Below are 97,698 nucleotides of genomic sequence, written 5' to 3'. Positions count from 1 at the left end.
CGCTTCCGTGCCTCGGGTAGTAGTTACCGGCCCTGCCAACCCCGTCGGGTAGTACTTGCCCACGCACCAGGGGGGCGCGCGAAGCGACCCGCCGTCCTTGGCGACCTGCCGCGCGGCGAGCGCACCTCCCGAACCCCAACGCTCAGTTCGCGCGACCTGAACGTAGAACTCACACGACCTGAGCGTTGAACTCACCCAACCCTGGCGTTCGACTCGCGGGGGGTGCCCGAATTGCCCTCTAGTCGGATTGTTCAACAATCCTCTACGGTGTGGGGCAGGGCACACCCACACGCCTGCGAGGTGAACGCATGAGCACCACATCGACCACCAGCACCGACGAGGGCCGCTTCGCCTGGTTCCGCACCCTCGGCCGCAACGGCAAGCGCGCCTTCATCGGCGCCTTCGGCGGCTACGGCCTGGACTCCTACGACTTCCAGGTCCTCCCGCTGGGCCTGGTAGCCATCACCGCCTACTTCGGCATCAGCAAGGGCGAAGCGGGCCTGCTCACCACGGTCACCCTGGTCGTCTCGGCGATCGGCGGCGCCGTCGCGGGCATCATGGCCGACCGCATCGGCCGGGTCCGCACGCTGATGATCACCGTCGTCACCTACGCCGTGTTCACCGTCCTGTGCGGGTTCGCCACCAGCTACGAGACGCTGCTGGTCTTCCGGGCACTGCAGGGCCTCGGCTTCGGCGGCGAGTGGGCGGCGGGCGCGATCCTGGTCGCCGAGTACTGCAAGCCGCGCTACCGGGGCCGCACGGTCGCGTTCATCCAGAGCTCGTGGGCGGTGGGCTGGGCGCTGTCGGTGCTGGTCTACACCGCCGTGTTCGAGCTGTTCGACCCGGACGTGGCCTGGCGCGTGCTGTTCTGGACCGGCGCGCTGCCCGCCGTGCTGATCATCTACATCCGCCGCACCGTCCAGGACGCCCCGCAGGTCACCGAGAAGCGGGCGGGCAGCGCGCGCAGGGGCTCGTTCGCGGCGATCTTCAAGGGCGACCTGACCCGCACCACGCTGTTCGCCTCGCTGCTGGCCACCGGTGTGCAGGGCGGCTACTACACGCTGGCCACCTGGCTGCCGACCTACCTCAAGACCGAGCGCGGCCTGACCGTCATCGGCACCGGCGGCTACCTGGCGTTCCTGATCTCCGGCGCGTTCGTCGGCTACGTCACCGGCGGCTACGTCACCGACTGGCTGGGCCGCAAGAAGACCTTCGCGCTGTTCTCCGTGCTCTCCGCCGGGCTGATCCTGCTCTACACCCAGATCCCCTCGGGCGCGAACACCGCCGTGCTGTTCCTGGGCTTCCCGCTGGGGTTCTGCATGTCGGCGATCTTCAGCGGCTTCGGTTCGTTCCTGGCCGAGCTGTACCCGACCGACCTGCGCGGCACCGGGCAGGGCTTCACCTACAACTTCGGCCGCGCGGTGGGCGCGCTGTTCCCCACGCTGGTCGGCTTCATGGCGGAGAGCATGGGCGTGGGCGGCGCGATGGTGTTCGGCGCGGTCGCCTACGGCATCGCCGTGCTGGCGCTGCTGGGCCTGCCCGAGACCCTCGGCCGGGAGCTGGCGTGACCCCGGCGGAGGTCCGCGCGCGGGCCACCGGCCCGACGGCGGGGCTGGCGGAGGGCTACGCGCAGGCCAACCTGATCGCCGTGCCCGCCGACTGGGCCTACGACGTGCTCCTGTTCACCCAGCGCAACCCCCAGCCCTGCCCGGTGCTGGACGTGACCGACGCGGGCAGCCCGCGCACGGTGCTGGCGCCGGGCGCGGACCTGCGCACGGACCTGCCGCGCTACCGCGTGTGGCGCGACGGCGAGCTGGTCGAGGAGCCCACGGACGTCAAGGGGCACTGGCGCGACGACCTGGTGGCGTTCCTCATCGGGTGCAGCTTCACCTTCGAGGCCGGGTTGCGGCGGGCGGGCGTGCCGCTGCGGCACGTCGACCAGGGGCGCAACGTCAGCATGTACGTGACCGACCGGCAGTGCCGCCCGGCCGGGCGGATGCGCGGGCCGGTGGTGGTGTCGATGCGCTGGGTGCCCACCGCGCTGGTGGGGACGGCGCGGGAGGTCACCGCCCGGATGCCCGCCGTGCACGGCGCCCCCGTGCACGTCGGGGACCCGAGCGCGCTGGGCATCGCGGACGTGGGCAGGCCGGACTTCGGCGATCCGGTGACGCCCGAACCCGGTGACGTGCCGGTGTTCTGGGCGTGCGGGGTGACCCCGCAGGCCGCGCTGATGGCGTCCGGACCACCGTTCGCCATCACCCACGCGCCGGGCCACATGTTCGTCACGGACGTGCCCGACTCGGCATACCGGATCTAGTGCCGCGACGGACACCGCGACGGCGGTGGCCGGGTTCGGCTTGGCGCCCGCGCGCCCGCCCCGAATGACCGGGGGTCACGTGCCGTCGCCTGGTCTCACCCATTCCGGGACGCGCCCGTCCCGGTCCAGAACCAGATCCGTTTGTCCGGGCTTTCGGGTGAGAACGGTTTCCTCGATGTGCACGGAGAGGAGGTTGAACGCGCCCGCCACCCGATCGCTGTTCGGCCACAGGGCCGCCGCGTCGCTGTAGAGGAGCGGGAGGTGCTGTTCGAGCGCGCTCTCATCCACGAACAGCCGGACTGGCGGTTCCAATTGGTCATCCCGCCACGCCGTGATGACCAGCACTCCTTCCTCGGAGTGGTAAGCGGCTTGTCCGCCGGCCAGGTTCAGCCGGCGGACAAGCTCTCCGAGCAAGCCCGGTTCCCGCATCAGCACACGCCGGTGGGCAGGGTGCTCGACTTCGGGAACGAGGTGATGATCTTGCCGTCCTGGGAGGCGATGACGTTCTGCGAGCAGTACTTGGCCATCACGTTCCCCTCCGAGTCCGCGATCCAGAACGACCCCTGGTAGAGGAAGGTGTCGTTGGCGGGCCGGTAGTCCACCCGCTGCGGGTAGTCAAGACCGTGCTCCAGCGCGAAGTCGGCCATGTCCCGCCAGTTCCACCCCACCATGAAGGCGATGTTCTCCCAGTCGGTGATGTGCCGGTCCTTGATGTGACGGTAGCCGTATCCGGCGGTGCCGCACAGCAAGTCGGAGATGTGCCAACCAGGCCCCCCGTCGGGGAGACCCGACCCGAGCGCGAACCGCCTGACCAGCTTGGTCTCGGAGTCGGAAACGCCGCACGCGGCCCACACCGCCTCCGCGTGAACGGGCAGTGCCGCGCCGGACGCCGTGTGGATCGTGTAGCCCGCGACCGCGGCGCCCGCTTCCCGCCCTGCCGCGGCCGACGCGACTGACGCGACTGACGCGGAACTCGACGCCGGGACAACGACCCCGATCGTCACGAAGGTCGCGCCGAGCGCGACACCAAGGCGCGTCAAGAATGATCGACAACCCATGATTCCCCCTGTTTCCCCCATTTTGAAGAGGGTTCCGCCACTGTGGCCGCAGCGGGGGGAATCGACCGAGGCGCGACGCGCCAGATGTTCGACGTCGAGCAAACCCGAAAACCGGCACACCCCTGTCACGAACTCGCCGGATACCCCCCAGTACCCCAGAACCCCCGTGCGGACAACCATGCCACGGAGCTTTACGAAAAGAAAGAGCACCCCACCAGTTCACCCGGACGGACGAAACCCCGTTCCTCGTCGGGACCACATCGGAACGGAATTCGCAGTGACGACCGCGCCGGTTGGGATATTTCGTGATAGCTGGAATATTCCGGATGCCAAGAACAATCGCGGGGGAGGTCCCGCTACCCGTCACCAGCGGGCGCGGAAGCGCATGCGCGGTCGCTGCTCAAACCGCCACCGATCGGCTCCGCCGCGACTGCCGAGCACGCCACCCGCGCAGCAGCGGCCATCCCGCGCCGGCGAGCGCCATGAGCGCGAACAGCGCCTCCAGGACACCGCCGAACCTGGTCGCGAGGGTGGTGTCCGACCTCAGCGGCACGCTCTCCACGAGCAGGTCCTCGGTGAACATCCCGGTGGAGCGCACCACGCTGCCGTCGGGCCGCACCACCGCGCTGACGCCGCTGATCGCCGCCACGACCACCGCCCGGCCGTGCTCCACGGCGCGCAGCCTGGCCATGCCCAGCTGCTGGTAGGTCATCTCGCCGGGCCCGTACCAGGCGTTGTTGGTCGGCACCACGAACAGCCGGGCGCCCTCGGCCGCGCTCTCCCGCAGCACCGCGTCGTAGGCCGCCTCGTAGCAGATGCCCACGCCCACGCGGGTGCCCGCGATGTCGAACACGCCCGGCTCGGTCCCCGCGCTCAGGTCGGGCGCCTCGGCGAACGGGGTGACCAGGGTGGCCAGCGAGCGCATCGGGATGTACTCGCCGAACGGCACCAGCTCCTGCTTGGCGTAGCTCGGGCCCGCGCCGGTGCGCGGGTCCCAGGCGATGACCGCGTTCTCCTCCCGCCCGTCCACCCGGCGCAGCGCGCCGATCAGGGTGGGCACGCCCAGCTCCGCGACGGCCCGGTCCAGCACCGGGTCGCGCTCGCCCGCGCCGGTCGCGCTCTCCGGCCACACCACCAGGTCCGGCCGGGGCACCTCGCCGGCGCGGATCCTGGCCGTCAGCTCGGCCGTGGCGCGCAGGTGGTTGCGGCGCAGCGTGTCCCGCTCGTGGAGCAGCCCCAGGCCCACGTCCGGCGCGTTGCCCTGCACCACGGCCACCGTGCGCTCGCCGTGCTGCGCGTCGACGCCGACCAGGGGAGTCACGGCCAGCGCCGCGGCCAGCGGCAGCACCGCCCAGGCCCGCCGCGGGTCGCGGGGCCGGGCCGCCCACGCCGCCACGCCGAAGCCGGTCACCACGACCGCGAACGACACCAGCGGCGCGCCGCCGATCGCCGCGAGCGGCAGGTACGGCCCTTCGACCTGGCCGAACGCCACGCGCCCCCACGGGAAGCCGTTGGCGGGCACCCGGCTGCGCGCGCTCTCCTGGAGCACGAACAGCAGCGCCGCCCACACCGGCGCGGCGGGCAGCCGCGCCACCAGCGGCACGAGGGCGCACGTGGCGGCCGTGAACAGGGCCATCAGCGCGGACAGCCCGAGCCAGGGCGGCAGGCCGAAGTCACGCCCCAGGAAGTCGTTGATCCACAGCAGGTGCGGCAGGAAGAACCCCAGGCCGAACACGAAGCCCAGCAGCGCCGCGCGGCGCACGCGCACGCCGCGCAGGGTGAACCACAGCACGGCGAAGGCGACGATCGCGGTCCACCACAGCGTGCGGGGCGGGAACGCGACGTGCAGCGCCACGCCCGCCAGCGCGGCGGCGGCGTAGCGCGCCAGACCGGGCACGCGCTTGGTCACCGCGTCGATTCCCGCGCTGATCCCCACGTGCACTCCGATCCGGACTTCGGGCCAGTACCGCGCCACCCGGCGCAACCGCAAGTACTACCCGAACACTCGCGGTAGTCACTTGCTCGCGGCAACCGAGGGGGTGTTCGCGGACGTGGCCGGGGAGCGCCGGTCGAGCTTGCGCAACACCAGCAACGCCAGGCCGACCAGGGCGATTCCCGCCGCGTAGCCGAGGACGAGCTGGCCGACCCGGCCCGCGAAGTTGCCCGCCAGCGGCGGGATCAGCACGGCGAAGACCGCCACGAGCGCGGCCAGCCGGGTCCGCGCGCGTCCGGCGGGCAGGCACGCGGCCAGCGGGACCACCGCCCACAGCAGGTACCAGGGCTGCACCACCGGGCCGAGGACGACGAGCAGGCCCAGCACCGCCCCGAGGCAGGTGATCTCGTCGATCCGCCCGCGCAGCTGCCGGTGCAGCAGGACCGCGATGCCGACCGCCGCCAGCGCGGAGCCGATGAGCTTGCCCACGCCGATCATGGTCTGGGTGATGTCCGCGCCGAACAGCGCGCCGATCCCGCCGGTCAGGAAGCCGAACCAGTTCGTGGGCGCCATCCAGCTGTTGACGCTGCCCGGCGTGCCCAGCGCCCGCAGCCAGCCGAACCCGATGCCGGTCAGCAGGGAGACCACGACGGACACCACGGCGAAGGCGAGGACCATGCCGACCCCCGCGAGCAGGAACTGGCCGAGCGAGCCGCCGCGGCGGCGGGCCAGCGCGGTGCCGACCACCGCCAGCGCCACCAGGGCGGGCAGCTTCACCTCGGCCGCGAGGGCGATGAGCACGACGCCGCAGAGCAGGGGCCACCACCGGACCCGCTCCCGCAGCGCCTCCAGCGCGACGGCCGTGCCCACGAGCATCAGGCCCAGCATCAGCGAGTCGTTGTGGGCGCCGCCCACGAGGTGCCACAGGACCAGCGGGTTGAGCGCGCCCAGCCAGAGCGCGGCGCGCCGCGACGCCCCGGCCGCGTCGGCGAGCCTCGGCAGCGCCCACACCAGCAGGACCAGCCCCAGCACCCCGACCAGGCGGTGCAGCAGGACGCCCATCACCGGGTCGCCCGCCGAGACCTGCGTGACCACCCGCTCGACGGCGCTGAACAGCGGGCCGTAGGGCGAGGGCGTGTCGCGCCAGTAGACGCCCACCCGCGCGACGACCTCCGAGGTCGCGCCCAGGGCCTGCGCGGGACCGGTGGTGCTGGGGTCCAGACCGCGCGCGGCGATCTCGCCCTGCGCCAGGTAGCTGAACACGTCGCCGCTGAACAGCGGCGGGGCCAGCAGCAGCGGACCGCACCACAGCGCCAGCGTCCACCGCAGCCGGTTCGCGGTCGGCAGCGGCGCACGGCCCAGCAGCGCCCACGACAGCACCACCAGACCGAGCCCGGCGACCCCGGCGGCCAGCGACGGCGCCACCCGGCCGGGGAAGGCCACGCCTGCCCAGGCGGCCGCGGTGAGCAGCAGCACACCGCCGAACCCGGTCCAGCGGAGCAGGTCGGGCGACGCGGCCGACGGCGTGGGCGAGCGGTCCAGCGTCGAGAGCGACACCTGTCCTCCGGGGAAGTGGTGCGCGGATCGGCCCGCAGGCGGTGCGCACGATGAACTGGTGATCGACATGAGCGCGATCATCATGACTGGTGGGGAGATCACCGCGGATCGCACTGGGGTCGCACGGACCCGTACGACCTCAGGAGGACCCTCCGGCGGTCGGGGCGATCAGCCCAGCCTGCGGCCCAGGTCGTCCATGCCGTTCCAGGCGGCCAGGCAGCCGTAGGCCAGCGCCGCGCCCAGCGGCCAGGCCAGCACGCCCCACCAGGTCTCCAGGTCGGGCGCCTTGGCGATCACGTCGCCCACCGAGGGCGCCGCGCCCAGCGCGTAGCGGCCCGCCGCCGCGCCGATGCCGGTGCGCTGGGCCAGGAAGGCCGCGAGCGCGCCGCCCAGCACCGCCCCCAGCATCACCACCGGCCCGCGCCGCTCGCGCAGCGCCCACACCGCGATCCCGGTCAGCAGCCCGGCGCCGAGCCCGATCAGCACGAACACCATCAGCGCGTCGAGCCGGTGGTAGCTCTCCCCGGTCACCGGGATCAGCGCGCTGTCCTGCTGCACCACCACGTTCTGCGCGGGTGCCAGCCACGCCCACAGCCACCCGGTGGGCAGGCCGAACAGCGCCACCGTCGACAGCACGCCGAACGCGGGCAGCAGGTCCCTCCGCACCACCACGCGCGGCCTGGGCGGGACGTAGTAGTAGGCGAACACCTCGGGAGCCTCCGGGAACGTCCCCGCAGGGGCCGCCTCCACGGGCGGCTGCTGCCCGCCGACCGGTTGTTCCGCCACCCACGACCTCCCCAGCACCACGACGACGCAGGGAGGTTACCGCGCGGAGTGGATCTCCCCGTGGCGGCTGCACGACGCGGTCCATCCGGCGGGGGTGACCTGGACGACCATCCGCCGCGCGCACCGCTGGCAGAAGCGCGGCGGGTCGATCACGCCCAGCCGCCGCGCGCACGCCGCGTGGTCGGCCTCCCCGGTCGGCTTGCCGCAATAACCGCAGTACGTCACAGCGTCTTGCTCAACTCCTTGATCGGCATGGACAGCTCCTGGAGCATGTCCAGGTCCTCCTGCGCGGGGCGGCCCAGGTTGGTCAGGTAGTTGCCGACGATGATCGCGTTGATCCCGCCCAGCATCCCCTGCTTGGCGCCCAGGTCGCCGAAGGTCAGCTCACGACCGCCCGCGAAGCGCAGGATGGTGCGGGGCAGGGCCAGCCGGAACGCCCCGACCGCGCGCAGCGCGTCGGGCCCCTCGACCACCGGGTAGTGCTCGTAGGGCGTGCCGGGGTTGGGGATCAGGAAGTTCAGCGGCACCTCGTCGGGCTCCAGCGCGGCCAGCTGCACGGCGAACTCGGCGCGCTGGGCCAGCGTCTCCCCCATCCCGATGATGCCGCCGCAGCAGACCTCCATGCCCGCCTCGCGCACCATCCGCAGCGTCTCCCAGCGCTCCTCCCAGGAGTGCGTGGTGACCACGTTGGGGAAGTGCGAGCGGGCGGTCTCCAGGTTGTGGTTGTACCGGTGCACGCCCATGGCGACCAGCTCGTCCACCTGCTCCTGGGTCAGCATCCCCAGCGAGCAGGCGATCTGGATGTCGTTGCCGTCCTCGCGGATGGCCTTGATGCCCTCCCGGACCTGGGAGAGCAGCCGCTGGTCGGGGCCGCGCACGGCGGCGACGATGCAGAACTCGGTCGCCCCGGTCTCGGCGGTCTGCCTGGCCGCCTTGACCAGGCCGGGGATGTCCAGCCAGGCCGAGCGGACCGGGGAGGGGAACCGGCCGGACTGGGAGCAGAAGTGGCAGTCCTCGGGGCAGCCGCCGGTCTTGACCGAGACGATGCCCTCGACCTCGACCTCCGGGCCGCACCAGCGCATCCGCACCCGGTGGGCGAGGTCGAGCAGGTCGCCGATGCGCTCGTCGGGCAGCTGGAGGACCCGCAGCACCTGCTCCTCGGACAGCCCGACACCGCGTTCCAGCACCTGCTCCCGCGCGACGCTGAGCACGTCGAGCTGTTCCGGGGCTGTGGTCACTGCTCCTCCTCGGTGTCGGGCTCGGGTTCCGGCTCGGGGCCGGCTCGGGCTCCGGGCCAGTGTGCCCCACTGATCGGCCGCGCGGGCGCGACGTCGGTCACTGGGCGGTCATCCGCCGGGAGGTCACTGGTCGGGCTGGTGGGCGTGCGGCGCCGCGTGCTCCTCGGTGAACCGCTCCGGGTCGAAGGTGCCGCCGAACCACGGCGACAGCGCCGCCGTCGCGACCTCCAGGAACCGCGCGCGGTCCAGCGCCGTGGCCCCTTCGGGCAGCGCGCCCAGCAGCGGCGCGCCCGCGGCCTCGGGCAGGTCCACCAGGTTGCAGCGGGCGGCCAGGTCGGGCTCGGCGGGCCAGCGCCCCACCACGACGCCCACCGACTCCAGCCCGCGGCGCAGCAGCGCCTCGGCGGTCAGCGCGGTGGTGTTGAGCGTGCCCAGCCCCGCCTGGGCGACCACCAGCACCGGGGCGTTGAGCGCCCACGCGGCGTCGGCGATGGTGGAGCCCTCGTCGTCGAAGCGCACCAGCAGCCCGCCCGCGCCCTCGACCAGCACCAGGTCGTGGTCGCGGTGCAGCTCCGCCGCCGCGGCGGCGACCTGCTGGGGGCGCACCGGGGGCTCGCCCGCCCGGCGGGCGGCCGTGGCGGGGGCCAGCGGTTCGCGGTAGCGGCGCAGCTCGCGGGTGGTGACCGGGCCCGCCAGGCGCACCACCTCCGCCAGGTCGCCCGGCTCGTGCGCGGCGACTCCGGTCTGCGCGGGTTTGAGCACGGCGACCCGCTGCCCCCCGGCGGCGGCCACCGCCGCGAGTGCGGCGACCACCGCGGTCTTGCCCACCTCGGTGCCCGTGCCTGTGATCACGAGGACGCTCACGGCCGTTCACCCTACGGCCGCGCGCGGCGCGGTCACAGGTGGAGTTCTAAAGTCACCGTCATGGGTGAGATCGTCCTGTACGGCGCGGACTGGTGCGGGGACTGCCGCCGCGCGAAGGCATGGCTGCGGGAGAACGGGGTGCCGTTCACCGAGGTGGACGTGGAGCACGACGAAGCGGCGCGCGAGCGGGCGGTCGAGATCGCGGGCGGGCGCAAGAACATCCCGGTGGTGGTCCTGCCCGGCGGGCGGGTGCTGGTCGAGCCGACGAACGTCGAGCTGGCCGAGGCCGTGCGGGCGGCGACGGCCTGACGCCGAGGCCGGGTCAGCCCGCCTTCGCCGCCGCGGCCACCGCGGCGGCGATGGCGGCCACCTCCTCGTCGGTGCAGGTGAACGGCGGCATCGTGTAGACCAGGTCCCGGAACGGCCGCAGCCACACGCCGTGCTCGACCGCGGCGGCGGTGGCGGCGGCGATGTCCACCTCGTGGTCCAGCTGCACCACGCCGATCGCGCCGAGCACCCGCACGTCGCCGGGCGCGCCCGCCAGCCCGGCGCGCAGCCCGGCCTCGATCCGCCGCACCGCGCCGCGCCAGTCCGACGACAGCAGCAGCTCGACCGAGGCCAGCGACACCGCGCAGGCCAGCGGGTTGCCCATGAACGTCGGACCGTGCGCCAGCACCGGCACCTCGCCCAGGGAGATCCCGTCGGCCACCCGCGCGGTGCACAGCGCGGCGGCCATCGACAGGTAGCCGCCGGTCAGCGCCTTGCCCACGCACATCACGTCCGGGCTGACGCCCGCGTGGTCGGCGGCGAACAGCTCGCCGGTGCGGCCGAAGCCGGTGGCGATCTCGTCGAAGACCAGCAGCACGTCGTGCGCCAGCGTCAGCTCCCGCAGCACGTGCAGGTAGCGGGGGTCGTGGAAGCGCATCCCGCCCGCGCCCTGCACGACCGGCTCGACGATCACCGCGGCCAGCTCGTCGGCGTGCCGCTCGACGAGCTGGGCCAGCTCCGCGACGTAGGCGGTGTCCAGCTCGGCGGGCGGCGCGGAGGCGAACACCTGCTCGGGCAGCACCCCGCGCCACAGCGCGTGCATCCCGCCCTCGGGGTCGCACACCGACATGGGCTGGAAGGTGTCGCCGTGGTAGCCGCCGCGCCAGGTCAGCAGCCTGCGCTTCTCCGGTCGCCCCTGGGAGCGCCAGTACTGCAGGCACATCTTGACCGCGACCTCGACCGACACCGAGCCCGAGTCGCACAGGAACACGTGCTCCAGCGGGTCCGGGGTGATCTCCACCAGCTTGGCGCACAGCGCGACGGCGGGCTCGTGGGTCAGGCCGCCGAACATCACGTGGCTCATCCGGTCCAACTGGTCGCGCACCGCGGCGTCGAGCACCGGGTGCCGGTAGCCGTGGATGGCCGCCCACCACGAGGACATGCCGTCGATCAGCTCGCGGCCGTCGTCCAGGCGCAGCCGGACACCCGACGCCGAGGTGACCACCAGCGGCGAGCGGGTGCCCGGCATGGGCCCGTACGGGTGCCAGACGTGCGCCCGGTCCAGCTTCAGCAGCTCATCGCGCTCCACGGGGTGCGAGGTTAACCGGCAGCGAGTACAGGCCGCGGATCAGCGTGCCCTCCCGCCACCGCAGCGTGTCCGGGTCGGCCGCGAGGGACAGGTCGAACCGGTCCAGCAGCGAGCCGATGGCGATCTCGCCCTCCATCCTGGCCAGCGGCGCGCCCAGGCAGTAGTGCACGCCGTGGCCGAAGGCCAGGTGCCCGCCCGCGGGCCGGGTGATGTCGAGCTTGTCCGCGTCGGGGAACCGGTTCGGGTCGCGGTTGGCCGAGGACAGCGCCACGAAGACCAGCTCCTCGGCCGGGATCACCGTGCCGCCGAGCTCGACCTCCTCGGCGGTGTAGCGGACGGTCGCCTGGTTGACCGGTCCCTCCAGGCGCAGGAACTCCTCGATCGCGTTGGGCAGCAGCGAGCGGTCCGCGCGCAGCGCCGCCAGCTGGTCGGGGTTGCGCAGCAGGTGGTAGGTGCCGTTGCCGATCAGGTTGACGGTGGTCTCGTGGCCCGCGATCAGCAGCAGGAACGCCATCGCGATCAGCTCGGCGTTGTTGAGCTGGTCGTCCTCGTCGCTGGCGTGCACCAGCGCGGAGAAGATGTCGTCGCCGGGGTGGGCCCGCTTGTGCTCGACCAGCTTGGCCAGGTACTCCGCCATCGCGGCGCCCGCGTCCCTGGTGGCGATCGGGTCGGTGCCGCCGACCAGGGTGTTGGACCACTCGCGGAACTGCTCGCGGTCGTCCATCGAGACGTCGAGCATCTCGCAGATCACCGTGATGGGCAGCGGGAAGGCCAACGCGTCCAGCAGCTCGACCTCGGACTTGCCGTCCATCGCGTCCAGCAGCTCGTCGGTGATCTGCTGCACGCGGGGGCGCAGCTGCTCGACGCGGCGGGCGGTGAAGGCCTTGGTGACCAGCTTGCGCAGCCGGGTGTGGTCCGGCGGGTCCATGTTGAGCATGTGGTGCGCGAGCGTGTCGTTGAACTGCACCCGGTCGGCCGGGTCGCCGACGAAGTGCCGGTCGATCAGCCGCTCGTCGCGGATGTCCTTGCGGAAGCGCGGGTCGGCCAGCGCGATGCGCGCCTCTTCGTAGCGGGTGACCAGCCAGACCTTCAGGCCGCGCTGCAGCACCACCTGGGTGGCGGCGGCCTGCTCGCGCATCAGGGCGTGGATCGAGTGCGGGTCGTCGAAGTAGTCCTGCTCCAGCCGCGGCACCTCGATGGTGGCATCGCCCACCGGAACCCCCTCCTCATGTTGGGTTAACACTGTTTACCCAACGTTCGGTGTCGCTCCGGTGTCCCCGAGTCACCGCAATGTCACCCGATCGGCCTAAGAACTGCCGGAGGTTCACCCGCGCGGGGGGTGCCCGGTCAGCCCAGGCACCCCGGTCCGAGCAGCGCCTTCAGGTCGCCCATCAGCGACGGCGTCGGGCTGACCCGCAGCGCGTCGTCCAGCTTGAGCACCGTGTTGCGGCTGCTGTTGATGATCAGGTTGAGGTGCACCTCGGTGGTGCCGGGGTGCGCGGCCAGCACCTCCTTGAGGGAGGCCACCAGCTTCGGGTCGCAGCGCGAGGCCGCCAGCTTCAGCTTCAGCGCCTGGTTGCCCAGCTCGTTGAGGTCCGGCACCACCAGGTCGTTGGCGATCAGCGAGATCCGGTCGTCCCGCTTGGCCACCCGCGCCTTGACCAGCACGATCGCGTCCTCGGCCACGGACATGCCGTGCACCGCGAAGCTCTTGGGGAAGAACAGCACCTCGATGCCACCGGCCAGGTCCTCCAGCTGCGCCGAGGCCCACGGCTCGCCGTTCTTGTTGACCCGCCTGGTCACCGACGCCAGGATGCCGCCGATGGTGACCTGCTGGCCGTCGGGCACGTCGCCTTCCAGGATGCGCGGGATGGAGGCGTCCGAGTAGGACTCCAGGATGCCCTCCACGCCGTTGAGCGGGTGGCCGGACACGTACAGGCCCAGCATCTCCCGCTCCAGCGTGAGCTGGTGCTTGGACTCCCAGTGCTCGTCGGGGATCTTGACGTCGAATACGCTGGCCCCGTCGTCCCCGCCGCCGTCGCCGAACAGGTCGAACTGCCCGCGCGCCTCCTCCTTCTTGGTCAGCATGATCGCGTCGACCGCCTCGACGTGGACCATGTGCAGACCCTTGCGCGGGTGGCCCAGCGAGTCGAACGCCCCCGCCTTGATCAGCGATTCCACGACCTTCTTGTTGCAGACCGTGGCGTCGACCTTGCGCAGGAAGTCGGAGAAGTCGACGAACTTCCCCTTCTCCTTGCGCGCCTTGATGATCGCGTCGACCACGTTGGCCCCGACGTTGCGGATGGCGCCCAGGCCGAACCGGATGTCGTCGCCGACCGCGACGAACTCGCGCTCGGACTCGTTGACGTCCGGCGGCAGCACGGTGATGCCCATCCGGCGGCACTCGGCGAGGTAGATCGCCGACTTGTCCTTGTTGTCCGAGTTCGTGGTCAGCAGCGCGGCCATGTACTCGGCCGGGTAGTTGGCCTTGAGGTAGGCGGTCCAGTACGCGATCAGGCCGTACGCGGCGGAGTGCGCCTTGTTGAACGCGTAGTCGGCGAACGGGACCAGGATGTCCCACAGGGTCTTGATCGCCTCCGGCGAGTAGCCGTTGGCGAGCATGCCCGCCTCGAAGCCGGTGAACTCCTTGTCCAGGATCTCCTTCTTCTTCTTGCCCATCGCGCGGCGCAGCAGATCCGCCTGGGCCAGCGTGTAACCCGCCACCTTCCGGGCGATGGCCATGACCTGCTCCTGGTACACGATCAGGCCGTAGGTCGTGTCCAGGATCTCCGCCAGGGGCTCTTCCAGCTCCTTGTGGATCGGCGTGATCTCCTGCTGCTTGTTCTTGCGCAGCGCGTAGTTCGTGTGCGAGTTCGCACCCATCGGACCCGGCCGGTACAGCGCGATGACCGCGGAGACGTCCTCGAAGTTGTCCGGGCGCATCAGCCGCAGCAGGTCCCGCAGCGCCCCGCCGTCGAGCTGGAACACACCCAGGGTGTCGCCGCGGCCCAGCAGCTCGTAGGTCTTCTTGTCGTCCAGGCCGACCGCGGTGATGTCGAGCTCGCCCTTGCCGTTGAGCTCGATGTTCTTCAGGGCGTCGTCGATCGTGGTCAGGTTGCTCAGGCCCAGGAAGTCCATCTTCAGCAGGCCGAGCGTCTCGCAGGTCGGGTAGTCGAACTGCGTGATGATCGAGCCGTCCTGCGGGCGCATCCAGACCGGGATGTGGTCCGTCAGCGGCTCCGCGGACATGATCACCGCGCAGGCGTGCACGCCCGCGTTGCGGATCAGGCCCTCCAGGCCGCGGCCGGTGTCGATGATCTCCTTGACCTGCGGGTCGGTCTCGTACAGCGCCCGGACCTCGGCGGCCTCGGCGTACCGCTTGTGCGACGGGTCGAAGATGCCCGACAGCGGGATGTCCTTGCCCATCACCGCGGGCGGCATGGCCTTGGAGATGCGGTCGGCCACCGCGTAGCCGGGCTGGCCGTACAGCACGCGGGCGGAATCCTTGATCGCCGCCTTCGCCTTGATGGTGCCGAAGGTGATCACCTGGGCGACCTTGTCGGCGCCCCACTTCTCGGTGACATAGCGGATCACGTCGCCGCGCCTGCGCTCGTCGAAGTCGATGTCGATGTCGGGCGGGCTGACCCGGTCCGGGTTGAGGAACCGCTCGAAGATCAGACCGTGGGCCAGCGGGTCGAGGTCGGTGATGCCCATGGCGTAGGCGATCAGCGCGCCCGCGGCGGAGCCTCGGCCGGGACCCACCCGGATGCCGTTGGCCTTGGCCCAGCTGATGAAGTCGGCGACCACCAGGAAGTAGGACGGGAAGCCCATCTGCAGGATGACGCCGATCTCGAACTCCACCTGCTGGCGGTGGACCTCGTCCACGCCCTCGGGGAAGCGGCGGCGCATGCCCTCCCAGACCTGCTCGCGGAAGTACTCCGCCTCGGTCATGCCCTCCGGGATCGGGTAGCGCGGCATGAGGTTGTGGAAGGCGAACATCCCTGTGGTGTCCACCTTCTCGGCGACCAGCAGGGTGTTGCGGCAGCCCTGCTGCCAGGCGTCGGAGGAGTCGATGGCGCGCATCTCGTCCGGCGACTTGAGGTAGTAGCCCTGGCCGTCGAACTTGAACCGGCTGGGGTCCTGCAGCGTCTTGCCGGTCTGCACGCACAGCAGCGCGTCGTGCGCGTCCCGGTCCTCGGCGAAGGTGTAGTGCGAGTCGTTGGTCACCACGAACGGGATCTTGAGCTTGTTCGCGATGTCCAGCAGGCCGTCGCGGACCCGGTGCTCGATCTCGATGCCGTGGTCCATCAGCTCGACGAAGAAGTTGTCCGCGCCGTAGATGTCGCGCCACTTGGCGGCGGCCTCCAGCGCCTCCCGGTCGTGGCCCAGGCGCAACCGGGTCTGCACCTCGCCGGAGGGGCACCCGGTGGTCGCCATCAGGCCCGCGGAGTGCTCGGCGATCAGCTCGGCGTCCATCCGCGGCCACTTGCCCAGCTGCCCCTCGGTGGAGGCCCGGCTGGACAGCTTCATCAGGTTGTGCAGGCCCTCGTTGTCCCTGGCCCAGATGGTCTGGTGGGTGTAGGCGCCGCTGGCGGAGACGTCGTCGGACTTCTGGCCGGGGTCGCCCCACAGCACGCGCTTCTTGTTGAAGCGCGAGTCGGGGGCCATGTACGCCTCGATGCCCACCACCGGCTTGATGCCCGCCGCGGTGGCCTGCTTGAAGAAGTCGTAGGCGCCGTACATGTTGCCGTGGTCGGTGATGGCGGCGGCGGGCATCCCCAACCGCTCGCACTCGGCGAACATGTCCTTCAGCTTCGCCGCTCCGTCGAGCATCGAGTACTCGGTGTGCACGTGGAGGTGCACAAACGAGTCGGCCACCCCAAACCCCCTTGTGTACCACGCCGATCACGGATCGCGGCCACGAGCGAACCGCACCCAGCACCCTAGTCCGTCCGGGTCTCCCCCGCCGCAACGCCCCGCGCCTGCAAGTACCACCCGAGCCCGCCCGCGAGGCCGCTCACCACTACCCGCCACGCTCCCGCAGCGCGCCGCGAACGGCCCTGACGAACCCATCGGTGTCGTGCACGACATCCCACCAGGTGAAGCGCAGCAACCTCCACCCCGACTGCAGGAGCCGGTTCTGCCTCTTGCGGTCGTGGAACACCGCGCGGGGCGTGCTGTGCACGGTCTTGCCGTCATACTCGATGCCCAGCCCGAGCTCCGGGTAGGCGGCGTCCAGGCGCGCGACCGGACCCGCGTCGTCGAACACCTCGAACTGCGCCACGGGCAGCGGCACGGACCCGTCCAGCAGCGCCAGCCTGCCCGCCGTCTCCAGAGCGGACTCCGACACGCCGTCCGCCTCAGCGATGCGCAGGCGAATCCGCCCGGTTCCCTCGCCGCCGCGCCGGGCGTCCGCGGCGGCCAGCAGGTCCGCCCTGGTCACCACGCCTCGGCGCAGGCCGTCGTCGATGGCCCAGACCGCGTCGCCCCTGGGCACGGTCCCCACCAGGTCGACCAGCGTCCGCACGGGCGAGGTCAGCGCGACCCCGCCCAGCACCTGGACCTCACCGAGCCCGAGCGGTCGTCCGTGGCACCACAGCTCCTTGCGCCGCACCCGCCGCTGGTCGCGCGGCACCGTGACGTGCTCGGGACCTGCTCCCGAAGGGGTCGGGAGGCCGTGGACGCGAGCCGCGGTCTGGTGGCTGGCCACGGCGTCGGGCACGCCGATGGCCAGCACCGCCGCTCGCGCCAGCGCCAGCGGGCTGATCTCCTGACGCCCGTGGACGTACACGCACCGCTGGACGCGTTTGAGCCTGCCGGTGCGCAATGCCTTCATGATCTGATCGGGGTCGATGCCCTCGCGCAGGGCCCGGTCGCGCAGGACCAAGCCGTCGTGCTCGATGACAGAGGAGATCCAGTCGTCCATGGGCACAAGGCTGCGACTGGTGCCGCGCGGGGGGGGGAAGCGCCGTGCCGCCCGCTGTGGATAACCGGGGGGCCTGTGGATAACTCCGGTAGTAGTGAACGGCCACACCGAAGCGGTCGGGTAGTACTTGCCGACGCGGAGGGTTGGGGTCGTGGCGCGCCGATCTTGGTGGGCGGGTAGCGTTCGAGTCGTGGTCGCGCCCGATCCCGTCGACGCCCGCCTCCTCGCGATGATCGCGGAGATGGGCCGAGCCGCCGTGCACGAGGTGGCGGCGCGGCTGGGCATGGACCCCCGCGAGGCGGCCACCCGCCTGATCACCCTGTCCGGCAGCGGGTTGCCGCTGCTGGTGGGCGTGGAGTGCGACCCCAACGGCATCCGCAAGGCGCTGGCCAACAGCGTGGCGTGGGGCAGCTACACCGGGCCCGCCCAGGGCACGGCCAGCGGCCCCTACCCGCCGCCCGGCTCGGTGCGCGGCACCCCCAGCGGGCCCTACCCGCCCCACCCCGGCCCGCAGGGGCCGCCCAGCCAGCCGTTCCCGGCCCAGCCGCAGTCCGGCCCGGTCCCGGTGCCCGAGCCGATGAGCACGTGGGGACCGCCGCAGTCGGCGGGCTGGGCGCGCGGCGACCAGCAGCCCGCGCCCCGGTCGCGCACCGGCAAGATCGGCAGCACCCTGGAGACCGAGGGCCTGGAGGGCGCCCGGTTCACCATCCAGCTGGTCGAGGTGGTCGACCCGGCGGACTTCCTGTTCACCGCGGCGGGCTACAAGCTGGCCGACGGCGAGCGGGCCGTGGTGGTGCACACCGAGCTGGCCAACATCGGCACCGTGCCGTTCAACGCCCTGCCGGACATGTACCTGGTGCTGATGACCAACACCGGTGAGACGGTCAGCAAGGCCCCGGTGTCGCTGTCCTCCCGGCCGCCGCACAAGATCGGCGTGCAGCCGGGCGAGACGGCGGGCGGGCACACCGTGTACGTGCTGCCGGAGAACGTCACCGTGACCTCGGTCCGGTGGAGCTCCCGGCCGGAGACCGACCTGAACACCCTGGTCTGGACCGTCGACGACTGAGACCGGGGGCGGCCCCGCGCCCGAACGCCCGGTTCGCGGTGTCCGAACGCTCGGTTCGCGGTGCCTGAACGCTCGGTTCGCGGTCAGCCTTCGGCGCGGAGCTGGTCGAGGGCTTGGGCCAGGTCGGCGGGGTACTCGCTGGTGAACTCCACCCACTGCCCGTCGGCCGGGTGGTGGAAGCCCAGCGTGCGGGCGTGCAGCCACTGCCGCGTCACGCCCAGCCGCTTGGCCAGCACCGGGTCGGCGCCGTAGGTCAGGTCGCCCACGCAGGGGTGGCGCAGCGCGGAGAAGTGCACCCGGATCTGGTGCGTGCGCCCGGTCTCCAGGTGCACGTCCAGCAGCGACGCGGCCCGGAACGCCTCGACCACCTCGTAGTGGGTGACGCTGGGCTTGCCGTTGGCCATCACCGCGAACTTGTAGTCGTGCTTGGGGTGGCGGTCGATCGGCGCGTCGATGGTGCCGCGGATCGGGTCCGGGTGGCCCTGCACGAGCGCGTGGTAGAGCTTCTCCACCGTGCGCTCCTTGAAGGCGTGCTTGAGCACCGAGTAGGCGTGCTCGCTCTTGGCCACCACCATCACGCCGGTGGTGCCCACGTCCAGCCGGTGCACCACGCCCTGCCGCTCGGCCGCGCCCGAGGTGGCGATGCGCACGCCCGCGGCGGCCAGCCCGCCGACCACGGTCGGCCCGGTCCACCCCGGACTGGGGTGCACCGCCACGCCCACCGGCTTGTCGACCACGATCACGTCGTCGTCCTCGTAGAGCACCCCCAGGCCCTCCACCGGCACGGCCTGGACGCTCACCGGCCGCTCCGGCTCGGGCAGGGTGATCTCCAGCCACGCGCCCGCGACCAGCCGGTCGGACTTGCCCGCGGGCTGCCCGTCGAGCACCACGTCGCCGGACTCGGTCAGCGCCGCGACCGCGGTCCGCGACAGGCCAAGCAGCTTGGCCAGGCCCGCGTCGACGCGCATCCCGTCCAGCCCGTCGGGCACGGGCAGGGTTCGGTAGCCGCTCATGCCTTCTTCTCCACCCTGGTGCCGTCGTAGTCGCGCTGGAGCAGGGCCATCAGCACGATCACGCCGCCGCCCACGCAGATCGCCGAGTCGGCGAGGTTGAACACCGGGAAGAAACCGCCCCACGGGTCGAGCACGGAGATGAAGTCCACCACGTGGCCGCGCAGCGGGCCGGGCGCGCGGAACACGCGGTCGACCAGGTTGCCCAGCGCCCCGCCGAGCACCAGGCCCAGCCCGATCGCCCAGCCGACCGACCGCAGCTTGCGGGCGATCCACAGGATGAAGCCGACCACGCCGAACGCGATCAGCGCCAGCACGAACGTCCACCCCTCGGCCATGCCGAAGGCCGCGCCGGGGTTGCGGACCAGCGGCAGGTACAGCAGCCCGCCGAACAGCTCGACCGGCTGCCGCCCCTCCAGCTCGGCGACCGCGACCACCTTGGTGGCGATGTCCAGCGCCAGCACCACCGCGGCGAGGACGCCCAGCAGCAGCACCCGCCTGGGTGGCGGGGCGGGGGCTCCCGGAACTGCCTCGGGTTCGGCGTTGGGCTCAGTGCTCACCGGCCCATTGTCCCGCATCGGGTTCGCGCGACCGCACTCAGACCAGGAACGGCGGCAGCGGCCGGGTGTCCTGGGCGGGCTCCCAGCGGCCGTCCCGCTGGGCGTAGTCGACCCGCGGCCCCTCCAGCACCAGCGACCGCAGCGCCGCCACGAGCCGGTCCACGTGCTCCTCGGTGCTGCCCAGCCCCAGCGACGCGCGCAGCGCCCGCTGCCCGGCGGCCAGCCGGTGCACCGCCACGTGCGCGCAGAACGCGCCGTCGCGCACGCCGATGCCGTGCTCGGCGGACAGCGCGGCGGCCAGGTAGCCCGCGTCCTGCCCGCCGACGACGAAGCTGACCACGCCCACCCGGTCGTGCTCGGCCCCGAACAGCGACAGCTCGCGCACGCCGGGCACGGTGGCCAGGCCCGCCCGCAGCCGCGCCAGCAGGCCGCGCTCGTGCGCGCCGGTGCGCTCCCAGTGCCGCCCCAGCACGTCGCAGGCCACGCCGAGGGCGTGCGCGCCGACCACGTTGGGCGAGCCCGCCTCGTGCCGCTCGGGCACCGCCGACCACGCCACGCCCAGCCGGTCGCCGTGGTCGGTGACCAGCGCGGTCGCGCCGCCGCCGACCAGGTACGGCTCGGCGGCCCGCAGCCAGTCCGCGCGACCGACCAGCGCGCCCGCGCCGAAGGGCGCGTACAGCTTGTGGCCGGACAGCACGGCGTAGTCCACGTCCAGCGCCTTGAGGTCGACCGGCCGGTGCGGGGCCAGCTGGGCGGCGTCGAGCACGACGCGCGCCCCGTGCCGCCGGGCCACCGCGGCCAGCTCGGCCACCGGCCACACCTCACCGGTCACGTTGGACGCGCCGGTCACCACGACCAGTCGCGGCCCCTCGGGGCAGGCGCGCAGCGCCCGGTCCAGCTCCAGCACCGCGCCCGCCGCCGAGGAGGGCGTGCGCAGCCGCCGCACGCCTGGTCCGCGCCACGGCAGCAGCGCGGCGTGGTGGTCGGTGTCGAACAGCACCACCGAGGTGCGCCGGGGCAGGGCTCGGGCCAGCAGGTTCAGCGCGTCGGTGGTGTTGCGGGTGAACACCACCGCGTCGCCCGCCCTGGCGCCGAGGAACCGCCGCACCGCGTCGCGGGCCTGCCCGTAGACGCGGGTGCTGACGTGGGAGGCGAACCCGGCACCCCGGTGCACCGAGGCGTACCAGGGCAGCAGCTCGTCCACCGCGTCGCGGACCTGCTCCAGGCAGGGCGCGGACGCGGCGTGGTCGAGGTTGGCGTACTCGACGAACTGCCCGGTGACCAGGGGGACCTTCAGGTCCGCCCCGACCACGCGGGGCAGGGCGGCGACGGGACGGGGAACGGCGACGGTCACGACGAGCCTCCGGCGGCCTCGGGGGCCCCTGCTCGACAGGAGGCCCGCGCTTGCCCGGCGCACCCCGCGCCGGACCAGGTCCTCACCGGGGGCACCCCACCGCGGTAGGAGGGTTGCCGGCCAGCTAGCCCGGGCTTGTCGCTGGCACTCATGACCTCGCCCACGACGTTAGCGGCGGACCCGCCCGCCGTCGAGCCCCGTCCGGATCATGGGATCTCGCGGCCCGTGTCGCCCTTCCAGCGGGCCAGCCTGCCCGCCCGGTCCACCGCCCGGATGCGCTGCTCGACGGCGGTGCGCACGCCTTCGGTGCACACCACCAGCAGCTGGTCGCGCTCCTGCAGCCGGGTGGTCGACTGCGGGGTGAACCCGCCGCCCTCGCGCACCACCAGGCTCACCGAGGCGCCCACCGGCAGCCGCAGCTCCGACAGGTACACGCCGTGCAGCTTGGACCCGCGCTGGATGCGCACCTGGAGCAGCTCGGCGTTGAACTGGTCCAGCGCCGAGGAGTCGAACTGCACCTCGCTGGCCTCCCCCGAGCGCACCAGCCCCAGCCAGCGGGCCAGCCTGGGCAGGGTGGTGCCCTGCACCAGGGTCAGCAGGATGACCAGCACGAACACCGCGTCGACCAGCTGGTCGGCGCCGGGCACCTGCTGGATGAGCGGGATCAGGGCGAACACGATGGGCACCGCGCCGCGCAGCCCGGACCACGACAGGAACACCTGCTCGCGCCACGGCACCCGGAACGGCGTGGCGGCCACCAGCACCGACAGCGGCCGGGCCACCAGCAGCAGCACCGCGCCCGCGACCAGGGCGGGCACCAGCGCGTGCAGCAGCCGTTCCGGCGAGGCGTACAGGCCCAGAAGCACGAACAGGCCGATCTGGGAGACCCAGCCCAACCCCTCGGCGAAGGACAGCGTGTCCGAGCGGTGCGGCAGCCGGGCGTTGCCCAGCACCACCGCCGCGACGTAGACGGCCAGGAAGCCGGAGGCGTGCGCCAGGTCGCCCGCGGTGTAGGCGAGCAGGCACACCGCGACCGTGGCCAGCGGGTACAGGCCGGTGGCGGGCAGCGCCGCGCGCCGCAGGCCCACGGCGCCCAGCAGGCCCAGCGCCACGCCGATCGCCGCGCCCGCGACCAGCTCGTAGACCATCAGCAGCGGCGCGGTCCAGGTGATCGGGTCCGGCGAGGCCAGCAGCACCACGGCGATGTAGACCGGGGCGTCGTTGATGCCCGACTCCAGCTCCAGCGCGCCGATCAGCCGCCTGCCCACGCCGACCGAGCGCAGCACGCTGAACACCGCGGCCGCGTCGGTGGAGGACAGCACCGCGCCCCACAGCAGCGCGGTGCGCCAGTCCAGGCCCAGCAGGTGGTGCAGGGCCACGCCGGTGACCGCGACGCTGACCCCCACCGACACCGTGGACAGCGCGATGCCCAGGCCGAGCGCGGGTCTGACCGCGGCCCACCGGGTGGTCAGGCCGCCCTCGGTGAGGATCAGCACGAGCGCGGCGGTGCCCAGCGAACGGGTCAGGTCGGCGTCCTCGAACTCGATGCCCAGCACCGACTCGCCCAGCAGCACGCCGATGGCGAGGTAGAGCAGCAGCGAGGGCAGCCCGAGCCTGCTCGACACCCGTACCGCGATGGCGGCCACCAGCAACACCGCCGCACCGATGCCGAGGAAACCCGTGACACCACCCACTCGCCCTCCCCGCTGTCGCCCGGTAGTGGGTGCATTCTTCCTTGACGATCTCGAAGTGGACGAATCGGGCACCGACTCAACCGAGCAGCGCCGCGAGCACCTCCGCGCCGTCGTCGGGGGCCGGGTCGATCACCACGACCTTGTCCCGCCCGCGCTCGCCGGAGGCGATGGCCACGTCCTGCCTGCGCACCCCGAACGCCTTGGCCAGCGCCTTGCGCACGGCCTCGTTGGCCTTGCCCTCGACCGCGGGCGCGGCGACCGCGACCACCAGCGCCCCGTCGCCCCACCGGCCGCCGACCGCGTCCCGCCGGGCTCCCGGCTTCACCCGCACCCCGAACCTCAGTCCCGCCACCGCGTCACCGTACGACGGCGGTCCCACGACGCGACTGCACCGATTCCGTGCCGGGCCGAACGGGTGAGCACCCTGGTCCCGGCGGGGCTCTCGGACACACTCTGGAGCCGTTCCGCGCGGGGTCCCGCACGACGCGCGTGGCCGAGGACGTCCACACCGCCCTCCTCCGGGCGCGGGGCGCGCGACGCGGGAGGGAGCACCATGACCGACGAAGTGGGCCCGCGACTGGAGCAGTTGCCCGCCGAGGCGGTCCCGGAGGACCCGCCCGCCCGCGCGCGGCGGCACGCGGCGCTGCTGACCCAGGCCCGCGCGGGCGACCGCGACGCGCTGAACCGGCTGGTCGCGGAGCTGACGCCGCTGGTGTGGCACGTGGCGCGGAGCAACGGGCTGGACCGCACGAGCGCCGAGGACGTGGCGCAGACGGTGTGGCTGCACTTCCTGCGGCACCTGGAGCGGATCGCCGAGCCGCGCGCGCTGGCGGGCTGGCTGATCGTGACCACGCGGCGGGAGGCCCAGCGGACGTGGCGGGACAGCGGCGGGCGGGCCGTGCTGTCCGGGGACACCGCGCAGGACCTCCCCGACGACCGGTGGCTGCCGGAGGTCGAGGCGCTGCGCGACGAGCGGGACCAGCGGCTGTGGCGGGCCTTCCACGCGCTGCCCCAGCGCTGCCAGGAGCTGCTGCGGTTGACCGTGCTGGCCGGGCGGCCCGAGTACCGCGCGGTGTCCGAGGCGCTGGCCATGCCGCGCGGCAGCATCGGCCCCACCCGCGGCCGGTGCCTGAACTCGCTGCGCCGGCGGCTGGAGGAGGAAGGCGGCGCGTGAGCGGTGGTGCCCGCTCACCGGAGCGGGCACCACCGCGGCCGTCAGAGCCTGGCCACCGCGACCCGGACCTTGACGCCGTCGCCCACGACGCCCACCGAGCCCTCGGCGACCTCGCCGTAGGACACCGCGTCCGCCAGGGTCTCCCCCGCCACGAACTCCTCGAACCCGCGCACGGCGGCGGCCACGTCGTCGGGCAGCTGCACCGTCAGCGCGATCCGGTCGGAGACCTCCAGCCCCGCGTCCTTGCGCGCCTGCTGCACCACCCGGACCAGGTCGCGCGCCACACCCTCGGCGGCGAGCTCCTCGGTGACGGCGGTGTCGAGCACCACCAGCCCGCCGCCGCCGGGCAGCGCGGCGGTGGCCGCCGGGTCGGTGGCGACCAGGCGCTGCTCGTACTCCTCGGGGAACAGCTCGACCCCGGCCGCCACCACGCGGCCGTCCCGCTCGGTCCAGTCCCCCGCCTTGACGGCCTTGATGACCTTCTGCACGTCCGGGCCCAGCCGGGGACCGGCGACCCGCGCGTTGACCGCCAGCTGGAAGTGGCCGTGCGCGGCCACGTCCCCGGTCAGCTCGACCCGCTTGACGTTCACCTCGTCCCGCAGGATCTCGGTGAACCCGCCCAGCGCCGCCACGTCGTCCGCCGCGATCACCAGCTTGGCCAGCGGCAGCCGCACGCGCAGCTTGTTGGCCTTGCGCAGCGACAGCGCCGCGGACGCCACCTGCCGCACCTTGTCCATGGCCGCCACCAGCGCGTCGTCGGCGGGCAGGTCCGACGCCGACGGGTAGTCCGCCAGGTGCACCGAGCGCCCGCCGGTCAGGCCGCGCCACACCGCCTCGGTGGTCAGCGGCAGCAGCGGCGCCGCCACCCGGCAGACCACCTCCAGCACGGTGTGCAGGGTGTCGACGGCGTCCTTCTCGCCCGCCCAGAACCGGTCGCGCGAGCGCCGCACGTACCAGTTCGTGAGCACTTCCAGGAAGTCCCGGACCGACGCGCAGGCGCCGGAGATGTCGTAGGCGTCGAGCTGCCCGCCCACCTGCGCCACCAGGTCGTGCGCCTTGGCCAGCACGTAGCGGTCCAGCACGTGGGGCGAGTCCGTGCGCCAGGTCCCCTCGACGCCCTCGGCGTTGGCGTACAGCGCCAGGAAGTACCAGGAGTTCCACAGCGGCAGCACGGCCTGCCGCACCGCGTCGCGGATGCCCCGCTCGGTGACCACCAGGTCGCCGCCGCGCAGGATCGGCGAGGACATCAGGAACCACCGCATGGCGTCCGAGCCGTCCCGGTCGAACACCTCGTTGACGTCCGGGTAGTTCTTGCGCGACTTGGACATCTTCTGCCCGTCGTCGCCCAGCACGATCCCGTGCGCCACGCAGTTGCGGAACGCGGGCCGGTCGAACAGCGCCGTGGCCAGCACGTGCATGGTGTAGAACCAGCCGCGCGTCTGGCCGTTGTACTCGACGATGAAGTCGCCGGGGTAGTGGTCCTCGAACCACTCCGCGTTCTCGAACGGGTAGTGCACCTGGGCGAAGGACATCGAGCCCGACTCGAACCAGCAGTCGAGCACCTCGGGCACCCGGCGCATGGTCGACCTGCCGGTCGGGTCGTCCGGGTTGGGCCTGGTCAACTGGTCGATGTGGGGCCGGTGCAGGTCGGTGGGGCGCACCCCGAAGTCGCGCTCCAGCTCGTCGAGCGAGCCGTAGACGTCCACCCTCGGGTAGGCCGGGTCGTCGGAGACCCACACCGGGATCGGCGAGCCCCAGAACCGGTTGCGCGAGATGTTCCAGTCCCGCGCGTTCTCCAGCCACTTGCCGAACTGGCCGTCGCGGATGTGCTCGGGCACCCAGTTGATCTGCTGGTTCAGCTCGACCATGCGGTCCTTGAACCGCGTCACCGCGACGAACCACGACGACACCGCGCGCTGGATGAGCGCGTTGTCGCAGCGCCAGCAGTGCGGGTACGGGTGGTCGTAGGTCTCGTGGCGCAGCAGCAGACCCGCTTCCCGCAGGTCGCGGATGATCGGCTTGTTCGCCTCGAACACCTGCAGGCCCTGGTACGGCGGCACCTCGGCGGTGAACCGGCCGTGCGCGTCGACCGGCACGACGACCTCGATGCCCGCCGCGTCGGTGACCGCCTTGTCCTCCTCGCCGAAGGCCGGGGCGATGTGCACGATGCCGGTGCCGTCGTCGGTGGTGACGTAGTCGGCGGGCAGCACCTGGTGCGCGTTCTCCCGGCCGGTGAAGAAGTCGAACGGCGGGGTGTAGCGGCGGCCGACCAGGTCGCTGCCCTTGCACCGGGCCACCACCGGCGGCTGCTCGCCCAGCTCGCGGGCGTAGGCGGGCACGCGGGCCTCGGCGAGCAGGTAGCGCTCGCCGTTGGCCTCGACGGTCACGTAGTCCACGTCCGGGTGCACCGCGGCGGCGAGGTTGCTGGGCAGCGTCCACGGCGTGGTCGTCCACACCAGCGCCAGCTCGCCGGTCTCCAGGCGCAGCCCCACCGTCACCGCCGGGTCCTGCCGGTCCCGGTAGGTGTCGTCCATCTTGGTCTCGGTGTTGGACAGCGGCGTCTCGCAGCGCCAGCAGTACCAGAGCACCCGGAAGCCCTCGTAGACCAGACCCCTGTCCCACAGGGTCTTGAAGGCCCACATGACGCTTTCCATGTAGTCCAGGTCGAGGGTCTTGTAGTCGTCGTCGAAGTCCACCCAGCGCGCCTGCCGGGTCACGTAGTCGCGCCACTGGTCGGTGTACTGGAGCACCGACGTGCGGCAGACCTCGTTGAACTTCTCGATGCCGAACGCCTCGATCTCGCTCTTGGACGAGAACCCGAGCTGCTTCTCCGCCTCCACCTCGGCGGGCAGGCCGTGGGTGTCCCAGCCGAACCGGCGCTCGACGTGCTTGCCGCGCATGGTCTGGTACCGCGGCACGACGTCCTTCACGTACCCGGTGAGCAGGTGCCCGTAGTGCGGCAGGCCGTTGGCGAAGGGCGGGCCGTCGTAGAAGACGAACTCGTTGGCCCCGCGCTCACCGGCGGGTCGGGCCTCGACCGTGGCCCGGAAGGTGCGGTCGGCCTGCCAGTGGTCGAGCACCTCGCGTTCGAGGGTGGGGAAGGACGGCTGGGAGGGCACCGAGCCCCCGCCCGCCTTGGGATAGGCCATGTCGCAGCTCCTCGCGCGCGTCGGTCAACCGGCTCACGGGGACGACACGCCACGCAGGCGCACCGCGGTACCACCCCGCTTGCCAGGGCGCGAAGGCTCTGGCCTCTCGTCAGCGGCTGTGACGGGCCGCTCCCGTCCGGTTCTACTGGGGCCGCGTGGCCTGTTCTTCCGGAAGCTCCCCGGTGATGGCCGGATCAACGCCTTGACAAGGGTAGCGCAAGACTGGAATCGCTCGATCAGGCGAGTGATCAGGACGACGCCCGCTGGGCAGCCGCCAGCGCGGAGTCCGGCAGGCACACCCCGCAGGGCGTGAACCCGAGCTCGCGCGCTTCGGAGACCGGCAGCCCCAGCGAGGCCCGCTCCCCCAACCACGAGCAGGTCGCCAGGTGGTAGCGCGGCCGCTCGTCGAGCACGCGGACCTCCTCGGCGAGGTCGGTCACCACCAGCAGGTCCGCCGCGTCGGTCTGCTCCTCGGCGGGCTCGTCGTCCGGCGTGGACGGCTGCCCCCGCTCCGGGGCGGGACCGGTGGCCACGGGCGCGGGCGGCCGGTCACCGGTCGCGGGGCGGCGGTGCCGCCACCAGTCGAGCACCAGGACCACCGCGGCGGCCCCGCTCGCCGCGACCGACCACCACGCCCACGGGGTGGACGTGGTGGTCAGCGCCGGGACGAGCAGCCCGAGGGCTGCCAGGACCAGCAGCAGGACGACGAAGAGCACAGCGGCTCAGGCTCAGCCCGCCTCGGCGCGCGCGCCGAACGAGTAGCCCTGCTGGCTGCGGCTCTCCGACGGCGCGGCGGGCGCCCGGTCCTGGAGGTCGCGCAGCGACGACTCCAGCATGGTCTTCAACCGGGTGCGGTACTCGCGCTCGAAGGTCTGCAGCTTGTCGATCTGCTTCTCGAGGGTGTTCTTCTCCTGGGTGATGTTGCCCATCACCTCGGCGTGCTTGCGCTGCGCGTCGCGGTCCAGCGCGCTGGCCTTCTCACGGGCCTGCCGCTCCAGCGTCTCGGCGCGGGTCCGCGCGTCGTTGAGCATGGTCTCCGCCCGCGTGCGGGCCTCGTTGACCATGGTGTCGGCCTTGGCGCGGGCCTCGGACAGCAGCTGCTCGGACTTGGTCCGGGCCTCCGAGAGCATCCCGTCGGCCTCGGCCTTGGCCTCGCCGGTGAGCCGGTCGGCCATCTCCTGGGCCAGGCCGAGGACCTTGGCGGCCTGCACGTGGTGGTCGCCTCCCCCGCCGGGGGAGGTCTGCTCCAGCGCCGAGGGGGGCGGAACCGGGGCGAGCCTGCGCGGTTCCTCGATGACGCGGCTGGGACCGACGCCCGCGGCGACCTTGGCCCGTGCGTCCTCCAGGTCGGCGCGCGCGGTCTCGACCTGCTGGTCGAGCTGCTCGACCTGCTGGCGCAGGTCGTTGTTCTCCTCGATCAGGCGGGCGAGCTCGCCCTCAACCAGGTCGAGGAACGCGTCCACCTCGTCCTCGTTGTAGCCCCGCTTGCCAATGGGCGGCTTGCTGAACGCGACGTTGTGCACGTCCGCGGGGGTCAACGGCATCAGATCACCTCACGCACTCCTGGGCTGTGGACATCCCTGGTCCCCTCACCTGGGATCGGCTACTCGCATCAGAATGATAACGACCAGCAACAGCACAATAATGGACAAGTCCAGACCGACGCCCCCGATCCGCACCGTCGGGATCAGCCGACGGAGCAGCCGGACCGGGGGATCGGTCACCGTGTAAACCGTTTCCAAGGCCACCGCGACCCCGCCCGCGGGCCGCCACTCCCTGGCGAACGAGCGGACGAGCTCCACCACGACGCGCGCCGTGAGCAGCAGCCAGAACGAGAACAGCAGGTAGTAGACCACGAGCCAGAGTGCATCCACCCCTCAACTGTGCCACCACTCAGCCGTGGTTGAGGAACCCACCCTCGGCGAGCCGCCTGCGGTCCTCGGCGGTGACGTCGATGTTCGGGGGTGAGAGGAGGAACACCTTGTTTGTCACCTTATCGATTGACCCCCGGAGGGCGAACGCGAGCCCGGCCGCGAAGTCCACCAACCGCTTGGCGTCCGCGTCGTCCATGTCCGTGAGGTTCATGATCACCGGGGTGCCGTCGCGGTAGTGCTCGCCGATGGTGCGCGCCTCGTTGTAGCTGCGCGGGTGCAGCGTCGTGATGCGCCCCAGCGGGTGAGCGGGCTCGGTGGCCGGTCGGGTGCGCGCGGCGGGCTCGCGCTGGGAGTCCACGGCCAGCGCGCCGTGCACCGCGGTGTCGCCGCTCCAGGAGCGGCGGGACCGGGTGCGGGCGTCGGGCTCGTAGTCCTCCGACTCGTCGAGCTCGGCGCGGTAGTCCGAGCGGCCGAGCACCCGGCGGCGCCCGTTGCGCTGCTCGGCGTACCCGTCGTACTCGGCGACCTCCGGGTAGTCGGACCGGTAGTCGGCGTAGCGACCGCCCCGCTCGTCCTCGTAGGCGTCGGGATCGTCGGCGTACTCGGCGGGAACCATCCCGAAGTAGGCCTTCAGCTTGTGAAACCCGCTCATGCCCAGCCCTTCCTCCGCCGATCCCTACCCGCAAGGACGTCGCGGCCGCCCCAGAGGTTCCAGGCAATCACGGGGAGGCTAGCCTCCGCTCGCCCAGCAACGCTGTTCCGACACGCACGCACGTCGATCCCCACGCGATGGCATCTTCCAGGTCGCCGCTCATCCCCGCTGAGAGCACGGTCGCAGCAGGGTGATCGTCGCGCAAACGGGTTACCGCTCTGTTCAAGAGCGCAAACGCTTCCCCCGGATACATCTGCCTGGGTGCGACGGCCATCACCCCTCGCAGGGCGAGTTCACCCGAACGCGCTACGTGATCGGCCAGCGCGGGCAGCTCGTCCAGCGGGCAGCCGCCGCGCGCCGGGTCGCCGTCGATGCTGACCTGGATCAGCACGTCCACCGGGCCCCGCCCGGCCTTGGCCGCCGCGCCCGCGAGGGCGTCGGCCAGCCGGGCCGAGTCCACCGAGTCGACCTGGTCGGCCCAGCCGACCACGGACTTGGCCTTGTTGCGCTGCAGCCTGCCCACCATGTGCCACCGGGTGCCCTCGGGCAGGTCGGTCAGCTCGGCGGTCTTGCGGGCCGCCTCCTGGTCCTTGTTCTCGGCGAACTCGCGCAGCCCCAGCTCGCTGAGCAGCGCCACGTCGGCGGCCGGGAAGGTCTTGGTCACCGCGAGCAGGGTGACCTCCGCCGGGTCGCGGTCGGCCTTCGCGCAGGCGGCGGCGATCCGGGCGCGCACCTCGTCGAGGTTGGCGCGCAGCTCCTCGCGCCGGTTCACGCGTCGATCCAGACGACGCCCGCGAGCCTGCCGGTGCCCGGCGTGCGGCGGTGGCTGAACAGGGAGCGCTCCTCCACCGTGCAGCGCGGGTCGACGCCGACCTTGCCCACGCCCGCGTCGGCCAGCTGCTGCCACAGCCCCGCGCGCAGGTCCAGCGCGGGCTTGCCGGAGCGGGTCTTGGCGGCACTGCCGGGCAGGTGCCGCTCCACGTCGTCGCGCATGTCGGCGGGCACCTCGTAGCACTGGCCGCACACCGCGGGCCCCAGCAGCACCTCAATGTTCTCCAGGTGCGCGCCCGCGTCCCGCATGGCGGCGAGAGTGGCCGGGATGATGCCGACCCTGGCGCCGACGCGACCCGCGTGGGCGGCGGCGACCACGCCCGCCTCCGGGTCGCCGAGCAGGACCGGCACGCAGTCCGCCGTGAGCACCACCAGTGCCAGCCCCGGCGTGGCGGTGACCACGGCGTCGGTGGCCTCCAGCGGGCCCTCCTGCGGGCCGTCGACGGTGGCCACCGTGCGGCCGTGCACCTGCTCCATCCACACCAGCCGGTCCGGCGCGAGGCCGATGCCCTCGGCCAGCCTGCGCCGGTTGGCCGCGACCGCGCGCGGGTCGTCGCCCACGTGGTCGCCCAGGTTGAAGGAGTCGTACGGCGGTTTGGAGACCCCACCCTCGCGGGTGGTCACGACACGACGGATGCGCACCCCATCAGCTTGTCACGCCCACGACGCGGCGGAGGCGCCCGGTCCGCGGACCGGGCGCCTCCGATGTCGGAACGACTTCAGCGCCGCATGAACGGCGGCACGTCGACCTCGTCGTCCGGGTCGTCGGTCACCGGCACCGCGCGGTTGGGCAGCGTGCCGCTGGTGGGCAGGGTGCCGCTCTGCGACAGCCGGGGCATCGGCTGCGGCGGCGGCTGGTAGGGCGGCGGCGTGGTGGTCGCGTGCTGCGGCTGCGTCGGCACGGTGGGCCGCGGCGGCACCACCGGGGGCGGCGCGGCCTGCTGCTCCGACTGCGGCGCGGACGGCTGCGCGGAGGGCTGCGGCGCGGTGGACTGCGGTGTGGACGACTGCACCTGCCCGTGCTCGCCCGCCCCGCCCCGCGCGGGGCTGGACAGCGCGGTCGGCTCCAGCTTCTTGTGCGTCGGCCCGCCGCTGTCGAACCCGGCCGCGATCACGGTCACCCGGACCTCGTCGCCCAGCGAGTCGTCGATCACCGTGCCGAAGATGATGTTGGCGTCCGGGTGGGCCGCCTCCTGCACCAGCGAGGCGGACTCGTTGATCTCGAACAGACCCAGGTCCGAGCCGCCCGCGATGGACAGCAGGACGCCGTGCGCCCCCTCCATCGACGCCTCCAGCAGCGGCGAGTTGATCGCCTTCTGCGCCGCCTGCACGGCTCTGCCCTCGCCGCGCGCGGAGCCGATGCCCATCAGCGCGCTGCCCGCGCCGGACATGACGCTCTTGACGTCGGCGAAGTCCAGGTTGATCAGACCGGGGGTGGTGATCAGGTCGGTGATGCCCTGGACACCGGAGAGCAGCACCTCGTCGGCCGAGCGGAAGGCGTCCATCAGGCTCACCCCGATGTCGCCCAGCTGCAGCAGCCGGTCGTTGGGGATCACGATGAGCGTGTCGCACTCGTTGCGCAGGGCCTGGATGCCCTCCTCGGCCTGCTTGGCGCGGCGCTTGCCCTCGAAGGAGAACGGCCGCGTCACCACGCCGATGGTCAGCGCGCCGAGCTTGCGGGCGATGGAGGCCACCACCGGCGCGCCGCCGGTGCCCGTGCCGCCGCCCTCGCCCGCGGTGACGAAGACCATGTCGGCGCCCTTGAGGACTTCCTCGATCTCCTCGCGGTGGTCCTCGGCCGCCTTGTGGCCCACCTCGGGGTTGGCGCCCGCGCCGAGGCCGCGGGTCAGCTCGCGGCCGATGTCGAGCTTGACGTCGGCGTCGGACATCAGCAGCGCTTGCGCGTCGGTGTTCACCGCGATGAACTCGACGCCCTTGAGCCCGACCTCGATCATGCGGTTGACGGCGTTGACACCGCCACCGCCGATGCCGACGACCTTTATCACCGCGAGGTAGTTGTGCGGGGGCGTCATCGGTCCGCCTTCCTGATCGTGTCCGTGCTCATGTGCTGGAGCGGGTGACCGCACCGGTCCACCGCCCGGATTGGAACCCTCAACCAGAGGTCAAGAGTTATGTCAACCCCGTATGTTGTTGCTGGACGGTATGCACCGCTGGTGCGTCGGTCCAGCAGCCACGCCGTGTCGGGCACGAGGACTACTCCCCGGTCACCCCGTCGAGCAGTTCCCGCACCACGTCCAGCTGCCCCGCGTGCCGACCCGTCTCCTCGATCATGTGGATCAGCACCCAGCGCACCGAAAGCGCCTTGTCGCCCCGGAACGGCACCTCGTGGTCGAGATCCCACCCCGCGACGAGCCGGCGGCTCACCGCGCACTGCCCAGCGTAGTCGTCCAGCAATCCCGAGATCGTCTCCCCCGGTGCCAAGCGCCAGTCCACGTCGGGATCGTCCGGTGAGTAGGGGGCCTGAGAGGGGTACCCGCCCAGGCGAACGTGAAACCAGTACTCCTCGACCCAGCGCAGGTGCTTCACGATCCCCGCGGCGGTGGTCAGCGGGGACGGCAGGACGGAGCGCGAAGCGTCCTCATCGGACAGTCCCGCGCACTTGAACGCGATGGTTTCCCGCAAGTAGTCCAGGAACGCGGTCAGCAGGGTGCGCTCGTCACCGGTGTACGGTGGCTCCACGCGGGTGTCGGCCATGCGTGCAGTATCGACTCCCGCCGCGGAGCCCACGATCGCTTTCCGCCGACGCGGCGGTGACGGCGATCACGACACCGTCGCCAGTTCCGGGCTGGAGACGTCGAACACCGTGCCGGGACGGCTCAGCAGCACTTCCAGCACCGCGGCCTTGCGGGGCGTCTCCGCCGCGGAACCCCAGCGCACCTGGCGCCCGGCGGTCAGGGTGAGCTCGACGTCCGCCCCGGTGCCCGCCGAGACGGCCAGCACCTCGTCGCGCAGCCCCTCCGGCAGCTGGATCAGCACGGAGACCGCCGCGTCGGTCGCGCGCCGGTCCCCCGAGACCTTCAGCTCCGGCAGACCCGCGGGCTCCTGCGCCACCGTGGCGTAGTCCTTGCCGGTCGAGTCCACCAGGTGCGCGCCGTCGGCGGACTTGAGCACGGCGACGGGCACGCGCTCCCGCACGGTCAGCCGGACCGTGCCCGGCAGCACCCGCTCCACCCGCACGTCCGCCACCCGCGGCAGCTCCCGCACGCGCGCGGTGACCGCCTCGACGTCCAGCCGCGCCAGCGGCTCACCGGGGCCGATGTCGGCCGCCTCGCGCACCGCCGCGGGCTCCAGCTCCACCAGGCCCTCGACCTCCACCACGCGCACGCCCAGCAGTGAGGTGAACCACACCGCGTAGCCCAGGCCCAGCACGGTGAGCAGGGTCAGCAGCGCCACCGCGCGGCGGCGCAGCACGGTGGCCCTGGACGGCAGCGCGGGCCTGCGGGCCGGGGCGCGCGACGGGCGCCGCCGCGCCGGAGCGGGGCGGCGGCGCGCCGTCGGCGCGCTCATGACCTCCGGGCCAGCGCGTCGACGATCTCCGGGCCCAGCATGGTGACGTCGCCCGCGCCCATGGTGACGACCACGTCACCCTCCGCGGCCAGACCCGCCACCAGCTCGGGCACCCGGTCGAACGACGGCTGGTGGTGCACCCGCCCGGCCTCCAGCGGCACCGCCTCGGCCACCAGCGCGCCGGTGACACCGGGCTCCGGGTCCTCGCGGGCGCCGTAGACGTCGAGCACCACGACCTCGTCGGCCAGGCCCAGCGCCTTGCCGAACTCCTCGGCGAACAGCCGGGTCCGCGAGTACAGGTGCGGCTGGAACACCACGACCAGCCTGCCCTCGCCCGCGACCGGCCGGGCCGCGGTGAGCTGCGCGGCCACCTCGGTGGGGTGGTGGGCGTAGTCGTCGTAGACCCGCACGCCCGCGGCGCGGCCCTTGAACTCGAACCGCCTGCGCACCCCGCCGAACGCGGCCAGGCCCTCCAGCACGCCCTCGCGCTGCGCGCCCAGCTCCAGCGCGGCCAGCAGGGCGGCCACGGCGTTGCCCGCCATGTGCTCGCCCGGCACGGCCACCCGCACCTGGACCCGCTCGCCGTCCAGCTCCACCTCGGCCAGCCCGCCGCCCCCCTCGGGCCGGTAGCCGACCAGGGTGGCCGCGCCCTCGCCCACGGCCGAGCGGCCGTAGCGGCGCACCCGCAGGCCCAGCTTGGCCGCGCGGTCCGCCAGCGCCGCCGAGCCGGGGTCGTCGGCGCAGGCGATGAGCACGCCGTCGTCGGCGATGCGCTCCAGGAAGGAGTCGAACACCGCGGTGTAGGCCTCGACCGTGCCGTGGTGGTCGAGGTGGTCGGCCTCCACGTTGGTCACCACCGCCACCGACGGCGAGAAGAACAGGAACGACCCGTCGCTCTCGTCGGCCTCGGCGACGAACACGCCGCCGGTGCCGTGGTGCGCGTTCGCGCCGGACTCGTTGAGGTCGCCGCCGATGGCGAACGACGGGTCCATCCGGCAGTGCTGCAGCGCCACGGTCAGCATCGACGTGGTGGAGGTCTTGCCGTGCGTGCCCGCCACGCAGGCGACCCGGTGGTCCAGCATCAGCGCGGCCAGCGCCTCGGCCCGCCGCAGCACGACCAGGCCGCGCTCGCGGGCGGCCACCAGCTCCGGGTTGTCCTCGCGGATCGCGGTGGACACCACCACCGCGGTCGGACCGCCGGGCAGCTGGTCGAGGTTGCCGCCGTCGTGGCCGATGGCGACCTCCGCGCCCTGCGCCCGCAGCGCCAGCACGGTGCGGGAGTCCTTGGCGTCCGAGCCGGACACCCGCGCGCCGCGGGCGAGCAGGATGCGGGCGATGCCGCTCATGCCCGCCCCGCCGATGCCGACCAGGTGCACCCGGTCCAGGACCTCGCTCACTTCTTGACCACCTCGAGCACGATGCGGGCCAGCACCTCGTCGGCCTCGCGGTGGCCGGTGCCCAGCGTGGCGGCGCTCATCGCGGCCAGCCGCGCCCGGTCGGCCACCAGCGGCACCACGTTGTCCACGATCCACTGCGGGGTCAGCTGCTCGTCGGGCACCAGCAGACCGCCGCCCGCCGAGACCACCGGGCCCGCGTTGAGCGCCTGCTCGCCGTTGCCGTGCGGCAGCGGGACGAACACCGCGGGCAGGCCGACCGCGGACACCTCGGCCACGGTCATCGCGCCGGAGCGGCACAGCACCGCGTCGGCGGCGGCGTAGGCCAGGTCCATCCGCTCCAGGTACGGCACCGGCACGTACGCGGGCGCGCCGGGCACGGCCTGCACCGCGACGGTGTTCTTGGGCCCGTGGGCGTGCAGCACGCCCACGCCCGCGCTCGCGAACGCCGCCGCCGCGCCGGAGACCGCGTTGTTGATCGACCGCGCGCCCTGCGAGCCGCCGAACACCAGCAGCGTGGGCGCGTGCGGGTGCAGGCCGAAGTGGGCCCGCGCCTGGGCGCGCAGCGCGGCCCGGTCCAGCGAGGTGATCGAGTGGCGCAGCGGGATGCCGATGATCTCGGCGTCGGCCAGGCCGGAGTCGGGCACCGCGGCGGCCACCCGCGCGGCGAACTTCGCGCCGACCTTGTTGGCCAGGCCGGTCTTGGCGTTGGCCTCGTGCACCACGATCGGCACCCGGCCGCGCGCGGCGAGGTAGGCGGGCAGCGACACGTAGCCGCCGAAGCCCACCACCACGTCGGCGCCCACCCGGTCCAGCACCTCCCTGGTGCGGCGCACCGAGTCGCGCACCTTCAGCGGCAGCTTGAGCAGCTCTGGCGTGGGCTTGCGCGGCATCGGCACGGGCGGGATCAGCTCCAGCGGGTAACCGCGCGCGGGCACGAGCTTGTTCTCCAGCCCCCGCTCGGTGCCCAGCGCGACCACGCGCGCGTCGGGCCGCAGGCGCATGACCGCGTCGGCCAGGGCCAGTGCCGGCTCGATGTGCCCGGCGGTGCCGCCTCCGGCGACCACCACGCACGGTCCGGTCTGCTGGGGAACCCCGGTCACGCACTTCCTCCTCGGTTCGGTGGGGACTATCTCCCGTCGCGGCCGGTGCGCCGGGACCGGGTGGACCGGTCCAGGGTGGCCTTGCGGGATTCTCGACGACGGTACTCCGAGGGCGGCGCGGACCTGCCCGCCATCCTCCGCTCGTCCACCGGCGGCGGCGCGGGGGTCCGGCGGCCGGGCGCGCGCGGCGGGGTGGACGGGCGCACCGGCTTGCGCTTGCGCGGCGGCCGGTAGGCCTCGGGGGCGGGCAGCTTCAGCGCGCCGCCCACCCGGCCCGGCCCCAGCGAGCGCAGCGCGGCCACCGCTTCCGGCTCGTGCCGCGCGCAGCTGGCCAGGATGCCGAACACGATCATGGTGGTGACGATCGACGTGCCGCCGGAGGAGATCATCGGCAGCGTGATGCCGGTGACCGGCAGCAGCCGCACGACGTAGCCGATGTTGATGGCGGCCTGGGCGACCAGCCACACGGTCAGCGTGGCCGCGACCATCCTGATCCACGGGTCGGTGTTGCGCGCCGCCACCCGCAGGCCCACCACGGCCAGCAGGCCGAACAGCCCCAGCACCAGCAGGCAGCCGATGAACCCCAGCTCCTCGCCGATGACCGCGAAGATGAAGTCGCTGTGCACGTTGGGCAGGTAGCGCCACTTGGAGCTGCCGTTGGTCAGGCCCTTGCCGAAGAACCCGCCCTCGGCCAGCGCGAACAGCGCCTGCCGCGCCTGCAGGCCCTTGCCGAGCGGGTCGGCCTCCGGGTTGAGGAAGGTGAGCACCCGGTCCAGCCGGTAGGGCGCGGTGACGGCCAGGAACGCGGCGGCGGCCACGCCCGCGGCGGCGATCGCGCCGAACAGCCGCAGCGGCGCGCCGACGAACCACAGCAGGCTGATCAGCACCACGCCGAGGGTGATCGTGCCGCCCAGGTCCGGCTGCAGCATCACCAGCGCGAAGACCACCAGGGCGACCGGCACCACCGGCACCAGCAGGTGCCGGTACTGGTTGAGCAGCGCGCGCTTGGTGACCAGCACGTGCGAGCCCCACAGCGCCAGCGCGAGCTTGGCGGCCTCGATGGGCTGGAAGGAGATGGGGCCGACGGTGAACCAGGACTGCGCGCCACCCGCGACGGTGCCCAGCGGCGTCAGCACGAGGACCAGCATGATGACGCAGACCAGCATCGCCATGGTGCTGCCGTAGCGGATGCTGCGCAGCGGCATCCGCAGCACGATCCAGAACAGCACCGCGCCGACCAGCACGTAGGTCAGCTGCTTCTGGAACACCGAGTACGCCGACGCGCCCTCGGCCACCTCGCCGGGGGCGGACGCGGACAGCACCATGATCAGGCCGATCACGGTGAGCATGCCGAGCACGGCCAGCAGCAGGTGGAAGTCGGCCAGCGGCCTGCTCAGCCACGCGGTCAGCGCGCCGCGCACCGCGACACCCCGGCCGGTGCGCCGGGGTCGCGCGGCCCGCGCGGGCCGGTCCACCAGGGTCACGATCTCGCTCGTTCCGCCACGGGTGCATGGTCTCCCGCCTGCGGCGGGGAGGGCAGGACATCGGCCGCGTGTCGCGCGGACGCGACCGCGATCACTACCCCGCGATCACTACCCGCAGCCTACTGGCCCACCCGCGAGTCGCGCGTCCGCGCACCCCGAACCGAGCGTTCGGCCCCTCCGAACCGAGCGTTCCGGCACCGCCTCAGCCGCGATCGAGGAGACCCGCCCGCCCTGCCGCCAGGAAAGCCACCACCGCGTGACCGGAGAAGGTCAACACCGGCCCGCCCGCGTTCTTGCTGTCCCGCACCCGGAACACCTCAGCCGAAGCGGCCACCTCGACGCAGTTGCCGGACCCGTTGCTACGACTGCTCTTGCGCCACTCCGACCACATGACCTTCTCCCGCCCCTAGACGCCGCCCATCACCTGCTTGATGAACACAACCGACTCACGCGGGTCGAGCGCGGAAGCGCGCAGGTGATCCATGACCAGGCTATACCTCTCGACTTCCGCCCCTTCGTCCAAATAGAGGCCGCCGGTCAGGTTGTCTATGTAGACGATGTCCGGAAAGCCGGTGAACTTCAACATGGTGAACGCGGTACCCATGGCCATGTGCTGCCCTTTGCCGAACGGCAGCACCTGCAACGTCACGTTGGGCAGTTCGGTCAACCCCAGCATGTGCTGGAGCTGCGTTTCATGCACCTCCATGCCGCCCACTACCCGGCGCAACGCGGCTTCATCGAGGATCGCCCACACCGAAAGCGAACCGTCCTCCAAGCGACGCTGTCGCGTCTGCCGCAGCTCAGCGCGCTTGTCGATGACGGCATCGGTCGCATCAGGCGCGTAGGCACGCATGACCCACCGGGCGTAGGAGGGGCTCTGGAACAGTCCGGGCACCAGGTCGATCTCGAAGGTGTCGATGGCGATCGCTTCGGACTCCAGTGCCACGTACTCGGAGAACCAGTCGAACAGCACGTCGCCGTACACGTGCCACCAGCCGCGCTTCTTGGCCACCTTCGCCAGGTGCACCAACCACGCCGTCTTCTCCGGATCGGCCCCGTACAACTGGGCCAGCGCCCTGGTGTCCACTATGGACAACCCCGAAGTCGCGGACTCGATGCGACTGATCTTGGACTTGGAATAACCCAGGAATTCGATCACGTCGTCGAAGCTGAGCCCCGCTTCCTCGCGGAGTTGGGTCAGAGCACTGGCCAGGACACGGCGGCGCACCCCTGGTCCTCGGTTCTGCGGCATAACCGCGACGATAGCGGGAAAGCAGCCCACCGATCGGGTGCATTTCTGCGACATTTCACATTGCGGTGTTGCATAACAGTCCATCGGCGAGGACTGTTCCCGCCATGCCGAAAACCGTTCCCCCAGCCCTGTCCCGTGCGCACGAGCTGCTGCACCAGGAGATGCTCGGCTACCTCGACGAGGTCGAACTGCTGACCAGCGAGGCCGACACCGAGGACGAGACCATCCTCGACGTGGCGCGCACCGAGGTGCCGCGCCTGGTGGCCGCCGTGCGCGGGATGCTGCGCGACCACCGGGCCGACGTCTTCGGGCTGTGCCTCGGTTGCGCGCCGACCTGGGTGGACGGCCACTTCGCCCGCGAGCCGTGGCCGTGCCCGGTGGTCGGCGGCGCGCACGAGTACCTGCGCCGCCCGGAGAAGCTCTACGAGCGCTGAAGGGCCCGCACCGCTTCCACGAACGCCTGTCCCCGGTGCGCGTAGTCGGTGAACATGTCCATCGACGCCGCCGCCGGGGCCATCACCACCGCGTCGCCCGGCCGCGCCAGGGAGCGGGCCGCCCGCACCGCGTCCTCCATCGTCGCCACGTCCACCACCGGCACCTCCGGCACGTGCCGGGCCAGCGCGGACGCGATCACCTCGCGGTCCGCGCCGATCAGCACCGCCGCGCGCAGCCGGTGTCCCTCCTCGCGCACCAGGTCGTCCACGGACGCGCCCTTGAGCAGCCCGCCCGCGATCCACACCGCGCTGTCGTGGGAGCGCAGCGACGCGGCGGCGGCGTGCGGGTTGGTGGCCTTGGAGTCGTTGACGTACTTGACCCCGTCCACCTCCGCCACGAGCACCGCGCGGTGCGCGCCGGGCCGGAAGTCGCGCAGCCCCTGCCGCACGGCGGCGGGCGGGACGCCGTAGGCGCGGGCCAACGCCGCGGCGGCCAGCGCGTCCGCGACGCCGGGCGGGCCCGGCGGGTGCACGTCGGAGATCTCGGCCAGCACGGCGTCAGGGCCGAACGCCCGGTCCACCAGCGCGCCGCCCACCACGCCGAGCTGGCCCTCCTCGGGCTCGCCCAGGGTGAAGCCGACGTGCGCGGCGGCCGGGGCCGCCGACAGCAGCGCGGCGACCAGCTCGTCGTCCACGCCGCCGACGGCCACCTCGCCGGTCAGCACGCGCGCCTTGGCCGCCGCGTAGGCGTCCATGCCGCCGTGCCAGTCCAGGTGGTCCTCGGCCAGGTTCAGCAGCACGCCCGCCTGCGGGCGCACCGACGGCGACCAGTGCAGCTGGAAGCTGGACAGCTCCACCGCCAGCACCCGGTGCCCGGCCAGCAGCGCGTCCACCACGGGCAGGCCCACGTTGCCGCACGCCACCGCGTCCACGCCCGCCGCGCGCAGGACCGACTCCAGCATCCCGACGGTGGTGGTCTTGCCGTTGGTGCCGGTGACCGCCAGCCAGGTGGGCGGGTCGGCCAGCTCGGCGGCCATCCGCCAGGCCAGCTCGACCTCGCCGACCACCTCGATCCCGGCCGCCGCGGCGGCCACCAGCAGGGGGTTGTCCGGGCGCCAGCCGGGGCTGGTCACCACCAGGTCCACCCCCGGCGGCGGCGTGGTCAGCCCCGGCACCAGCGCCACGCCGGGCAGCAGCTGCTCCAGCGCGGCCAGCCGCTCGGCCGAGCCGTCGGTGACGGTGACCGACGCGCCCGCGGCCAGCAGCGCCTCCGCGGCCGACCGCCCGGTCACCCCGGCGCCCGCGACCAGCACGGCGCGCCCGGCGAGGAAACCCATGCTCAGCTCCCGACCGCGGTCAGCCACTCGCTGTAGAACAGACCGAGGCCGAACATGCAGCAGATGCCCGCGAGCAGCCAGAACCGGATGATCACCGTGGTCTCGGCCCAGCCCGCGAGTTCGAAGTGGTGGTGGAACGGCGCCATGCGGAACAACCGCCGCCGCGACGTGCGGAACACCGCGACCTGCAGCACCACCGACATGACCTCGACCACGAACATGCCGCCGATCACGATCATCAGCAGCTCGGTGCGGGTGGTGATGGACAGTCCGGCCACCAGGCCGCCCAGCGCCAGCGAGCCGGTGTCGCCCATGAAGATCTTGGCCGGGGCCGCGTTCCACCACAGGAAGCCGATGCAGCCCGCCATCGCCGCGGCGGCCACCAGCGCCAGGTCCAGCGGGTCGCGCACGTCGTAGCAGCCCGCCACGGGCAGGTTGGAGCAGTTGTAGCGGAACTGCCAGAAGCTGATCACCACGTAGGTGCCCAGCACCATCGCCGACGTGCCGCCCGCCAGGCCGTCCAGGCCGTCGGTCAGGTTGACCGCGTTGGACCACGCGGAGATCGCCGCGTAGCAGAACACCACGAAGCCGACCACGCCGAAGGACACCACGGCGATGTCGCGCACGAACGACAGGTTCACCGACGCGGGCGTGAGGCCCTGCTTGTTCGGGAACTGGATGACCAGCACCGCGAAGATGATGGTGGCGACGAACTGGCCGACCAGCTTGGCGGTCTTGTTCAGACCCAGGTTGCGCTGCTTGCGGATCTTGATGAAGTCGTCGAGGAAGCCGACGATGCCCAGCGAGGTGGTCAGCATCAGCACCAGCAGGCCCGAGGCGCTGGGCGTCTGGTCCTGCGCCGAGGCCGACATCGAGTTCACCAGGTGCGCGCCCAGGTAGCCCGCCCACATCGCGACCAGGATCGCCACGCCGCCCATCGTCGGCGTGCCGCGCTTGGTCTTGTGGCTCTGCGGTCCCTCCTCGCGGATCTCCTGGCCGAAGCCCTGTCTGGAGAAGATCTTGATCAAGTACGGCGTGAGCATGATCGACACGATCAGCGCGATCGCCGCCGCGATCAGGATGCTCTTCACTTGCTGCCCGCCTCCAGGAGAGCCTCGGCAACCCGCCACAGGCCGTATGAGTTGGATGCCTTCACCAGCACGACGTCACCCGGTCGCACCTCGGCGCGCAGCAGCTCGATTGCCGCCGCGACGTCCGGCACCAGAACTGATTCCTCTCCCCATGATCCTTCCAGGTGCGCTCCCTGGTGCATCGCGCGGGCGTCGGGTCCCACGACGACCAGCTTGTTGATGTCCAGGCGGACCGCGAGCCTGCCGATCTCGTCGTGCGCGCGCACCGAGTCCCCGCCCAGCTCCGCCATCGCGCCCAGCACCGCCCAGCTGCGCCGGGCGGGCGTGGTGGCGCGGGACATGGCGGCCAGCGACTTCAGCGCGGCGCGCACCGACTCGGGGTTGGCGTTGTAGGCGTCGTTGATCACCGTGACGCCGTCCGCGCGCTCGGTGACCGCCATGCGGTGCGCGGAGACCCGCTGCGCCTGCCCGAGCCGGTCGGCGACCTCCTGGGGTGTCGCGCCCAGCTCCAGGGCGATCGCGGCGGCGGTGAGCGCGTTGCCGACCTGGTGCGGGCCGTGCACGCCCAGCCGCACCTGGGCCTCGCCCTTCGGGGTGACCAGCCGGAAACCCGCGCGGGCCTGCTCGTCGAGCACCACGTCCTCGGCGCGCACGTCGGCGCGGGGGTGCTCGCCGACCAGCACGACCTTCGCCCTCGTGCGCGGCGCCATGCCCGCCACCAGCGGGTCGTCGGCGTTGAGCACCGCGACGCCGCTTTCGGGCAGCGCCTCCACCAGCTCGCCCTTGGCCTGCGCGATCCCCTGGCGGGAACCGAACTCGCCCAGGTGCGCGCTGCCGACGTTGAGCACCGCGCCGATGCTGGGCGGGGCCACCTGGCACAGGTGGGCGATGTGCCCCGGCCCGCGCGCGGACAGCTCCAGCACCAGGTAGCGGGTGTCGGCGTCGGCGCGCAGCGCGGTCCACGGGTGGCCGAGCTCGTTGTTGAACGAGCCGGGCGGCGCGACGGTCGGCCCCATCGGGGACAGCACCTGCGCGATGAGGTCCTTGGTGGAGGTCTTGCCGGAGGAGCCGGTCACGCCGACCACGACCAGACCGTGCTCGGCGGCCAGCCGGTCGGTCACGTGCCTGGCCAGCTTGGCCAGCGCGGCCAGCACGGCCGCGCCGTGCCCCTCGGTGTCGCCGGAGAGCACGTAGGCGTTGCCGCCCCGCCGCTCGACCGGCGGCACGACGACGGCGGGCCCGTCGACCTCGCGGGCCGCCAGCACGCCCACCGCGCCCGCGGCGACGGCCTGGGCGGCGAAGTCGTGGCCGTCCACCCGCTCGCCGGGCAGGGCGACGAACAGCCCGCCCCCGGTGACCTCGCGGGTGTCGAACTCGACGGAGCCGGTGACCACCGGGCTGCCGTCGGTGCCGTGCAGCCTGCCGCCGACGACCTCGGCGATCTCGGCCAAGCTCAACGGGATCACGGACGCGCTCCTCGGATCGCCTCGGACAGTGCCGCCACGTCGGAGAAGGGGTGCACCACGCCCGCGATCTCCTGGCCGGTCTCGTGCCCCTTGCCCGCCACGACCACCACGTCGCCCGCGCGGGCCAGCGACACCGCGTGCTCGATGGCCCGGCGCCGGTCGCCGATCTCCACGACCTCGCCCCGCTCACCGCCGGGCACGGCCAGCGCGCCGCGCAGCATCGCCGCGCGGATCTCCGCCGGGTCCTCGCCGCGCGGGTTGTCGTCGGTCACCACCAGCACGTCGCTGCGCCGCGCGGCCTCCTCGCCCATCAGCGGGCGCTTGGCCGTGTCGCGGTCGCCGCCGCAGCCCAGCACGGTGATCACCCTGCCGGTGGCGCGGGCGCGCACCGCGTCCAGCGCCAGCGCGACCGCGGCGGGCTTGTGGGAGTAGTCGACCACGGCGGTGAAGTCCTGGCCCTCGTCCACCCGCTGCATCCGGCCGGGCACCTGGACCCGCGCAAGGCCGCGGGTGATCGCCCCCGGCTCGACGCCGCGCGCGTGCAGGCAGGCGATCGCCAGCAGCGCGTTGGCCACGTTGAACGAGCCGGGCAGGCGCAGCTCGACGGGCAGGGTCAGCCCGTCCGGGCCGTGCGCGGTGAACGACTGCTCGCCGGTGGGGGTGACGCGCACGTCCGAGGCGGTCCAGGTGGCCTCGCCGGTGGTGGACCCGGTGGCGGACCCGGTGGCGGACACGGTCACCGTGCCCGGCTTGACCAGGCGGCGGCCCCACTCGCCGTCCACGCAGACCACCTCGGTCCGCGCACGGCCGTCGAACAGCAGCGCCTTGGCCTGGAAGTAGTCCTCCATGTCCGGGTGGAAGTCCAGGTGGTCCTGCGACAGGTTGGTGAACGCGCCCACCGCGAACCCCACCCCGCCGACCCGGCCCAGCCGCAGCGCGTGGCTGGAGACCTCCATCGTCACGTCGCTGACCCCGCGCTCGACCATGACCGCGAGCAGGGCCTGCAGGTCGGGGGCCTCGGGGGTGGTGAGGGCGCTGTCCAGCCGCTCCCCGGCGATGCGGGTCTCCACCGTGCCGATCACCCCGGTCTCCAGCCCGGCGGCGCGCAGCGCGGACTCGACCATGTAGGTGGTGGTGGTCTTGCCGGAGGTGCCGGTGACCCCCCACACCGCCAGCTTGGTCGACGGGTCGCCGTAGACGCGGGAGGCCAGCGCGCCCAGCACGCCGCGCGGGTCGCGGTGCACCAGCACCGGCACGTCGCGCAGCGCGGCGCGGGACGCGCCCGCCTCGTCGGTCAGCACGGCCACCGCGCCGCGCGCGAGGGCTTCGTCGGCGAAGTCCGCGCCGTGCGCGCGGGCACCGGGCAGCGCGGCGAACAGGTCACCGGGCAGCACGTGCTGGGCGCGCAGCGTCACCCCGCTGACCTGGACGTGCGCGTGGGCGGGGGCGGTGAGGCGGGCGTCCACGGCCGCGGCCAGCTCCGCCACCGCCACCGGGGAGGTGCGGGAAGGGCGAGGCGGGGCGGTCGCGACCTTGCCCTCTAGCTTGGCAGGCACGCGCGGAAGGCTACCGGCGCACGCAGAGTGGTCGGTCATGACGTCCATTCCGGACCGGGTGTCCCAGTTCCAGGGGTGTCGCGCCTGCGCTCACCGGACCAGTTCCACCACCGGGCTCGGCTCGGCCGACATCGGCACCTGGTAGCGCTGCGCCAGGTAGGAGGCGATGTCGTGGAACAGCGGCGCCGCGGACTGGCCGACCAACCCCTTGCCCTGGTCCGGCGCGTCGAGCATGAGGCCCACCACGAACCGGGGGTTGTCGGCGGGGAAGATGCCCGCGAACGTGATCCAGTACTGCGACATGCTGTAGCACTTGCACTTCTCGTCGACCTGCTGCGCGGTGCCCGTCTTGCCGGTGACCTGGTAGCCGGGCAGCGCGGCGGCGGCGCCGGTGCCGGTCTGCCCTGGGGCGCTCTGCGTCACGGCGCGGAACATCTCGCGCACCGTCTTGGCCGTCTGCGGGCTGACCACCTGCACGCCCTGCGGGCGGTCCAGCTCCTTGCGGGCGCCGTTGGCGTCGACCTCGGCGCGGATCACCCTGGGCGGGATGCGCAGCCCGTCGTTGGCGATCGCCTGGTACATGCCGGTCATCTGGAGCAGGTTCATGCTCAGGCCCTGACCGATGGGCAGGTTGCCGAACGTCGAACCGGACCACTGGTTGCGCGGCGGCACGTAGCCCGCCTCCTCGCCCGGCAGGCCGGAGCCGGTGCGCTGCCCCAGCCCGAACTCCTCCAGCAGCTTGGCGAACCGGTCCTGGCCGACCTCCTGCGCGGTCATCAGCGTGCCCACGTTGGAGGACTTGGCGAACACGCCGGTGAAGGTCATGTCCTGCGGCGGGTGCGGGCTGGCGTCGTTGATGACCCGGTCGGCGATCCTGATGCGGTCGGGCACGTGCAGCACGCTGTCCGGCTGGTAGACCCCGTCCTCGATGGCCGCGGCGGCGGTGATCACCTTGTTCACCGAGCCCGGTTCGAACACCGACGCCACCGCCGTGTTGCGCAGCTCCTGCTCGGTGGCGGAGCCGAAGTCGGTCGGGTCGAAGGTCTTGTCGTTGGCCATGGCCAGGATCTCGCCGGTGCGGCTGTCCAGCACCACCGCGGACCCGTTGCGCGCGCCGGAGCGGGCGGTGTAGTCGGTGATCATCCGCTGCACCGCGTGCTGGGTGTCCAGGTCCAGCGTCAGCTCCAGGCTCTTGCCCGGTGTGGCGGCGGCCAGCTCCCGCGACCGGTCCGGGCCGGGGATGACCACGTTGCCGCCCTGCATGGTGTCCACGATGCGCCGCCCGTTGCGGCCCGCGAGCAGGTTGTCCTGCGAGGTCTCCAGGCCCAGCAGGCCGTGCGTGGCGGGCGGCTGCTCGTTCTTGCGCCAGTTCGCCGCGCCGACGATGTTGGCGGCCAGCCGCCCGTTGGGGTAGACGCGCACCGCCCGGTACTCCGAGCCGATGTCGGAGTACTTGTCGGTGATCACCTCGGCCTTGGCCGGGTCCACGTTGTCCACCAGCTCGACGTAGGTGGTGTCCCTGGACAGCATGTCCAGCATGGTCCGCTGGTCGGTCTTCTGCCCGGCGACCTCGGGGCCCAGGGTCTGCTCGATGAACGCCGCGATGGCCTTGACGTGATCGTCGAAGGAGCCGATGTCCGGGTTGGACTCGGCGGCGATGTCCCACCTCTCGCGCATCAGCTTGGGCACCGCGTACAGGGCGCGCGCCTCCACGCTGAAGGCCAGCTGGTTGCCGTTGCGGTCGGTGATCGAGCCGCGCGCGGCCGGGATGTCGATGGGCGTGGCGCGCTGCTTCTCGGCCAGCGCCGACCACTCCTCGGCCTCGACGACCTGGACCTGCACCAGCTTCAGCCCCGCCGCCACCAGCGCCGCGACCAGCAGGACCCGGCCGACCACGACGCGCACCCGGTTGTTGGCGCCGCGCCGCCGCGCGGGCTCGGCTCCGCGCACCGACAGCGGACGACGCGGGGGCCTGCCCCGCGAGGGCCCCGGCATGGTTTACCTCCTGGTGCCGGATGGCGGGAGCGCGGGCCACCGGGGGGTGGACCGCTGCCGCCCGCGGCCCTCCGGTCGGGTCGCGGGCCGGGTGGCCGGGCTGTCGACCCACCACCCGCCCGGCGGTGTCACGTGCTCAGTTCTGCGGCTGGTCCTGCTGGCCCTGCTGCTGCCCCTGCTGCTGGCCCTGGTCCTGTTGCTGCTGACCCTGCTGTTGCTGCTGGTCCTGCTGCTGCTGGCCCTGCTGGTCGGTCTGCGGCGGGGCGCTCGGGGTCGTGGACGGTGTCGGCGACGGCACCGGGGACGGCTTGCCGTGCACCTCGACCGAGCCGTCGGGCAGCTTGCGCAACCGGGCCGGATCGCCCGCCGGGACCAGCCCCAGCTTGGCCGCGGCCTCGGCCAGCGACAGCGGGGACTCCGCCATCGCGACCTCCCGCCGCAGCTGCTCCACCTGCCGCGCCAGCCGGGTCTCCTCGGCCCGCGCGTCCTGCAGCCGGTAGGAGTCCGCGGTCGCCTGGGTGGACAGCCACATGATCGCGGTGATGCCCGCGCCCAGCACGAGCATGACCATCATCACGAACGGCGCCCTCGGCCCGTCGGAGAGCTGCCTGGTCACCGCGGCCGCGCCGCGGCCCTGCCTGGAGCGCTGGGCGCGGCGGGCGTAGGCGCGCTCCACCGCGGCCGACCGGGGCCGACCGGTGCGCTCGGGCACCGAGCGCAGGGCGCGCTCGCGCGGCCTGGCCTTGGGGGCGGGCGTGGTCGAGCCACCGCCCACCCGAGCGGGTGCGCTCACGTCGCCTCCCCGATCCGTTCCGCCGCCCGCAGCCGCACCGGCGCGGCTCGCGGGTTCTCCTCGACCTCCTGCTCGGAGGCCACTTCCGCACCCCTGGTGAGCAGCTTGAGCTGCGGGCCGTGGCCGGGCAGCTCCACCGGCAGCCCCGGCGGGGTGCGGGAGACCGCCAGGTCGGCGAAGGCCCGCTTGACCATGCGGTCCTCCAGCGACTGGTAGGACTCCACGACGATGCGCCCGCCCACCGCCAGCACCGACAGCGCCGCGGGCAGCGCCCGGCGCAGCGACTCCAGCTCCTGGTTGACCTCGATGCGCAGCGCCTGGAAGGTCCGCTTGGCCGGGTGGCCGCCGGTCCGCCTGGTCGCCGCGGGCACCGCCGCGTACAGCAGCTCGACCAGCCTGCCGCTGGTGGTGAACGGCTCCTTGGCGCGCTCGCGCACGACCGCGGCGGCGATCTTGCGGGCGAACCGCTCCTCGCCGTAGTCGCGCAGCACCCGCGTCAGGTCGTCAGCGGAGTAGGTGTTGAGCACGTCCGCCGCGGTCGGGCCGGTGCCCGCGCTCATCCGCATGTCCAGCGGGGAGTCCCGCGAGTAGGCGAAGCCGCGCTCCTCGGCGTCGAGCTGGAGCGAGGACACGCCGAGGTCCATCAGGATGCCGTCGACCTTGGCGCCGCCGACCGCCTCGGCGATCCGGTCGTAGGTGACCTGGACGAACTCGACCCGGTCGGCGAAGGGCGCCAGCCGCCGCCGGGACAGCTCGATGGCCTGCGGGTCGCGGTCCAGCCCGATCAGCCGGACGCGGGGATGAGCCCGCAGCACCGCCTCGGAGTGCCCGCCCAGTCCGAGCGTGCAGTCCACGAACACGGCGTCGCGGTCGGCCAGCGCCGGGGCGAGCAGGCCCAGGACGCGGTCGAGCAGCACCGGCACGTGCCGCGCCCGCTCTGCCATGTCCACTCCAATGACCTCGAACTCCTCCCCACAACGCGAATCGGGTGTCGTCAGGTCCCCGCCCGCCCGTCGGACCTGGCGCCGGGGAAGGTGCGCCAGGGCCGAAAGCCGAGCGGACCGAGGCCTCACGGCACCCGAAACCACAAAGCGATCCGGCCGATCAGAACACGCCGGGCAGCACCTCCTCGCGGGCCTCGGCGTAGCGGTCCTCGTGCTCCTCCAGGTAGCGCTGCCACGCCTGCGCGTCCCAGATCTCCAGCCGGTTGATCGCGCCGATGACCACGCACTCCTTGGTCAACCCGGCGTAGCGGCGCAACTCCGGGGCGATCAGCACCCGGCCCTGGCCGTCCGGCCGCTGCTCGTCCGTGCCCGCGAACAGGTAGCGCTGGTAGGCGCGGACGGCTTCGTTGGTGAAGGGAGCCTCCGCGACCTTGCGCGCCATCTGCTCGAACTCGGCCCGCGGGAACACGTAGAGGCAGTGGTCTTGGCCCTTGGTGACCATCAGACCCCCCGCTAGCGCGTCGCGGAACTTCGCAGGCATCGTCAGCCGGCCCTTGTCGTCCAACCTCGGGTGGTGCGTGCCGAGGAACACGGCGCCCCACCTCCCGTCGCTGGACCCGCGACCGGCAGTGAGGCCCCCGTCTGCCCCACCGGCCGCCACAGTACCCCACTTTTCACCACAGTCAACGCTGAAACGGGGCGTCAAGCCGTCAGGCCGGAGACGTTTATGCTGGTAGAAGCGTTGCGGTCAGCGGGGATGGTGGTGGGGGAAGCGAGCCACCTCCACCTCTGCGAGTGAGTCCGAGAGGCCAGATCTTCACTCGAACGGAGTAGCAAAAACGGCCAAAACAGGTTCACGTCCGCGCCAGGTGGGGAATCGTGGAAGGAGGTGGTGAACCGGTCCCCCGAGTCGCCCGTGGAAACCTGCGAGCCGAATCTGTTCAATCGGCGCGGGGCTTAGCCCCGTTTTGACACACTTCGTGAAACGCTCACCACCTCCGCGAACCGGTCGAGGGTGGGCCCCGCCCCAGGAGGTCGAGTGACTCCGAGTACCCAGCCAGCCGCACTACCCGAGCACGCCTACGGCGGGGGCGGGACGCACAACAACGGCAACAGCAACGCGGCCCACCCGCAGGGCAGGCCGGAGGAGCTGCTGGGCGAGCTGCACGCGGTGGTCGGGCGGATCGCCGCCAACGTCGAGAAGGTCATCGTCGGCAAGCCCGAGGTGGTCCGGGTCGCGCTGGTCACCCTGCTGGCCGAGGGCCACCTGCTGGTCGAGGACGTGCCGGGGGTCGGCAAGACCTCGCTGGCCAAGGCGCTGGCCCGGTCCATCGACTGCACCGTCAGCCGCATCCAGTTCACCCCCGACCTGCTGCCCAGCGACATCACCGGGGTCTCGATCTACAACCGGCAGGACAACGACTTCGAGTTCCGCCCGGGCCCGGTGTTCGCCAACATCGTGGTCGGCGACGAGATCAACCGGGCCTCGCCCAAGACGCAGTCCGCGCTGCTGGAGTGCATGGAGGAGCAGCAGGTCACCGTCGACGGCAACACCTACCCGCTGCGCGCGCCGTTCATGGTGATCGCCACCCAGAACCCGATCGAGATGGAGGGCACCTACGCGCTGCCCGAGGCGCAGCGGGACCGGTTCACCGCGCGCGTGTCGATCGGCTACCCCGACCCGGCCGCCGAGATGGCCATGGTCGACGAGCACGCGGGCCACGACCCGCTGGCCCAGCTGCGCCCGGTCTCCGACGGCGAGCAGGTGCACAAGCTGATCAAGGCGGTGCGCCGGGTGCACCTGTCGCCGGAGGTCCGCCGGTACGCGGTGGAGCTGGTCGGCGCCACCCGGCGGCTGCCCGACCTGCGGCTGGGCGCCTCACCCCGCTCGACGCTGCAACTGGTGCAGGCCGCGCGGGCGCAGGCGGCGCTGGCGGGCCGCGACTTCGTGGTGCCCGACGACATCCACGCGGTGGCCGTGCCGGTGCTGGCGCACCGGCTGGTGCTCACCGCGGAGGCCCAGGCGGCCCGGCGGTCCGCCGCCGACCTGGTGCGCCACCTGCTCCAGCGGGTGCCGGTGCCGCAGGCGGCGCTGGACCCCACCGGGCAGTTCCTGCACAACGTCAACCCCAACCGCTGACATGCGCGGCGCCCTGTCGGGGTTGACCACCCGCGGACGCTGCCTGCTGGCCGCGGGGTTCGCCGCCGCGCTGTGCGGGGTCGTGCTCAACGAGCGCGACCTGCTGCGCGTGGCGGCGTTCGTGGTGGCCCTGCCGCTGCTGGCCGCCTGGCTGGCCCAGCGGGCGCGGGTCGGCCTGCACGCGACGCGGCTGCTGTTCCCCGGCCGGGTCCAGGTCGGCGCGGCCTGCGAGGTGCGCGTGGAGCTGCGCAGCACCGGGCGGCTGCCCACCGGCGGCCTGCTGCTGGAGGACTCCGTGCCCTACGCGCTGGGCAGCAGGCCCAGGTTCGTGGTCGAGCGGCTGCCCCGCAACACCGTGACCGCGCTGCGCTACCAGCTCAAGCCGGTGATGCGCGGCGTCCAGCAGGTCGGCCCGCTGCTGGCGCGGATCACCGACCCGTTCGGCCTGGCCGAGTTCGACCGCGAGATGGCCGGGCGCAGCAGGCTGGTCGTGGTGCCCAGGGTGGTGCCGCTGACCGGGCTGCCCAGCGGCTCGGGCATGGGCGCGGGCGACGACGGGTCGATCCGGCTGCGCGCGGGCCAGGGCGAGGACGACGCGGTGGTGCGGCCCTACCGGCACGGCGACGACCTGCGCAAGGTGCACTGGCGCTCCACCGCCCGCCGCGACGAGCTGATGGTGCGGGTCGAGGAGCGGCCGTGGCGCGGCGGCACCACCGTGCTGCTGGACCACCGGCTGGTCGCGCACCGCGGCGGCGGCCCCGGCGCGAGCCTGGAGTGGGCGGTGTCCTTCGCCGCGTCGGTGTGCCTGCACCTGCACCGGTTCGGCCACCAGGTGCGGCTGGTCGGCGAGGACGGCCGGGTGCTGGCGGGCGGCTCCGCCGACGGCGGGCACAGCGACGGCGTGGTGCTCGACGCGCTGGCCGCGCTGCAGCCCTCGCACCGGCGCGAGCCCGCCGCGGGCCTGGACCCCGGCGCGGGCCAGGAGGTCATCGCCGTGCTCGGCGCGTGCACGCCCGCCGCGGTGGACGCGATGGCCCGCAACCGGCCGCGCGGGATGCGCAGCCTGGCCGTGGTGCTGGACGTCAAGGCGTGGGCCGGGCCGAACGAGGACCCGGCGCCGGACCCGGCCGAGGCTCGGCGGCTGCTGGGCGCGGCGGGCTGGGGCGTGGCCGTGGCGACGCCCTCGACCCCGATGAACCAGGTGTGGCAGCAGCTGTGCCACAGCGCGGGCAATCGCGGCCCGGTGGTGCGCACGGAGGTGGGCTAGTGGCAGGCAACACCGCCGCGACGGGCGAGAACTGGGCGGTGACGGCCACCCCCGCCGTCGCGGGCCTGGCCACGCTGTGCGCGGCGACCGCGCTGTCGAGCGTGATCGCGGGCGTCCTGTGGCTGGTCTACGTGGCCGTGGCGGTCATGGTGGTGGCGGGCACCGGCGTGCTGCTGCGCACCACGCGGCTGCCCACGCCGGTGGTGTTCCTCGGGCAGCTGCTGGCGCTGCTGTGCGTGCTGGTGACGCTGTTCACCCGCAGCGGCGTGCTGGTGGTGCTGCCCGGACCGCAGGCGCTGCAGGACCTGGTGGGCGTGCTGGCCGAGGCGTTGAGCGAGGTGCAGACCGGCGTGCCGCCGGTGCCCGACAGCAACGCCATGCGCTGCCTGGTGATGGTGGCGATCGGCCTGGTCGCCGTCGCGGTGGACACCCTCGCCGTCGCCGCGGCCGCGCCCGCCGCGTCGGGCCTGGTGCTGCTGTGCGTGTTCGCGGTGCCCGCCTCGCTGGCCGAGGAGATGCTGCCGCTGTGGACGTTCGTCGCCGGCGCGGTGGCGTTCGCGCTGCTGCTGGCCGTGGACGGCCAGCACCGGCACAGCGCGTGGCGGGGCAGGGGTGGCGGCGGCGCGGGCGGGTCGGGACCGGCCGCGGCGGGCGTGGCGGGGCTGGCCGTGGTGGTGGCGCTGGTGGCGGGCGCGAGCCTGACCCCGGTGGGCACCGTCGGCAGGCTGCCCGGCGCGGGCGACCAGGTGGGCGGCGGCGCGGGCGGGCTGGGCATCGACCCGATGACCGAGCTGCGCGGGATGCTCAACCAGGGCGCCAGCCGCGAGCTGTTCCGGGTGCGCGGGCTGGACCGGTCGTCGTACCTGCGGGCCATGACGCTGCGCGAGTTCGTGCCCAACCAGGGCTGGCAGCTCGGCGAGGACCTGCCCGTCGGCGTGCCCGCGGGCGGCGACCTGCCGTTCCAGCCGGGCGACTCCGGCGACGGCGAGCGCACCAAGGTCAGGATCGAGCCGGTGGGCTGGCTGGACAACTGGCTGCCGGTGTACGGCAAGCCGCGCCGCATCGACAACGTCGACGACAACTGGCGGTTCGACCCGGCCCGCGGCATGGTCTACAGCGTCCGGGCGCGCAAGGCGGGCGAGTACGAGCTGGACACCGTGCTGGCCACGCCCCCCGCCGACGCGCTGCGCCGGGCCACCGGCTCGGTCGGCGAGGTCGACCGCGCCTACTTCCAGGCCGACGGCGTGGACGACCGGGTGCGCGCCCTGGCGCTGGAGCTGACCAGCAGCGCGACCAACCAGTTCGACAAGGCCACCGCGCTGTACGAGTACTTCACCGACGGCACCAACGGCTTCAAGTACACGACCGAGACCAGCGGCGACACCAGCGCCGACGCCCTGTTCGACTTCGTGTTCAACGGCAAGACCGGGTTCTGCGAGCAGTACGCCTCCGCGATGGCGATCATGGCCCGCTCGGTCGGGATGCCCGCCCGCGTGGCGATCGGCTTCACCGCCGGGTACCCGGTGTCGGACTTCCAGTCGATCACCACGCAGGACGCGCACGCCTGGGTGGAGATCTACTTCCCCGGCTACGGCTGGATGGTGTTCGACCCGACCCCGCTGTCCGACGGGCGCGGCGTCGTCCCGCCCTACATCGCGGGCCAGAACCCCGACGGCGAGGAGAGCGACAGCAGCACCAGCGCGACGACGACCACCACGACCACCACCGCGCCGGGCGCCGAGAGCTCGACCTCCGCGGCGCCGGAGAACCTCGGGCAGGGCGAGGCGGGCGCGGCGGAGTCGGCGGCGCCGACGTGGCACGTGGTGTCGCTGTGGACGGCGCTGGCCGTGGCGGTGCTGATGGCCCTGGTGCTGGCGCTGCTGCTGCGAGCCGCCGGGAAGGGGCCGCGCACGATGTCGTGGCGGCGTCCGGGGCCGACCGGCCTGGCCTCGACGGTGGCGGCGGTCTCCGGAGCGGTCTCGGCGGCGGTCGCGCTGGTCCTGCTGGTGGCGCTGCTGTCGTGGTGGCTGGTGGTGCCGCTGGTGCTGCTCGTGGCCGCGTTCGCCCCGGCGGCGGTGCGCGAGTACCGCAGGCGCGGCAGGCTCCGGGCGGTGGCGGCGCTGGGACCGGACGCGGCGGGCGCGGCGTGGCAGGAGCTGCTGGCCGAGTCGGTGGACCGCGGGACGCGGGTGCCGAACACGGAGACGGTGCGGGTCGCGGCGCGCCGCCTGGCGCGGGAGCACAACCTCGACGACCGGGGGCGCGACGGGCTGCGGGCCGTGGTGGGCGCGGTGGAGCGGTCCTGGTACAGCGCGCACGGCGGTGCGGACCCGGCGCTGCCCAAGGCGGTCGACGACGTGCGGGAGAGCATGAGCCGCAACGCGCCCCTGGCGCTGCGGGCGAGGGTGCTGCCGCGGTCGGTGCTGCGCCCCAAGCCGCCCGTGGAGCCGTCGGAGGACTGACGTGCTGCGGGGGCCGGGCTCGGTGCTCGGCCCCCGCAGGACGGCTAGGTGCGGAACTGGACGCCCGGCCCGCGGGTCGTCCCACGGGTCACGGAGCGCGCAACACAACCCACGGCCCGCCCTGGGCGGGCGGGCCGTGTGTGTCGGGTCGGGCTGCTACTCGTTCTCGAAGCGACGACGGAAACGTTCTTCCATCTTCTGCGAGAACGAGCTGCGGCTGGGCCTGCTTCCCTCGTCGTTGGGCTCCTCGGCACCCTGCTCACCACGACGCAGCGTCGTCATGGTGAACAGCACGCCGAAGAACATCAACAGGAAACCGACCACGCTCACCACCGGGATACCAGCGAGCTTCGGCAACATCACACCTGTCACCAGCAGCGCCACACCCACGGCGAACAACACGATGCCGTAGATGCGCCGACGTCGGGACGGTTTGCGCAGCTTGGCGCCGCGCACGGTGGATGCGAACTTCGGGTCCTCGGCGTAGAGCGCGCGCTCGATCTGGTCGAGCAGTCGCTGCTCGTGCTCGGAGAGTGGCATGGCTCCTCCTCCGGCACAGCGGTCGCGGGCGCCGGGTGGTCACGGTTGCCGCCGGTCCCGGCGGACGCCCCGCCCTGGGGGTGTCACGACCAGGATACGATTCGCGAGCCTCCGCGACTACCCAGTCCGCCTTCCTGGGCGGTCTCTTCGGTCACCATCATCCTCACGGGGCAACGGTCAGACCTCCGTGAGGTCCAGACGACCCGTCCGCACCCCCTCCCCCGCCGCCACCGCCGGACGCGGACGCGCCCGTGCCGCGGCCAGCGCGCGCAGCAGGTGGGCGCCCACCGCTTCCGGAGCGTGCCGCAGCTCCCGCGCACTGGTCTGGACGACCACCACGCCGGTCGCCGCCAGCGCCCGCGAGCCCGACGGCGGGGTGCGGAACTGCCACGCCACGCCGAACTCGTCCCACCAGGCGTCGGCGGACCCCAGCGCACGCCCCTCCGCCGAGCGCAGCGGCACGCCCCAGCGCGGCGGGGGCACTCCCGACCGGTCCAGCAGCCGCCGGACCGGAGCAGGCGGCTCGACGCGGCGAGGTGGTCGCCGACCGGGCGCGCCCGGCCCGCCCCGGTCGAGCTCGGCCAGGACGCGGCGGGCCCCCTCGCAGCCCCGGCGCAGACCCGCCCTCAGCTCCGCCACCGCGACACCGGCGCGGACGGCTTCGGCGAGCAGCGCGCGGACGGCCTCGTGGCCGGGCAGGAACCGGACGGCGTCGGCCACCGCCCTGGGCAGCGGGGCGGTGGGGAACCCCTTGCGCAGCACGAGCGCGGGCAGCGCTCGCGCGCGGGTGACCCGGACCCGGTCGACGGGCGGGGCGCGGCGGGTGGCCAGCACGTGCACCGGGCCGATGGCGGGCAGCACGTGCAGGCCGTGCAGCAGCACCGCGTCCAAGCCGGTCAGCAGGGCGCCCGGTCCGGCGTGGCGCAGGGCGGCCTGCGCGAGTTGCCACCGGGTGGGCGGTGTGCGGTCCAGCAGCAGGACACCGGGCAGCAGGAGCTGCCACGGGCCGCCGGGGCGGCAGCGGTCCAGCAGCACCCGGCCGGACAGGCCGAGGTGGATCAGCTCGGAGACCTTGGCGACGCGGTGGGTGAACAGGTGTCCCAGCGCGTCGAGGTCGACGGTGGCGCGGTTGGTGTGGCGCATGCGTCCACTGTGGTCGGTCGCGCTCGCCCGGTCGAGCCGGTGATCACGACCTGTGGACAACTGGGTGGGCTGTGGACAACTCGGGGGTCGAGACCCCGCCGGTCCTCTCCGGAGCGCGTTCCGGAGAGGACCGGCGGGCGGCGGCGGCCACCCCTCGAAGACCGCCGCGAGCTCACTGGCGCACCAGCTCCCCCGGCTCGACCGACGCCTTCTCGGCGCGCTTGACCGGGTGGACCTCGCGCCACGCGTCGTGGACGGCCAGCAGGCCGCCCGCGGCCAGCACCGCCACGGCCAGCGCCTGCGCGCCCCCCACGTCCAGGCCGACCAGGACGAAGACCACCGCCCACAGCTGCACCGCGGTGAACACCACCGCGCAGACCAGGTGCTCGATGGACCGACGGCGGGACTTCCCGTGCTCCTCGTTGTGGTTCATGACTCCCCCTCCGGGCTCCGACGTACCTCATTTGTAAGAGGCCGGGGACGCCGGGTCTGCGTCAGATGACGCACTCCGGGGAATCAGCTGGTGAACTCGTGGAGGCGGTCCACGTCGTGGATCTCGATCTTGCGCCTGCCGGTGCTGATGATGCCCTCGTCCCGCAACGAGCGCAGCACGCGCACCAGCGATTCGCGCGACGTGCCCGCGATGCCCGCCAGCTCCTCCTGGCTCAGCGACACCGCGCCCCCGTCGGCGACGCCGCGCCGGAGGGCCACGTCGACCAGCACGGCCGAGACGCGCTGGGTGGCCGTGCCGCTGAACTGGACGCGCTGCCGGTCGGTGTCGCGCTGGCGGCCCACCACCACGGTCAGCACGGCCCAGGCGATGCGCGGGTGCCGCTGGCACAGCGCGGCGAACGCCGCCGCCGACACCACCAGGGCGCGCACCGCGCTCAGCGCCCGCACGGTGGCCGACCTCGGCAGCCCGTCGACCGCCGACCGCTCCCCCACGATGTCACCCGCGCCCCGGACCGCCAGCACCCTCTCGTGGCCGTGCGCCGAGGTCGCGGTCACCCTGAGCAGGCCGCGCAGCACGACCAGGACGTGCGCGGTGACCTCCCCCTCGTGGCAGACCACCGAACCCTGCGGGTAGTCGCGCTCGACCCCGCTGCCGCTGAGCAGCGCGTGCTCCGCGGGCGTCAGCAAGGTCCAGAAGCGGTCCACACCCCCAGGGTGCCGGGTGTTCGCCGAGCGTGGTCGAAATGGGTTCGGATGACACCCGAACGGCTCGATCAGCGGAGCTTCCGCCTGGCCAACAGCGGCTCGGTCAGCATGACCAGCGTGGCCGCCGCGGCGAGCAGGCTGCCCGCCAGCGCCGTCGCAGGCAGGCCCGGACCGTCCACCAGCACGCCGCCCAGCCAGGAGCCCGCGAGGATGCCCGCGTTGTAGGCGGTCGAGCTGCCCGCGGAGGCGATGTCGGTGCTCAGCGGCGCCACCCGCAGCACCCGGCCCTGCAGCGCGGCCGCGAACCAGCTGCCCGCCAGCGCCAGCAGCGCGACCGCGACGACGGCGGCGGGCAGCCACCGCCCGGCCAGGAACAGCAGCAGCATCGCCGCGGCCATCGTGGCCAGCGGCACGACGAGGCTGATCAGCGGCCTGCGCTGGACCAGCCGCCCGCTGATCAGCGCGCCCAGCACGCCCGCGGCCCCGGTGCCCAGCAGGACCACGCCCAGCGACTGCCTCGGCAACCCGGCCACGTCGAGCAGCTGCGCGGTGATGTAGGTGTAGGCGCTGAACAGGCCGGTGATGCCCAGCGCGGTGACCACGACCAGGCAGGCGTAGCGACGGGCGTCGGCCTCCTCCCCGGCCGCGCTCCGCTCGCTCCCGCCCCCGGCGGGCAACAGGGCGATCACCACGACGCAGGTCGCGGTCACGATCGCGGCCAGCGCGAGGAACGTCGCCCGCCAGCCCACCTGCACGCCCAGCCAGGTGCCCGCCGGGATGCCCAGCACCGGGGCCAGGGAGCTGCCGGTGAACAGCGTCGAGACGACCGCGCCGTGCCGGTGCGCCGGGAACATCCCGGTCGCGACGGGCGCCACCACGCTCCAGAACAGGGCCTGCGACAGCGCGGTGACCAGCCGGGCCACCAGCAGCAGCTCGAAGGTCGGCGCGAGGGCCGAGGCCAGGGTGGCCACCGCGAACACCGCCAGCAGGCCGCCCAGCAGGGTGCGCCGGGGCAGGTCGCGGGTCAGCCTGGTCAGCGGCACCGACGCCAGCACCACCACGGCCGCGTACGCGCTGACCAGGGAGCCGATCGTGGTCAGCGACCGGTCCAGGTCCTCGGCGATCAGCGTGAGCAGGCCGATCGGCGCGGCTTCGGTGGTGACGAAGCTGAACGTGCCCACCGAGAGCGCCCCCAGGGCGGCGATCCGGCGCCAGCGGCTCGTGCCCGACGGGTCGGTGATGATCGTCTGCTGTGTCACGCGGCCAGCCTGCTGCACGGCCCTGAGCACGCCAAAGGAATATCGGCGGAGGTCACGGCCCGCCCGGCTGGTGCGCCGGGGGCGGTGCTCCTCCCCGGTCGGGTTTCGGCCGGTCCTCGTCCGCGCGCCCCGGCCGCGCGCCGAGCAGCGACGCGGGGCGGACCGCCGCCGTGCCGAAGCGGGTCCTGGCCTGGTCCGCCGCCTGCTCTGCCTCGCGCCAGCCGCGCTCCGGGGCGTCGAGCACCAGCTGCTCGCCGTCCTCGCCCTGCACCAGCTGCTCCACCCGGACGCCGATCAGCCGCACCGCGCCCGGCGGGACCTGTTCGTCCAGCAGGGTCGCCGCGGTGCGGTAGACCTCCCTGGTCACGTCCGTGGCCACCCGCAGGGTCTTCGCGCGGGTGATCGTGGTGAAGTCGGCGAACCGGACCTTGATAGACACCGTCCGCCCGCGCAGCCCCCTGGCCCGCAGCGTCGCCGAGGTCCGCTCGGACAGCCGCAGCAGCTCCCGGCGCAGCAGCTCGCGGTCGTGGTGGTCGACCTCGAAGGTCTCCTCCGCGCCGATCGACTTCTCCCGCGTCGAGGGCACCACCGGCCGGTCGTCGTGCCCCCTGGCCAGCGCGTGCAGGTGGTCGGCCAGCGCCCCGCCGACCACCCTGCGCAGCCGGGGCAGCGGCATCGCCGCCACGTCGGCCACCCGCTCCAGCCCGACCCGCTCCAGCTGCTCGGCCGTGCGCTTGCCCACGCCCCACAGCGCGGACACCGGCAGCGGGTGCAGGAACTGCAGCACCTCGGCGCGCGGGACCACCATCATGCCGTCGGGCTTGCACATGCCCGAGGCCAGCTTGGCCACGAACTTGGTCGGGGCCACGCCGACCGAGCAGGTGATGCCGTGCGCCCGCTCGACCTGCTCCCGGATCGACCGCGCCACCGCCGCCGGGGTGGCGCGCAGCCGCCGCAGCGCGCCGCTGACGTCCAGGAACGCCTCGTCCAGGCTCAGCGGCTCGACCAGCGGCGTGATGTCCCGGAAGATCGCCATCACCCCGCGCGAGACCTCCTGGTACCGGGCGAAGTTCGGCGGCACGAACACCGCGTGCGGGGCCAGCCGCCGCGCGTGCGCGGTGGGCATGGCCGAGCGGACGCCGAACTCGCGCGCCAGGTAGTTCGCCGAGGCCACCACGCCCCGGTGCGCCGTGCCGCCGACGACGACCGGTCTGCCCGCCAGCTCGGGCCGGTCCCGGATCTCCACCGAGGCGTAGAAGGCGTCCATGTCCACGTGCAGCATCGGGCAGCCGGTGTCGTCGGGCCACTGGTCGCCACGTGCCAGGAAGCGGTCGAGCAGACCGCGCGGCAGGTCCGCGCTGCGTCCCACGACCACCTCCGGAAACGATCTCGAACAGCTGTTCGACACTCTAGTCCAGCCGGTACGCGCGACGCGCGTTCCCTCCTCCTACCAGGTGACACACCCGTTCCGCGTCCGACTCGGTGAAGGCGCCCCGGCGCAGGCCGTCGACCAGGAAGTCGGACAGCGCCCGGCGGAACAGCAGCGCGCCCAGGTAGTACAGCTCCGCCAGCGCGAAGGCGTCGGTGGAGAACAGGAACTTGCCGAACGGCACGACCTCCAGCGCCTCGGCCAGCACCCGGCTCGCCTGGTGGCCCACGGCGTGGGTGGCCAGGCCCAGGTCGGCGAACACGTGCGGGAACACCTGCGCCAGGTACCCGGCGTGGCGGTGGAACGGGTAGTTGTGCAGCAGCAGGATGGGCACCCCGCGCGACCGCGTGGCCCGCAGCAGCGGCGTGAGCAGCAGCGGGTCGCAGCGGTGCAGGTCGACGTCGGAGTCCCCGTAGCCGACGTGGAACTGCACCGGCAGCCCCCGGTCGACCGCCTCCCACACCAGGAACCGGGAGAGGACCTCGTCCGCGCACCGCGAGGACCCCGACCCCAGCCACCGCCGGGCCGCCGCCTCGACCTCGCCGTCGGACGGCCGCGCCGGGTCCAGGTCCAGCCCCACGCGGTAGGCCGCGATCGACTTCGCCGCCACCGCGTCGCGGGCGGCCAGCGCCGCGCGCACCCGGTCCGGGAACCCCCGCGCGCCCGCCACCACCACGTCCTCGGCCAGCGCCTCCAGCCGCACCACGTCGAAGGACCGCCCGGTCCACGACGCCGGGTCGGCGAAGCCGTCCGGCCAGATGCCCGCGTCCACCAGGAAGTCGTCGATGCCCGAGGCGACCAGGAACGCCCGGTTGACCTCGGCCGCACCCAGCGACCGGCGCCGCCGCACGTACTCGTCGGGCGCGCAGTGCGGCGGCAGGTCCAGCACCGGCGCGCACCACCGCAGCACCGCCAGCCCGATCGAGGAGTCGAACAGCGTCGTGCCCAGCGGGCCGACCTCCGCCGCCTCGGTCAACCGCTCCTCGAACCCGGCGCGGTCGAGGTCCGCGGCCAGCACGCCGTGGCAGTGGTGGTCCACCAGCCGGGCGCCTGCCGCGCAGGGCAGCAGCGAGTCCACTTGTCCGAGGGTAGTGAGCGGGTGTACCCAGCACCTCATGGACGCTGCCGAGCGGGACCGCCGGTACCAGCGGGCGCGCGACCTGGTCGGCGAGCTGGCCGACCGGGACGTGGTCGCGGTCGCCATCACCTGGGTCGACCACAGCGGCATCACGCGGGTGAAGTCCGTGCCGCTGGCCGGGCTGCCCGAGGCCGCCGCGCGGGGCGTCGGCGCGTCCCCGGTGTTCGACGCCTTCCTGCTGGACGACTCGATCGTGGCCGGGCGGCACGCGGGCGGCCCGGTCGGCGACCTGCGGCTGCACCCGGACCTGGACCGGCTCACGCCGCTGGCGGGCCAGCCGGGCTGGGCGTGGGCGCCCGCGGACCGGTACGACCAGGACGGCGGGCGGCACCCGCAGGACGAGCGCGGGCTGGCCCGCGCCGTGGCGGACCGGCTGGCCGCGCGGGGCCTGGAGGCGCTGGCCGGGTTCGAGGTGGAGTGGGTGGTCGGCCGCACCGGCACCGACGAGTTCGTGCCCGCTGCCCTCGGCCCCGCTTACGGGCACGCCCGGCAGGTCGAGGTGTCCGACTACGCCGCGGACCTGCTCGCCGCGCTGGCCGACCAGGGCGTCGAGGTGCTGCAGCTGCACCCGGAGTACGCGCCCGGCCAGTTCGAGGTGTCCACCGCGCCGGAGGACCCGGTGGGCGCGGCCGACACCGCCGTGCTGGTGCGCGAGACGATCCGGGCGATCAGCTCCCGGCACGACCTGCGCGCCTCCTTCTCGCCCAAGGTGCTCGCCGACGGCGTCGGCAACGGCGGGCACCTGCACCTGAGCCTGTGGCGCGACGGGCGGCCGCTGTTCGCGGGCGGCGACGGTCCGTTCGGCCTGACCGCCGAGGCCGAGGCGTTCGCCGCGGGCGTGCTGCGCGGGCTGCCCGCGCTGTGCGCGATCGGCTGCCCCTCGGTGGCCAGCTACCTGCGGCTGGTGCCGTCGCACTGGGCGGGCTGCTTCGCCGCGTGGGGCCTGGAGAACCGGGAGACCGCGCTGCGGCTGGTCGCGGGCCGGTCGCTGGAGGTCAAGTGCTACGACCTGACCGCCAACCCCTACCTGGTGGTGGCCGCGACCCTGGTGGCGGGCCTGGCCGGGATGGCCGACCGGGCCCGGCTGCCCGAGCCGCTGGCGGTGGACCCGGCGACGCTGCCCGACGTGCCCCGGCTGCCCACGACGCTGGCCGAGGCGGTGGCCGCGTTCGAGGCCGACGAAGTGCTCCGCGAGGCGTTCGGGGCCGAGTTCGCGGCAACCGTCGCCGACGTGCGGCGGGGCGAGGTCGCGCTGTTCGAGGGGGTCGGCGCCGAACAGGTCGCCGCGGCCACCCGCTGGCGGCACTAGCCGCTGTTCCGGGCACGAGTCGAGCGTCCAGGCACCCCGAACCGCGCACTCGCGCACCCCGAACCGCGCTTTCGCGGAGTCGGGTAGTAGTCAACGGCCCTCGCGAGCACGTCGGGTAGTACTTGCAGGCGCTTGTCAGGCCACCGGGTGCTCCTGTCGCGTCAGCGCCTTCTGCAGCTTGGCCAGCGCCCGGTGCTGGGCCACCCGCACCGCGCCCGCCGTGGACCCGACCGCCGCGGCGGTCTCCTCGGCGGACAGGCCCACCACCACGCGCAGCACCAGGATCTCCCGCTGCTTGTCCGGCAGCAGCCGCAGCAGCCGGGCCATCCGCTCGGTCAGCTCGCCCTGCACGACCCGCTGCTCCGGCCCTGCGGCGGTCTCCGGCCCGTCGGGCACCTCCGACACCGGCTCCGCCCGGTTGCGCGCGGCGTGGCGGTGCGCGTCGGCCACCTTGTGCGCCGCGATGCCGTAGACGAACGCCAGGAACGGGCGGCCCTGGTCGCGGTAGGTGGGCAGCGCGGTCAGCACCGCCAGGCAGACGTCCTGGGCCACGTCGTCGGCCGAGGCGAAGGACCGCTCCCGGCTGCCGACGCGGGCGCGGCAGTACCGCACCACCAGGGGGCGGATGGCCGACAACAACTGCCGCACGGCCGCGCGGTCGCCGGACGCGGCGGCTCTGACCTGCTCGGCGGTGCAGCGGACCGCGGTCGGTAAAACGGGTTCGGGTGCGTCGACTCCTGCCATGCCACTCCGCTCAGCCTGGACGGCGGGCCAGCACGTGCAGCCGGGCGGCCACGTCGCGCAACGGCGACCGGGCCGCGGCGGCCAGTTCCAGCTCCGCCAGTGCTTCCGCCGCGCCGGGATTCGCCTCCAGCACGGCCCCTGGCACCAGATCGGCGACGATCCCGTGCCCTTGGAGCAGTTCTACCTCCAGGCCCGCGGCGCGGACCAGGGTCTCAAGACCCTGCGCGTCGAACCTGCGGGGCAGCGAGTGCGCAGCGTCGTCGAGCAGCTTCCGCGCGTCGTCGAACCGGCCCGCGACGGCCCGCTGGAGCACCGCCGCGTAGCGGTTGGCGACCAGCACGGACACCGCCGCGCCGGGGGCCGCCGCGGCGGCCAGCGCGGCCAGCGCCGCGGCGGCGTCGTCCACGACCTCCAGCAGCCCGTGGCCGAGCACCAGGTCGGCCGCGCCGTCGACGGCGACCTCACCCAGCGCGTCCGCGTCGCCCTGCACCGCGGTGATGCGCTGCGCCACGCCCGCCTCCTCGGCCCGGCGGTGCAGCGTGGCCAGCGCGTTCGGACTGGGCTCGATGACGGTGACCGCGCAGCCCGCCGCGGCCAGCGGCACGGCCCACACCCCGCTGCCCCCGCCGACGTCGAGGACCCTGGGCGGTTGGCCGCCTCGGCGCTCCCGCGCGGCGGCGAGCTCGGTGTCGAGCACCCTGTGTACGGCGTCCGGTCGCATGGCACAGCAGCCTAGAGACCGTAGGCTGCACATCGTGCATACGGTCGCGGTGCTCAGCCTCAAGGGTGGCGTAGGGAAGACCACGGTCGCGCTCGGCCTAGCGTCGGCCGCGCTCCGGCGCGGGGTCCGGACGCTGGTCATCGACCTGGATCCGCAGTGCAACGCCACATCGACGCTGGAGCCGGGTGAGACCTCGGGCAGCATCTGCGACGTGCTGGAGGACCCCACGCCGGACAACGTGCGGGCCGCCATCGCGCCCAGCTCCTGGGGCGAGTCGGTGGACGTGCTGGCGGGCTCGGAGGACGCCGAGGCGCTCAACCACCCCGATCCGGGCGAGACCCGGCTGGGCAGGCTGCGCGAGGCGCTGGCGCTGCTGGCCGACGACTACCAGCTGGTGCTGCTGGACTGCCCGCCCTCGCTGGGCCAGCTGACCCGGTCGGCGCTGGTCGCGGCGGACCGCGCGCTGCTGGTCACCGAGCCGACCATGTTCGCGGTGGCGGGCGTGCAGCGGGCGTTCGAGGCGGTGCAGGCCGAGCGCGCCCACAACGCGGGCCTGCAGCCGCTGGGCGTGGTGGTCAACCGGGTCCGGCCGCGCTCGCACGAGCACCAGTTCCGCATCGAGGAGCTGCGCGACATCTTCGGCCCGCTGGTGATGCCGGTGGCGCTGCCGGACCGGCTCGCGGTGCAGCAGGCGCAGGGCGCCTGCATGCCCATCCACGAGTGGGGCACGCCGGGGGCGCGCGAGGTGGCGCTGGCGTTCAACCTGCTGCTGGCGCGCATCCTGCGGATGAGCCGCAGCCGTCGCCGCCCGGCGCACCCCGACTTCGACGACGAGGAGATCCAGGAGGCGATCGAGGCGTGAGCGCGCTGGCCGAACGCGGTGCCCGAGGGTGACACCGTCTTCCTGGCCGGGCACCGCCTCGACGACGCCCTGGCCGGGAAGACGCTGCTCAGGGGCGAGCTGCGGCACCCCCGCCTGGCGACGGCCGACCTGTCCGGGCGGGCGGTGCTCGGCGTCCGGTCGGTCGGCAAGCACCTGTTCACCCGCTTCTCCGGCGGGCTGAGCCTGCACAGCCACTTCCGGATGGACGGGGCGTGGCACCTGTACCGGCCGGGCGAGAAGTGGCGGCGGCCCGGCCACCAGGTCCGCGCCGTGCTGGCGGTGCCCGACCGGGTGGCCGTGGGGTTCGCGCTGCACGACCTGGAGCTGCTGCCCACCGAGCAGGAGGACAGGCTGGTCGGCCACCTGGGGCCGGACCTGCTGGCCGAGGACTGGTCGGACGCGCACGAGGCCGAGGCGGTGCGCAGGCTGACCGCCGACCCGGACCGCGAGCTGGGCCTGGCGCTGCTCGACCAGCGGGTGGTGGCCGGGGTGGGCAACCTCTACAAGGCCGAGGTGTGCTTCCTGCTGCGCGTGTCGCCGTGGTCCCCGGTGTCCGCGGTGGACCCGCGCGAGGCGGTGCGGCTGTCCCGCAAGCTGCTGCTGGCCAACGCCTGGCGCCCGGAGCAGAGCACCACCGGGGTGCTGGCGCGCGGGCGGCAGCACTGGGTGTTCGAGCGGACCGGCAAGCCGTGCCTGCGCTGCGGCACGCGGGTGCGGGTCGGCGGGCAGGGCGAGGGGGTGCTGGAGCGGGTGGCGTACTGGTGCCCGAAGTGCCAGCCGGGGCCGATCGCCTAGGGTGTGCCCCGTGGTCTACCGGCAAGTGGTGCGCAGGGCGTTGTTCCGCCTGCACGGCGGGGACGCGGAGCGGGTCCACGAGACCACCCTCGGCGTGCTCGCCCGGCTGAGCCCGTTGGCGAAGGTCAGCGCGGCGGTGCGGCACCCGTCGCTGGAGCGGACGGTGTTCGGGGTGCGGTTCCCCAACCCGGTCGGCCTGGCGGCGGGCCTGGACAAGGACGGCCGCGCGCTGCCCGCGTGGCCCGCGCTCGGGTTCGGGTTCGTCGAGGTCGGCACGGTGACGCGGCACCCGCAGCCGGGCAACCCCCGGCCGCGGCTGTACCGGTTGCGCGCCAGCGAGGCGATCATCAACCGGATGGGCTTCAACAACGAGGGCGCCCAGGAGCTGGCCAACCGGCTGGAGCGGCTGGGCGGGCTGTCCGTGCCGCTGGGCATCAGCCTGGGCAAGTCGAAGGTGACGCCGGTCGAGCGGGCGGTGGAGGACTACCGCGCCTCGCTGCGGGCGCTGCACCGGCACGGCGACTACTTCGCGATCAACATCAGCTCGCCGAACACCCCCGGCCTGCGCGGCCTGCAGGACCGGGCGGCGCTGACCGAGCTGCTGTCGGCGTTGAACGAGGAGATGGCGGCGCTGGGCGCGCGCAAGCCGCTGCTGGTCAAGATCGCCCCGGACCTGACCGACGCGGCCATCGGCGAACTGCTCCAGGTGTGCGCCGAGCACCGGGTGGACGGCCTGATCGCCACCAACACCACGCTCTCGCGGGAGGGCCTGGCCCCGGCCGACCGGGCGCTGGCCGAGCAGGCGGGTGGCCTGAGCGGCAGGCCGCTGGCGGCGCGGGCGCGCGAGGTGGTGCGGTTCGTCAGCCGCGAGACCGCCGGGAAGCTGCCGATCATCGGTGTGGGCGGCATCGCCGGGCCGGACGACGCCAAGCGGATGCTGGACGCGGGCGCGAGCCTGCTGCAGGTCTACACCGGCTTCATCTACGAGGGCCCCGGCCTGGTCCGCCGCATCAACAAGTCCCTCATCCCCTGACACCTGCAAGTACTACCCGACACCCCCGCGCGGGCCGGTTGCTACTACCGGGCTCGTCGAACGCGCGATCGCAGGCACGCGCGGCCACAGGTCGGGTAGTAGTTATGCACCTCGGTGGTGGGGGCGGGTAGTACTTGCAGGCGTCAGGCGCCGCGGGCGGCGCGCATCCAGCGCAGCACCGGGTGCAGGATGACCACCAGCAGCGATCCCCACACCAGGCCGCCCAGCTCCAGGTCGCCGAGCACCAGGGTGAGGTTGCCCACGCCCGCGACCAGCGCCGCGCCGCCGACCAGCGCGTTGCCGGGGTTGGTCAGGTCCACCCGGTTGTCCAGCCAGATCCGCACGCCGACCAGGCTGATCAGGCCGAACAGCACCAGCGTCGCGCCGCCGAGCACCCCCGGCGGGATGCTGGCCAGCAGCACCGCGGCCTTGGGCGAGAACGACAGCAGCACCGCGGCCACCCCGGTGACCGCGAACGCGGCGGTGGAGAAGACCCTGGTCACCCCCATCACGCCGATGTTCTCCGAGTACGTCGTGGTGCCGGTGCCGCCGCCGACCCCGGCCAGCGCGGTGGACAGGCCGTTGGCGATGATCGAGTCGCCGACGCTGCCGTCGAGGTTGCGGCCGGTCAGCGCGGCCACCGCCTTGACGTGGCCGACGTTCTCGGCGACCAGCACGATCACCACCGGCAGCACCATCAGGGTCACCGACGGGCGCAGCTCCGGGGAGTGCATCTCCGGCAGCCCCCACCAGGCGGCGCGGGCCAGCGCGGCGGTGTCGACCAGGTCCAGCGCGAAGCCCAGCGCCCAGCCCACCACCACGCCCAGCAGCACGGAGAACCGGAAGAACAGCCTGCGGCCCAGCACCCCGCACAGCAGGATGACCCCCATCGTCACCGCCGCCAGCAGTGGCTGCTCGGCGAACGACGCGGTGGCGCTGTGGGACAGGTTCAGCCCGATGAGGATGACCACCGCACCGGTGACCACGGGCGGCATCACCGACTCCAGCATCCGCACGCCCAGCGCCTTGACCGCCACCCCCACCACTACCACCAGCAGGCCCGCCGCGAGCACGCCGCCCAACTGTGCCGGGACGCCCTCGCTGCGCGCGGCGGTCAGCGGGGCGATGAACGCGAAGGAGGCGCCCAGGTAGCTGGGCACCCGGTTGCGGGTGAGCACCAGGAACAGCAGCGTGCCCAGGCCGGAGAACAGCAGCGTGGTGCTGACCGGCAGGCCGGTGCTGGCGGGGACCAGGACGGTGGCGCCGATCATGGCGGCGAGGTGCTGCGCGCCGAAGCCGATGGTGAGCGGCCAGCTCAGCCGCTCGTCGGGCGCGATGGCGTCACCGTCGGTGGTGCGCCCGTCACCGTGCACGGTCCACAACGCCACTCAATGCCCTCCCGACCGCCGTGCTCGACCACCGGGCTGTGGCCGATGTCGAATCCTGCCACGCCATGTAGTGGGCAACGCTATATAACGGTCTGATAATCACACTATTGCAGCAGTGTGGAGGGGCGCGACTCGATCACTTGTGTGACTCGATGACGCTGAGTGAAAGAGTGGCGTTCGCGCAGGTGTGAACGTCAGCCGGAGAGGTCGCGCAACGCCGAGGCCAGGCCCGCCAAGTGGTCGGTGGCGTCACCCAGGATCTCACGGGGGTGGGCGGCGCTGCTCTCGGCCAGCACGCGGCCCGCGGCGGCGACCAGCCCGCAGTAGCCGTCCACGCCCTCGTCGAGCTGGGCCCGCAGCCTGCGCACACCCTCGACCAGAGGACCCCGCTCCAGCGGGGGCGCGGTGTCGCGCGCCCGCTCCACGGCTTGCAGCTGCATGGACACCGCGCGCAGCGCCGAGGACGCCTCCCTGCCGGTGGCGCGGGCCTGGGCGACGGAGTCGGCGGGCACGGAGGTCAGCGCGGCGGAGTCGAGCTGGCCCAGCAGCTCGCCCAGCGCGTCCTCGGCGTCCCGCAGCCGCTCCATCGGCTCCCTGGCGGCCGAGGCGCGGGCGGGCAGCGGGGGGCGGGGCGGCGGCGTGGTCAGCACGAGCCGTTCGCGCTCGGCGTTGAGCTGCCGCATCCTGACGCCGGTGCGGGCGGCGAGCACGCCGGTGCCCGCGATGCCGATCGCGGCGGCCACGCCCGCGGCCACCGGCACCGCGCCGACCAGGGCCAGCACGCCGAGCGCGGACAGGATGGCCAGCACGATCAGCCAGAAGGTCAGCACGCGGCTCGACCGGCGGTAGCGCCGGTCGAGCTTCGCGCGCGGGTCGTTCCAGGCGGCGACGCGCCGCCTGACCTGGTCCGCGAGTTGTCCCTGCAGCTGGGCGCCGACCACCTGGGCGATCTCACCGGCCACCCGTCGCCGGGGATCCATCGCGGACGCCATGTCAGCCCTGGCTCGCGGGCGGGTTCTGCTGGGTCTGCTGCTGGCTCTGCTGCACCCGCTGCTGGATCTCCTGCTGGATGCTCGCGGCGGCGCTGCCGGGCTTGGCGCCCGCGATCTCGCCCGCGACCGAACCGCCCTTCATCGACGCGCGGATCTGCTCCAGCCGGGACGAGCCCGCCATCTGCGTGGTCGACTGCTGGACCTCCAGCATCCGGCCCTGCACCGAGTTCTGCGCCAGCTCCGCGGAGCCGAGGGCGGTGGTGTACCGCTTCTCGATCTTGTCGCGGACCTCCTCCAACGAGGGGGTGTTGCCCGGCGCGGCCAGCTCGGTCATCTGGCGCAGCGAGTTGGACACCTGCTCCTGCATCTTGGCCTGCTCCAGCTGGCTGAGCAGCTTGGTCCGCTCGGCCAGCTTCTGCTGCAGCACCATCGCGTTGCGCTCGACGGCCTGCTTGGCCTGCGCCGCGGCCTGCAGCGACTGGTCGTGCAGCGACTTGAGGTCCTCGATGCCCTGCTCGGCGGTCACCAGCTGGGTGGCGAACGAGGTCGCGGCGTTCTCGAACTCGGCCGCGCGCTGCTCGTCGCCCTTGGCCCTGGCCTCGTCGGCGAGCACGAGCGCCTGCCGCGCGGACGCCTGCAGCTTCTCGACCTCACCCAGCTGCCGGTTGAGCTTCATCTCCAGCTGGCGCTGGTTGCCGATCACCGCGGCGGCCTGCTGGGACAGGGCCTGGTGCTGCCGCTGCGCCTCCTCGATGGCCTGCTGGATCTGCACCTTCGGGTCGGCGTGCTCGTCGATCTTGGACGAAAAAGCCGCCATGAAGTACTTCCACGCCTTCACGAAAGGGTTGGCCATCTCTCCTACGCCTGCCTTCTCCGCACTTCCCTGGCTCGCGCTCGTGATTGGCAACGACCCGGTGCCGGTGTTGGTTCCATCGTCTCAGTTGTGCCCCGCCGCTTCCACCGGCCTGGGGAGATATCCGGGATCACCCTGATCCACCCCGGACCCTCCCCCGATCGGCAGTGGCCATCCTCCCCGCCCGCCGCGCCGGGGCCGCGCGCACCCCGCACTCGGTTGCCAAGTCGTTGCACGCGAGAAGCCGAGCCGGTGACCGGCTCGGCTTCACGGTGGAGTCGAACGACGTTCAGGCGGCCACCACGGCGCCGCGCGGCTCGCCCAGCGATGTGGACAGCCGGTGCGACAGCACGGGCTGCAGCCTCAGGTCGGACAGGTCGTTGCCGATCACCGCGGGCACCAGGGTGCCGCCCTCCAGGCTCGGGGCCGCCGGCTCCACGCGCTCGGTGAGCTCGGCCGTGCTCGGCACCGGCTGGACCGCGCCGATGTCGGACGCGACCAGGTGCAGCAGTTCGGACAAGGGCAGGTCCAGCGCCTCGCAGATCGCCGCCAGCAGCTCGCTGGACGCCTCCTTGCGGCCGCGTTCCACCTCGGAGAGGTAGCCGAGGCTGACGCGTGCGGTCCTGGAGACCTCGCGCAGCGTGCGGCGTTGGGTGGTGCGGGCATGGCGGAGCCGATCACCGATCGCCTCGCGTAGCAGCACGGTCATCGCGCGCCTCCTTCCGGCCGGCCGTGCCCACCACGTTACCGACCCGTCCCCTCGACGGGCAGCGACTTCCCGGCACGTCCTCCAAGAGCGAACGGGTGAACGGGCCGGGAAGTTCCCGCGCCCGCATTCGGGTGTGACCGGAATTGCCCAGTTCAGCTCATCCGGCGGCGACCGGGAGGTGATCGAGCAGGAGGTCGAGGGCGGCCACTGTGGACCTCGCGCGGACCGCGGCGCGATCTCCGCCCACCGCGATGGTGCGCACCGCCGAACCGGACGGACCGGACAAACCGAGGTGAACGGTGCCGGGGGCGACGCCGTCCTGGGGGTCCGGCCCGGCCACGCCGGTCAGCCCCAGGCCCCAGGTGGCCCCGCAGCGCGCCCGCGCGCCCTCGGCGAGCTGGCGGGCCACCTCGGGGTGCACCGCGCCGTGCTCGGCCAGCAACCCGGCGTCCACCCCCGCCAGGGCGTGCTTGAGGTCGGTGGCGTAGACCACCAGCCCGCCGCGCAGCGCGGCGCTGGCGCCGGGGACGGTGGCCAGTTCGGCGGCGACCATGCCCGCGGTCAGCGACTCGGCGGTGGCCACGGTCTCCCGGCGGGCCAGCAGCCGCGCCACCACCTCCCGCGCGCTCATGCCCCGGCCACCGCCCGCTTGCCCCTGGCGCGCAGCCGGAACGCGCGCACCACGTAGTCCACGCCGGTCACCGCGGTCAGCACCACCGCCACGCCCATGGTCACCGGGGCCAGCGGCTCCAGCCAGGCGGGCAGCGGCAGCAGGTACAGGCCGATCGCCAGGATCTGCGCCAGCGTCTTGGCCTTGCCGCCCCGGCTGGCGGGGATGACGCCGTGCCTGATCACCCAGAACCGCAGCAGCGTCACGCCCAGCTCGCGCACCGCGATGAAGACCGTGATCCACCACGGCAGCTCGCCCAGCAGGCTCAGCCCCACCAGCGCGGCGCCGGTCAGCGCCTTGTCCGCGATCGGGTCGGCGATCTTGCCGAAGTCGGTGATCAGGCCGTGCTTGCGGGCGAGGTTGCCGTCCACGTGGTCGGTGACCGAGGCCACCGCGAACACCGCGAACGCCGTCAGCCGCCACCACGAGTGGTGCCCGCCCTCGGCGAACAGGGCGTAGAGGAACACCGGCACGAGCGCCAGCCGGGACATCGTCAGCACGTTGGCGATGTTCAGCACCGGCACGCGCGCGGGTTCGGTCACCGCGGGAGCACCTCGATCGCGGAGACCACCAGGTCCACACCCTCGGCGGCGTCGACCCGGCAGCGCACCAGGTCGCCCACGCGCAGCCCCTCGGAGTTGGTGATCACGCACTCGCCGTCGACCTCGGGCGCCTGGTGCGCGGCGCGGCCGACGCAGTCGGACTCCTCGTCCTCCTCGTGCTCGACCAGCACCACGACCTCGTCGCCGACCCGGTCCTCGGCTCGCTGCGCGGTCAGCTCCTCCACCAGCGCGGACACCCGCGCCACCCGCTCGGCGACGGTGTCGGGGTCCAGCTTGCCCGGCAGCCCCTCGGCCTCGGTGCCGTCCTCGTCGGAGTAGCCGAACACGCCCACCGCGTCCAGCCGGGCCTCGGTGAGGAAGCGCTCCAGCTCGGCCAGGTCCTGCTCGGTCTCGCCGGGGAAGCCGACGATCACGTTGCTGCGGATGCCCGCCTTGGGCGCCAGCGCGCGGATCTGCTCGACCAGCGCCAGGAACGACTCGGTGGAGCCGAACCGGCGCATCCGGCGCAGCACCGGCTCGCTGGAGTGCTGGAAGGACATGTCGAAGTAGTCGGCCACACCGGGGGTCGTGGCGATCGCCTTGACCAGCGACGGCTTGGTCTCGGCGGGCTGCAGGTAGGACACCCGCACCCGGTCGATGCCGGGCACCTCGGCCAGCCGCCCGATCAGCTGCTCCAGGCCGCCCAGCTCGCGCGGCAGGTCCTTGGCGTAGGAGGTGGAGTTCTCGCTGACCAGGAACAGCTCGCGGACGCCCTGCTCGGCCAGCCACATCGCCTCGGCGACCACCTCGTCGGGGTGGCGGGAGACGAACGCGCCGCGGAAGGACGGGATGGCGCAGAACGAGCACCGCCGGTCGCACCCGGAGGCGATCTTCAGCGGCGCGACCGGGGTGTCCTCCAGGCGGGTGCGCAGCACGCGCGGCCCCCACCCGTGGCCGGGCACCTGCACCTCCTCGGCCGCCTTGGGCCGCTGCACCGGGGTCAGCGGCAGCAGCGTGCGGCGGTCGACCGGCTTGTGCGACTCCAGCACCTTGCCCGCGACCACGTCGTCGAGCCGCTCGGCCAGCTGGGCGTAGTGGTCGAAGCCCAGCACGGCGTGCGCCTCGGGCAGGCTCTCCGCCAGCTCCGCGCCGTACCGCTCGGCCATGCACCCGACGGCGACCACCTTGGCCCCGCTGTCGGCGGCGGCGAGCAGGGTGTCCACGGAGTCCTTCTTCGCCGACTCGACGAAGCCGCAGGTGTTGACCACGACCACGTCGGCTTCCTCGTCGACCAGCTCCCAGCCGCCTGCGGTGAGCCTGCCCGCCAGCTCCTCGGAATCGACTTCGTTGCGGGCACACCCGAGGGTCAGCATGGCTACGCGCTTGGACGTGGTGGGGGAAGACACCGCCCCAGGGTAACCGCCCCCGCCGGGGGCTCCCGCACTCAGCGGTTCAAGGCCGCTTCGACCAGCCGCCAGACGCCGGTGGAGGGGTTGCCCGGCGGCAGCGCCTTGGCTCGCGCGATGGCATCGTCGAGCCCAGGGGCGAAAGCGGCGTAGTTCAGCTTCTTGTCATAGCCTGGGACGTGCCTGGCGAGCAGATTTCGCGCGGCTCTGTAGTCAGCGATGTGGCCACAGTGATCGGCGAAGTGGAGCAGGAGCCAAACTTCGAAGCACGGGTCGGACACGGCGAGGTTGATGTTCTTCGAAGCGGCCAGCCGAACAGCCGAGGAGATGTCGAAGTTGTCCACGTCCACGACGCACCAAGCGGTGTCGAACTCCTCCCGGTACTGATTCCACACCTTCTCCGCGTGCCGAACCAGGTTCAGCGGAGAGTCAACCTTGCACCTGACCCTGATCCGCGCGCCCCTGGTCAGCTTCAACCCCGAGAAGTACTGCGGCTCGCTCTTCTGCCCTCCGCTGACAACGAGGATGTTCCTCCGCCGGAGCGACGAGAATCCGGCACTCCGGCCGTAGGAGTTCTCACGCCTCGACATCTGCTTCGCCTCGAACAGCCCTGGCGAAGAGTTCTTCGTGCACCTCGGGCACCGCGCCGTACAAGCCGGCGAGGTAGCGGCGCTCCAAGTTGTCCTCGTTGCGTGGCCTGAATTCGGTGAGGGGGTAGAGGACGCTCGCGCCAGTCGCGTCCTTCTCCACGAACCACACCTCGTCCCGGTTCAGCACCCGGTCGGCGAGTGGCGGGTGCAGCAGCGTGGCGTCATGCGTGGTGAAGATGAGCTGGCCGCCCCCCCGGTTGCTGTCGGGATCGTTGAAGAGGGCGACGAGACGGCCCGCCAGCAAGGAGTGCAGGCTGGCGTCGATCTCGTCAACGACCAACGTTCCCCCTTCGGCCAGCACGGTCAGCACGGTGGGGAGCATCCCCAGCCACGCCTGCGTGCCCGCCGACTCCTCGGCCAGTCGGAAGGGCTCGCCGACACCGTGGGAGAGCCTGACGCTGCGAGAGGTTTCGGCAGCAGCTTGAACCGCCTTCATCCTGTTGTCCACGTGGCGCATCCGGCCATGCAGTTCCGCGTACTGGGAGGTCAACTTGTCGCGCCGATTCGCCAACTCCGAAGAAGTTTCCCCAGCATTGATCATCGAGTTTATCCCGTGCAACTTGTTGATAAGATCACGACGACTGCGCTCCATATCTGTCAACCGATCCTGGTATTGCCGCAGGACAGTCTCCACTTCGGCATCGTACTCGCCGGCCACTTCGATTCCCGATATGCCGAAGTCCGCCGCACGCACCAACTCGACCATCTGTTCGCGCTTGCCCTCGTTCGCGAGCAGGAAATCCGCCACATGCCGGTCGACGTCCACCGCGTAACCGCATAAGCGGAAGCTCAGGCGGTCGACAAACCACCGGTACACCGGTACGAGAGCCTTGACGTTCGACTGGGCGGCCAGACTGAGGAACAGCGCGTCGGGCCGCAACAAGTCCTCCAACACCTCCACCTTGGCAGCCGCCCCGGCGATCGCCTTGCCGAACTTGATCTGGTCCACGTCACGCTCGAAGAGCACCCTTTTACGCTTTTCGGGGTAACTGTAGAGCCACTCGGAACAAATGCGCTTGTCATCGATTTCGAAGCCGTACGTGTACCGCACATCCTTCTCGACCAGTTCGGCGACGAAGATCGACGGCTCCTCCCCCGCGAGAGGATCGAGCTTGAACGACCGTCGGGGGACGCCACTTCCCGGACGCCACTGGCCGAAGGAGTCGCGCACCGCGTCCGCCATGAACTTCAGACCATCCAACAGGTTCGACTTGCCAGAGGCGTTCGCGCCGTAGATGGCCGCCACGGGCACAGCCAACTGGTTTTTCGCGTAGGCGGGCATGAGCAGGAGTTCCTGCTCGTGGCGGAACGACCGATGGTTGCCCATCCTGAAGCTGCGGAGCACCTGACACCCCCCGTGTCGCCACTACAGCCGGTTCCGCGCAAGTAAACCGCACGATCAGGCACTTGAGGTTCGTTCTCAGCGTGTTTCACCTAATGGAGTGCCCATCAGCGGGCTGGATCGGACAGCGACTACGTTTGCGGTGTGAACGACCCGATCAACGTGCGGCGGGCTCGCACCGGTGACGTGCGGGCGATGAAGGCCCTCATCGACCACTACGCGGGCAAGGTGCTGCTGGCCAAGCCGCTGGTCACCCTGTTCGAGGACGTCCAGGAGTTCTGGGTGGCCGAGGAGGACGGCGAGGTGCTGGGCTGCGGGGCCCTGCACGTGCTCTGGGAGGACCTGGCGGAGATCCGCACGGTCGCGGTCTCCCCCACCGCCGTCGGTCGCGGGATCGGGCACCGCATCGTGCGCAAGCTGATCGAGACGGCGCGGGAGCTGCAGCTGGCCCGGATCTTCGTGCTGACCTTCGAGACCGAGTTCTTCGGCAAGCACGGGTTCGTGGAGATCGACGGCACGCCGGTGTCACCCGAGGTGTACGAGGAGATCATGCGCTCGGCCGACGAGGGCGTGGCGGAGTTCCTCGACCTGTCCTACGTGAAGCCGAACACGCTGGGCAACTCCCGCATGCTGCTGCACCTGTAATTATTCGAGCCAGAACTCGAACAGTGTTGACTGCTCTAACGCCGACCCGTCACGATGGGCGGCGTGGAGCAGCTGACGGTGGACGAGCTGGCGGTGCGGGTGGGCCTGCCCGGCAGCACGATCCGCATGTACCAGACCAAAGGCGTGCTGCACGCGCCGCGCAGGCAGGGCCGGGTCGCCTACTACGACGCCTCGCACATCGAGCGGCTGACCCTCGTGCAGCGGCTGCAGGCGCGTGGTTTCTCGCTGCCCGCGATCGCCGAGCTGGTCGCCGCGCGGGAGCGGGGCGCCACGGTCGCGGCCGTGCTCGGCGTCGGCGACAACGAGGGCCCCGACGACTGGGTGCGGGTCGGCCTGCGCGACATCACCAAGCTGGTCCCCGTCGGTCACATGCGCCCCAGCGTGCTGCGCCGGGCCGTGCAGGTGGGCCTGCTGCGGTGGCGGCGCGGCAGGCCGTACGCGCGGCGCTGGGCGCTGGAGTGCGGCCACCGGCTGTCCGGCATGGGCGTGCCCTGCGACGACGCGCTGGACCACTTCGCGCTGCTGCGCCGGTCGACCGACGCGATCGCGGCGGACTTCGTGACCCTGTTCGAGCGCAGGCTGTGGCCGCAGCTGGCGGACAAGACCGACCAGGACGACCAGCTCGACCGGATGCGCGCGCTGCTGGTCGAGCTGACCTACACCGCCGAGACCGTGGTCGTCGGCACCCTGCGCGAGTCGATCCGCGAGGCCGCCGAGGAGTTCGCCCGCAAGCACGGGCTGCTGCCCGGCGGGGAGTTCCACCCGGCGTGGGTGGCGGAACCCCTGCCCATCGCCGAACGTCTCATCAGCGCCCCGGAGGACGCCGAGGTCCCGGACGAACCGGCGATCCAGCGCTTCCTCGACCGGGCCGACGAGCCGGAGGAGTCCATCCGGTGACCGCGCCGCACCCACGTGCCCGGCGCCGGTCGAGCGGTTCGAGCCGGTGAGAGGGGTTCGGCTCGCCCGCTCGACCGCCCGCTAGCCGGGTGCCCGCCGCCCGGCGGACACCGGTCCCGCACGGGACCCGAGGTCCGCCGGGCGGTGCGCGGCAAACGCTTGCCGCCCCGCGAGGTCAGGGGCGATGGCCACCGCATGGGTCCGATCGGACCTGTCCGCCCTTCGCCACCACCCGGTATGAAGCTCCCACACCAACCACGAGGGGGAGCACCGTGAGGTCCTTGCGCACCGCCTTATCCGTCGTCGCCGCCTCGGCGGGCCTGCTGCTCGGCGCGGGCACCGCCCACGCCATCGACGCGCCCGCCGTCACCGACGACTACCTGTTCACCAAGACCCTGGCCCAGTTCAGCTCCATCCGCGCGAGCCAGCCCAACGCCGACCAGCTCGACTGGTCCTCGGACGGCTGCTCGTGGTCGCCGGACAACCCGTTCGGCTTCCAGTTCCTGCCCGCCTGCCACCGCCACGACTTCGGCTACCGCAACTACAAGCGGCAGAGCCGGTTCAACGAGACCACCCGGCTCACGATCGACGACAAGTTCAAGGCCGACATGTACCACCAGTGCGGCGGCAACTGGGCGTGCCAGCGCGTCGCGGACCTCTACTACGAGGCCGTGCGCGAGTTCGGCGCGAGCTGACCGGCGCCCGCGGTCGGGGCGGGACGCGGCGGATCGGCTCCGGGCTGTTCCTATTCCTCCTCCGGAGCCGGACCACCGCGGATCAGGTGCACCACCGAGTCCAGCTCGTCCGGCTTGATCAGCACCTCGCGCGCCTTGGAGCCCTCGGACGGGCCCACCACGCCCCGCGTCTCCAGCAGGTCCATCAGCCTGCCCGCCTTGGCGAAGCCCACCCGCAGCTTGCGCTGCAGCATCGAGGTCGAGCCGAACTGCGAGGTCACGATCAGCTCGGCGGCCTGGAGCAGCAGCTCCAGGTCGTCGCCGATGTCGGCGTCGATCTCCTTCTTCTCGCCCGCCTTGGCCGCGGTGACGCCGTCGGTGTACTCCGGCTGGGCCTGCCGCTTGGTGAACTCGACGATCTCGGCGATCTCCTCGTCGCCGACGAACGCGCCCTGGATGCGCACCGGCTTGCCCGCGCCCATGGGCAGGTAGAGCCCGTCGCCCATGCCGATCAGCTTCTCCGCGCCCGGCTGGTCCAGGATGACCCGCGAGTCGGTCAGCGACGAGGTGGCGAACGCCAGCCGCGACGGCACGTTGGTCTTGATCAGACCGGTCACCACGTCCACCGACGGCCGCTGGGTGGCCAGCACCAGGTGGATGCCCGCCGCGCGGGCTTTCTGGGTGATCCGCACGATCGCGTCCTCCACGTCGCGCGGCGCGGTCATCATCAGGTCGGCCAGCTCGTCGACGATGGCCATGATGTAGGGGTAGGGCCGGTACACCCGTTCGCTGCCCGGCGGGGCGCTGATCTCGCCGCTGCGCACCTTGCGGTTGAAGTCGTCGATGTGGCGCACCCGGTTGACCTGCATGTCCTGGTAGCGCTGCTCCATCTCCTCCACCAGCCAGGCCAGCGCCGCGGCGGCCTTCTTCGGCTGGGTGATGATGGGCGTGATCAGGTGCGGGATGCCCTCGTACGGGGTCAGCTCGACCATCTTCGGGTCGATCAGGATCATCCGGACCTCGTCCGGCGTGGCCCGCGCCAGCAGCGAGACCAGCATCGAGTTCACGAAGCTCGACTTGCCCGAACCGGTGGAGCCCGCGACCAGCAGGTGCGGCATCTTGGTCAGGTTCGCGGTGACGAAGTGGCCCTCGATGTCCTTGCCCAGGCCGATGACCATCGGGTGGTTGTCCGCCACCGTCCCCGGCGAGCGCAGCACGTCGCCCAGCCGCACCATCTCGCGGTCGCTGTTGGGCACCTCGATGCCCACCGCGGACTTGCCGGGGATCGGCGCGAGCAGCCGCACGTTGTCGGTGGCCACCGCGTAGGCGATGTTCTTGGTCAGCGCGGTGATCTTCTCGACCTTCACGCCGGGGCCCAGCTCCACCTCGTACCGGGTGACCGTCGGGCCGCGGGTGAAGCCGGTGACCTGCGCGTCGATGGAGAACTGGTCGAGCACGCCGGTGATGGCCTCGATCATCAGGTCGTTGGCCTTGCTGCGGGCCTTGGGCGCGTCGCCGTCCTTGAGGATGGTGGGCGGCGGCAGCTGGTAGTCGCCCTCCACCGCGCGCACCGCCAGCGCCTCGACCCTGGCGGTGCGCTCCGCGGGCTTCTCGGCGGTCCGGTCGGGGACCGTCTCGGCGGCCCGGTCGGGGGGCGGCACGGCGGCCCTGGCCTGCTTGATCGGGCGCGTGGGCGGCGGGGGCACCTCCTCGTCCAGCGGCAGCTCGGGCTGCCCCTCGGGCGCGGCGGCCTGCCTGCGCCGCGACGGCCTGCGCAGCCGGGCGGGCTTGGGCTCCTCCTCGATGTCGTCGAGGTCGTCGAGGTCGATGTCTTCCTCGAAGCCGTCGAGCTGGTCGTGCCCGCGGTGCACGTGCTCGCGCAGCCAGGGCGCGATCTGCCGGACCGGCAGGTGCATCAGCACCAGCACGCCGTAGCCGAAGATCAGGAACAGCAGCGGGCCCGCCACCCACGGCGTCAGGCCCTGCGCCAGGAACCCGCCGGACAGGTAGCCCAGCGCGCCGCCCGCGCCGCGCCGCGCCACCGGGTCCGACGGCAGCCCGCCGATCAGGTGGAACATGCCCAGGAAGCCCACGGTGACCAGCAGCCCGCCGATCACCAGCCGGGGCCTGGCCTCCGGCGTCGGGTCGGTGCGCATCAGCGTGATCGCGATCGCCAGCAGCACCACCGGCAGGATCATCGCGGGGGCGCCCACCGAGCTGCGCACCGCCACGTCGACCCACTGCCCGACCGGACCGCCCGCCTGCCACCACACGCCCGAGGCGGTGATCACCGCGAGCGCGATCAGCACCAGCGCCAGGCCGTCGCGCCGGTGCGCCGGGTCCAGCTCCTTGCCCCGGCCGACCGCGCGGACCACCCCGCCGACGCCGCGGCCGAGCAGACCCCAGGTCCGGCCGACGAGGCCGAGCCCGGAGGACCGGCGCGTGGCGGGTCTCCTGGCCGCCGGTCGCTTCGCCGCGGGTCGCTTGGCCGCGGATCGCGCCCTGGACGCGCCCGCCCGCGGCTTCGACCCGGTCCTGCTGCGGGTCGTGCCCTTGCGCGAAGTCCCAGTCCGGCCGGCCATGGCTCTAACGGTAGTCCCTCGTGTCCCACCCGCCCCACGAGTCACCGGGGACGTGACGTGCGCTGCTCGACGCCCATGGTTGCCCGGAACCCGGTGCGCCGACACCTCGACACGCCGTAGCCTGCCCGCTGTGCCGAATCCTGCGTCCACCCCGCCGCTGTGGCGCGCGCTGACCGCCGTCGACCGGGCCCTCGTCGGGTTGAGCGGGCGCCTTGAGGTCACCGGTGACATCCCGGAGGACCTGCGGGGCCGCCCCCTGCTGCTGGTGTCCAACCACATCGGCAACCTCGACCCGTTCGTGCTGATCGCCGCCTGCCACCGGATCGGCGTCGCCCCCCGGTTCCTGCTCGCGGGCGGGCTGCTCGACACACCGGTCATCGGACCGGTCCTCAAGGCGTGCGGGCACCTGCGGGTCGACCGGGCCGCGGCCGACGTGGGCACGGCCTACCACCGCGCGGTGGAGGTGCTCGGCCGCGGCGGCGACCCGATCGCCCTCTACCCCGAGGGCCGGATCAGCCTCGACCCCGGCCTGTGGCCGGAGCGGGGCAAGACCGGCGCGGCTCGGCTGGCGCTCAGCGGCGGCGTGCCGGTGGTCCCGGTCAGCCAGTGGGGCGCGCACGAGGCGGTCTGCTGGGGCAACACGCACGTGCGCGGGTGGGCGGACTTCAAGCCCTACCTGACCTCCTACCTGCGCGGACTGCGCAAGCGACCGACGTTCAAGGTGCACTTCGGAACGCCGGTGGACCTGTCGGACCTGCGCGACGGACGTGCGGGCGACGCGCGGCGGGCGCACGAGCGGATCATGCGGGCGATCACCGCTGGTCTGGTCCCGCTGCGCGCCGACGAGCCGGACCTGCCCAAGTTCCACGACCCGACCCGCCCCACCACCGGCAGCAGCCCCTGGCGACCGGCGGGCGACCGGACGGTGTCGTGACCCGTGCCGCCAGGGGCACCGCGCCTGCGCTGCTGTCGTCGGCCGCGTTCGGGCTCTCCGGCGCGCTCGTCCGACCGGCGAGCAACCGCGCCCCCACCACCCCAGCCGCCGAAGTCACACCGACAAGGTGACCCCCACGCGAGGCCGCGTCGGCAGGCCGACTTCCGGGCGGCCGAGCCTGACCCGGCGGAGCCGGGTCAGTCCTACACAGGCAGGATCGTGGGCACGATCATCGGGCGGCGGCGGTAGGTCTCGGCGACCCAGCGGCCCACCACCCGGCGCACCGCCTGCGCGATGCGGTGCGAGTCGGTGATGCCTTCCGCTTCGGTGCGCGACAGCTCCATTTCCACCAGGGAGACGGCCTGGTCCAGCGCCTTGGGGTCGTCGGAGAAGCCGCGCCCGGACACCGTGGGCGGGGCGACCGCGCGACCGGTGCTGGAGTCCACGGCGACCGTGATGGCGATGAAGCCGCCCTCGCCCAGCACCAGGCGGTCGGACAGGGTGGATTCGCCCACGTCGCCCACGGACAGGCCGTCGACGTAGACGTGGCCGACCTCGACCCGGCCGCTGATGGCGGCCTTGCCGTCGACCAGGTCCACCACCACGCCGTCCTCGGCGATCACCACCCGGTCCTCGGCCACACCGGTGGCCACCGCCAGCGCGGCGTTCGCGCGCAGGTGGCGCCACTCGCCGTGCACCGGCATGACGTTGCTGGGGCGCACCGCGTTGTAGAGGAACAGCAGTTCACCGGCGGGTGAGTGGCCGGACACGTGCACCTTGGCGTTGCCCTGGTGGATGACCGTCGCACCCAGCTTGACCAGGCCGTTGACGACGCCGAAAACGGCGTTCTCGTTGCCGGGGATCAGCGAGCTGGCCAGCACGATGGTGTCGCCCGCGCGGATGGAGATCTGCCGGTGCTCGCCGCGCGCCATCCGCGACAGCGCCGACAGCGGTTCGCCCTGCGAGCCGGTGGAGACGAACAGCACCTCGTCCTCGGGCAGCCGCATCGCCTCGTCGAGGTCGACGAACAGGCCGTCGGGCACGTGCAGCAGGCCCAGCTCGGCCGCGATGCCCATGTTGCGCACCATCGAGCGGCCGACCAGGGCCACCCGGCGGCGGTACTGGACGGCCACGTCCAGCACCTGCTGCACGCGGTGCACGTGCGAGGCGAAGCAGGCCACGATCACCCGCTGGTTGGCCTTGCGGATGACGTTCTCCAGCACCGGACCGATCTCCCGCTCGGGTGCCACGAAACCGGGCACCTCGGCGTTGGTGGAGTCGACCAGGAACAGGTCCACGCCCTCGTCGCCCAGCCGGGAGAACCCGCCCAGGTCGGTGAGGCGGCCGTCCAGCGGCAGCTGGTCGAGCTTGATGTCGCCGGTGTGCAGCACCAGGCCCGCGGCGGTGCGGATGGCCACCGCCAGCGCGTCGGGGATGGAGTGGTTGACCGCGAAGAACTCCAGGTCGTAGGGGCCGAACGAGCGGCGCTCGCCTTCCACGACCTCGACCAGGGTGGGGTTCTGCCGGTGCTCCTTGCACTTGGCCGCCAGCAGCGCCAGGGTGAACTTCGAGCCCACCACCGGCAGGTCCGGCCGCTGCTTGAGCAGGAACGGCACCGCGCCGATGTGGTCCTCGTGCCCGTGCGTGAGCACGAGCGCGTCGATGTCCTCCAGCCGGTGCTCGATCGCCCTGAAGTCGGGCAGGATGAGGTCGACGCCAGGCTGGTCGTCCTCGGGGAACAGGACGCCGCAGTCCACCACGAGCAGCCGTCCGGCGTGCTCGAAGACGGTCATGTTGCGGCCGACCTCGCCGATGCCGCCCAGTGCGACGACGCGCAGTGCTCCGTCGGCCAGTGCGGGCGGGGGTGAGCTCGGGTTGATCACGCGTTGACTCCCGGTTCGGCCTCGAGGGCCTCAGTGATGTAGTCGATGTCCTCGGGGGTGGCGGGGACCAGCGGCAGCCGCGGGTCGCCCACGTCGATGCCGCGCAGCCGCAGCGCCGCCTTGGTGTAGGTGACGCCGGGCATCCGGCCGAACGGCCGCAGCAGCGGCAGCAGCGACCGGTGCACCGCCTTGGCGGTGGCGACGTCGCCGGACTCGAAGGCGTCCAGCATGGTCAGCAGCCGGTCGGCCGCCACGTGCGAGAGCACGCTGACGAAGCCGACCGCGCCCACCGACAGCCACGGCAGGTTCAGCGGGTCGTCGCCGGAGTAGTAGGCCAGGTCGGTCTCGGCCATGACCCGGCTGCCCGCCGCCAGGTCGCCCTTGGCGTCCTTGACCGCGAGCACGCGCGGGTGCTCGGCCAGCCGCAGCAGGGTGTCGACCTCGATCGGCACGATGGAGCGCGGCGGGATGTCGTAGAGCATCACCGGCACGTCCACCGCGTCGGCCACGGCGGTGAAGTGGGCCAGCAGGCCCGCCTGCGTGGGCCGCGAGTAGTAGGGGGTCACCACCAGCAGGCCGTGCGCGCCCGCGTCCTGCGCCTTGCGGGCGACCCCGACGCTGTGCGCGGTGTCGTAGGTGCCCGCGCCGCTCATCACGGTCGCGCGGTCGCCGACCGCCTCGACCACGGCGCGGATCAGGTCCAGCTTCTCGGCTTCGTCGGTGGTCGGGCTCTCGCCGGTGGTGCCGTTGACGACCAGTCCGTCGCTGCCGAGCTCGACCAGGTGCTTCGCGAGGTGCTGCGCCTTGTCCAGGTCGACGGCCCCCTGGGCGTCGAACGGGGTGACCATGGCGGTGAGCACGCGGCCGAAGGGGCGGCCGGGCGAGGCGGTAGGGCATCCGGTCATGGCCAAACGCTACCGCGTCACCCTCAGCGAGCAGCGACTACATACTCCGGTCGAGGGTCTTGACAGCGCGCACGGCGTCCGGGTCGCCGTCGAAGTCCACCTGGACGCGGTCGCGGCCGGACGCGACCAGCAGCAGTTCCGCGACCTGCCCGTTCAGCACCACGGGGTTGGGCCCGGACTTGGCGGTCACCGCGTCGCCGTCGGGGCGGCGCAGGATCACGCCCACCGGGCTGCGGCGGTAGGTCCTCCTGGCGACGCGGCCCACGTGGCGCCACAGCACCGCGTCGCGCGCGGGCTCGGGCGAGCGGGGGCTCCAGCCGTCGACCGCGCGCCGCACGTCCTCGTGGTGGACGAAGTACTCCATCGCGTTGGCAGGCTCGTCCAGCGGCCCGAACGGCGACCACCGGGGTGGGCCCTGGCGGACCAGGTCGACCAGCTCGGCCCACGGCTTGGCCGCGTAGGCGTCCTGGACGCGCCGGGTGTGGCCCGCGAGGGGTTTGAGCATGATGCCGGGCGCGGCGTCGAGCCTGCGCTCGCGCAGGACCAGGTGCGCGGCCAGGTCCCTGGTGCGCCACGGGTCGCACAGCGTCGGCGCGTCCGGGCCGACCTCGGCGAGCAGTTCGACCAGCAGCCTGCGTTCGTCGCGCGCGACACCCATGTGGCCACGTTACTGGGTGGTCACGACTACTTCGCGATCACCCGCTCGGTGAGCTGGCTGCGGTCCTTGTTCCACAGTACGCAGGCGATGCCGCGCGCCCCCTTGCCGTCGGCCTCCACCTTCCACTCCCCCGCGGTGGGCACGACGGCGGCGTAGAGCAGTTGGCTGTCCTTGCTCGCCAGCGGCACGCGCTCGGACTTGAAGTGCAGGGTGCAGAAGTCCAGCGCGTAGGCGCGCAGCCACTCGTCGCCGGGGTAGGGGATCTTGTCGACCGAGCCGAACGGCGAGCCCTCGGCGAAGACCTCCACGGCGTGCTCGTCGGCGCAGTCGGTGTAGCCGACCTGCACGTTCTGCCCGAGGAAGTTGTCCCCGCACTGCCCCTGGTCCAGCTTGAACTCGCGCATCGCGCCGCCCGCGCCGAAGGTGACCGTCTCGGCCAGTGCGACGGGCGGGGTGTCGGTGAACAGCCAGCGGCCCGTGAACACGCCCGCCGTGAACAGCGCCAGCGCGGCCACCACCGCGCCCGCGACGGCCAGCTTGCGGGCGGGCGGCTTCTTCGCGGCGGCCGTCGGCTGGGTGTGGCTGACGGTGACCTGCGACGGGCCGAAGCCGTGCGGCGGGGTGGGCTGGGCGGCGGCCCGCTCCAGCATCGCCCGCGCCTGGGGGCCGGTCAGCCGGGCCGCCGGATCGGGCATCAGCAGGCCCGTGATCACCGCGGCGAGCGTGCCGTGCGCCCGGCTCAGCCGGGGCACCTCGGTCATGATCGCGTTCAGCGTGGCGGCGGTGGTCGAGCGCTCGTAGGGGTTGGCGCCCTCCACGGCGTAGCACAGCGTCGCGCCCAGCGCCCACAGGTCGGAGGCGGGCGACGCCTCGTGACCGTGGAGGCGCTCGGGCGCCATGTAGGCGGGTGAGCCGATGATGCTGCCGCTGGTGGTCAGCCGCGGGTCGTCGACCGCTTGGGCGATGCCGAAGTCGGTCAGCTTCACCCGGCCGCCGGGGGTGACCATGAGGTTGCCAGGCTTGACGTCGCGGTGCACGACACCCGCCTGGTGCGCGCAGTCCAACGCGGACAGCGCCTGCAGCGCGATGGAGGCGACCCGGTCCGGCGGCAGGGGGCCGTGCCGCTCGATGAGCGTGGACAGCGTGGCCGCCTCGACCAGCTCCATCACGATGTAGGTCATGCCGTTCTCGGCGACCACGTCGAACACGGTGACCACGGCCGGGTCGTTGAGCCTGCCCGCGGTGCGCGCCTCGCGCAGCACCCGCTCCTCCAGGACCCGGCGCTCCTGCGGCGCGATGCCCTCGGGCAGGTGCAGCTCCTTGATCGCCACCTGGCGGCCGATCACGGTGTCCTGCGCCCGCCACACCACGCCCATGCCGCCGCGCCCCAGCTCGACGAGCAGGGTGTACCTGCCCGCGATGACGCGCGGCTGCGCGGCCAAGCCCTGCTGTCCAGTCACCGTGGCACTCCTCAAACCCCAGCGGGCGTCGAACCCCAGTGGGCGTCGAACGCTACTTCAGACCGCTCGACGCCCGTCCCGGTTTCACGGTTTCGTGACTTCGTGCCCCGACTGCCGCAGCGCCTGCACCGCGCGGGCCAGGTCGACGGCTTTGACCAGCAGGTGGTCGGTGTCGTAAGTGGACAGCGCGAACAGGCTCACCCCGGCCGCGGCGAGCTCCCCGGACAGCGCGGCCATGATGCCGGTGAGGGTGAACTCCAGCGGTCCGCGCACGGTCAGCAGCCGCCACCCGTCCTGCGTCCGGGCGTCGGCGGGCGCGTGCTCGCTGGGGCACACCACCGACAGCTCGTCCGGCGTGCGGGTGACCGACACCAGCCCCTCGGCGTCCAGCAGACCGGGCGGCACCGGCGCGTCGGCGGGCAGCCGCGCGACGGTGTACTCGCCCGGCTGGACGTCGACCACGAGCCGCTTCACGGCTAGCCCTCGCTGACCAGCGGGCTGGAGGCCACCTCGGTGCCGTCGGGCAGCGCGGAGATGGCGAAGTCGGCGAACGCGTTGGGCGCGGCCTTCTGCAGCTGACGCAGGCACTCCACGGCCAATGCGCGGATCTCCACGTCGGCGTGCTCGGTGGCGCGCATGGCGATGAAGTGCCGCCAGGCGCGGTAGTTGCCGGTGACCACGATGCGGGTCTCGGTGGCGTTGGGCAGCACGGCGCGGGCGGCCTGGCGGGCCTGCTTGCGGCGCAGCGTGGCGCTCGGCACGTCGGAGAACTTCTCCTCCAGGCCCTTGAGCAGCTCGTTGTAGGCGTTCACGCTGGCCTCGGCGGCGGCCACGAACTTGGCGTGCAGCTCGGGGTCGGCGGCGATGACGTCCGGCTCGACCATGGCGGCGTCGCGCTCGGGCACGTACCGCTGGGACAGCTGCGAGTACGAGAAGTGCCGGTGGCGGATCAGCTCGTGGGTCAGCGAGCGGGAGATGCCGGTCAGGTAGAAGCTGACCGAGCCGTGCTCCAGCACCGACAGGTGGCCGACCTCGATGATGTGGCGGAGGTAGCCCGCGTTGGTCGCGGTCGCCGGGTTGGGCTTGGTCCACGACTGGTAGCACGCGCGGCCCGCGAACTCGGCGAGCGCCTCGCCGCCGTCGGCGTCGGTGGACCACGGCACGTCCGCAGGCGGGAAGAACTCCGTCTTCGCGATCAACTGCACCTTCGGCGACACCGTCTCAGCCATGGCCGAACCCTAACCGCCGTCCCGCGCCGAGCGAAAACGCCCATGGTGGGAATGTCCGCCACCAGTGAACGCATCACGCTGACGCTTGACTGACGCCAGATATGACGTCATGGTGGTGTCATGGATCTGTCACCGTACATCGCAGCACTGCGCGAGGACTTCGCGACCGCGGCGTCCGCGGGCGACGAGGCCACCCGCCGGGCCGCCGCCGCGCTGTCCGCCGCGCTGGAACCGGCCGCCCGGTTGGCGGTCATGAACGCGCTCTCCGACATGGCCGCCGAGGTCACCGCCGCGCTCGACGGTCCGGTGGTGGAGGTCCGGCTGGACGGCCGGGACGTCCGGGTCGTGGTCACCGGGGCGGCGCCCCAGCAGGAGCCCGAACCGGAGCCGCAGGAAGTCCCCCGGCCCGCGGGCGGTGACGCCACGCGCGTCACCCTGCGACTGCTGGACGAGCTCAAGGCCAAGGCGGAACAGGCCGCCGCGGCCCAGGGGATGTCGCTGAACACCTTCGTCGCGCAGGCCGTGCAGGGCGCGGTCGGCGGGCGGCGCGGGCCCAAGGGCGGCCCCTGGGGACCGCCGAAGGACCACGGCGGCGGCCCGTCGTCGCGGGTGCGCGGCTGGGTGCAGGGCTGAGGAGGGGGAGCGGTGGAGAGCACGGGATCGGACCTGGTCCGCAGGCAGGACTTCGACGCCGAGGGGCCGGTGGAGGTCGACGTGGCCCTGCTCGCGGGCCGTGTGCAGGTGCACCTGGTCGACGAGCCGGGCGTGCACGTCGAACTGCGCCACGACCCCGGCGCGGGCGAGTCCTGGACCGCGGGCCTGTCAGGTCTGCTGACCTGGGTGAACGACCAGTTCGGCAGCAACCGCGGCCAGCAGGCCGGGCCGACCGAGGCGGTGCGCGACGCGCAGGTCGAGTTCACCGGGCAGCGACTGGTGGTGCACGCGTCCAAGGCGCTGCCGCTGCGCGCGGTGCCGCTGGGCGTGGTGGTGCGGGCCCCCAACGGGTCGCACGTGACGACCAAGACCGGGTCGGCGGACGTCACCGTGACCGGCGCGGCCGGGCGGCTGGACCTCAACACCGGCACCGGGAGCGTCAACGCCGACCGCGCGGACGGCGCGGCCCAGGTCACCACCGGCTCGGGCAAGGTTCGCCTGGGACCGATGCTGGGCGGGCTGAAGGCCAAGACCGGCAGCGGCGACATCGAGGTGTCGTCCATCGGCGGCAACACGACCCTCTACACCGGCACCGGGGACGTGTGGCTCGGCGCGGTGCAGGACGACGTGCAGGTGCGCACCGGCAGCGGTGACGTGACCGTGGCCGACGCCGCCTCCGGCCGCCTCCACATGGGCACCGGTTCCGGCGACGTCCGCGTCGGCGTCCGGCCGGGCGTGGCGGCGCAGATCGACCTGGCCTCCAACTCCGGATCGGCGCGCAGCGACCTGGAGGTGTCGAAGACCCCGCCCGAGGACGAGCCCTCGCTGTTCGTCACCGGCCGCACGAGCAGCGGCCACGCCCTGGTCACCACATCGGCGAGCTGACCGACCCCGGCGGAGCCCCGAGGCCCGCGGCCCGCGCACCGGCGGGCCGCGGGCTCACTCGCTCGACCGCAAGCCTGACACCACCAGTGACACCACGGCGTCGAACGCGGCCCGGATGTCCGGGGACACCCAATCCGCCGCGTGCGACGGGTTGTGGAAGCGGCTCGTGGCGTCGAAGACGGCCCGTGCGGTCGTGCGCGGGTCGCGGGGCGCGAACTCGCCGCTGGCCACACCGTCGCTGATGATCCTGGTCAGCTCCTCCTCCAGCTGGCTGACGTGGGCGGCCGCCACGCCGCTCCGCTTGTCGACCAGCACGGAGAAGGTGGCGAACAGCTCGGGGTCCTCCGCCGCCTTCCTGCGCTTGGCCTCGAAGAGCGCGTTCAGCCAGTCGCGCAGTCGCCGGGACGCCGGGGCGTCACCGGCCGCCAGCTCGGCCAGCTCCGCGCGGCCCCGGTCGAGCCAGCGCCGGGTGACCGCCTCGCGCAGCGCGACCTTCGTCGGGAAGTGCCGGTAGACGCTGCCGTGGCTGACCCCCAGCGCCCTGGCGACGTCCACCACCGTCGCCTTGGCCGGGCCGAAACGGCGCAGGACCTCTTCGGCCGTGTCGAGGATGACCTCGGGGGTCAACGCGCCTTCCGCCACGACGGTCTCCTCTTGGTGCTCGCGGTACTGGCGGGACCATTGTGCGGGTCTGGACCACTCCGAGCGCCGGGGACCGGCCCACCGCGTGGCAGGCAGCCGCCGCCTCCGGCACGCGCCGCGTCGTGGTCTCGGTCATGCCTCCATCATCGGCCTTGTGCTGACAAGTTTCACCCCTTGTCACCTGATGGTGTGGACCGCGGCGCCGAGCGCGAGCGCCAGGTCGCCCCTCGGCATCACCACCACGTCCTCCAGCTCCAGCCAGTCGGCCATGTGGCGCAGCTCGGCCGCCAGCTCGGCCGCCACCCGGCCGGGCTCGGCGCCGGGTTCGACGTAGGCCCCCTGCACCCGCAGCGCCCCCACCGCGCGGTCCGCCTTCAGGTCGACCCTGGCCACCAGCTCCCCGTCCAGCAGGAACGGGAAGACGTAGTAGCCGTGCACCCGCTTCTCCTCCGGCACGTAGATCTCGATGCGGTACCGGAAGCCGAACAACCGCTCGGTGCGGGCCCGCTCCCAGATCAGCGGGTCGAACGGGCACAGCAGGGCCCGACCGGCGACCTTGCGCGGCGCGGCGGCCGCCACGTGCCGGTACGCGGGCGCGGACCACCCGTCCACCTGGACCGGGACCAGCACGCCCTGCTCCACCAGCTCCGCCACCGCGCGCCTGCTGTGGCCGGGCTGCAGGCGGTAGTAGTCGCGCAGGTCCGGCTCGGTCGCCACGCCCATCGCCACGGCCGCCCTGGCGACCAGCTCGCGCGCCCCCTCCGCCGCGTCCACCCGCCGGGACAGCACCTGCGCGGGCAGCACCCGCTCGGTCAGGTCGTAGAGCCGCTCGAAGCCGCGCCGCGACCCCGTGGTCAGCTCCCCCAGGCCGAACAGGTACTCGCACAGCTGCTTGACCTCGGAGCGGTCCCACCACGGACCCCGCGCCCGCGGACCGCCGCCGGTCAGCTCCCGCTCGATCGTCCCGGCGCCGACCGGGCCCAGCTCCTTGACCACCGCCAGGATGTCGTCGACCAGCTGCGAGGACCGCTGCGCGTGCACGCCGTAGTTGCGCCACCAGCCGGGCTTCTTGGCCCCGGAGTGCAGCAGCGGCCAGTCCTCCACCGGCACCAGGCTCGCCTCGTGCGCCCAGTACTCCACCAGCAGCCTCGGCTTGCGGGCGCTGTGCGACCACGCCGCGTCGTCCACCAGCGAGGGCGCGTAGGAGCCCAACCTGCTGAACACCGGCATGTAGTGGGCGCGCACGGCCACGTTGACCGAGTCGAGCTGGAGCAGCTGGACGCGCGAGAGCACCCGCTGGAGGTGGCGGCGGGTGGGTGGGGAGAGGGGCCGGGGATCGGCGAACCCCTGTGCCGCCAACGCGATCCGCCTGGCTACGTCTGCGCTCATCCTCTGCACGGGTGAGATCGTGCCGGCAGGGTCCGACAGTCCCGGCGGACGCCGATCCCCTAGGGTGCCCGGCATGGCCGACGCCGCCGTCCGCACCGCCGGGCCCGAAGACGTGGCGGAGATCGCCCGCATCCACCGCGACACCTGGCGCACCGCCTACGCGGACCTCCTGCCCCCCGAGGTGCTCGCCGACCTCGACGTCTCCCGGACCGCGCCGAGGTGGGCCGAAGCCGTGGCGCACGGCCAGGTCCTCGTCGCCACGGAGGGCCGCTGGATCGTGGGGTTCTGCCTCGCCGGGCTCGCCCCGGACGAGGAGGTGGCCGCCGCCGACGGCACGCTGCCCGAGGACGCGGCCACCACGGCCCTGGTGTCCACGCTGCTGGTCGAGCCCCGGTGGGGGCGACGCGGACACGGCGGCAGGCTCCTCGCCACGGCCGCGGAGGCGTTGCGGGACAGGGGCGCGACGCGCGGCATCGCGTGGATCCCCGAAGCCGACAAGGCTTCCACCGCCTTCTACCGCTCCGCGGGCTGGACCGCGGACGGAACGGTGCGCACCTTGGACGCGGGCGGGCGACCGCTGCGCGAAATAAGGGTTTCCGGGGTGCTGACCCTACTGCTGCGGCGCTGAGTCGTTGCTAGCCTCGGCCAGGTGCTCGGCTGGCTGCTCTTAACCTTCGGCGTCGCGGTCGGTTCCGCGATCGTCCCCCTCATCAGCATCGAGGTGTTCGTCATCGGCTTGGCGACCCAGCAACCGGGCATCTCGTGGTGGTGCATCGGCATCGCGGTGGCGGCGGGGCAGGTCCTGGGCAAGCTGCTGTACTTCCTCGCCGCGCGCGGAAGCCTGCACCTGCCCGCGTTCCTCAAGCGCAAGGAGCGGCCGGAGCGGACCTCGGCGTGGCGGGTCAAGTGGAAGTCGCGCTTGGAGTGGGTCCGCGAGCGCTGCCACCGGCACCCGCACTGGATGTTCGGCACGCACGCGGTGAGCTCGGTGGTCGGCATGCCGCCGTTCATGTTCACCACCGTGCTCGCCGGTCTGGCGGGCATGTCGACCACGCTGTTCCTGACCACCGGCGTGGTGGGCCGGTTCGCCCGGTTCAGCCTGCTGGCGGCGTCCCCCGCGGCGGTCGCGGGCTGGCTGCACTGACGCAGGCCGCACTGACGCTGGCCGCACTGACGCTGGCCGCACTGACGCTGGCCGCACTGACGCTGGCCGCGCCGACGCCCGCCGCGCGCTCGTGCCGCACCAGCTGCTCGTCGGACGCGGTGAGCCGGTAGTGGTCGTGCACCCGCGCCACGTCCAGCGAGTCGCCCTGCGCCGCAGGGGCGCCCTCGACCTCGTGCTTCTCGATCGGCAGCACCAGACGGCGCTCGCGCACCTGCCCGCCGCGGACCGGCACGAGGACCTCCGCGCCGCCGATGCCCACCACGGCCCATCTCGGCACGCCGCTGCCCGCCGCCAGCCACAGCCCGCGCAGCGACCCGATGCGCTGGCCGTGCCGGTCGAGGACTTCGCAGTCGTAGAGGCGTTCCACAGCTGAGGGGTACATGGTCTCGCGATACCCCTCGACGAGCGGGGTCGCACCCGGTCTCACTCAGGCGAGGGACTGGAAATCGCCTGCCCGAGGTAAGGGACGGTCGCGACGACGCGGCGGGTGACGCGGGACCGACCGCTTCCCCCCGGACCTACGGCTGATCCGCCGAGGACTGGAACAGCTCGATGGCCCTGCGCATCGTCTCGCGCGCCCGGCCGCGGTCCCCGGCGAGGTCGTAGGCCTGCGCCAGCAGGAACCACTTCCGCCAGTCGCCCCGGTCGGCCTCCACCTCGGCGCGGCGCTGGTCGAACCACGCGTCGGCGGCCTGCCGGTCCACCCGCCCGGACGGCCTGCGCGGCAGGTCGGAGAGGTCCGGCAGACCGCCCTCCGCGTCCAGCAGGCGGGCCATCCGCTCGGTGACGAACCCGAACCGCAGGTTCGTCCACACGATCCACGCGCCGATCAGCGGCAGCAGCAGGACCCCCACGCCAAGGCCGATCCCCACCGGGTCGCCGGTGCCCAGCAGCACGACCGCCCGGCCGCCGAGCAGCACGAAGTACACCACCAGGGCGGCGGTGATCAGCAGGGCGGTGGTGCGGGTCCTCATCTGTCATCCGATCTGCTGAACACGGGCCTGCGCGGCCACATCGTTCGAACACTTGTTCTACAGTCGATCACGAGCGACCGCCGGAGGGCCCCCGGCGGCGCGGGGCGAGTCCACCGACGCGACGACAGGAAGGAGACGCCTATCGACACCAGCGGCCGACGTCGCGGTCCCCGGTGAGGAGGGTGGCGCCCCCACCCCACCGAGGACCACCGCCTCAGAGGTCGAGGTACTTGTCCAGGCCGACGGACAGGCCGGGGTGGTCGAACACCGACCGCACGGCCAGCAGCACACCCGGCATGAACGACTTGCGGTCCAGCGAGTCGTGCCGCACGGTCAGCGTCTCGCCCTCCGTGCCGAACACGACTTCCTGGTGCGCGATCAGGCCGGCGATCCGCAGGGAGTGCACCCGCACGTCGCCCACCAGCGTGCCCCGCGCGCCGGGTGCCTCCTGGGTCGTCGCGTCCGGCATGGCCGCCAGTCCCGCCGCCTCGCGGGCCTGGGAGATCAACCGGGCGGTGTGCGCGGCGGTGCCCGAGGGCGCGTCCGCCTTGCGCGGGTGGTGCAGCTCGATGACCTCGACCGACTCGTAGTACCGAGCCGCCAGCTCGGCGAAGCGCATGGTCAGCACCGCGCCGAGGGCGAAGTTCGGGGCCACGAGGACGCCGAGGTCCGGCTTGGCCCGCAACCACTCGGACACGGTCGACAGCCTGTCCGCGTCGAAGCCGGAGGTGCCGACCACGGCGTGGATGCCGTGGTCGACGCAGAACCGGAGGTTGTCCATCACGACGCCGGGGTGGGTGAAGTCGACCACCACCTCGGCGGCCGCGTCGGACAGGGCGGACAGCCGGTCGTCCGCGTCGACCGTGGCGACGACCTCCATGTCCTGCGCGGCTTCGACGGCGCGGCACACCTCCGCGCCCATGCGGCCGCGGGCGCCGATCACGCCCACCCGGATCGGCTCGTCGGAAGAACGCTGGGTCAAGAGATCACCTCGTGCACCTGGGGCGGCAAGTCGTCGGCGTGAGCGTAAGGGCCGACCACCGCGGCGGCGACGGGACGTCGGAGCAACTCCGCGGCCAGGGCGGCCACGTCGTCCGCGGTGACCGCCTCGATGCGCTCAAGCGTCTGCTCGACCGACAGGTAGTCGCCGTAGTTGAGCTCGCCCTTGCCGATGCGTGACATCCGCGAGCTGGTGTCCTCCAGGCCCAGCACGAGGCCGCCGCGCAGCTGGCCCTTGCCCCTGGCCACTTCGGCGTCGGACAGCCCCTCCGCGGCCACCACCGACAGCACGTCGCGGATCACGCCCGCCACGTCGCCGAGCCGGTCGGGCTGGCAGCCCGCGTACACCGACCACGTGCCGGTGTCCGCATAGGACCCGACCGACGAGTACACCTGGTAGGCCAGGCCGCGGCGTTCGCGGACCTCCTGGAACAGGCGGGAGCTCATGCCGCCGCCCAGTGCCGCGTTGAGCACGTTGAGCGCGAACCTGCGCTCGTCGTGGCGGTCCAGGGCCTTCACGCCGAGCATCAGGTGCGCCTGCTCGGTGTCGTCGCTGTGCAGCACGAGCTTGCGCGACGAGGCGATCCGCGCGCGACCCGCGCGCGGGGCCACCGGCGTGCCCGTGCGGGCGAGCCGGTCGCCGATCTGCTTGCGCGCCAACCGCATCACGTGGTTGTGGTCGATGTTGCCCGCGACCGCGAGCACCATCCGCGGCAGCGTGTAGCGACGCCGGTAGAACCCGTACAGCGCGTCGCGGCTCATGTCCCCGATGGACTTCTCGGTGCCCAGCACCGGTCGGCCCAACGGGTGGTCTCCCATGAGCGCGTCGAGGAAGGCGTCGTGCAGCAGGTCCTCGGGGTCGTCATCGCGCATGGCGATCTCTTCGAGCACGACGCCGCGCTCGGTCTCGAAGTCGCGGGGCTCGCACAGCGCTTCGAACACCACGTCGCACACCAGGTCCACGGCCAGCGGCAGGTCCTCGTCCAGGACGTGCGCGTAGTAGCAGGTGTGCTCCTTGGCGGTGAACGCGTTCAGCTCGCCGCCGACCGCGTCGATCTCCTCGGCGATGACCGCCGCTGAGCGCCGCGCGGTGCCCTTGAACAGCAGGTGCTCCAGGTAGTGCGCGGCACCGGCCACGTCGGCGCGCTCGTCGCGCGAACCGACCTGCACCCACAGGCCCACCGAGGCCGACCGCACGCCGGGGATCCGCTCGGTGATCACCCGCAGGCCGGAGGGCAGCACGCTGCGGCGCACCGTCACGCCCGCGGCGCTCTGCTCCAGCACCCGCGTGCTGCCGGGCCGCTGGAGGTGGCCCGGTCCGCCCCGAGTCCTGTCCCGGGTCCTGCCAGGGGTGCTGTCCTGGGCCCCGTTCTGACGCGGACGGCCGCGGGTGCCCGAAGCACCCGCGGCCGTCTCGTTGACGCTGCTGGTCACTGCGCCGGGGACTCGGCCGGGGTCTCGGCCGGGGCCTGCGCGGGGGCGTTCGCCGCCGGGGCGGCCGCCTCGTCCTCGTTGACCAGGACCAGGCTGATCTTGCCGCGCTGGTCGATGTCGGCGATCTCGACGCGCAGCTTGTCGCCGACCTTGACCACGTCCTCGACCTTGCCGATGCGCTTGCCGTTGCCCAGCTTGGAGATGTGGATCAGGCCGTCCTTGCCCGGCAGCAGGGACACGAACGCGCCGAAGGCGGCGGTCTTGACCACGGTGCCCAGGAAGCGCTCGCCGACCTTGGGCAGCTGCGGGTTGGCGATGGCGTTGATCAGGCCGATCGCCGCCTCGGCCGAGGGGCCGTCCGCCGCGCCGACGTAGATGGTGCCGTCGTCCTCGATGGAGATGTCGGCGCCGGTCTGCTCGGTGATCGAGTTGATCATCTTGCCCTTGGGCCCGATGACCTCGCCGATCTTGTCGGTGGGGATCTTCACCGAGGTGACGCGCGGCGCGTAGGGGCTCATCTCGTCCGGGACGTCGATGGCCTCGGCCATGACCTCCAGGATGGTCAGCCGCGCGTCGCGGGCCTGGCTCAGCGCCGCGCCCAGCACCTCGGAGGGGATGCCGTCGAGCTTGGTGTCCAGCTGCAGCGCGGTCACGAACTCCTTGGTGCCCGCCACCTTGAAGTCCATGTCGCCGAACGCGTCCTCGGCGCCGAGGATGTCGGTCAGCGCCACGTACTCGGTCTTGCCGTCGACCTCGTCGGAGACCAGGCCCATGGCGATGCCCGACACCGGCGCCTTGAGCGGCACGCCCGCGTTGAGCAGCGACATCGTGGACGCGCAGACCGAGCCCATCGAGGTGGAGCCGTTGGAGCCCAGCGCCTCGGAGACCTGGCGGATCGCGTAGGGGAACTCGTCGCGCTTGGGCAGCACCGGGATCAGCGCCCGCTCGGCCAGCGCGCCGTGGCCGATCTCGCGCCGCTTGGGCGAGCCGACCCGGCCCGTCTCACCGGTGGAGAACGGCGGGAAGTTGTAGTGGTGCAGGTAGCGCTTGTGCGTCTCCGGCGACAGGGAGTCGATCTGCTGCTCCATGCGCAGCATGTTCAGCGTGGTGACGCCCAGGATCTGGGTCTCGCCGCGCTCGAACAGCGCCGAGCCGTGGGTGCGCGGGATGACCGCGACCTCGGCGGACAGCGAGCGGATGTCGGTCAGGCCGCGGCCGTCGATGCGCACCTTGTCGCGCAGGATGCGCTGGCGGACCAGCTTCTTGGTCAGCGAGCGGAAGGCCGCGCCGACCTCCTTCTCCCGGCCCTCGAACTGCTCGGCCAGCTTCTCCAGCACCGAGAGCTTGACCTCGTCGATGCGGTTCTCGCGCTCCTGCTTGCCCGCGATGGTCAGCGCCTGGGCCAGCTCGCCCGCGGCGGCCTGCTCGACGGCCTCGTAGGCGTCGGGCTGGTAGGCCGGGTAGGTCGGGAACTCGCCGGTCTCCTTGGCGGCGACCTCGGCCAGCTTGGCCTGGGCCTCGCACAGCACCCGGATGAACGGCTTGGCCGCCTCCAGGCCTGCCGCGACGACCTCTTCGGTGGGGGCCTGGGCGCCCTCGCTCACCAGGTCGATCACGTGCTCGGTGGCCTCGGCCTCGACCATCATGATCGCCACGTCGTCGCCGACCACGCGGCCCGCCACGACCATGTCGAACACGGCCTTCTCCAGCTGCTCGTGGGTCGGGAACGCGACCCACTGGCCCTCGATCAGCGCCACCCGGACGCCGCCGATGGGACCGGAGAACGGCAGGCCCGCCAGCTGCGTGGACGCCGAGGCGGCGTTGATGGCCACCACGTCGTACAGGTCGGCCGGGTTCAGGCTCATCACCGTGATGACGACCTGGATCTCGTTGCGCAGGCCGTCCACGAAGGACGGGCGCAGCGGCCGGTCGATCAGGCGGCAGGTCAGGATCGCGTCGGTGGAGGGGCGGCCCTCGCGGCGGAAGAACGAGCCGGGGATGCGGCCCGCGGCGTACATGCGCTCCTCGACGTCCACCGTCAGGGGGAAGAAGTCGAAGTGCTCCTTGGGCTGCTTGGACGCCGTGGTGGCGGACAGCAG

General features: G+C 72.9%; 93 protein-coding genes and 1 riboswitch. Of the genes, 21 read left to right on the top strand and 72 right to left on the bottom strand.

Annotated elements, in window-relative coordinates; all coding sequences use genetic code 11:
• Positions 1 to 308: 308 nt before the first annotated feature.
• Positions 309 to 1,568, top strand: coding sequence for an MFS transporter (locus tag IEZ00_RS10860; protein ID WP_189223048.1), 1,260 nt, complete (start codon positions 309 to 311; stop codon positions 1,566 to 1,568).
• Positions 1,565 to 2,317: a putative hydro-lyase gene (locus tag IEZ00_RS10855; protein ID WP_189223047.1), complete on the top strand. Its 753-nt coding sequence runs from the start codon at positions 1,565 to 1,567 to the stop codon at positions 2,315 to 2,317. The genes IEZ00_RS10860 and IEZ00_RS10855 overlap by 4 nt, the downstream gene beginning before the upstream one ends.
• A 75-nt stretch (positions 2,318 to 2,392) precedes the next feature.
• Here the strand turns inward: IEZ00_RS10855 and IEZ00_RS10850 are convergent, their stop codons facing one another.
• The 8 genes from IEZ00_RS10850 to bioD form a co-directional block, all read right to left on the bottom strand.
• Entirely contained in the window at positions 2,393 to 2,746 is a 354-nt protein-coding gene (locus tag IEZ00_RS10850) for a hypothetical protein (RefSeq protein WP_194523936.1), read from the bottom strand.
• Complete coding sequence (locus IEZ00_RS36435) at positions 2,746 to 3,066, bottom strand: hypothetical protein (protein WP_209621770.1); 321 nt, start codon at positions 3,064 to 3,066, stop codon at positions 2,746 to 2,748. The genes IEZ00_RS10850 and IEZ00_RS36435 overlap by 1 nt, the downstream gene beginning before the upstream one ends.
• Positions 3,067 to 3,775: 709 nt before the next feature.
• Positions 3,776 to 5,311, bottom strand: coding sequence for an apolipoprotein N-acyltransferase (lnt, locus tag IEZ00_RS10840; protein ID WP_229795407.1), 1,536 nt, complete (start codon positions 5,309 to 5,311; stop codon positions 3,776 to 3,778).
• A gap of 78 nt (positions 5,312 to 5,389) precedes the next feature.
• Entirely contained in the window at positions 5,390 to 6,865 is a 1,476-nt protein-coding gene (gene mptB / locus IEZ00_RS10835) for a polyprenol phosphomannose-dependent alpha 1,6 mannosyltransferase MptB (protein WP_229795405.1), read from the bottom strand.
• Positions 6,866 to 7,033: 168 nt separating this feature from the next.
• On the bottom strand, positions 7,034 to 7,651 hold the full coding sequence (locus IEZ00_RS10830) for a DUF2567 domain-containing protein (RefSeq protein ID WP_229795403.1): 618 nt from the start codon (positions 7,649 to 7,651) through the stop codon (positions 7,034 to 7,036).
• A gap of 36 nt (positions 7,652 to 7,687) precedes the next feature.
• Positions 7,688 to 7,876: a biotin synthase auxiliary protein BsaP gene (bsaP, locus tag IEZ00_RS10825; protein ID WP_189223043.1), complete on the bottom strand. Its 189-nt coding sequence runs from the start codon at positions 7,874 to 7,876 to the stop codon at positions 7,688 to 7,690.
• Positions 7,873 to 8,889 (bottom strand): biotin synthase BioB, encoded by a 1,017-nt coding sequence (gene bioB, locus IEZ00_RS10820; protein ID WP_189223042.1) that lies wholly within the window; start codon positions 8,887 to 8,889, stop codon positions 7,873 to 7,875. The genes bsaP and bioB overlap by 4 nt, the downstream gene beginning before the upstream one ends.
• A 123-nt stretch (positions 8,890 to 9,012) precedes the next feature.
• The gene (gene bioD, locus IEZ00_RS10815) at positions 9,013 to 9,753 is read right to left on the bottom strand and encodes a dethiobiotin synthase (protein WP_189223041.1); all 741 of its coding nucleotides are present in this window, start codon (positions 9,751 to 9,753) and stop codon (positions 9,013 to 9,015) included.
• 60 nt (positions 9,754 to 9,813) lie between these two features.
• On the opposite strand from bioD, the gene IEZ00_RS10810 reads away from it, so the two are divergent.
• Complete coding sequence (locus tag IEZ00_RS10810; RefSeq protein WP_189223040.1) at positions 9,814 to 10,062, top strand: glutaredoxin family protein; 249 nt, start codon at positions 9,814 to 9,816, stop codon at positions 10,060 to 10,062.
• Between the two features lie 13 nt (positions 10,063 to 10,075).
• On the opposite strand, the gene IEZ00_RS10805 is transcribed toward IEZ00_RS10810, so the two are convergent.
• The 4 genes from IEZ00_RS10805 to IEZ00_RS10790 all read right to left on the bottom strand — a co-directional run bounded on the left by IEZ00_RS10805 (position 10,076) and on the right by IEZ00_RS10790 (position 17,255).
• Positions 10,076 to 11,329, bottom strand: a complete 1,254-nt coding sequence (locus IEZ00_RS10805) for an adenosylmethionine--8-amino-7-oxononanoate transaminase (protein ID WP_189223039.1) — start codon at positions 11,327 to 11,329, stop codon at positions 10,076 to 10,078.
• The gene (locus tag IEZ00_RS10800; RefSeq protein WP_229795401.1) at positions 11,316 to 12,542 is read right to left on the bottom strand and encodes a cytochrome P450 family protein; all 1,227 of its coding nucleotides are present in this window, start codon (positions 12,540 to 12,542) and stop codon (positions 11,316 to 11,318) included. Before IEZ00_RS10800 ends, IEZ00_RS10805 begins: the two co-directional genes overlap by 14 nt.
• A gap of 134 nt (positions 12,543 to 12,676) precedes the next feature.
• A complete protein-coding gene (dnaE, locus tag IEZ00_RS10795) occupies positions 12,677 to 16,207 on the bottom strand; it encodes a DNA polymerase III subunit alpha (RefSeq protein WP_189223038.1) in 3,531 nt (1,176 codons plus the stop codon).
• Between the two features lie 145 nt (positions 16,208 to 16,352).
• Positions 16,353 to 17,255 (bottom strand): PDDEXK family nuclease, encoded by a 903-nt coding sequence (locus IEZ00_RS10790; RefSeq protein WP_189223037.1) that lies wholly within the window; start codon positions 17,253 to 17,255, stop codon positions 16,353 to 16,355.
• 190 nt (positions 17,256 to 17,445) lie between these two features.
• Here IEZ00_RS10790 and IEZ00_RS10785 point away from each other — a divergent pair, with 190 nt between their 5' ends.
• Entirely contained in the window at positions 17,446 to 18,321 is an 876-nt protein-coding gene (locus IEZ00_RS10785) for an AsnC family protein (protein WP_189223036.1), read from the top strand.
• Between the two features lie 83 nt (positions 18,322 to 18,404).
• Here the strand turns inward: IEZ00_RS10785 and IEZ00_RS10780 are convergent, their stop codons facing one another.
• From IEZ00_RS10780 to IEZ00_RS10760, 5 genes are all read right to left on the bottom strand, one after another.
• On the bottom strand, positions 18,405 to 19,334 hold the full coding sequence (locus IEZ00_RS10780; RefSeq protein ID WP_189223035.1) for an RluA family pseudouridine synthase: 930 nt from the start codon (positions 19,332 to 19,334) through the stop codon (positions 18,405 to 18,407).
• Complete coding sequence (lspA, locus tag IEZ00_RS10775) at positions 19,331 to 19,909, bottom strand: signal peptidase II (protein WP_189223034.1); 579 nt, start codon at positions 19,907 to 19,909, stop codon at positions 19,331 to 19,333. Before lspA ends, IEZ00_RS10780 begins: the two co-directional genes overlap by 4 nt.
• Positions 19,910 to 19,928: 19 nt before the next feature.
• Positions 19,929 to 21,245 carry an aminotransferase class V-fold PLP-dependent enzyme gene (locus tag IEZ00_RS10770; protein WP_189223033.1) on the bottom strand — a complete coding sequence of 439 codons (1,317 nt, stop codon included), beginning with the start codon at positions 21,243 to 21,245 and terminating at the stop codon, positions 19,929 to 19,931.
• Positions 21,246 to 21,286: 41 nt separating this feature from the next.
• Positions 21,287 to 21,401, bottom strand: a riboswitch (SAM riboswitch).
• A gap of 50 nt (positions 21,402 to 21,451) precedes the next feature.
• Positions 21,452 to 22,939 carry a potassium/proton antiporter gene (locus IEZ00_RS10765; RefSeq protein WP_189223032.1) on the bottom strand — a complete coding sequence of 496 codons (1,488 nt, stop codon included), beginning with the start codon at positions 22,937 to 22,939 and terminating at the stop codon, positions 21,452 to 21,454.
• Between the two features lie 76 nt (positions 22,940 to 23,015).
• Positions 23,016 to 23,291 (bottom strand): DUF167 domain-containing protein, encoded by a 276-nt coding sequence (locus IEZ00_RS10760; RefSeq protein WP_443705667.1) that lies wholly within the window; start codon positions 23,289 to 23,291, stop codon positions 23,016 to 23,018.
• Positions 23,292 to 23,492: 201 nt separating this feature from the next.
• Between IEZ00_RS10760 and IEZ00_RS10755 the strand changes: the two genes are divergently transcribed.
• Positions 23,493 to 24,113 carry an RNA polymerase sigma factor gene (locus IEZ00_RS10755; protein ID WP_189223031.1) on the top strand — a complete coding sequence of 207 codons (621 nt, stop codon included), beginning with the start codon at positions 23,493 to 23,495 and terminating at the stop codon, positions 24,111 to 24,113.
• A gap of 41 nt (positions 24,114 to 24,154) precedes the next feature.
• Here the strand turns inward: IEZ00_RS10755 and ileS are convergent, their stop codons facing one another.
• The 15 genes from ileS to IEZ00_RS10680 form a co-directional block, all read right to left on the bottom strand.
• The gene (ileS, locus tag IEZ00_RS10750) at positions 24,155 to 27,262 is read right to left on the bottom strand and encodes an isoleucine--tRNA ligase (RefSeq protein WP_189223030.1); all 3,108 of its coding nucleotides are present in this window, start codon (positions 27,260 to 27,262) and stop codon (positions 24,155 to 24,157) included.
• A 248-nt stretch (positions 27,263 to 27,510) separates the two neighbouring features.
• Positions 27,511 to 27,978 carry a hypothetical protein gene (locus IEZ00_RS10745; RefSeq protein ID WP_189223029.1) on the bottom strand — a complete coding sequence of 156 codons (468 nt, stop codon included), beginning with the start codon at positions 27,976 to 27,978 and terminating at the stop codon, positions 27,511 to 27,513.
• Positions 27,979 to 27,990: 12 nt separating this feature from the next.
• A complete protein-coding gene (gene wag31 / locus IEZ00_RS10740) occupies positions 27,991 to 28,806 on the bottom strand; it encodes a DivIVA-like cell division protein Wag31 (RefSeq protein ID WP_189223028.1) in 816 nt (271 codons plus the stop codon).
• 45 nt (positions 28,807 to 28,851) lie between these two features.
• The gene (locus tag IEZ00_RS10735; protein WP_189223027.1) at positions 28,852 to 29,136 is read right to left on the bottom strand and encodes a YggT family protein; all 285 of its coding nucleotides are present in this window, start codon (positions 29,134 to 29,136) and stop codon (positions 28,852 to 28,854) included.
• A gap of 19 nt (positions 29,137 to 29,155) precedes the next feature.
• Positions 29,156 to 29,788, bottom strand: coding sequence for a cell division protein SepF (locus IEZ00_RS10730; RefSeq protein ID WP_189223026.1), 633 nt, complete (start codon positions 29,786 to 29,788; stop codon positions 29,156 to 29,158).
• A 67-nt stretch (positions 29,789 to 29,855) separates the two neighbouring features.
• Positions 29,856 to 30,560 (bottom strand): YggS family pyridoxal phosphate-dependent enzyme, encoded by a 705-nt coding sequence (locus IEZ00_RS10725; RefSeq protein WP_189223025.1) that lies wholly within the window; start codon positions 30,558 to 30,560, stop codon positions 29,856 to 29,858.
• Positions 30,557 to 31,261 carry a peptidoglycan editing factor PgeF gene (pgeF, locus tag IEZ00_RS10720; RefSeq protein ID WP_189223024.1) on the bottom strand — a complete coding sequence of 235 codons (705 nt, stop codon included), beginning with the start codon at positions 31,259 to 31,261 and terminating at the stop codon, positions 30,557 to 30,559. The genes IEZ00_RS10725 and pgeF overlap by 4 nt, the downstream gene beginning before the upstream one ends.
• A 77-nt stretch (positions 31,262 to 31,338) precedes the next feature.
• Positions 31,339 to 32,652, bottom strand: a complete 1,314-nt coding sequence (gene ftsZ, locus IEZ00_RS10715) for a cell division protein FtsZ (protein WP_189223023.1) — start codon at positions 32,650 to 32,652, stop codon at positions 31,339 to 31,341.
• 181 nt (positions 32,653 to 32,833) lie between these two features.
• Positions 32,834 to 33,334: a DinB family protein gene (locus tag IEZ00_RS10710; RefSeq protein ID WP_189223022.1), complete on the bottom strand. Its 501-nt coding sequence runs from the start codon at positions 33,332 to 33,334 to the stop codon at positions 32,834 to 32,836.
• 66 nt (positions 33,335 to 33,400) lie between these two features.
• On the bottom strand, positions 33,401 to 34,147 hold the full coding sequence (locus tag IEZ00_RS10705) for a cell division protein FtsQ/DivIB (RefSeq protein WP_189223021.1): 747 nt from the start codon (positions 34,145 to 34,147) through the stop codon (positions 33,401 to 33,403).
• A complete protein-coding gene (gene murC, locus IEZ00_RS10700) occupies positions 34,144 to 35,544 on the bottom strand; it encodes a UDP-N-acetylmuramate--L-alanine ligase (RefSeq protein ID WP_189223020.1) in 1,401 nt (466 codons plus the stop codon). Before murC ends, IEZ00_RS10705 begins: the two co-directional genes overlap by 4 nt.
• On the bottom strand, positions 35,541 to 36,644 hold the full coding sequence (gene murG, locus IEZ00_RS10695) for an undecaprenyldiphospho-muramoylpentapeptide beta-N-acetylglucosaminyltransferase (protein ID WP_229795400.1): 1,104 nt from the start codon (positions 36,642 to 36,644) through the stop codon (positions 35,541 to 35,543). The genes murC and murG overlap by 4 nt, the downstream gene beginning before the upstream one ends.
• Positions 36,645 to 36,670: 26 nt before the next feature.
• Positions 36,671 to 38,128: a putative lipid II flippase FtsW gene (gene ftsW, locus IEZ00_RS10690; protein WP_189223019.1), complete on the bottom strand. Its 1,458-nt coding sequence runs from the start codon at positions 38,126 to 38,128 to the stop codon at positions 36,671 to 36,673.
• 202 nt (positions 38,129 to 38,330) lie between these two features.
• Positions 38,331 to 38,519: a DUF397 domain-containing protein gene (locus IEZ00_RS10685; RefSeq protein WP_189223018.1), complete on the bottom strand. Its 189-nt coding sequence runs from the start codon at positions 38,517 to 38,519 to the stop codon at positions 38,331 to 38,333.
• Positions 38,520 to 38,534: 15 nt separating this feature from the next.
• Positions 38,535 to 39,380, bottom strand: coding sequence for a helix-turn-helix domain-containing protein (locus IEZ00_RS10680; RefSeq protein ID WP_189223017.1), 846 nt, complete (start codon positions 39,378 to 39,380; stop codon positions 38,535 to 38,537).
• 104 nt (positions 39,381 to 39,484) lie between these two features.
• Between IEZ00_RS10680 and IEZ00_RS10675 the strand changes: the two genes are divergently transcribed.
• Positions 39,485 to 39,814, top strand: coding sequence for a hypothetical protein (locus tag IEZ00_RS10675; RefSeq protein WP_189223016.1), 330 nt, complete (start codon positions 39,485 to 39,487; stop codon positions 39,812 to 39,814).
• On the opposite strand, the gene murD is transcribed toward IEZ00_RS10675, so the two are convergent.
• From murD to mraZ, 8 genes are all read right to left on the bottom strand, one after another.
• Positions 39,802 to 41,151 (bottom strand): UDP-N-acetylmuramoyl-L-alanine--D-glutamate ligase, encoded by a 1,350-nt coding sequence (murD, locus tag IEZ00_RS10670; RefSeq protein ID WP_189223330.1) that lies wholly within the window; start codon positions 41,149 to 41,151, stop codon positions 39,802 to 39,804. The genes IEZ00_RS10675 and murD overlap by 13 nt on opposite strands.
• A gap of 2 nt (positions 41,152 to 41,153) precedes the next feature.
• Positions 41,154 to 42,242, bottom strand: coding sequence for a phospho-N-acetylmuramoyl-pentapeptide-transferase (gene mraY / locus IEZ00_RS10665; RefSeq protein ID WP_189223015.1), 1,089 nt, complete (start codon positions 42,240 to 42,242; stop codon positions 41,154 to 41,156).
• Entirely contained in the window at positions 42,239 to 43,708 is a 1,470-nt protein-coding gene (locus IEZ00_RS10660; RefSeq protein WP_189223014.1) for a UDP-N-acetylmuramoyl-tripeptide--D-alanyl-D-alanine ligase, read from the bottom strand. The genes mraY and IEZ00_RS10660 overlap by 4 nt, the downstream gene beginning before the upstream one ends.
• Complete coding sequence (locus IEZ00_RS10655) at positions 43,705 to 45,303, bottom strand: UDP-N-acetylmuramoyl-L-alanyl-D-glutamate--2,6-diaminopimelate ligase (protein WP_189223013.1); 1,599 nt, start codon at positions 45,301 to 45,303, stop codon at positions 43,705 to 43,707. The genes IEZ00_RS10660 and IEZ00_RS10655 overlap by 4 nt, the downstream gene beginning before the upstream one ends.
• A gap of 51 nt (positions 45,304 to 45,354) precedes the next feature.
• On the bottom strand, positions 45,355 to 47,259 hold the full coding sequence (locus tag IEZ00_RS10650) for a peptidoglycan D,D-transpeptidase FtsI family protein (RefSeq protein ID WP_189223012.1): 1,905 nt from the start codon (positions 47,257 to 47,259) through the stop codon (positions 45,355 to 45,357).
• Positions 47,260 to 47,395: 136 nt separating this feature from the next.
• Positions 47,396 to 48,052 carry a cell division protein FtsL gene (ftsL, locus tag IEZ00_RS10645; RefSeq protein WP_229795398.1) on the bottom strand — a complete coding sequence of 219 codons (657 nt, stop codon included), beginning with the start codon at positions 48,050 to 48,052 and terminating at the stop codon, positions 47,396 to 47,398.
• A complete protein-coding gene (gene rsmH / locus IEZ00_RS10640; RefSeq protein WP_189223011.1) occupies positions 48,049 to 48,996 on the bottom strand; it encodes a 16S rRNA (cytosine(1402)-N(4))-methyltransferase RsmH in 948 nt (315 codons plus the stop codon). Before rsmH ends, ftsL begins: the two co-directional genes overlap by 4 nt.
• A gap of 160 nt (positions 48,997 to 49,156) precedes the next feature.
• Positions 49,157 to 49,588: a division/cell wall cluster transcriptional repressor MraZ gene (gene mraZ, locus IEZ00_RS10635; RefSeq protein ID WP_189223010.1), complete on the bottom strand. Its 432-nt coding sequence runs from the start codon at positions 49,586 to 49,588 to the stop codon at positions 49,157 to 49,159.
• Positions 49,589 to 50,035: 447 nt separating this feature from the next.
• Between mraZ and IEZ00_RS10630 the strand changes: the two genes are divergently transcribed.
• From IEZ00_RS10630 to IEZ00_RS10620, 3 genes are read left to right on the top strand one after another with little or no spacing between them, the layout of a single operon-like run.
• Entirely contained in the window at positions 50,036 to 51,136 is a 1,101-nt protein-coding gene (locus IEZ00_RS10630) for an AAA family ATPase (RefSeq protein WP_189223009.1), read from the top strand.
• Position 51,137: 1 nt separating this feature from the next.
• The gene (locus IEZ00_RS10625) at positions 51,138 to 52,403 is read left to right on the top strand and encodes a DUF58 domain-containing protein (RefSeq protein WP_189223008.1); all 1,266 of its coding nucleotides are present in this window, start codon (positions 51,138 to 51,140) and stop codon (positions 52,401 to 52,403) included.
• Complete coding sequence (locus IEZ00_RS10620) at positions 52,403 to 54,865, top strand: transglutaminase TgpA family protein (protein ID WP_189223007.1); 2,463 nt, start codon at positions 52,403 to 52,405, stop codon at positions 54,863 to 54,865. Before IEZ00_RS10625 ends, IEZ00_RS10620 begins: the two co-directional genes overlap by 1 nt.
• A gap of 156 nt (positions 54,866 to 55,021) precedes the next feature.
• Here IEZ00_RS10620 and IEZ00_RS10615 read toward each other — a convergent pair whose 3' ends face one another.
• The 7 genes from IEZ00_RS10615 to IEZ00_RS10585 all read right to left on the bottom strand — a co-directional run bounded on the left by IEZ00_RS10615 (position 55,022) and on the right by IEZ00_RS10585 (position 61,472).
• Positions 55,022 to 55,405 carry an SCO2097 family morphological protein gene (locus IEZ00_RS10615; protein ID WP_189223006.1) on the bottom strand — a complete coding sequence of 128 codons (384 nt, stop codon included), beginning with the start codon at positions 55,403 to 55,405 and terminating at the stop codon, positions 55,022 to 55,024.
• Positions 55,406 to 55,582: 177 nt separating this feature from the next.
• On the bottom strand, positions 55,583 to 56,548 hold the full coding sequence (locus IEZ00_RS10610; protein ID WP_189223005.1) for a hypothetical protein: 966 nt from the start codon (positions 56,546 to 56,548) through the stop codon (positions 55,583 to 55,585).
• 172 nt (positions 56,549 to 56,720) lie between these two features.
• On the bottom strand, positions 56,721 to 56,981 hold the full coding sequence (locus tag IEZ00_RS10605) for a hypothetical protein (protein ID WP_189223004.1): 261 nt from the start codon (positions 56,979 to 56,981) through the stop codon (positions 56,721 to 56,723).
• Positions 56,982 to 57,064: 83 nt separating this feature from the next.
• On the bottom strand, positions 57,065 to 57,706 hold the full coding sequence (locus IEZ00_RS10600; RefSeq protein ID WP_189223003.1) for a Crp/Fnr family transcriptional regulator: 642 nt from the start codon (positions 57,704 to 57,706) through the stop codon (positions 57,065 to 57,067).
• Between the two features lie 68 nt (positions 57,707 to 57,774).
• Positions 57,775 to 58,965: an MFS transporter gene (locus IEZ00_RS10595; RefSeq protein WP_189223002.1), complete on the bottom strand. Its 1,191-nt coding sequence runs from the start codon at positions 58,963 to 58,965 to the stop codon at positions 57,775 to 57,777.
• A 52-nt stretch (positions 58,966 to 59,017) separates the two neighbouring features.
• The gene (locus tag IEZ00_RS10590) at positions 59,018 to 60,334 is read right to left on the bottom strand and encodes a DNA polymerase IV (protein WP_189223001.1); all 1,317 of its coding nucleotides are present in this window, start codon (positions 60,332 to 60,334) and stop codon (positions 59,018 to 59,020) included.
• Positions 60,335 to 60,374: 40 nt separating this feature from the next.
• Positions 60,375 to 61,472 (bottom strand): amidohydrolase family protein, encoded by a 1,098-nt coding sequence (locus tag IEZ00_RS10585; RefSeq protein WP_189223000.1) that lies wholly within the window; start codon positions 61,470 to 61,472, stop codon positions 60,375 to 60,377.
• A 37-nt stretch (positions 61,473 to 61,509) separates the two neighbouring features.
• Here IEZ00_RS10585 and IEZ00_RS10580 point away from each other — a divergent pair, with 37 nt between their 5' ends.
• Complete coding sequence (locus IEZ00_RS10580) at positions 61,510 to 62,841, top strand: glutamine synthetase family protein (RefSeq protein ID WP_189222999.1); 1,332 nt, start codon at positions 61,510 to 61,512, stop codon at positions 62,839 to 62,841.
• Between the two features lie 135 nt (positions 62,842 to 62,976).
• Here the strand turns inward: IEZ00_RS10580 and IEZ00_RS10575 are convergent, their stop codons facing one another.
• On the bottom strand, positions 62,977 to 63,585 hold the full coding sequence (locus IEZ00_RS10575; RefSeq protein ID WP_189222998.1) for a sigma-70 family RNA polymerase sigma factor: 609 nt from the start codon (positions 63,583 to 63,585) through the stop codon (positions 62,977 to 62,979).
• Positions 63,586 to 63,595: 10 nt separating this feature from the next.
• Positions 63,596 to 64,306, bottom strand: coding sequence for a class I SAM-dependent methyltransferase (locus tag IEZ00_RS10570; RefSeq protein ID WP_189222997.1), 711 nt, complete (start codon positions 64,304 to 64,306; stop codon positions 63,596 to 63,598).
• Between the two features lie 34 nt (positions 64,307 to 64,340).
• Between IEZ00_RS10570 and IEZ00_RS10565 the strand changes: the two genes are divergently transcribed.
• Genes IEZ00_RS10565 through IEZ00_RS10555 form a run of 3 tightly spaced genes read left to right on the top strand, consistent with a single transcriptional unit; the run spans position 64,341 to position 67,017 of the window.
• Complete coding sequence (locus tag IEZ00_RS10565) at positions 64,341 to 65,168, top strand: ParA family protein (protein WP_189222996.1); 828 nt, start codon at positions 64,341 to 64,343, stop codon at positions 65,166 to 65,168.
• Positions 65,169 to 65,186: 18 nt separating this feature from the next.
• Entirely contained in the window at positions 65,187 to 65,984 is a 798-nt protein-coding gene (locus IEZ00_RS10560) for a DNA-formamidopyrimidine glycosylase family protein (RefSeq protein ID WP_189222995.1), read from the top strand.
• A gap of 10 nt (positions 65,985 to 65,994) precedes the next feature.
• Positions 65,995 to 67,017: a quinone-dependent dihydroorotate dehydrogenase gene (locus IEZ00_RS10555; RefSeq protein WP_189222994.1), complete on the top strand. Its 1,023-nt coding sequence runs from the start codon at positions 65,995 to 65,997 to the stop codon at positions 67,015 to 67,017.
• A 143-nt stretch (positions 67,018 to 67,160) separates the two neighbouring features.
• Here the strand turns inward: IEZ00_RS10555 and IEZ00_RS10550 are convergent, their stop codons facing one another.
• The 9 genes from IEZ00_RS10550 to IEZ00_RS10510 all read right to left on the bottom strand — a co-directional run bounded on the left by IEZ00_RS10550 (position 67,161) and on the right by IEZ00_RS10510 (position 75,572).
• Entirely contained in the window at positions 67,161 to 68,405 is a 1,245-nt protein-coding gene (locus tag IEZ00_RS10550) for a uracil-xanthine permease family protein (protein WP_189222993.1), read from the bottom strand.
• A 194-nt stretch (positions 68,406 to 68,599) separates the two neighbouring features.
• Positions 68,600 to 69,385 (bottom strand): phage shock envelope stress response protein PspM, encoded by a 786-nt coding sequence (gene pspM / locus IEZ00_RS10545; RefSeq protein ID WP_189222992.1) that lies wholly within the window; start codon positions 69,383 to 69,385, stop codon positions 68,600 to 68,602.
• A 13-nt stretch (positions 69,386 to 69,398) separates the two neighbouring features.
• Entirely contained in the window at positions 69,399 to 70,250 is an 852-nt protein-coding gene (locus IEZ00_RS10540) for a PspA/IM30 family protein (protein ID WP_189222991.1), read from the bottom strand.
• A 289-nt stretch (positions 70,251 to 70,539) separates the two neighbouring features.
• Positions 70,540 to 70,959 carry a helix-turn-helix domain-containing protein gene (locus IEZ00_RS10535; RefSeq protein ID WP_189222990.1) on the bottom strand — a complete coding sequence of 140 codons (420 nt, stop codon included), beginning with the start codon at positions 70,957 to 70,959 and terminating at the stop codon, positions 70,540 to 70,542.
• 157 nt (positions 70,960 to 71,116) lie between these two features.
• A complete protein-coding gene (locus IEZ00_RS10530) occupies positions 71,117 to 71,590 on the bottom strand; it encodes a CinA family protein (protein ID WP_189222989.1) in 474 nt (157 codons plus the stop codon).
• Positions 71,587 to 72,171 (bottom strand): CDP-diacylglycerol--glycerol-3-phosphate 3-phosphatidyltransferase, encoded by a 585-nt coding sequence (gene pgsA / locus IEZ00_RS10525; protein ID WP_209621815.1) that lies wholly within the window; start codon positions 72,169 to 72,171, stop codon positions 71,587 to 71,589. Before pgsA ends, IEZ00_RS10530 begins: the two co-directional genes overlap by 4 nt.
• Positions 72,168 to 73,544, bottom strand: coding sequence for a 30S ribosomal protein S12 methylthiotransferase RimO (gene rimO, locus IEZ00_RS10520; RefSeq protein WP_189223329.1), 1,377 nt, complete (start codon positions 73,542 to 73,544; stop codon positions 72,168 to 72,170). Before rimO ends, pgsA begins: the two co-directional genes overlap by 4 nt.
• Positions 73,545 to 73,615: 71 nt before the next feature.
• Entirely contained in the window at positions 73,616 to 74,167 is a 552-nt protein-coding gene (locus IEZ00_RS10515; RefSeq protein WP_189222987.1) for an RloB family protein, read from the bottom strand.
• Positions 74,154 to 75,572 (bottom strand): AAA family ATPase, encoded by a 1,419-nt coding sequence (locus IEZ00_RS10510; protein WP_189222986.1) that lies wholly within the window; start codon positions 75,570 to 75,572, stop codon positions 74,154 to 74,156. Before IEZ00_RS10510 ends, IEZ00_RS10515 begins: the two co-directional genes overlap by 14 nt.
• A 141-nt stretch (positions 75,573 to 75,713) precedes the next feature.
• Here IEZ00_RS10510 and IEZ00_RS10505 point away from each other — a divergent pair, with 141 nt between their 5' ends.
• The 3 genes from IEZ00_RS10505 to IEZ00_RS10495 all read left to right on the top strand — a co-directional run bounded on the left by IEZ00_RS10505 (position 75,714) and on the right by IEZ00_RS10495 (position 77,827).
• Positions 75,714 to 76,214: an amino-acid N-acetyltransferase gene (locus tag IEZ00_RS10505; RefSeq protein ID WP_189222985.1), complete on the top strand. Its 501-nt coding sequence runs from the start codon at positions 75,714 to 75,716 to the stop codon at positions 76,212 to 76,214.
• 54 nt (positions 76,215 to 76,268) lie between these two features.
• Entirely contained in the window at positions 76,269 to 77,132 is an 864-nt protein-coding gene (locus tag IEZ00_RS10500; RefSeq protein ID WP_189222984.1) for a MerR family transcriptional regulator, read from the top strand.
• Positions 77,133 to 77,404: 272 nt separating this feature from the next.
• On the top strand, positions 77,405 to 77,827 hold the full coding sequence (locus IEZ00_RS10495; protein WP_189222983.1) for a phospholipase: 423 nt from the start codon (positions 77,405 to 77,407) through the stop codon (positions 77,825 to 77,827).
• 50 nt (positions 77,828 to 77,877) lie between these two features.
• Here the strand turns inward: IEZ00_RS10495 and IEZ00_RS10490 are convergent, their stop codons facing one another.
• Positions 77,878 to 80,388, bottom strand: a complete 2,511-nt coding sequence (locus IEZ00_RS10490; protein ID WP_189222982.1) for an FtsK/SpoIIIE family DNA translocase — start codon at positions 80,386 to 80,388, stop codon at positions 77,878 to 77,880.
• A 130-nt stretch (positions 80,389 to 80,518) separates the two neighbouring features.
• On the opposite strand from IEZ00_RS10490, the gene IEZ00_RS10485 reads away from it, so the two are divergent.
• A complete protein-coding gene (locus IEZ00_RS10485; protein ID WP_229795395.1) occupies positions 80,519 to 81,322 on the top strand; it encodes a lysophospholipid acyltransferase family protein in 804 nt (267 codons plus the stop codon).
• A 203-nt stretch (positions 81,323 to 81,525) separates the two neighbouring features.
• Here the strand turns inward: IEZ00_RS10485 and IEZ00_RS10480 are convergent, their stop codons facing one another.
• The 6 genes from IEZ00_RS10480 to thyX form a co-directional block, all read right to left on the bottom strand.
• Positions 81,526 to 83,205, bottom strand: a complete 1,680-nt coding sequence (locus IEZ00_RS10480) for a ribonuclease J (RefSeq protein WP_276530102.1) — start codon at positions 83,203 to 83,205, stop codon at positions 81,526 to 81,528.
• Positions 83,202 to 84,110, bottom strand: a complete 909-nt coding sequence (gene dapA, locus IEZ00_RS10475; RefSeq protein WP_189222980.1) for a 4-hydroxy-tetrahydrodipicolinate synthase — start codon at positions 84,108 to 84,110, stop codon at positions 83,202 to 83,204. The genes IEZ00_RS10480 and dapA overlap by 4 nt, the downstream gene beginning before the upstream one ends.
• Positions 84,111 to 84,147: 37 nt before the next feature.
• Positions 84,148 to 84,768 (bottom strand): TIGR03085 family metal-binding protein, encoded by a 621-nt coding sequence (locus IEZ00_RS10470; protein ID WP_189222979.1) that lies wholly within the window; start codon positions 84,766 to 84,768, stop codon positions 84,148 to 84,150.
• 26 nt (positions 84,769 to 84,794) lie between these two features.
• Positions 84,795 to 86,228: a serine/threonine-protein kinase gene (locus IEZ00_RS10465; protein WP_189222978.1), complete on the bottom strand. Its 1,434-nt coding sequence runs from the start codon at positions 86,226 to 86,228 to the stop codon at positions 84,795 to 84,797.
• 84 nt (positions 86,229 to 86,312) lie between these two features.
• Entirely contained in the window at positions 86,313 to 86,702 is a 390-nt protein-coding gene (locus IEZ00_RS10460; protein WP_189222977.1) for an ACT domain-containing protein, read from the bottom strand.
• Between the two features lie 2 nt (positions 86,703 to 86,704).
• The gene (gene thyX, locus IEZ00_RS10455) at positions 86,705 to 87,457 is read right to left on the bottom strand and encodes an FAD-dependent thymidylate synthase (RefSeq protein WP_189222976.1); all 753 of its coding nucleotides are present in this window, start codon (positions 87,455 to 87,457) and stop codon (positions 86,705 to 86,707) included.
• A gap of 120 nt (positions 87,458 to 87,577) precedes the next feature.
• Here thyX and IEZ00_RS10450 point away from each other — a divergent pair, with 120 nt between their 5' ends.
• Together IEZ00_RS10450 and IEZ00_RS10445 are read left to right on the top strand one after the other, a co-directional pair.
• Positions 87,578 to 88,090, top strand: coding sequence for a toxin-antitoxin system HicB family antitoxin (locus IEZ00_RS10450; protein ID WP_189222975.1), 513 nt, complete (start codon positions 87,578 to 87,580; stop codon positions 88,088 to 88,090).
• Between the two features lie 12 nt (positions 88,091 to 88,102).
• Entirely contained in the window at positions 88,103 to 88,996 is an 894-nt protein-coding gene (locus IEZ00_RS10445; RefSeq protein ID WP_189222974.1) for a DUF4097 family beta strand repeat-containing protein, read from the top strand.
• 54 nt (positions 88,997 to 89,050) lie between these two features.
• Here the strand turns inward: IEZ00_RS10445 and IEZ00_RS10440 are convergent, their stop codons facing one another.
• Together IEZ00_RS10440 and IEZ00_RS10435 are read right to left on the bottom strand one after the other, a co-directional pair.
• Positions 89,051 to 89,638, bottom strand: a complete 588-nt coding sequence (locus tag IEZ00_RS10440) for a TetR/AcrR family transcriptional regulator (protein WP_189222973.1) — start codon at positions 89,636 to 89,638, stop codon at positions 89,051 to 89,053.
• Positions 89,639 to 89,815: 177 nt separating this feature from the next.
• Positions 89,816 to 91,027, bottom strand: coding sequence for a winged helix-turn-helix domain-containing protein (locus IEZ00_RS10435; protein ID WP_189222972.1), 1,212 nt, complete (start codon positions 91,025 to 91,027; stop codon positions 89,816 to 89,818).
• A 73-nt stretch (positions 91,028 to 91,100) separates the two neighbouring features.
• On the opposite strand from IEZ00_RS10435, the gene IEZ00_RS10430 reads away from it, so the two are divergent.
• Positions 91,101 to 91,655: a GNAT family N-acetyltransferase gene (locus tag IEZ00_RS10430; protein ID WP_189222971.1), complete on the top strand. Its 555-nt coding sequence runs from the start codon at positions 91,101 to 91,103 to the stop codon at positions 91,653 to 91,655.
• Between the two features lie 21 nt (positions 91,656 to 91,676).
• Positions 91,677 to 92,171: a YqaA family protein gene (locus IEZ00_RS10425; RefSeq protein ID WP_189222970.1), complete on the top strand. Its 495-nt coding sequence runs from the start codon at positions 91,677 to 91,679 to the stop codon at positions 92,169 to 92,171.
• On the opposite strand, the gene IEZ00_RS10420 is transcribed toward IEZ00_RS10425, so the two are convergent.
• The 5 genes from IEZ00_RS10420 to IEZ00_RS10400 form a co-directional block, all read right to left on the bottom strand.
• Complete coding sequence (locus IEZ00_RS10420; protein ID WP_189222969.1) at positions 92,122 to 92,574, bottom strand: PRC-barrel domain-containing protein; 453 nt, start codon at positions 92,572 to 92,574, stop codon at positions 92,122 to 92,124. The genes IEZ00_RS10425 and IEZ00_RS10420 overlap by 50 nt on opposite strands.
• Before the next feature lie 136 nt (positions 92,575 to 92,710).
• Complete coding sequence (locus tag IEZ00_RS10415) at positions 92,711 to 93,166, bottom strand: tetratricopeptide repeat protein (protein ID WP_189222968.1); 456 nt, start codon at positions 93,164 to 93,166, stop codon at positions 92,711 to 92,713.
• Positions 93,167 to 93,380: 214 nt separating this feature from the next.
• The gene (dapB, locus tag IEZ00_RS10410) at positions 93,381 to 94,148 is read right to left on the bottom strand and encodes a 4-hydroxy-tetrahydrodipicolinate reductase (RefSeq protein ID WP_189222967.1); all 768 of its coding nucleotides are present in this window, start codon (positions 94,146 to 94,148) and stop codon (positions 93,381 to 93,383) included.
• Positions 94,145 to 95,449 (bottom strand): M16 family metallopeptidase, encoded by a 1,305-nt coding sequence (locus IEZ00_RS10405; RefSeq protein WP_189222966.1) that lies wholly within the window; start codon positions 95,447 to 95,449, stop codon positions 94,145 to 94,147. Before IEZ00_RS10405 ends, dapB begins: the two co-directional genes overlap by 4 nt.
• 146 nt (positions 95,450 to 95,595) lie before the next feature.
• Positions 95,596 to 97,698, bottom strand: a 2,103-nt coding sequence (locus IEZ00_RS10400) for a polyribonucleotide nucleotidyltransferase (protein ID WP_229795393.1), incomplete at its 5' end; no start/stop codon positions are given.

The organism is Saccharothrix coeruleofusca (assembly GCF_014648515.1).
Lineage (GTDB): Bacteria > Actinomycetota > Actinomycetes > Mycobacteriales > Pseudonocardiaceae > Actinosynnema > Actinosynnema coeruleofuscum.
This window is presented reverse-complemented; position numbering and strand designations above follow the sequence as displayed.

What these genes read in the sequence shown, in the direction of transcription:
- IEZ00_RS10860 (WP_189223048.1), top strand. Translation starts at nt 309, where the DNA reads ATGAGCACCACATCGACCACCAGCACCGACGAGGGCCGCTTCGCCTGG.
- IEZ00_RS10850 (WP_194523936.1), bottom strand. Translation starts at nt 2,746, where the DNA reads ATGCGGGAACCGGGCTTGCTCGGAGAGCTTGTCCGCCGGCTGAACCTG.
- IEZ00_RS10810 (WP_189223040.1), top strand. Translation starts at nt 9,814, where the DNA reads ATGGGTGAGATCGTCCTGTACGGCGCGGACTGGTGCGGGGACTGCCGC.
- IEZ00_RS10790 (WP_189223037.1), bottom strand. Translation starts at nt 17,255, where the DNA reads ATGGACGACTGGATCTCCTCTGTCATCGAGCACGACGGCTTGGTCCTG.
- IEZ00_RS10780 (WP_189223035.1), bottom strand. Translation starts at nt 19,334, where the DNA reads ATGAGCGGCTACCGAACCCTGCCCGTGCCCGACGGGCTGGACGGGATG.
- lspA (WP_189223034.1), bottom strand. Translation starts at nt 19,909, where the DNA reads ATGCGGGACAATGGGCCGGTGAGCACTGAGCCCAACGCCGAACCCGAG.
- IEZ00_RS10755 (WP_189223031.1), top strand. Translation starts at nt 23,493, where the DNA reads ATGACCGACGAAGTGGGCCCGCGACTGGAGCAGTTGCCCGCCGAGGCG.
- ileS (WP_189223030.1), bottom strand. Translation starts at nt 27,262, where the DNA reads ATGGCCTATCCCAAGGCGGGCGGGGGCTCGGTGCCCTCCCAGCCGTCC.
- wag31 (WP_189223028.1), bottom strand. Translation starts at nt 28,806, where the DNA reads ATGCCGTTGACCCCCGCGGACGTGCACAACGTCGCGTTCAGCAAGCCG.
- IEZ00_RS10730 (WP_189223026.1), bottom strand. Translation starts at nt 29,788, where the DNA reads ATGAGCGGGTTTCACAAGCTGAAGGCCTACTTCGGGATGGTTCCCGCC.
- ftsZ (WP_189223023.1), bottom strand. Translation starts at nt 32,652, where the DNA reads ATGACGCCCCCGCACAACTACCTCGCGGTGATAAAGGTCGTCGGCATC.
- IEZ00_RS10710 (WP_189223022.1), bottom strand. Translation starts at nt 33,334, where the DNA reads ATGGCCGACACCCGCGTGGAGCCACCGTACACCGGTGACGAGCGCACC.
- IEZ00_RS10705 (WP_189223021.1), bottom strand. Translation starts at nt 34,147, where the DNA reads ATGAGCGCGCCGACGGCGCGCCGCCGCCCCGCTCCGGCGCGGCGGCGC.
- IEZ00_RS10685 (WP_189223018.1), bottom strand. Translation starts at nt 38,519, where the DNA reads ATGTGGTCGGAGTGGCGCAAGAGCAGTCGTAGCAACGGGTCCGGCAAC.
- IEZ00_RS10680 (WP_189223017.1), bottom strand. Translation starts at nt 39,380, where the DNA reads ATGCCGCAGAACCGAGGACCAGGGGTGCGCCGCCGTGTCCTGGCCAGT.
- IEZ00_RS10675 (WP_189223016.1), top strand. Translation starts at nt 39,485, where the DNA reads ATGCCGAAAACCGTTCCCCCAGCCCTGTCCCGTGCGCACGAGCTGCTG.
- murD (WP_189223330.1), bottom strand. Translation starts at nt 41,151, where the DNA reads ATGGGTTTCCTCGCCGGGCGCGCCGTGCTGGTCGCGGGCGCCGGGGTG.
- IEZ00_RS10655 (WP_189223013.1), bottom strand. Translation starts at nt 45,303, where the DNA reads ATGACCGACCACTCTGCGTGCGCCGGTAGCCTTCCGCGCGTGCCTGCC.
- IEZ00_RS10650 (WP_189223012.1), bottom strand. Translation starts at nt 47,259, where the DNA reads ATGCCGGGGCCCTCGCGGGGCAGGCCCCCGCGTCGTCCGCTGTCGGTG.
- rsmH (WP_189223011.1), bottom strand. Translation starts at nt 48,996, where the DNA reads ATGGCAGAGCGGGCGCGGCACGTGCCGGTGCTGCTCGACCGCGTCCTG.
- IEZ00_RS10625 (WP_189223008.1), top strand. Translation starts at nt 51,138, where the DNA reads ATGCGCGGCGCCCTGTCGGGGTTGACCACCCGCGGACGCTGCCTGCTG.
- IEZ00_RS10615 (WP_189223006.1), bottom strand. Translation starts at nt 55,405, where the DNA reads ATGCCACTCTCCGAGCACGAGCAGCGACTGCTCGACCAGATCGAGCGC.
- IEZ00_RS10610 (WP_189223005.1), bottom strand. Translation starts at nt 56,548, where the DNA reads ATGCGCCACACCAACCGCGCCACCGTCGACCTCGACGCGCTGGGACAC.
- IEZ00_RS10605 (WP_189223004.1), bottom strand. Translation starts at nt 56,981, where the DNA reads ATGAACCACAACGAGGAGCACGGGAAGTCCCGCCGTCGGTCCATCGAG.
- IEZ00_RS10580 (WP_189222999.1), top strand. Translation starts at nt 61,510, where the DNA reads ATGGACGCTGCCGAGCGGGACCGCCGGTACCAGCGGGCGCGCGACCTG.
- IEZ00_RS10575 (WP_189222998.1), bottom strand. Translation starts at nt 63,585, where the DNA reads ATGGCAGGAGTCGACGCACCCGAACCCGTTTTACCGACCGCGGTCCGC.
- IEZ00_RS10570 (WP_189222997.1), bottom strand. Translation starts at nt 64,306, where the DNA reads ATGCGACCGGACGCCGTACACAGGGTGCTCGACACCGAGCTCGCCGCC.
- pspM (WP_189222992.1), bottom strand. Translation starts at nt 69,385, where the DNA reads ATGGATCCCCGGCGACGGGTGGCCGGTGAGATCGCCCAGGTGGTCGGC.
- IEZ00_RS10540 (WP_189222991.1), bottom strand. Translation starts at nt 70,250, where the DNA reads ATGGCCAACCCTTTCGTGAAGGCGTGGAAGTACTTCATGGCGGCTTTT.
- IEZ00_RS10535 (WP_189222990.1), bottom strand. Translation starts at nt 70,959, where the DNA reads ATGACCGTGCTGCTACGCGAGGCGATCGGTGATCGGCTCCGCCATGCC.
- IEZ00_RS10530 (WP_189222989.1), bottom strand. Translation starts at nt 71,590, where the DNA reads ATGAGCGCGCGGGAGGTGGTGGCGCGGCTGCTGGCCCGCCGGGAGACC.
- rimO (WP_189223329.1), bottom strand. Translation starts at nt 73,544, where the DNA reads ATGCTGACCCTCGGGTGTGCCCGCAACGAAGTCGATTCCGAGGAGCTG.
- IEZ00_RS10515 (WP_189222987.1), bottom strand. Translation starts at nt 74,167, where the DNA reads ATGTCGAGGCGTGAGAACTCCTACGGCCGGAGTGCCGGATTCTCGTCG.
- IEZ00_RS10500 (WP_189222984.1), top strand. Translation starts at nt 76,269, where the DNA reads ATGGGCGGCGTGGAGCAGCTGACGGTGGACGAGCTGGCGGTGCGGGTG.
- IEZ00_RS10490 (WP_189222982.1), bottom strand. Translation starts at nt 80,388, where the DNA reads ATGGCCGGCCGGACTGGGACTTCGCGCAAGGGCACGACCCGCAGCAGG.
- dapA (WP_189222980.1), bottom strand. Translation starts at nt 84,110, where the DNA reads ATGACCGGATGCCCTACCGCCTCGCCCGGCCGCCCCTTCGGCCGCGTG.
- IEZ00_RS10470 (WP_189222979.1), bottom strand. Translation starts at nt 84,768, where the DNA reads ATGGGTGTCGCGCGCGACGAACGCAGGCTGCTGGTCGAACTGCTCGCC.
- thyX (WP_189222976.1), bottom strand. Translation starts at nt 87,457, where the DNA reads ATGGCTGAGACGGTGTCGCCGAAGGTGCAGTTGATCGCGAAGACGGAG.
- IEZ00_RS10450 (WP_189222975.1), top strand. Translation starts at nt 87,578, where the DNA reads ATGGATCTGTCACCGTACATCGCAGCACTGCGCGAGGACTTCGCGACC.
- IEZ00_RS10435 (WP_189222972.1), bottom strand. Translation starts at nt 91,027, where the DNA reads ATGAGCGCAGACGTAGCCAGGCGGATCGCGTTGGCGGCACAGGGGTTC.
- IEZ00_RS10430 (WP_189222971.1), top strand. Translation starts at nt 91,101, where the DNA reads ATGGCCGACGCCGCCGTCCGCACCGCCGGGCCCGAAGACGTGGCGGAG.
- IEZ00_RS10420 (WP_189222969.1), bottom strand. Translation starts at nt 92,574, where the DNA reads ATGTACCCCTCAGCTGTGGAACGCCTCTACGACTGCGAAGTCCTCGAC.
- IEZ00_RS10415 (WP_189222968.1), bottom strand. Translation starts at nt 93,166, where the DNA reads ATGAGGACCCGCACCACCGCCCTGCTGATCACCGCCGCCCTGGTGGTG.